The organism is Clostridium beijerinckii (assembly GCF_018223745.1).
Classification (GTDB): domain Bacteria; phylum Bacillota; class Clostridia; order Clostridiales; family Clostridiaceae; genus Clostridium; species Clostridium beijerinckii.
This window is the reverse complement of record NZ_CP073653.1, coordinates 4175071-4290413: the sequence shown is the minus strand read 5'-3', so window position 1 is coordinate 4290413 and position 115343 is coordinate 4175071. Positions and strand designations below refer to the sequence as shown.

At 30.2% G+C, this 115343-nt stretch carries 104 protein-coding genes, 1 pseudogene and 1 riboswitch (2 of these 106 only partly in view); of the genes and pseudogenes, 75 read left to right on the top strand and 30 right to left on the bottom strand.

Features of this window, described 5'->3' with window-relative positions; genetic code table 11:
* Positions 1–427 carry the 5' portion of a response regulator gene (locus tag KEC93_RS19475; RefSeq protein ID WP_077868440.1) on the bottom strand. It extends 233 nt beyond the left edge of the window, so only the first 427 of its 660 coding nucleotides appear in the window; its start codon is at positions 425–427; the stop codon falls past the left edge of the window.
* Between the two features lie 23 nt (positions 428–450).
* Positions 451–1134, bottom strand: coding sequence for a sensor histidine kinase (locus KEC93_RS26605; RefSeq protein WP_238892917.1), 684 nt, complete (start codon positions 1132–1134; stop codon positions 451–453).
* 687 nt (positions 1135–1821) lie between these two features.
* Between KEC93_RS26605 and KEC93_RS19465 the strand changes: the two genes are divergently transcribed.
* Positions 1822–2697 carry a LysR substrate-binding domain-containing protein gene (locus KEC93_RS19465; protein WP_012060028.1) on the top strand — a complete coding sequence of 292 codons (876 nt, stop codon included), beginning with the start codon at positions 1822–1824 and terminating at the stop codon, positions 2695–2697.
* Between the two features lie 327 nt (positions 2698–3024).
* Here KEC93_RS19465 and KEC93_RS19460 read toward each other — a convergent pair whose 3' ends face one another.
* The 4 genes from KEC93_RS19460 to KEC93_RS19445 all read right to left on the bottom strand — a co-directional run bounded on the left by KEC93_RS19460 (position 3025) and on the right by KEC93_RS19445 (position 7754).
* On the bottom strand, positions 3025–3975 hold the full coding sequence (locus KEC93_RS19460) for a zinc-binding dehydrogenase (protein WP_077868442.1): 951 nt from the start codon (positions 3973–3975) through the stop codon (positions 3025–3027).
* Between the two features lie 121 nt (positions 3976–4096).
* Positions 4097–4558: a MerR family transcriptional regulator gene (locus KEC93_RS19455; RefSeq protein WP_077868443.1), complete on the bottom strand. Its 462-nt coding sequence runs from the start codon at positions 4556–4558 to the stop codon at positions 4097–4099.
* A gap of 186 nt (positions 4559–4744) precedes the next feature.
* Positions 4745–7102, bottom strand: coding sequence for a PEP/pyruvate-binding domain-containing protein (locus tag KEC93_RS19450; protein WP_077868444.1), 2358 nt, complete (start codon positions 7100–7102; stop codon positions 4745–4747).
* 28 nt (positions 7103–7130) lie between these two features.
* The gene (locus KEC93_RS19445) at positions 7131–7754 is read right to left on the bottom strand and encodes a TetR/AcrR family transcriptional regulator (RefSeq protein WP_077868445.1); all 624 of its coding nucleotides are present in this window, start codon (positions 7752–7754) and stop codon (positions 7131–7133) included.
* A gap of 471 nt (positions 7755–8225) precedes the next feature.
* Between KEC93_RS19445 and KEC93_RS19440 the strand changes: the two genes are divergently transcribed.
* The 4 genes from KEC93_RS19440 (at position 8226) to KEC93_RS19430 (ending at position 12755) form a co-directional block, all read left to right on the top strand.
* Positions 8226–8678 (top strand): MarR family winged helix-turn-helix transcriptional regulator, encoded by a 453-nt coding sequence (locus KEC93_RS19440; RefSeq protein WP_077868446.1) that lies wholly within the window; start codon positions 8226–8228, stop codon positions 8676–8678.
* Positions 8679–8965: 287 nt separating this feature from the next.
* Positions 8966–11287 (top strand): PEP/pyruvate-binding domain-containing protein, encoded by a 2322-nt coding sequence (locus tag KEC93_RS19435; RefSeq protein WP_238892919.1) that lies wholly within the window; start codon positions 8966–8968, stop codon positions 11285–11287.
* A 3-nt stretch (positions 11288–11290) separates the two neighbouring features.
* Positions 11291–11509, top strand: coding sequence for a PEP-utilizing enzyme (locus tag KEC93_RS26600; RefSeq protein ID WP_278334915.1), 219 nt, complete (start codon positions 11291–11293; stop codon positions 11507–11509).
* A gap of 511 nt (positions 11510–12020) precedes the next feature.
* Positions 12021–12755 (top strand): MBL fold metallo-hydrolase, encoded by a 735-nt coding sequence (locus KEC93_RS19430; RefSeq protein WP_077868447.1) that lies wholly within the window; start codon positions 12021–12023, stop codon positions 12753–12755.
* Positions 12756–12949: 194 nt separating this feature from the next.
* Here the strand turns inward: KEC93_RS19430 and KEC93_RS19425 are convergent, their stop codons facing one another.
* Together KEC93_RS19425 and KEC93_RS19420 are read right to left on the bottom strand one after the other, a co-directional pair.
* Positions 12950–13546, bottom strand: coding sequence for a TetR/AcrR family transcriptional regulator (locus KEC93_RS19425; RefSeq protein ID WP_077868448.1), 597 nt, complete (start codon positions 13544–13546; stop codon positions 12950–12952).
* A 145-nt stretch (positions 13547–13691) separates the two neighbouring features.
* Positions 13692–14729: a VanZ family protein gene (locus KEC93_RS19420; protein WP_077868449.1), complete on the bottom strand. Its 1038-nt coding sequence runs from the start codon at positions 14727–14729 to the stop codon at positions 13692–13694.
* A gap of 336 nt (positions 14730–15065) precedes the next feature.
* Between KEC93_RS19420 and KEC93_RS19415 the strand changes: the two genes are divergently transcribed.
* The 6 genes from KEC93_RS19415 (at position 15066) to KEC93_RS19390 (ending at position 22313) form a co-directional block, all read left to right on the top strand.
* Entirely contained in the window at positions 15066–16043 is a 978-nt protein-coding gene (locus KEC93_RS19415) for an alpha/beta fold hydrolase (RefSeq protein ID WP_077868450.1), read from the top strand.
* Between the two features lie 536 nt (positions 16044–16579).
* Entirely contained in the window at positions 16580–17347 is a 768-nt protein-coding gene (locus tag KEC93_RS19410; RefSeq protein WP_077868451.1) for an ABC transporter ATP-binding protein, read from the top strand.
* The gene (locus KEC93_RS19405; RefSeq protein ID WP_077868474.1) at positions 17337–19328 is read left to right on the top strand and encodes an ABC transporter permease; all 1992 of its coding nucleotides are present in this window, start codon (positions 17337–17339) and stop codon (positions 19326–19328) included. Before KEC93_RS19410 ends, KEC93_RS19405 begins: the two co-directional genes overlap by 11 nt.
* 334 nt (positions 19329–19662) lie before the next feature.
* Entirely contained in the window at positions 19663–20334 is a 672-nt protein-coding gene (locus KEC93_RS19400) for a response regulator transcription factor (RefSeq protein WP_039768950.1), read from the top strand.
* The gene (locus KEC93_RS19395; RefSeq protein WP_077868452.1) at positions 20331–21350 is read left to right on the top strand and encodes a sensor histidine kinase; all 1020 of its coding nucleotides are present in this window, start codon (positions 20331–20333) and stop codon (positions 21348–21350) included. Before KEC93_RS19400 ends, KEC93_RS19395 begins: the two co-directional genes overlap by 4 nt.
* A gap of 105 nt (positions 21351–21455) precedes the next feature.
* A complete protein-coding gene (locus tag KEC93_RS19390; protein ID WP_077868453.1) occupies positions 21456–22313 on the top strand; it encodes an AraC family transcriptional regulator in 858 nt (285 codons plus the stop codon).
* A gap of 250 nt (positions 22314–22563) precedes the next feature.
* On the opposite strand, the gene KEC93_RS19385 is transcribed toward KEC93_RS19390, so the two are convergent.
* A complete protein-coding gene (locus KEC93_RS19385; protein ID WP_077868454.1) occupies positions 22564–22809 on the bottom strand; it encodes a hypothetical protein in 246 nt (81 codons plus the stop codon).
* A 132-nt stretch (positions 22810–22941) separates the two neighbouring features.
* Here KEC93_RS19385 and KEC93_RS19380 point away from each other — a divergent pair, with 132 nt between their 5' ends.
* The 10 genes from KEC93_RS19380 to KEC93_RS19335 all read left to right on the top strand — a co-directional run bounded on the left by KEC93_RS19380 (position 22942) and on the right by KEC93_RS19335 (position 28846).
* A complete protein-coding gene (locus tag KEC93_RS19380) occupies positions 22942–23442 on the top strand; it encodes a DUF5673 domain-containing protein (protein WP_077868455.1) in 501 nt (166 codons plus the stop codon).
* Between the two features lie 239 nt (positions 23443–23681).
* Positions 23682–24350 (top strand): hypothetical protein, encoded by a 669-nt coding sequence (locus KEC93_RS19375; RefSeq protein WP_077868456.1) that lies wholly within the window; start codon positions 23682–23684, stop codon positions 24348–24350.
* 96 nt (positions 24351–24446) lie between these two features.
* On the top strand, positions 24447–24689 hold the full coding sequence (locus KEC93_RS19370) for an N-acetyltransferase (RefSeq protein WP_077868457.1): 243 nt from the start codon (positions 24447–24449) through the stop codon (positions 24687–24689).
* A 171-nt stretch (positions 24690–24860) separates the two neighbouring features.
* Entirely contained in the window at positions 24861–25460 is a 600-nt protein-coding gene (locus tag KEC93_RS19365) for a sugar O-acetyltransferase (protein ID WP_039768970.1), read from the top strand.
* Positions 25461–25610: 150 nt separating this feature from the next.
* A complete protein-coding gene (locus KEC93_RS19360) occupies positions 25611–25898 on the top strand; it encodes a YciI family protein (protein WP_023975655.1) in 288 nt (95 codons plus the stop codon).
* A 175-nt stretch (positions 25899–26073) separates the two neighbouring features.
* Positions 26074–26394, top strand: a complete 321-nt coding sequence (locus tag KEC93_RS19355) for a DUF3784 domain-containing protein (RefSeq protein ID WP_238892921.1) — start codon at positions 26074–26076, stop codon at positions 26392–26394.
* A 23-nt stretch (positions 26395–26417) separates the two neighbouring features.
* Positions 26418–26729, top strand: a complete 312-nt coding sequence (locus tag KEC93_RS19350) for a DUF3784 domain-containing protein (protein ID WP_077868459.1) — start codon at positions 26418–26420, stop codon at positions 26727–26729.
* Between the two features lie 57 nt (positions 26730–26786).
* Positions 26787–27380, top strand: coding sequence for a glycerol-3-phosphate 1-O-acyltransferase PlsY (plsY, locus tag KEC93_RS19345; RefSeq protein ID WP_077868460.1), 594 nt, complete (start codon positions 26787–26789; stop codon positions 27378–27380).
* A 118-nt stretch (positions 27381–27498) separates the two neighbouring features.
* Positions 27499–27954: a GNAT family N-acetyltransferase gene (locus KEC93_RS19340; protein WP_077868461.1), complete on the top strand. Its 456-nt coding sequence runs from the start codon at positions 27499–27501 to the stop codon at positions 27952–27954.
* Between the two features lie 244 nt (positions 27955–28198).
* Complete coding sequence (locus KEC93_RS19335; protein ID WP_077868462.1) at positions 28199–28846, top strand: DUF975 family protein; 648 nt, start codon at positions 28199–28201, stop codon at positions 28844–28846.
* A 150-nt stretch (positions 28847–28996) separates the two neighbouring features.
* On the opposite strand, the gene adc is transcribed toward KEC93_RS19335, so the two are convergent.
* From adc to KEC93_RS19315, 4 genes are all read right to left on the bottom strand, one after another.
* The gene (gene adc / locus KEC93_RS19330) at positions 28997–29737 is read right to left on the bottom strand and encodes an acetoacetate decarboxylase (RefSeq protein WP_077868464.1); all 741 of its coding nucleotides are present in this window, start codon (positions 29735–29737) and stop codon (positions 28997–28999) included.
* 72 nt (positions 29738–29809) lie between these two features.
* Complete coding sequence (locus tag KEC93_RS19325) at positions 29810–30475, bottom strand: 3-oxoacid CoA-transferase subunit B (protein ID WP_077868465.1); 666 nt, start codon at positions 30473–30475, stop codon at positions 29810–29812.
* Positions 30476–31129, bottom strand: coding sequence for a butyrate--acetoacetate CoA-transferase subunit A (ctfA, locus tag KEC93_RS19320; RefSeq protein ID WP_041898836.1), 654 nt, complete (start codon positions 31127–31129; stop codon positions 30476–30478).
* A 91-nt stretch (positions 31130–31220) separates the two neighbouring features.
* Positions 31221–32627, bottom strand: a complete 1407-nt coding sequence (locus KEC93_RS19315) for an aldehyde dehydrogenase family protein (protein WP_077868466.1) — start codon at positions 32625–32627, stop codon at positions 31221–31223.
* 565 nt (positions 32628–33192) lie between these two features.
* Between KEC93_RS19315 and KEC93_RS19310 the strand changes: the two genes are divergently transcribed.
* From KEC93_RS19310 to KEC93_RS19235, 16 genes are all read left to right on the top strand, one after another.
* Positions 33193–33837, top strand: coding sequence for a tRNA-uridine aminocarboxypropyltransferase (locus KEC93_RS19310; protein ID WP_077868467.1), 645 nt, complete (start codon positions 33193–33195; stop codon positions 33835–33837).
* Between the two features lie 810 nt (positions 33838–34647).
* Positions 34648–35040: a hypothetical protein gene (locus tag KEC93_RS19305; RefSeq protein WP_023975645.1), complete on the top strand. Its 393-nt coding sequence runs from the start codon at positions 34648–34650 to the stop codon at positions 35038–35040.
* Between the two features lie 211 nt (positions 35041–35251).
* A complete protein-coding gene (locus KEC93_RS19300) occupies positions 35252–35830 on the top strand; it encodes a DJ-1/PfpI family protein (RefSeq protein WP_077868468.1) in 579 nt (192 codons plus the stop codon).
* Positions 35831–36124: 294 nt separating this feature from the next.
* A complete protein-coding gene (locus KEC93_RS19295) occupies positions 36125–36376 on the top strand; it encodes a fatty acid kinase subunit FakA-related protein (RefSeq protein WP_039768985.1) in 252 nt (83 codons plus the stop codon).
* Between the two features lie 532 nt (positions 36377–36908).
* Positions 36909–38024: a transcriptional regulator gene (locus KEC93_RS19290; protein WP_039768987.1), complete on the top strand. Its 1116-nt coding sequence runs from the start codon at positions 36909–36911 to the stop codon at positions 38022–38024.
* A gap of 1 nt (position 38025) precedes the next feature.
* The gene (locus tag KEC93_RS19285) at positions 38026–38943 is read left to right on the top strand and encodes an ABC transporter ATP-binding protein (RefSeq protein ID WP_111944678.1); all 918 of its coding nucleotides are present in this window, start codon (positions 38026–38028) and stop codon (positions 38941–38943) included.
* A gap of 18 nt (positions 38944–38961) precedes the next feature.
* Complete coding sequence (locus KEC93_RS19280) at positions 38962–39756, top strand: ABC transporter permease subunit (RefSeq protein ID WP_077868470.1); 795 nt, start codon at positions 38962–38964, stop codon at positions 39754–39756.
* A gap of 330 nt (positions 39757–40086) precedes the next feature.
* Entirely contained in the window at positions 40087–40635 is a 549-nt protein-coding gene (locus KEC93_RS19275) for a GNAT family N-acetyltransferase (RefSeq protein ID WP_077868471.1), read from the top strand.
* A gap of 413 nt (positions 40636–41048) precedes the next feature.
* The gene (locus KEC93_RS19270; RefSeq protein WP_023975638.1) at positions 41049–41894 is read left to right on the top strand and encodes a methyl-accepting chemotaxis protein; all 846 of its coding nucleotides are present in this window, start codon (positions 41049–41051) and stop codon (positions 41892–41894) included.
* A 577-nt stretch (positions 41895–42471) separates the two neighbouring features.
* A complete protein-coding gene (locus tag KEC93_RS19265) occupies positions 42472–42834 on the top strand; it encodes a hypothetical protein (protein ID WP_077868473.1) in 363 nt (120 codons plus the stop codon).
* A gap of 372 nt (positions 42835–43206) precedes the next feature.
* Positions 43207–44532: a TIGR00366 family protein gene (locus KEC93_RS19260; protein WP_017211971.1), complete on the top strand. Its 1326-nt coding sequence runs from the start codon at positions 43207–43209 to the stop codon at positions 44530–44532.
* Between the two features lie 188 nt (positions 44533–44720).
* On the top strand, positions 44721–45659 hold the full coding sequence (locus KEC93_RS19255; protein ID WP_031276041.1) for a 3-hydroxyacyl-CoA dehydrogenase family protein: 939 nt from the start codon (positions 44721–44723) through the stop codon (positions 45657–45659).
* 58 nt (positions 45660–45717) lie between these two features.
* Positions 45718–47244, top strand: coding sequence for an acyl CoA:acetate/3-ketoacid CoA transferase (locus KEC93_RS19250; RefSeq protein WP_023975635.1), 1527 nt, complete (start codon positions 45718–45720; stop codon positions 47242–47244).
* A 210-nt stretch (positions 47245–47454) separates the two neighbouring features.
* Complete coding sequence (atoS, locus tag KEC93_RS19245) at positions 47455–49278, top strand: two-component system sensor histidine kinase AtoS (protein ID WP_039768477.1); 1824 nt, start codon at positions 47455–47457, stop codon at positions 49276–49278.
* A 333-nt stretch (positions 49279–49611) separates the two neighbouring features.
* Entirely contained in the window at positions 49612–51582 is a 1971-nt protein-coding gene (locus KEC93_RS19240; RefSeq protein WP_031276040.1) for a methyl-accepting chemotaxis protein, read from the top strand.
* 145 nt (positions 51583–51727) lie between these two features.
* The gene (locus KEC93_RS19235; protein WP_039768479.1) at positions 51728–53146 is read left to right on the top strand and encodes a sigma-54-dependent transcriptional regulator; all 1419 of its coding nucleotides are present in this window, start codon (positions 51728–51730) and stop codon (positions 53144–53146) included.
* Positions 53147–53294: 148 nt separating this feature from the next.
* Here KEC93_RS19235 and KEC93_RS19230 read toward each other — a convergent pair whose 3' ends face one another.
* From KEC93_RS19230 to KEC93_RS19205, 7 genes and pseudogenes are all read right to left on the bottom strand, one after another.
* On the bottom strand, positions 53295–53819 hold the full coding sequence (locus tag KEC93_RS19230) for an IS3 family transposase (protein WP_207658608.1): 525 nt from the start codon (positions 53817–53819) through the stop codon (positions 53295–53297).
* A gap of 18 nt (positions 53820–53837) precedes the next feature.
* Positions 53838–53882, bottom strand: a pseudogene (locus tag KEC93_RS26915) (hypothetical protein); the annotation flags it as partial.
* Positions 53883–54106: 224 nt separating this feature from the next.
* Positions 54107–54787, bottom strand: a complete 681-nt coding sequence (locus KEC93_RS19225) for a helix-turn-helix domain-containing protein (RefSeq protein ID WP_011968065.1) — start codon at positions 54785–54787, stop codon at positions 54107–54109.
* A 288-nt stretch (positions 54788–55075) separates the two neighbouring features.
* Entirely contained in the window at positions 55076–56302 is a 1227-nt protein-coding gene (locus KEC93_RS19220; RefSeq protein ID WP_039773734.1) for an L-lactate MFS transporter, read from the bottom strand.
* A gap of 173 nt (positions 56303–56475) precedes the next feature.
* On the bottom strand, positions 56476–57198 hold the full coding sequence (locus KEC93_RS19215) for a LytR/AlgR family response regulator transcription factor (protein WP_039773735.1): 723 nt from the start codon (positions 57196–57198) through the stop codon (positions 56476–56478).
* A gap of 4 nt (positions 57199–57202) precedes the next feature.
* Positions 57203–58858: a sensor histidine kinase gene (locus KEC93_RS19210; protein WP_171780461.1), complete on the bottom strand. Its 1656-nt coding sequence runs from the start codon at positions 58856–58858 to the stop codon at positions 57203–57205.
* A 271-nt stretch (positions 58859–59129) separates the two neighbouring features.
* Positions 59130–59870, bottom strand: coding sequence for a GntR family transcriptional regulator (locus KEC93_RS19205; protein ID WP_242654939.1), 741 nt, complete (start codon positions 59868–59870; stop codon positions 59130–59132).
* A 180-nt stretch (positions 59871–60050) separates the two neighbouring features.
* Between KEC93_RS19205 and KEC93_RS19200 the strand changes: the two genes are divergently transcribed.
* The 5 genes from KEC93_RS19200 to KEC93_RS19180 all read left to right on the top strand — a co-directional run bounded on the left by KEC93_RS19200 (position 60051) and on the right by KEC93_RS19180 (position 64484).
* Entirely contained in the window at positions 60051–61439 is a 1389-nt protein-coding gene (locus tag KEC93_RS19200) for a 6-phospho-beta-glucosidase GmuD (protein WP_023975630.1), read from the top strand.
* 16 nt (positions 61440–61455) lie between these two features.
* On the top strand, positions 61456–62757 hold the full coding sequence (locus KEC93_RS19195) for a PTS sugar transporter subunit IIC (protein ID WP_023975629.1): 1302 nt from the start codon (positions 61456–61458) through the stop codon (positions 62755–62757).
* Between the two features lie 38 nt (positions 62758–62795).
* Complete coding sequence (locus tag KEC93_RS19190; protein WP_041898798.1) at positions 62796–63098, top strand: PTS sugar transporter subunit IIB; 303 nt, start codon at positions 62796–62798, stop codon at positions 63096–63098.
* 11 nt (positions 63099–63109) lie between these two features.
* A complete protein-coding gene (locus tag KEC93_RS19185; RefSeq protein WP_023975627.1) occupies positions 63110–63433 on the top strand; it encodes a PTS sugar transporter subunit IIA in 324 nt (107 codons plus the stop codon).
* Positions 63434–63590: 157 nt separating this feature from the next.
* A complete protein-coding gene (locus KEC93_RS19180) occupies positions 63591–64484 on the top strand; it encodes an ROK family protein (protein ID WP_023975626.1) in 894 nt (297 codons plus the stop codon).
* A 394-nt stretch (positions 64485–64878) separates the two neighbouring features.
* Here KEC93_RS19180 and KEC93_RS19175 read toward each other — a convergent pair whose 3' ends face one another.
* Both KEC93_RS19175 and KEC93_RS26595 read right to left on the bottom strand, forming a co-directional pair.
* Complete coding sequence (locus tag KEC93_RS19175; protein WP_051144948.1) at positions 64879–66414, bottom strand: methyl-accepting chemotaxis protein; 1536 nt, start codon at positions 66412–66414, stop codon at positions 64879–64881.
* 323 nt (positions 66415–66737) lie between these two features.
* Entirely contained in the window at positions 66738–68183 is a 1446-nt protein-coding gene (locus tag KEC93_RS26595) for a hypothetical protein (RefSeq protein ID WP_077868223.1), read from the bottom strand.
* A gap of 530 nt (positions 68184–68713) precedes the next feature.
* Positions 68714–68797, top strand: a riboswitch (cyclic di-GMP riboswitch).
* Between the two features lie 84 nt (positions 68798–68881).
* Between KEC93_RS26595 and KEC93_RS19165 the strand changes: the two genes are divergently transcribed.
* Positions 68882–70573 (top strand): methyl-accepting chemotaxis protein, encoded by a 1692-nt coding sequence (locus tag KEC93_RS19165; protein WP_039773737.1) that lies wholly within the window; start codon positions 68882–68884, stop codon positions 70571–70573.
* 179 nt (positions 70574–70752) lie between these two features.
* On the opposite strand, the gene KEC93_RS19160 is transcribed toward KEC93_RS19165, so the two are convergent.
* Positions 70753–71241, bottom strand: coding sequence for a MogA/MoaB family molybdenum cofactor biosynthesis protein (locus KEC93_RS19160; RefSeq protein ID WP_012059968.1), 489 nt, complete (start codon positions 71239–71241; stop codon positions 70753–70755).
* Between the two features lie 276 nt (positions 71242–71517).
* Between KEC93_RS19160 and KEC93_RS19155 the strand changes: the two genes are divergently transcribed.
* The 12 genes from KEC93_RS19155 to KEC93_RS19100 all read left to right on the top strand — a co-directional run bounded on the left by KEC93_RS19155 (position 71518) and on the right by KEC93_RS19100 (position 82997).
* Positions 71518–71868, top strand: a complete 351-nt coding sequence (locus tag KEC93_RS19155) for a Na-translocating system protein MpsC family protein (protein ID WP_023975240.1) — start codon at positions 71518–71520, stop codon at positions 71866–71868.
* A 273-nt stretch (positions 71869–72141) separates the two neighbouring features.
* Positions 72142–74283: a formate dehydrogenase subunit alpha gene (fdhF, locus tag KEC93_RS19150; protein ID WP_077868224.1), complete on the top strand. Its 2142-nt coding sequence runs from the start codon at positions 72142–72144 to the stop codon at positions 74281–74283.
* Positions 74284–74502: 219 nt separating this feature from the next.
* Complete coding sequence (locus tag KEC93_RS19145; protein ID WP_077868225.1) at positions 74503–75714, top strand: molybdopterin molybdotransferase MoeA; 1212 nt, start codon at positions 74503–74505, stop codon at positions 75712–75714.
* Positions 75692–76270, top strand: coding sequence for a molybdopterin-guanine dinucleotide biosynthesis protein B (gene mobB / locus KEC93_RS19140; protein WP_077868226.1), 579 nt, complete (start codon positions 75692–75694; stop codon positions 76268–76270). Before KEC93_RS19145 ends, mobB begins: the two co-directional genes overlap by 23 nt.
* Complete coding sequence (gene fdhD, locus KEC93_RS19135; protein ID WP_077868227.1) at positions 76248–77039, top strand: formate dehydrogenase accessory sulfurtransferase FdhD; 792 nt, start codon at positions 76248–76250, stop codon at positions 77037–77039. The genes mobB and fdhD overlap by 23 nt, the downstream gene beginning before the upstream one ends.
* Positions 77040–77462: 423 nt before the next feature.
* Positions 77463–78017: a 4Fe-4S dicluster domain-containing protein gene (locus KEC93_RS19130; RefSeq protein WP_077868228.1), complete on the top strand. Its 555-nt coding sequence runs from the start codon at positions 77463–77465 to the stop codon at positions 78015–78017.
* A gap of 367 nt (positions 78018–78384) precedes the next feature.
* Positions 78385–79770, top strand: a complete 1386-nt coding sequence (locus KEC93_RS19125; protein ID WP_077868229.1) for a [FeFe] hydrogenase, group A — start codon at positions 78385–78387, stop codon at positions 79768–79770.
* Positions 79771–80340 carry a 4Fe-4S dicluster domain-containing protein gene (locus KEC93_RS19120; protein WP_077868230.1) on the top strand — a complete coding sequence of 190 codons (570 nt, stop codon included), beginning with the start codon at positions 79771–79773 and terminating at the stop codon, positions 80338–80340. It abuts the gene before it with no gap.
* 4 nt (positions 80341–80344) lie between these two features.
* Positions 80345–80956 (top strand): molybdenum cofactor guanylyltransferase, encoded by a 612-nt coding sequence (locus tag KEC93_RS19115; protein ID WP_077868231.1) that lies wholly within the window; start codon positions 80345–80347, stop codon positions 80954–80956.
* Positions 80957–81125: 169 nt separating this feature from the next.
* Entirely contained in the window at positions 81126–82082 is a 957-nt protein-coding gene (moaA, locus tag KEC93_RS19110) for a GTP 3',8-cyclase MoaA (protein WP_077868232.1), read from the top strand.
* Between the two features lie 4 nt (positions 82083–82086).
* Positions 82087–82557: a cyclic pyranopterin monophosphate synthase MoaC gene (gene moaC / locus KEC93_RS19105; protein ID WP_017212001.1), complete on the top strand. Its 471-nt coding sequence runs from the start codon at positions 82087–82089 to the stop codon at positions 82555–82557.
* 8 nt (positions 82558–82565) lie between these two features.
* Positions 82566–82997, top strand: a complete 432-nt coding sequence (locus tag KEC93_RS19100) for an MOSC domain-containing protein (protein WP_077868263.1) — start codon at positions 82566–82568, stop codon at positions 82995–82997.
* Between the two features lie 216 nt (positions 82998–83213).
* On the opposite strand, the gene KEC93_RS19095 is transcribed toward KEC93_RS19100, so the two are convergent.
* From KEC93_RS19095 to KEC93_RS19080, 4 genes are read right to left on the bottom strand one after another with little or no spacing between them, the layout of a single operon-like run.
* Positions 83214–83717, bottom strand: coding sequence for a hypothetical protein (locus tag KEC93_RS19095; RefSeq protein ID WP_077868233.1), 504 nt, complete (start codon positions 83715–83717; stop codon positions 83214–83216).
* Positions 83718–83721: 4 nt separating this feature from the next.
* Positions 83722–84027 (bottom strand): hypothetical protein, encoded by a 306-nt coding sequence (locus KEC93_RS19090; RefSeq protein ID WP_017212004.1) that lies wholly within the window; start codon positions 84025–84027, stop codon positions 83722–83724.
* Complete coding sequence (locus tag KEC93_RS19085; RefSeq protein ID WP_077868234.1) at positions 84008–84544, bottom strand: RNA polymerase sigma factor; 537 nt, start codon at positions 84542–84544, stop codon at positions 84008–84010. The genes KEC93_RS19090 and KEC93_RS19085 overlap by 20 nt, the downstream gene beginning before the upstream one ends.
* 4 nt (positions 84545–84548) lie before the next feature.
* Positions 84549–85514, bottom strand: a complete 966-nt coding sequence (locus tag KEC93_RS19080; RefSeq protein ID WP_077868235.1) for a DUF4097 family beta strand repeat-containing protein — start codon at positions 85512–85514, stop codon at positions 84549–84551.
* A gap of 358 nt (positions 85515–85872) precedes the next feature.
* Here KEC93_RS19080 and KEC93_RS19075 point away from each other — a divergent pair, with 358 nt between their 5' ends.
* The 5 genes from KEC93_RS19075 to KEC93_RS19055 all read left to right on the top strand — a co-directional run bounded on the left by KEC93_RS19075 (position 85873) and on the right by KEC93_RS19055 (position 90504).
* Positions 85873–86328, top strand: coding sequence for a DUF3990 domain-containing protein (locus tag KEC93_RS19075; protein ID WP_077868236.1), 456 nt, complete (start codon positions 85873–85875; stop codon positions 86326–86328).
* Positions 86321–86767, top strand: coding sequence for a hypothetical protein (locus tag KEC93_RS19070; RefSeq protein WP_077308511.1), 447 nt, complete (start codon positions 86321–86323; stop codon positions 86765–86767). The genes KEC93_RS19075 and KEC93_RS19070 overlap by 8 nt, the downstream gene beginning before the upstream one ends.
* A gap of 926 nt (positions 86768–87693) precedes the next feature.
* On the top strand, positions 87694–88974 hold the full coding sequence (locus tag KEC93_RS19065) for a sensor histidine kinase (protein ID WP_077868237.1): 1281 nt from the start codon (positions 87694–87696) through the stop codon (positions 88972–88974).
* Entirely contained in the window at positions 88967–89629 is a 663-nt protein-coding gene (locus tag KEC93_RS19060) for a response regulator (protein ID WP_077868238.1), read from the top strand. Before KEC93_RS19065 ends, KEC93_RS19060 begins: the two co-directional genes overlap by 8 nt.
* 107 nt (positions 89630–89736) lie before the next feature.
* Positions 89737–90504 carry a hypothetical protein gene (locus tag KEC93_RS19055; protein ID WP_077868239.1) on the top strand — a complete coding sequence of 256 codons (768 nt, stop codon included), beginning with the start codon at positions 89737–89739 and terminating at the stop codon, positions 90502–90504.
* Positions 90505–91316: 812 nt separating this feature from the next.
* On the opposite strand, the gene KEC93_RS19050 is transcribed toward KEC93_RS19055, so the two are convergent.
* Positions 91317–92138 carry a methyl-accepting chemotaxis protein gene (locus tag KEC93_RS19050; protein ID WP_023975218.1) on the bottom strand — a complete coding sequence of 274 codons (822 nt, stop codon included), beginning with the start codon at positions 92136–92138 and terminating at the stop codon, positions 91317–91319.
* A 279-nt stretch (positions 92139–92417) separates the two neighbouring features.
* Positions 92418–93236: a MerR family transcriptional regulator gene (locus KEC93_RS19045; RefSeq protein WP_077831129.1), complete on the bottom strand. Its 819-nt coding sequence runs from the start codon at positions 93234–93236 to the stop codon at positions 92418–92420.
* Between the two features lie 99 nt (positions 93237–93335).
* Between KEC93_RS19045 and KEC93_RS19040 the strand changes: the two genes are divergently transcribed.
* The 9 genes from KEC93_RS19040 (at position 93336) to KEC93_RS19000 (ending at position 106936) form a co-directional block, all read left to right on the top strand.
* Positions 93336–95444 (top strand): FAD-dependent oxidoreductase, encoded by a 2109-nt coding sequence (locus KEC93_RS19040; protein WP_077868240.1) that lies wholly within the window; start codon positions 93336–93338, stop codon positions 95442–95444.
* A gap of 13 nt (positions 95445–95457) precedes the next feature.
* Positions 95458–96702, top strand: coding sequence for an NADH-ubiquinone oxidoreductase-F iron-sulfur binding region domain-containing protein (locus KEC93_RS19035; protein ID WP_077868241.1), 1245 nt, complete (start codon positions 95458–95460; stop codon positions 96700–96702).
* Between the two features lie 60 nt (positions 96703–96762).
* A complete protein-coding gene (locus KEC93_RS19030; protein WP_077868242.1) occupies positions 96763–98220 on the top strand; it encodes an FAD-dependent oxidoreductase in 1458 nt (485 codons plus the stop codon).
* Between the two features lie 666 nt (positions 98221–98886).
* A complete protein-coding gene (locus KEC93_RS19025; RefSeq protein WP_077868243.1) occupies positions 98887–100260 on the top strand; it encodes a glycoside hydrolase family 32 protein in 1374 nt (457 codons plus the stop codon).
* Entirely contained in the window at positions 100253–101647 is a 1395-nt protein-coding gene (locus tag KEC93_RS19020; RefSeq protein WP_077856280.1) for a sucrose-specific PTS transporter subunit IIBC, read from the top strand. The genes KEC93_RS19025 and KEC93_RS19020 overlap by 8 nt, the downstream gene beginning before the upstream one ends.
* Positions 101648–101659: 12 nt before the next feature.
* Positions 101660–103807: a glycoside hydrolase family 3 N-terminal domain-containing protein gene (locus KEC93_RS19015; RefSeq protein WP_077868244.1), complete on the top strand. Its 2148-nt coding sequence runs from the start codon at positions 101660–101662 to the stop codon at positions 103805–103807.
* 220 nt (positions 103808–104027) lie between these two features.
* Complete coding sequence (locus KEC93_RS19010) at positions 104028–105506, top strand: BglG family transcription antiterminator (protein ID WP_077868245.1); 1479 nt, start codon at positions 104028–104030, stop codon at positions 105504–105506.
* A complete protein-coding gene (locus tag KEC93_RS19005) occupies positions 105496–106353 on the top strand; it encodes a Cof-type HAD-IIB family hydrolase (protein WP_077868246.1) in 858 nt (285 codons plus the stop codon). The genes KEC93_RS19010 and KEC93_RS19005 overlap by 11 nt, the downstream gene beginning before the upstream one ends.
* 109 nt (positions 106354–106462) lie before the next feature.
* Positions 106463–106936: a PTS sugar transporter subunit IIA gene (locus tag KEC93_RS19000; RefSeq protein WP_039773758.1), complete on the top strand. Its 474-nt coding sequence runs from the start codon at positions 106463–106465 to the stop codon at positions 106934–106936.
* A gap of 152 nt (positions 106937–107088) precedes the next feature.
* Here KEC93_RS19000 and KEC93_RS18995 read toward each other — a convergent pair whose 3' ends face one another.
* Positions 107089–107493 carry an FMN-binding protein gene (locus KEC93_RS18995; RefSeq protein WP_039773759.1) on the bottom strand — a complete coding sequence of 135 codons (405 nt, stop codon included), beginning with the start codon at positions 107491–107493 and terminating at the stop codon, positions 107089–107091.
* 415 nt (positions 107494–107908) lie between these two features.
* On the opposite strand from KEC93_RS18995, the gene KEC93_RS18990 reads away from it, so the two are divergent.
* The 6 genes from KEC93_RS18990 to KEC93_RS18965 all read left to right on the top strand — a co-directional run.
* Positions 107909–108841, top strand: coding sequence for a helix-turn-helix domain-containing protein (locus KEC93_RS18990; protein WP_023975208.1), 933 nt, complete (start codon positions 107909–107911; stop codon positions 108839–108841).
* A 2-nt stretch (positions 108842–108843) separates the two neighbouring features.
* Complete coding sequence (locus KEC93_RS18985) at positions 108844–110913, top strand: beta-glucosidase family protein (protein WP_077868247.1); 2070 nt, start codon at positions 108844–108846, stop codon at positions 110911–110913.
* Between the two features lie 318 nt (positions 110914–111231).
* Positions 111232–112572: an MFS transporter gene (locus KEC93_RS18980; RefSeq protein ID WP_238892870.1), complete on the top strand. Its 1341-nt coding sequence runs from the start codon at positions 111232–111234 to the stop codon at positions 112570–112572.
* A 414-nt stretch (positions 112573–112986) separates the two neighbouring features.
* Positions 112987–114012 (top strand): iron-siderophore ABC transporter substrate-binding protein, encoded by a 1026-nt coding sequence (locus tag KEC93_RS18975; protein ID WP_077868249.1) that lies wholly within the window; start codon positions 112987–112989, stop codon positions 114010–114012.
* Complete coding sequence (locus tag KEC93_RS18970) at positions 114012–115010, top strand: FecCD family ABC transporter permease (protein ID WP_077868250.1); 999 nt, start codon at positions 114012–114014, stop codon at positions 115008–115010. The genes KEC93_RS18975 and KEC93_RS18970 overlap by 1 nt, the downstream gene beginning before the upstream one ends.
* A protein-coding gene (locus tag KEC93_RS18965; protein WP_077868251.1) for a FecCD family ABC transporter permease crosses the window boundary here: on the top strand, positions 115007–115343 show its start. The gene runs 695 nt beyond the window's last position; only the first 337 of its 1032 coding nucleotides appear in the window; its start codon is at positions 115007–115009; the stop codon falls past the right edge of the window. Before KEC93_RS18970 ends, KEC93_RS18965 begins: the two co-directional genes overlap by 4 nt.

Below are 115343 nucleotides of genomic sequence, written 5' to 3'. Positions count from 1 at the left end.
CAATAGACATTGAATTAAAAGCTCTAATTAATTTTGTAGTTACTGCAGGATCAAGAAGGATATCACCGTTGTAAGCCGCCTTTATGGCTTTAATTATATCATGTGATCTTGCATCTTTAAGTATGTATCCATCAGCACCATTCCTAATCCCTTGTAATACATATTCATCTTCATTAAAAGTAGTTAATATTATTACCTTTATATTGTTATACTTTTCCTTAACAATTTTAGTAGCCTCAACACCATTCATAAATGGCATTCTAATATCCATAAGGATTATATCCGGCTGTATTTCTTGGAGAATTTTTAGCAATTGTTTTCCGTTTTCTGCCTCTTTTAGAATGTTTATTTCATTATCTAAACTTAAAATAATTTTTAGACCCTCTCGTACAATTTGTTGATCATCAACTAATACAACATTTATCATATTTAATAATTACCCCATTTCTCCTATATTGGAATAAAGAGTTTTATACCAAATCCTAAGTTGTTATGGCTAAAATAGGATATTTCACCCCCTAAGGAATTTATTCTATTTTCAATTCCATTTAGTCCATTTGATTTAAGTACATTGTCGCAACCTATACCATTATCAGTAATGATAACTTTTACATTATCGATATTTTTTATGATTTCTATATTAATTTTTGTTGCATTACCATGCTTCAAGCTATTAGTTATAGACTCTTGTATTGTTTTGTATATTGAAGTTTTTAAAATCGGATTTAAGCTTTCAATATCTGTACTTTTAGTGTAAGTAATTTTTAGGTTACTAAATAAATAAAAATTATTAATTAGTTGTTCTAGTGATGCATTTAAATCCTGTACTTCAGGTTCTGACTTGAGCAAATCAACTGTTTTCCTTAAATCATTAATACCTGCTCTTGCTATTTTTTCAGATTGCGCTAATATTTCTTCTAATTTTAAAGGGTTAGTAGTACAGATATTCTTAGCAAATTCCAGATGCATAACTAAAGCGACGAGGGAATGGCCTAATGAATCATGTAGTTCATGAGAAACTCTAGTTCTCTCTTTAGAAATAGCAACTTCTTCTATTTCTAAAGAGCACTCTTGAAGTTTTACATTAGCTAATCTTAACTTTTCGTTAAGCTGTTTTACTTCTTTTGATTCCATCTCAAGTTTTCTTTTATTGTAAAGCATTCCAAAAATGCTTAAATAAGATAAAAGACCAAGAATGAAAATTAAAAAATAACTAATTGAATTAAGATTATAAGATTTCAAACCAATAGCGTAGAAAGACAAAAGTAATACATGTATTGGGATAAAGAATTTTAACATATTTCTTTTAAACTGAAAAATCTCAAATAAAAAAGAGTAATAATAAAAATAAGTACTAATCCCATCTATAGTAAAGATTAGTATTGAACTAGTGCATAGACTAAAAAATAGTGATATATGTACATATTTAGTATGATCTTTAAATCTTATATTTCTAAGATAATCATTAGTTATAATTATAGTTGCAAAAACAAATAATAAAATCATAATTAAAAGAGAGTTTTTATACCGGATGTAGATATCTGTTAATATTGATAAAAATAATATGGACTTTATAATCAGAAGATAGTTTCTAAATGTTAGCATTTTTTAATATCACCCATTTTATAATAAATATATGTTTTATTATACCATTATTTTTAATGTAAAATATATGACTAAAGTAATATGAATCTCAGTAACTAAAGTAACTATTATTACCCATAATTAAAATATAGAATTCAATTATGGGTAAATTACTAATATATTCTACAAATATATTATATACAAATGCGAAATTGTTGATTAAATGGGGGATTCTAAATGGATGTAAAGCTACTAAGGTATTTTGTTCAAATATGCAAAGATAAAAGTTTTTCAAAAGCTTCTAAAAATCTTTATATTACTCAGCAAGGGTTGAGCAGAGCTATTAAGAACCTGGAAGAATATGTACAGGTTCCATTATTCTACCGTAAGATTAATGGAGTTGAAGTGACAAAGTACGGAGAATATTTAGAACAGCAATCTATGAGTATTTTAAATCAATTTGATTTGTTTCTAAGTGATATAAGTCAAATGAATGATCTTGAGTCGCAAAAACTATCAGTCGGTTTTTCATTAGGAGTACTGGATGCATTATCTACAGATTTGATTTCAGATTTTAAGAAAACGTATCCGCAAATTCAATTAGATATATATGAAGGTCCAGATTATTATTGTGAAGAAGCTGTTTTAAAAGGTGATTTAGATATAGCATTCACAATTGGTCCTATAAATAAATCAAAATTTCATTCGAAAGTTGTCAAAACACAACATCCATGTGTTCTTATAAATGAAAAAAATCCACTTTCTAAAAAGAGTAAGATAAATTTCGACGATTTAAAGGATGAAAGATTTATTATTACAAATCAAAATTTTAAAATATATCATAATTTTATTAGTAAATGTAGACAGGCTAATTTTCAACCTAATATTGTTTTTAGTACTACTGAAATTCACATTGTTCACAAACTTAGTCGTCTTAATAAGGGACTTGGTATTAGTATTGACTTTGTTGTAATCGATATCAATTATCCTAATGTTCGCGCGATCCCTTTTGCAGATGAAACTTTTGTATGGGAGATAAATTTTATACATCGAAAAGATTACTTTCTATCAGGGGCTAGTAAAATGCTCTTAGACTATGTAATGAATTATTAAATTACCAGGAAGAAATATGATAAACAAATATTATAATACAATATTTATAAAATATAACGAAGTTATACAAATTGAACATGTTTTATAAGCTAGAGTATTATTAAAGATTCCAAACTTCGACGGATATTTTCACTATTTTTAGAAATGCTTAAAAATATAACTGGAAATTTATTTTCCAGTTATATTGATTATAAAACATTAAATTCCTATAAAATTATTTGGTTCGCTTAAGCTAATAATTTAAGATAAATTTCGACGAAGTAAATTTTTAGAGTACATATAATTACATCAAAAATAGTGAATTTCACTGAAGATAGATTAAAGGTTTTATTCCATAGTTAAAACAGCTCTAAAGTGAACCTTAGCAGTCATCATTTTTTCATACGCTGAATTTATTTGTTCTAGTGGAAAAGTTTCAACTATTGAGTGTACATTTGTTAGAATACTAAAATTTATAGTATCTTTTCTGGCATTAGCATCTGTGGCTAACCATCCTTGTATACTTTGTCTTCCAACCAATAATTGATTAGGAAAGATTTGAATCGGATCATTTATTCCAGCAACAATTATTATTTTTCCATCAAATCCAAGACCACTTAAAAGTTCTGATACAGCCTTGCTGCTTGGAGCAGTTATGAGGATAACTTTAGCTCCCCCCAATTTTTGAAGTTCCTTTGCTGCATCTTGTTCTTCAGTAGCTATAAATATGTTAGCTCCTAATTTTTCAGCAAGTTCTTTTTTATCTGATCCCCTTGAAATAGCAACAGTCTTAAAGCCCATATTCTTAGCATATTGGATAGCTAAATGACCAAGGCCTCCAACGCCTTGTATTGCAACTACATCTCCAGGATTTGCACCAGAATTTTTTAAAGCATCAAAAGTAGTCACACCAGCGCAAAGAAGAGGTGCACCTTCTACTTCATTTAATTCTTCTGGTATACTTACTAATTCAGAAGAAGTAGTTACCATGTATTCAGCGAAACCTCCATCATATGTTATACCAGCAGGCCAGCCTACACCAACACGTTGTCCTAATTCATAACCAGTAACATCTGAGCCAATCTTGTCTACAACACCTATAATTTCATGACCAGGGATACGAGGGTATGAAAGCCCAGGATAATTACCTCCTTCTTTTACTAATGCATCTCCATGGCATACACCACAAGCTAGAATTTTTATCCTTACTTGATTTTTAGTTGGTTCTGAAATTTCCGTTTGTATTAACTCAAAAGCTGAGCCAGGTTTACTTACTTGAATTGCTTTCATTAATTTCATAAAAAACACATCCATTCTTTTAATATTGTATTTAATATATACTGCAACTTAAGTTCATACAGTAAATAAAACATTAATTGTCTTTTTACCAATGTAAATAAGAACTTATCATTGAAGCAGATTATTTACTTTGAGTATCAGTTTCTTTATCTAATATTTTCATCATTTTAGCAGAAAGATCAGAATGTATTTTATAGATACTGTCATCATATTTTTCTGGTCCATTAATTTCGAGATTTTCATAATATTGCAGTTTTAAATCAATTATCCCTAGATTTTTATTTATTTCCTCCTTTTGGGCTTTTAAAATTTTTTGCTGCAATAATAAAATTTCTTTTCTAGATGGTACGCTCGAATATCCATCAAAACACATATTGACATAGTTTTTAATATATTTTATAGACATACCAGTTGCTCTCATGCATCGTACCATTATTAACTGTTCCAAATTTAAATCACTATATTCGCGGTTTCCATTTTTGTCGCGTGCAATTTCAGTTAGTAGACCTTCCTTTTCATAATAGCGAAGGGTATGTTTAGACATATTAAGTTTTTCTGTAATTTCTTTTGTTGAATAACTCATTCTCTTCACCTGCCAACTTTAATATAAGCTATAGAGTGAACTCTATAGCAAGTAATTTTTTATATTATACCATGTCTTTTTTTACAAATCGCATTCCCATTGGTCAGAGCTTCAAAGTATTTTTAATCCGACGAATGCGTCATTTTGGAACATTGAGCTTGATAGGGAAGAGTAAATTTATTTTAATCAACTATTTAAAATTTGTACCACTCCATGACCACCGTCAACTATAACTTTATCTCCGGTTTTAAGCTTTGTAGTAGCATTGCCACATCCAACAACAGCTGGAATACCAAGCTCTCTGGCTACTATAGCAGCATGGGATAATGGTGCTCCAATGTCAGTAATTATTGCTGAAGCCTTAGGAAAAAGAGGTGTCCATCCAACATTAGTAGTTGACGCAACTAAGATTTCGCCTTTTTTTAGGTTTTCTCCTTCTTCAGGATTTGTTAAAATACGCACAACTCCTTCAATTTTTCCTGATGCTCCTGCAAAACCTTTAAGAGTTTCAGAATCTTGTGTAGTAATAGGCATAGATTCATCATAGTAATCAACTCTTCTATTAGAATTTTTTACCCATTTAAAGGGATCAAATCTTCCGCGAATAATTGATGGTAATGGTGGAAGTGATTTATATTTTTCATAATTTCCCTTTCTAACCGCAATATGATTTACGGCGAAGTCATTTCCTGAAAGCAAATCTAAAACTTCATTGATGTAAAGAAAAAAAATATCATTTCCTATGCCTGTAAGTTCCCCAGCCTTTAGTGCAAAAGCACGATTAACTCTAAAGGCTCTAGTCCATTCCGAACGAACAGACTCTCTAAGACGAGCTGCTTCAGCCACCTTTACAATTTTCTTTTCAAAATGATTAGCTTCTTTTGGGAAGTTTTCTTTCAATCTTTTAAGAGCTTCTTCATATTGATCATGTTGTTTATTAAGAAGATTTTCTACATCTGTGTTTGAATTCTTAAATTCTTCTATCTGCTTTTCAAGCCAAGTTTCATCTTCTCCAGGATGAGGTATGGATAATTCAAACTCATGTGGCCCACGATGTCCGTATTTCATTCTGTATTCTTCACGATTCATTTCTCCAGTTATAATCTTTGATATACCAATAATAGGTCCAAGGCTCTCGAGGGATGAATCTCCTCTAAAATTAGACATAAGTGTATTTGTATCTTCAATTCCTGCTACTTTTATTAACTCATCCTTTAATTTATTAGCTATGACCATTTTTCTTCCACCAGCAAGTGCAATCCACAAAGCCTTAAAATTAAAAGGTAAAATTTCAGTTTTCCATAGATCGATTAATTCTTCTTTTGTCTTTACTTCTTTAATAGTTTCAGTCATCCTTCTACACAAATTCGGAGATTCATTCAAATGCTCTGGAATTTCCTTAGAAGCTTTAATAATATTTTTTAAACGATGCTTTAATTTTGGAGCCATCCCTTTTATCAAGCCTAGCTTTGAAAATGGATAAATAGGAATTTCTATTTCTTCAGGCATTTGACCAAAGACTTCACTCATTGTTTTTATTAGACTCTTAATATCTTTGCCGAAGGCAGGGTATAAAGACAATGCATAACTGATGTTTGTATATGCTCTTCCACAAATGTTGCCTGAAAATAAATAGTATCCAGGAATAGTCATTTGTTCTTCATCTAAAGCCCTTATTATAGACCAGCTTAGGGGAGTGAAAACATCAGACATTGCTTCTCCAACATTAGTATTAGTCCATAGGAAATCCCCATCCAAAGTATCGTTCCATTCATATGTATCAGGATTACCAGTTATTAATGTTGTAATAGGTCTTGCTTGTAATATATACAATTTTCCATTTGATACTGCCCATTCAATATCTTGATGAGTACCATATTCTATTTCAAGTTTAGATGCATATTTATATAACTCTGAGGCATATTTCTTAAATTCAGGGGGGCCCTCATATTTTCTTTTGGGCCTCATAATATTAAATGGATATGCATTTGCTTCCCCTGATACAAGCTGTTCTCCTAATCCAAATACAAAATTACCGGTCATGCTCTCGTGACTGCCTGTAATTGGATCAGCAGTAAATAATACTCCTGAAATTTCAGACTGTATCATAATTTGAATTACTACCGCTATCTGATGAGATTGATCCATTCCTTGGACTGAACTGTATGCTTTTACTCTTTCTGATTCTCTTGAGCTAAAAACTTCATATATTGCGCTTTGGATTTCTTCATCTGTCTTAACATTTAAAACTGTTTCAAATTCTCCTGCAAAAGAAGCTTGAGCAGAATCTTCACTTAAAGCAGATGATCTTACTGCAAATAAAACACTTTCATTATTTTTTCTAATTTCTTTCAAATAATGTTTGATTTTATTCCAAGCATCCTGATTAAGAATATTCTCCTTAAAAGCTGATGGTAAAATCACAAATCCGTCAGGAACAGGATATCCTGCTTGAAACATTTTTGATAACATACATCCTTTTCCACCTGCAAGTGATTGGAGTTCAGGGGTTAATTCTTTAAAGCTTTTGATCATATCTAACATTTTAATACCTCCTTTTAAAACTTAATACTTATTTATAAAAACAACTTTTAAGCATTTCTGTATAGGCTTCTGCTTCAATAAAAGCCTTATCATAATTAATTTGTTTTGAAGATGATGACTTTGCCTCTTCCAGAACTTTTGTATTAAATCCTTGAAAGGACCATATAACAACGTTTATTGCCTTTTCTATATCTATGCCATCTCTAAATTTAGATAAATCTATACCATCAAATACTCTTTTTGAAGCGCTTTCTAATTCTTCTTTATTTATCACATTTAAATCATTTTCTATATTACTTGATTTTTCCATATTTACAGCTTCAATGAATTTAAGAATTTTAGGATATTTATTCAATAATTCTGCTTTAATCAGATGGATTTGACGTAACCTAACGAAAAAATCTCTTTCCTTTAAATCAATCTTTTTGTAAAATTCAGTCATGCTAACATCTATGCAATAATCATATAAAAATAAAAATAATTGCTTCTTATTTTTAAAATAGTGAAATAATAACCCTTTAGATATACCAGCCTCTTTAACAATCTCATTTGTAGAGGCATTCTCATAACCTTTCTCAGCAAATTCATTTATTGCTGCATTTAAGATACGATTTTGTTTTTCTGAATCTAAATTTAAAAATTTCGATACCACAGTATTACCTTCTTTCAGATCTATGTAAGATTAATAAAGAATTTTATATAGATATTTGTGCTATTAAGTTATGCTCATTACTTTAGTAAAATATTATTATTGTAATTTAAGTAGTAAAAAAATAATTCTTTTTATTATTTAAGAGGATTATAACTCTATTGACCAATGCGGTCAATGAATAAATTTAATACTTAAAAGTAAAAAAATTGTATTATTGCTTAATAATATAATTAGTATTAAGGGGAATTTAAAAAGATGAAGTGATACTGGGAGAGAAATAAGTTCTAGTTAATAGATTTCTTTCTATTATTAAAAGTTACCTCTTTCATTTTTTGCAACATTAAACAACTAAAAAGAATAGGTTAAATCTATGATAAAAATGATACTGAAATTTAAATTTATTGACAATAAGATATATTGTATATATTATTAAGTAGAGGTCTACCTAATTTGAAGTGAGGATGATAAATAATGAAGAATAGAAACTGGGAATACCCGTATGATTTATTTATAAAGAGCATTGCTCAAAAGATGAGATATACAAATGACGAAAAATTAAAGGAATATGATCTTACTTCACCTCAAGCTTTATTGTTGGAGCTTATTGAAAGAGAAATAAGGCACGGAAACGAGATAACTCGCAAGAATTTAGAGAGTGTTATGAATTTAAAAGGTTCATCTATAACTAATCTTTTAAATGGATTAGTTAGAAAAGGTTGCATCATACGTAGTGCTGGGATATCAGATGGGCGTACTTTTCAAATCCAAGTTACTGCAAAAGGAAAAAATATATTAACAGAAATGGAAAAGGTTTTTGAAGAAACTGAGGAACAGTTATTAAAAGGCATGTCACAAGAGGAGAAAAAAGTTTTTTTGGATCTACTTATTAAAGCTTATAAAAATTTATATGAAGAGTTTGATTAATAATAAAAAGCAAATTGCTGCTTTTTATTTAGATAAGTATGTAGAAGTCTACGTATTTTTTATTTTCTATGAAGCTTTGTTTTATTACTATTAAATATATTAACTAACTTTGAAAAAATTAATTGTTTATAAATTAAGTTATGCAAATACTTTAAAGAGTCCTAAGTTAACTCTCATTTAACAAAATAAGTAGAAGTCTACATATATCATTAAATATGATATCAGATATTTTAAATTAAGACATTATAAGCAGTAGGATTAAATTTATTAAGATAGGAGAAATAATTATGTCAAAATATATGAAAATTTTAAAAGAATTAAATAAAGATTCATTGCTTGAAGCAGGAGGAAAAGGAGCTAACCTTGGAATATTAATAAATGCTGGACTTCCTGTACCACCTGGATTTGTGGTTACAACAAGTGCATATGATGCTCATCTTGAAAGATCTGGTCTTAAGGAGAGAATAACAAAAAGGCTTGAAAAGATTAAGGGACAAGATATTAATGAAATATCAGAGGCAAGTAAAGATATCTCATCATGGATTGAAAAAGCTCAAATGCCTCTTGAGATTCAGAAGGAGCTAAACATAGCTTTTGACGGTTTGTATAAAAAAATGGGAGCAAGTGAAAAGATGTCAGTTTCAGTACGATCAAGTGCAACGGCTGAAGATTTACCAACGGCTTCATTTGCAGGCCAGCATGAGACTTATCTTGGTATCTATGGAAAAGAAAATGTCATTAAACATGTAAAAAAATGCTGGGCAAGTCTTTGGTCATCGCAGGCAATAAATTATAGAATAAGTATGAATTTTGAGCATCTTAAGGTGGATCTTGCAGTTGTAGTTCAGGCAATGATAGATTCAGAGGCGGCTGGGGTAATGTTTACTGCAAATCCTGTAAATGGAAAGAGAGATGAAATATTAATAAGTGCAGGCTATGGGCTTGGTGAAGCAGTTGTTAGTGGTTTAATAACTCCGGATTCATTTGTTTTAAGCAAAAAGGGAGACATAAAAGAAAAGAATCTTGGCTCTAAAGAGATTAATATTAAATTAACTAAAAACGGAATTGTTACAGAAAAAGTACCTGATTCAAAGAGAAAATCCTATTGTCTAGGATCAAATGAACTTAATCAGCTTACAAAACTAGCAGAGATTGTTGAAAAACATTATGGTAGTCCCAAAGATACAGAATGGGCTCTTTCTGAAGGTAAGATATATTTACTCCAAGCAAGACCAATTACAACAATGGATGCTGAGGGGGAGGATTTTAATATACTTGAATCTGAGGATAAAATAATTTATCAAGGCAAAAGGGCAGCTTTTGGTCTTCAAAGTGTAATGGAACATAGTCCATATCCACACACTCCTTTGGATTTTGCATGTTTTACTCATTTTTATCAGGGGATATATACTTCTTTCTCCGAAACAGGATTTAAGATGCCTAAGGAGCAAAATATACCAGTAGAAAGAGAAAGTGGATGTGTGTCCCTAAGTTATCAGGCACCATCAATATCTCCATCTATAATTTGGAAAGCTCCTAAATCAGCAATCAATAGTTTATTTAAAGATACAAATATTCTATGGCAGGATTTTTCAAGAGAAGCTAATGAGTGGATTAAGAGGATGGATACTGCGAAAAAGAATACAAACGATTCAGAGAAGCTTATAAAACTTATTAAACAGGGGCTGAAAGAATACGAGAATTTTGTTTATAAAAGGTTTTCTTTAATTGATATGCCTAGTGGAATTACTGAGTTTAAGTTTAATAAGTTAATTAAAAAAGCTGTAGGAAAGGAAATGTTTGAAGAGGTTAAAGAAAATCTTCTTAGAGCTTTGCCTTTTAGAACTGCACTTCAGAACAAAGAAATGATAAAGATAGCACAAACAGCAGCCATGAATGGAAAAGGTGGCCAAGCATTCAAAGATGCCATTGAGAATTTCTTGAAAGAATATGGGGATAGACCTTCTATAGGTGCTGGACGTATGATATCACCTTCTACATGGAGTGAAAAACCTGAAATGATAAATGAAATTATTGATGCATTATTATGCGATGCCTCTATACTAGATTCGGAAGAAAGTTTTAAGAAACAGGAAGAAGCCTATAAAGTTGCAAAAGACTTAGTAAAGAAAGGGCTAAAATATGATAATTATAGAAAGTTTACTAAAATTCTAGAGAGAATAAGGTATACGGTAATAATCAGAGAGGAAAGTGTATTTTACTTAGAAAAAATAGCAGGTTGTTTGCATAGAATGGCTTTAAAGCTAGGAAGCCTTTTAGTTGAGAAAGATTATATTAATGATGCAGAAGATGTATTTTTCATTTTTCTTGAGGAACTTAATTCAGTGGCAGAAGGCAAGTTAAATATAGAAGAAAGATTAAATAAAAGAAAGAAAGCTTTTGATAAGGTTTATGAGGCCCATGAAAAAGGTGTGCATTGGTTAGTAGCTACAGGGTCAATTCCAGTATTTGAGTCAAAGGAAAAAATTAAACAAGATAAGAGCGAAGATTGTAATTCAATTAAAGGAAGTGCTGCAAGTCGTGGAGTATATGAAGGTTCAGTATGCATAGTAAGAAATCCTTCTGAATTTAAAAAATTGAAAAAATGATATATACTCGTATCACCATATACATCTCCAATTTGGACACCTCTTTTTAAAGTTGCAGCTGCGGCTATCACTGAAATAGGAAGCCCAACTTCCCATGCAGCAATTGTAGCTAGAGAGTATGGTATACCTGCTGTTGTGGCTATTGATAATGCAACAAGTATATTAAAGGATGGACAAAGAATAAGAGTAGATGGAACAAATGGAGTAATAACATTATTATAAGTAAGTGCGAAAATATGAATGATAATATAAGAAAGAATTAATTTTATGAAAAGAATTTAATGGATGATTGCTGATGAAGTTAAGATGTTTGTATAATGTTATCTTATCAGTAATAGTTTAACAATCAAAACATTGACAGTAAAAATTCAGCGTGATACCATTGTAATTGAATGATTTATAAAAAGGAGACTTAAAGAGATGATTTTAGTTGTTCTTAACTAAGCTATTAAAATTAAATAGTTTGAGATGCTTTGAAGTTCTACCATAAAGCTTTAACTAAGTGAGCATTTTAAGAACAATATCTTCTACTAAGCTCTTTTATAAAAAATAAAATAACTTTAGATATACATATATTTAGAAGTACTTATTTTGATTAAGCTAAAGTATATGTTTTATATTAGATTAAATTTAACTATAATAAAAGATCTTTAAATAAATGAACTCTCCATAGATGATATTGTTTGTCTATATGGGGAGTTTTAATTTTGTATAAAGAAAGGTGGGACTTTTTATGGAATTTACAAAGGTTACAGAAAAGGTTTATTATCTAATTAATGACGGAGAAACTGACAGACCAGTGCTTGGATATATTAAAGGAGATAAATATTCTTTAATGGTGGATGCAGGAAATTCAAAAAATCATGTAGAGAAATTTAATAGTTGTATAGAAAAATTGAATTTAAGATTGCCTGATTATGTTGCAATCACTCATTGGCATTGGGATCATACTTATGGGATGCATGCAGTTACAGGAAAAACTATAGCATGTGAAATAACTAATGAGCAATTAAATGTTATGTCTAAGTGGCAATGGACAGATGAAGCAATGAAAAATCGTCTCTTGACTGGAGAAGATATTGAATTTGCAGATACTAATATTCGTAAAGAATACGAAGGACTTCAAGGTATAAAAGTTGTACCAGCTGATATAGTCTTTAAAAATGACTTAGAAATAGATTTAGGAGGATTAACAGTTATTTTAAAAAATGTTATTTCACCTCATTCTAAAGATTCAGTAATAGTTTATGTACCTGAAGAAAAAGTAGTATTTATAGGAGATGCTTATAGTATGAACTATTATAATAATTGTGAATATGATCCGTTTAAATTAGAGTGTTTTATAAATGTATTAAAGGATTTAGAGTTTGACATTTGTTTAGCAGGTCACTCATCACCTATAAATAAAACTGAGATCATTGAATATTTAAATTTACAGCATGAGAAAATCCAAGCAAAGAATAAATAGATATTTATTCTTTAAGTAATTAAGCTCTGTTTATTAGTGCTGTATTCTAATATTCTTTACAATAAATATTGTGAAGAATAAATATTCTAAACCATATATATTCTGAAGAATATATATTCTAATATTCTTCAGAATATGCTTGAATAATGCGGGTTTGAAGGCTAGAGAGTTAAATAAATTGAGATTAATTAAATTTAATCTAATGCTGCTGTTAGCCAAGAAGTCATGAAAGAAAGAATCTCATCAGCTAATGCAGAAACTGCAGAAGCATCTTTCAAGTTACCTTTACTATGCCAATGTTTCGTAGCGCAATATATACCGCTGCTCATCATAACAGTAATCAATTCTAATTTTTCTTCTTCATTCTTTGAACAATTTCTAGTATTGTTGAGCATGTTTTGTACTATATTTTGTAATTTAAGCTGAACTCTCATATCAATTAAAATATTGGCAGATTTATATAATCTTATATAGCTAGTGCCCACAGTCTTATGATAATCACACATGATAAAAATTAAATCACGCAAAGTTTTCTCATTTAACTTTGCATCAGGACTAATCCTGCTGGATACAATTGTCATGAATTCATCTGATATAAAAGAATCTAATAAATCATATTTATCTTTAAAATGAGCATAAAAGGTTGCGCGGTTTACATTAGCTCTTTCTGAAATATCCTTCACGGTTATATTTTCAAAGGGGTTTTTATTAGCTAATGAAAGAAATGCATCTTGGATGAGTTTACGAGATTTAGTTATGCGTTTATCATTTATTTGAGATTTTTGTATCATATCTGCTCCTTTTTAAATATATATTTAGGTTGTTGAATAACTAATTTTTACAATAATTATTGAGAAAATATCTTATGAATCAAAGATTTCAAAGATATTTTCTAGTTTTATTATTTTCATATCTTTAAGCGTAAACAATTACTAATTAGCTCTGTTGATTTATATTTGTAAATACTTCACGAATAATTGTTCTAACATTCCATATTTCTTCGTTATGCTTTATTTCTGCGATGCTAACATCCCATACCTTAGCATTTCCAGTAACTATAATTTTAACGTCTTCTATTTCCGAATCAAAAAACGTCTCTAATTTCATCATGTGGTTATCTTTGTCTTGATCAGTGAACTGAGCAAACTCTTCCCCATTAATCATAATCGTAACGGAACCTTTATATTCTTCTCCATTGGGAATACCATAATTGGCATAGAGCCATAGATTTTTCTTGCCTAAATTAAATAAATACTCTTTATCTATTCCATCCTTGCTGCTAAACAAATTAAATTTTGGCTGTACCACCTCGTCTTCCACCGTAAAAGTTGAAAAGCTATTAGTTATTGGCGTGGTTTTATTCACTTCATTTAATGCTTCAATAGGTCCTATTCTTTCATTCACATGTACACCATAATCGATTGTTTCAGAAACCACCATAACCCCAATGATCAGCATAAGAATAGATAATGCAGAAGCAACAAGTTTTTTTAAGGTAATCTCAGAAGAAAATCCCACTCTATATCCTACAAATCCCATGATTGCACCTAATGTATTAGATATAATATCCATAATGTCAAATGTACCCATAAAGGTTAAAGATTGTAACACTTCCAAAGAAGAAATCACTAATATGAATAATGTCATAAACTTTCTAAAACGTATACGATACAACAATGGAATTACTACTCCAAAAGGGATAAAAGCAGCAATGTTTCCAAAATCGTATAACCATGACATTGTTAGTTTTGGAAATCTTAGTGGGAACCCTTCCGGCACAAGCATAAATGTATACTGATTATAATTGAATCTTTGGTCTAATCTACTAAATCCAAAGAACATGAAATACAATATTAAAATTGCATATAATAGCATCCCCATAAGAATAAATCTACGCAATTTAGCATTCATAACATCGGAATTATCCATCAATACTTCATTACCCTTTGGAATTTCTTCTTGTTCATTTTTCATTATTAACATCTCCTATCATCTTCAAAAATCACATAGGAATCAATAGTAACTTGATTTAACTCAAAATAAAACTTAATGCTCTTTTAAAGAATTCCTACATCACTATATTGGAAACTCATTAATCAGAATATTATTCTATCAACACAAATATTTTTTAAGCGAATTTTGTTGTTAATATTTTTTACTAAATAACCGACATTTCATGATTTCTGTTGGTTGAATAGCTAATTTTAGTACATTATAATAATAGCATGCATAAATCGCTACAACAACACGTGTTTAATAATTTGACGATTGAGCTGCTATTTACAATTATGTATACGAGGAGAAAGTAAAATGAGTGAATTAAAACATAGAATTGTTGAAACAAATGGTATAAAAATGCATATAGCGGAACAAGGAAAAGGGCCTCTTGTATTATTACTTCATGGCTTCCCTGAAATATGGTACTCATGGAGGAATCAGATACCCGTTTTTGCTGAAGCAGGTTACCATGTAGTGGCGCCAGATTTAAGAGGATATGGAGATACAGAAAAACCACAAAATATTGATCAATACACTCTGCTTCATTTAGTTGGAGATATAGTTGGATTGTTGGATGCATTAAATGAAGAAACAGCAGTAATAGTAGGAAATGATTGGGGAGCAACAATTGCATGGAATGCAGCATTATTAAGACCAGATAAATTCGAGGGCGTTATAGCTTTAACAGTTCCAATGATGCCTCAACCACCAATACCACCAACCACTGTTTTCTCACAAAATAGTGAGGAGTTATTTTATACTCTATATTTTCAAACACCAGGTGTAGCAGAAAAGGAATTTGAGAAAGATGCACGATTTGCAATTCATAACTTGCTGTATTCAGCTTCTGGAGATGCAGGACCACGTAAAGGCAATGATGGAACTCCAAATCCATTTAGTATGGTATCAAGAGAGAAGGGATTGCTTTCAGCATTACCAATACCTAAAATGACATCTTGGCTTAAAGAAAAAGACTTAGAGGTTTATGCAGAAGCATTTGCAAAAACAGGCTTTAGTGGCGGACTAAATTATTACCGTAATTTAGATAAAAATAGAGAATTATTAAGTTGTTTTAATGGATTAAAAGTAACAATTCCTGCATTATTCATAGTAGGTACTCGTGATGTTGGCTTAAGTATTCCAGGAATGGATCAAATAATTTCTGAAATGAAGAGTATTGTTCCAAACATCCGTCAAACTATATTTCTTGAAGATTGCGGACACTGGGCTCAGCAAGAAAAACCAAAAGAGGTTAGTGCAGAGATACTTTCATTTCTTAAAAGTTTATAATATATTATAGAAATTAAAATAAAAACTTGTGGGCTTTGAAGTCATCACTTTAGAGTCCACCATAAAACACATGAAAATGATATGCTCACTTTATAGGAGATAGTTAAAATAATAAAACTGTTTCTATAAAGGGGGCATTTTATTTTTCGAGTTTTAATTATCCAATTATATCAACATAACAAAAATGTAATATTAATGAAATGTAGTTAAATTGATGAAGTAGTTATAATCATATAGAATAGTTAACATAGAACTAAGTTAAGTATATTGATTATAGATATATATTCAAAGCAAAAGTTATATTTATACATATATGTTGCAATTCACAATGCACATTTCACAATTCACAATTACAGCTAAAATTCTTTTAATATTTTTAGAATTATGCTGAAGAATCATTTTTGCAATATATATCATGTTTAAAATGAAATTAAATACATGTTTATTCCAGAGGACGTATAAAATTTTTATTTGATGAGTTCTAAGTGAAAGATTGGATACGAAGCAAAGGTTTAAGAAAAAAGGGAGAATTATAGATGAAAAATATATTGAATGTAGAAAGAATCGAGAAATATTATGGCAATAAGGGGAATTTAACAAAGGCAATAGATAATATAAGCTTTAAGGTAGATGAGGGAGAGTTTGTTGGAATAATGGGACCTTCAGGAAGTGGCAAAACTACACTTCTTAATTGTATATCAACTATTGATAGTGTTACTGCAGGAAAGATATTGATAAATGGTAGTGACATTACCAGGCTAAAATCAAAAGAATTAGATAAGTTTAGGCAAAATGAGTTGGGATTTATATTTCAAGATTTTAACTTATTAGATACACTTACAGCTTATGAGAATATTGCATTAGCCTTAACAATAAAGGGAGAGGACACCTATAAAATAGATAAAGAAATACAAGCGGTAGCAGAGCATTTAGAAATAGGACAAGTGCTTAATAAGTATCCTTATGAGATGTCTGGGGGGCAAAAGCAAAGAGTTGCTTCAGCAAGAGCAATTGTAACTAATCCATCTTTAGTTCTTGCCGATGAACCAACAGGGGCACTAGACTCTAAGTCAGCTAGGCTGCTACTTGAAAGGTTTGAAAACCTAAATGATAATTTAAAAACTACAATACTTATGGTTACTCATGATTCTTTTACAGCAAGTTATGCTCATAGAATACTCTTTATTAAGGATGGTAGAATTTTTAATGAACTCATAAGAGGTAAGGACACAAGAAAGGAATTTTTTAATAAAATCATAGAAGTTATATCCATTCTTGGAGGTGATGATAATGATGTATTTTAAGCTGGCCTTTGGCAATATAAAAAAGAGTTATAAGGATTATACTATATACTTCTTAACATTAATATTAGCTGTCTGTATATTTTATAGCTTTAATTCTATAGATTCACAAAAGGCACTTTTTGATATAAAATCTTCAAATGCTAATTACATAGAAAAACTAACAGTTACTATGTCTTATTTTTCAATGTTTGTATCAGTAATACTAGGAAGCTTAATATTGTATGCTAATAATTTTCTAATAAAAAAACGTAAAAAAGAGTTAGGTATATATATGACTTTAGGAATGGGAAAAAGAAAAATATCTAAGATTTTAGTAACAGAAACTTCTATGGTGGGCGCTATATCTTTAGTTGCAGGCATTATATTAGGAATAGCAGCGTCACAAGTCTTATCTACTCTTATCTTAAAGCTGTTCGATGTTTCTATGAATGAATATAGATTTACAGTCTCTATAAATGCTATTGGAAAGACTATATTATATTTTGGAATAATGTTTTTACTTGTAATGATTTTTAATGTATTTGTTGTTTCTAAGTACAAAATAATAGACTTACTTGCGGCAGATAGAAAAAATGAAAAAATGAAATTTAAAAATCCATATATATATTTGGCAGCATTTGTATTAAGTATAATATCTCTTGTAGCTGTATATAAATTTTTTTTTAAGATAGGGATAGATACATGGAATCCAATGTTTAAGCCAGCACTAGTCATTAGTGTAATGAGCACAGCTTTATTCTTTTTTAGTTTATCTGGAGTTATATTATATTTTGTAAATAAAAATAAGAAAGTATATTTTAAGGGATTGAATATATTCGTTATAAAGCAGGTAAATAGCAAGTTTAATACACATTTTCTATCCATGTCAGTAATATGTTTAATGCTGTTTACTACAATACTTGTATTATCTACAGGAATAGGTCTTAAGAAAAATTATGAAGCAGGCCTTGAAAAAATAACACCTTTTGATGCTAGTTTAGTCATATATCCTCATGGTGAAAATATTCCTTTAGATGAAGTGTTTAATAAAATTGATTTCAAATTGAGTGAAAATGAAAAATATATAACTTATGATGAATATACTTCATCAGTAGAACTTAAAGATTTATTTAAAACTGAAGATGAGGCTTTTAAAAGCTATACAGCAAGCTTTGTAAAAATATCTGATTACAATAAAATATTAAAACTAAAAGGTGAAAAAGAAGCTAATTTAAATAGTGATGAGGTTTTAATCTTATCAAATTATAACAAATTAGCTGATCCAATTAATGAAAAATTAAAGCATAGCAATAAAGTTAATATTAATGAAAAAGAATATCAAGTTAAAAATCACAAGGCTTTACAAGAAAATCTTGAAACTTCTATAATGGCAGAAAATTATTGCGTTATAGTAATAAATGATGAGTTTTTGCCAGATAGTAAAGTTTATAAATCAGTGCTTGATGTAATGTATACTGATGAAAATAGAGAAAAAAACAATGAAAAATACGAAGAGATTTATAATAATTCTTTGATTGGTGGAAAGTACGAAAGTATGGATGTCCCCCATATGAATGCCTATTCGAAGGATGACATTTATTCTAGAGAAAAGGGTTCTTCAACTTCAGAATTATTTCTTGGTTTATATTTAGGTATGATATTTTTGATATCAAGTATGGCTGTATTAGCTCTTCAGCAATTATCAGAAGCTAGTGATAGTATAGAAAGATATAAAGCTTTAAAGAGAATTGGTGCAAATAAGAAAATGATAAATAAAACTATATTTCTTCAAACCTTAATATATTTTAGCCTTCCAGTAATTATTGCATTAATCCATTCAATAGTAGGCATTATTGTAGTTAATAAAGAGATAAGCAATTTTAATCAAATAGATATTAGATTTTCAGCGTTAATGACAGCTGTAATATTTATTGTAGTATATGCAGGATATTTCTATACAACGTATACAGGGTATAAAAATATTATAAAAAATAATATATAAGGACTAATATAGATAGCCGAAACCATAAATAGTTTAATTATGCAAAGGCGTTGAAGTATTTACGATTTGTAGTAAAGATATGAACCTAAAGTGTTGCAAATTTATAAATATGTTTATTTAGTGAGATGTATAGATATTTATTATATATATGGCATATGTAAGTGCTTAATATATTACTTTCCATAATGGCGAGTTAAAGAAAAAGTGAAGGCTTTATTATGATATTGAGTAAAATTGTGGAAAAGTATAGCATTTAGTTTTATAATATTTATTAAGGTTATTAAGTTTTGGATTTCAAAATTTGATAACCTTATATTTCTAGTAGGGGGATATGATGAGGAAAATTATTATTATTGAAGATGATGAAGTTATAAGGGAGGAATTGCAAAGTTTTTTACAGAGATATGGATATGAAGTGAAGGCCCCTTTAGATATGGATAACATAATAAATTATATTGAAAGTGAGAACGCTGAACTTATATTGCTAGATATTAATCTGCCTATGTATGATGGATATTATATATGTAGGGAAATACGCAAGACTTCAGAGGTTCCAATTATAATAGTTACAAGTAGGGATAGTGAAGTAGATGAACTGATGAGCATGAATTTAGGGGCAGATGACTTTATTACAAAACCTTATAATACAGAAATACTACTTGCAAGAATAACTAATATTTTAAAAAGGACTTATGGAAACATAAAGACTAGTAGTATATTAAGCTACAGAGATTTTAATTTGAATCTTTCAAATGCAACGATTATTTATAAAGATAACTCTCTAGAGTTAACTAAAAATGAAGTTAAAATACTATCATTTTTGATAAATAATAAAGGAAATATAGTAAAAAGAGATTCTCTTATGGAGTACCTTTGGAAAGCAGATTTTTTTGTAGACGATAGCACTTTAAATGTTAATATAAATAGATTAAGAAAGAAGCTTGAAGAAATAGGAATAGAAAATCCAATAGAAACAAGAAGAGGAATGGGGTATATTATGCCATGACTATAAGTGAGTTTCTTAAAGATAAAGCTATTGTAATACTATGTAATAGTCTTATGTTTATTATATTGTCAATAATAATGTTTGTTATAAATGTTAACCTAATTATAGTTGTATTTGTTTTTTGTATATGGTTTTTCCCGTTGGGCTCTTATATAGCTTTAGAATATATAAAGCATAAAAAGTATTTTAAAGGGATTGAAAGTTTATTAGAGAATTTGGACAAGAAATATTTATTTCCAGAGATGCTAAAGGAAGCAGAATCTGTACAAGGAGAAAAGTTTAACTCTATACTTAAGGAATTAAGCAGAGATATGTATGAGCATGTAAAATATTATAAGGATCTGCAGGAGGATTATAGAGAATATCTAGAAGCCTGGGTCCATGAAATTAAAACACCTATAGCTTCTTCAAAGCTTATTATTGAGAATAATCAAAATGAAGTAACTAATAAAATAGACTTTCAGATAGACAAAATTGAAAGATTTGTGGAACAGGTACTTTACTATTCTAGAAGTAATAATGCTTATAAAGATTATATAATAAAACAAATTAGTCTAGGTGATATAGTAAAAAATGTAGTAAAAAGAAACTATAGAGATTTCATTCATAAGAAAATAAGAATCAATATAAATGACATTGAAGAAAATGTATATAGCGATGGGAAATGGGCTGAATTTATAATTAATCAGATAATAGTAAATTCAATAAAATATTCAAGCAATAGAGATCCTCAAATTAATATATCATCAATGAAAAAAGTAAATTCAGTAATGTTATTTATAGAAGATAATGGAGTAGGGATAATAGAGAAAGATATAGATAGAGTCTTTGAAAAAGGCTTCACTGGTGAGAATGGAAGAAGATTTAGCAAAAGTACGGGCATGGGTTTGTATTTATGTGAAAAGCTCTGCTTAAAGCTGGGCTTAAAAATTTCAATTGTTTCTGAGGTTAACAAAGGAACTAAAGTTACATTAATATTTCCATTATCAGGTATGGAAACCTTTGGTGATGATTGAGGGGAAGTTAATGATAGTCTTTTTAGAAAGACAAAACATAACACAAAAAGTCGGGAATAACCGTTTGAAAAGAGATAAGATATATGTACAGACAGGGGGATAATTATGAAATGGATTGAAGGAATAGGTGAAGCTATCAGCTATATTGAGGAGAATATTACAGAAGAGATTACAATAAAAAATATTGCAGAAAAAACATTTATGTCTCCATTCTATTTCCAGAAAGGCTTTGCAATGCTTTGTGGGTTTACGGTTGGAGAGTATATCAGACAACGCAGGCTTACTCTTGCCGGCAGTGACCTCGTTTCTACTGATGAAAAAATCATTGATATTGCATTAAAATATGGCTATGCATCACCAGATAGTTTCACAAAAGCTTTTACTCGATTTCATGGTGTCACACCTACTGCTGTTAGAAAAGATGGGGCGATGATTAAGTCATTTGCTCCGCTGAAAATCAAGTTTTTATTGGAAGGCGGTTATATTATGGATTACAAGATTGTTGAAAAAGATTCGTTTACTGTCATGGGTGTATCAAAGGTGTTTAAGTATGGGAATGCATTTGCAGAAATTCCACCGTTTTGGACAGAGCATTATGAAGCTGGAAAGGGAAAGTTTGTGTGTGGAATGTATGGAATATCCATAGATGAGAACATGGGATCAGATGAGTTTGAATATTTGATTGCAGATGATTATAATCCATCCATGGAAATACCTAATGGTTTTGTTACAAAGATTATTCCTAAACACACGTGGGCCGTTTTTGCTTGCAAGGGTGCAATGCCAAAATCTCTGCAAGATATGAACAGAAAAATCTTCTCAGAATGGTTGCCTAATTGCAAGGATTATGAAATTGCAGCAGGTTATAATATTGAAATGTACACTGATATAGCTGATTATCCTAAGGGGAATCAAGATGAGAATTATTACAGCGAAATCTGGATTCCTGTTAAGAAAAAATAGTAATGTAAAAGAGTATGATTTGAAGCACATCAGATTCCAAGTTTGTAAGTTTGATGCAGAATAGTTTTAAATCTAGTTCTGTCATATTTTCATAAGCTATAAATAACTAAAAATAAATAGAAAATTAAAAAATCGTATTATTTAAAAATTGATATGCTCCATTTAAGGTGGACAGATAAAAAGATAAAATCTGTCCACCTTAAATGGAGCAGTTCAAATAATTGAATTTGCGATTTTTTTATATGCAAAACTAAAATTCCATGAAATAAGAACTGTAAAGAATAGCCAATATAACAAAACCTATAATAGAGAATTGAGCAAAGGATCTCTGATGATTAGTTAACTTTGTATTTAAAAATACATATTTATAATTAAATACTCCAAGAAATAGGAATATTAAGCTAAAATATCTACTATCACTGTAGCCTTTTATTAAACTTAGTGAAATAATAAATACATTCACAAGTACTATAAAAATTACTTTAATATTTGACATAGTTCTTCTCCTAAATACCATTTTATAAAATTATACCATAAATTTAGGAAATAAATTTATAATAATGTAATATTTACAATATATGTTATAATAGATTAATAATGTTTAATTTTAAATAGTGAGGTGCATCACTTGAGTGAGTTTTATGGATTTTCAATCTTTGCTATAGTGTTATTTATTCTTGGAACAAGAATGTTATTAAAAGATTTATATACATCATGTATTCATGGCAGAAGTATTTTAAAAGTAGAAAAAGGAATAGGATTAGCTATTTTTTGGTTAGGATCAATAATTGTTTGGTGCCTATTATTGCGGCAATCGGTAAAGCTTTATGTTAGACACGAAAATAACGGTATTATTAATAATATTGTTACTAATATATTTTGGATAGAATTTTCAATCTCTAATATAATAAAATCATTAAGAAGTTTAGAAATAAGAGAAAATGGAATATATAAGTCGGGATATTTTTATAAGTGGTCTAAGATTAGAAGTTATAATTGGACAACACCAAATACAATTGAATTTAAAGTTAGCAGTTTTTTAAAAATTAATTCAAGTATTGAGTTTACGATAAATGAAGAATATAAAGCAAAAGTGGAAGAAGTGATTCAAAAAAGTATTGCGTTATAGTTTTCTTATATTAATAAAAACAAAATATACATTAGATTTAGATGTCGCATTAGTTGAAGAGAAGAATGGGGCATTTTTTATATTTTATGTGTAGATTTGATGTAGCAATTGATATAAAATATGTTTTTTTAAAACTGAATAATACGATATTACCAATAATATTATAATTGATTCAATATAGGAAAGTATTGTTAAATTAAAATTATTTGCTGCTTGTTTAAAAGGGGGTGTGTGAAAATATGAGGATTAAGTTTATTTTCTTAACAATATTAACTTTTATCTTATTTATTTCTATTTTTTTTATCGTTCATAGAAATGAAAATAAAGATAAGAAAATTGTTGAATTTAATAATCAGCAATATTCAGCGATAAGAAACTTTCAAGTGAATCAAAGTTATTTTGATAGTAATAGCAGGCTTAAAAGTGAGTATTCTACTAATATAGCAAATATTAATGGTAGTAAGGTCTACTCGATTAGTGGACTTGATGTAAAGGATTGGATATATTATGACTATGCTAATTGTGATGTGAGTTTCTATCTTTCAAAAAATATTTATACCAATCTTGATTATAGGTATTTCAATTTTTTAAACAAATTTCAGTTAACAAAATATAACTATACTATAGAAGATGGTCTACAAAAAGTAATAGATAGAACCATTGAAAATGAAGAGATAGTCTCTTACGCTTATAAAACTGCTTCTTCAGATGGAAATTCTGACATGGGGGTAACAAGCGATAAAGTAACAACCTATTCTCTGTTGTTAACACCAAAGGATTTCCCAGCTCTACAGTATATTATTAATTATTATGAATGTGAAAATGGATATTTTATCGGTTCAAATACTAATGGTTTATGTACTAAAGTTGATAACTCAATCCATGAAATGATTATTAGATTAAAGTAAATGTATATGGAAACTGTAATATTAATTATCAGCATAATTTAGAAGTTATTTTGCTTCGCATTGTGTAGATATGACAAATGGGCAGGGGGATATGAAATGAGATTGATATTGGAAGAATTTACAGAATTATATGCAAAAGAAATTTGTAATTGGAAATATGATGGAGAATATTCTAGTACTAATTTGTATCCAAGCAAAATAATTGATTTAGAGGTGCGATCTTTCAACGAGCGGGCAGTTAAATGCTATAAAAGAGCAGGATTTATAGTAAAGGAAATATATAAAAAAGATACTCCTATTGGGTACGGTGAATTTATAAGAATGGAATTTATCTGTTGACTAATTGGTGATTTGTTAGATAAATTGCAATTTAGGCTGGGAGGGAAAGTAAGCTAGATGTATTTACTATCTATCATTTTTTATCTGATTTTAAAACTGAATAGTTCATAATTTACAAAACATGCTACAATTAAATAAAAGATAAATCATAATTTGAAAGGAATTAAGATAATGGATTTTAAAGAAATTATGAAACAAAATAGAGGATATTGCTCAAAGCACACAGATATGCCAGCAGAATTACAACTAAAAGCGAAAGAATTATGCTGGGAATATAATCAGACTGGACCATCAGAAAAAGAAAAGAGAAGTAATATTTTAAAAGAACTGCTTGGAACTTGCCATCCGCTAACATTTATTGAGCCGTTATTTCGTTGCGATTATGGTTTTAATATACATACCCATGGGCTTGCTGTGATTAACTATAATTGTGTAATATTAGATACATCGCCAGTTTACATTGGTGCAAATGCATTTATAGCTCCTGGAGTTTGTTTGGCTTGCTCGGGACATGCTGTATTTCCAACACAAAGGGCAGAAGGGATTGGAACCTCAAAACCTATTACAATAGAAGATGACGTATGGATTGGTGCTAATGCAACTGTATGTGGTGGAGTTACTATAGGAAAAGGTAGCGTTATTGGTGCAGGAAGCGTAGTAAATAAAGATATTCCAGCAGGGGTAATTGCAGTAGGAAATCCTTGCAGAGTATTACGGAAGATTACAGAAGAAGACATAATTAACTTGTCAGTTGAGCAAGGCAATTTCTAATTTGTAGAGTTTATTATATTTTTTTGTAATAATAAAACAAATGTGCAGGCAGAAGTTTAAATAATGTAATTTGAAAAGTTAATAGTGCGATATTTACAAGTATGTTATAATTTATAAAACAAATTGTAATTTAGACTTGGGGGAAAGAAAATGTTTATAGTAAATTTAACTTATGTTAAACCACTAGAAGAGGTTGAAAAGCATTTGAAAGATCACATTACATTCTTAAATAAATACTATGCTAGTAACAACTTTATCTGCTCAGGGAGAAAAAATCCTAGAGATGGTGGAATAATTTTATGCAGCGCAAAAAATAAAGAAGAGGTAAATGAAATTATTAGTGAAGATCCATTTCATAAAAATGGAGTTGCTAATTATGATGTAATAGAATTCCAACCAACAAAGTATTCTGAAGGTTTTAAGGAATTTGTTGAGTAAAGTTTGCTTTATAGATTAATATAACTCTTAATAAATGAATAAGAATTTTAAATATCACATTATTCAAAATAATAAATGGGTAATGTGATATTTACTATTTATGTTAGAATTAATTACAATATAAATTAGTTAAAAACTAGATATTTTCTATTTTTACTTGAGGAGATGGAAAATCATGATTATTGGCTTTATTATGTCAGCTATTTTTGGATTACTTGGAATGGTATTTCTGATTTTTAAAGATGAAGCATGTATTCTGATATCGGGATATAATTTAAAAACTAAGAAAGAACGAGAAAAATACGATGAAGTTCGTTTAAGTAAAGATGAACGTAATTTCTGCTTTACATGTTCAATTATATATCTTATTGGTGCAATAACATCAATATTTTTGGGTAAATTATGCTTTTGGATTGCTTTTCTAGTTTGGTTTATATATCTTTTTAAAAATATTCATTTTAATCCAGAAAAAGCATTTGATAAATATAAAAAATAATAATTTAATTGGGAGATGAGTACGTGATTAACTTGATATTAATGATTCCACTAGGAATACTTTCTATATTTTTAGGATGGCGTATTTGGAAAAAAGAGCAGATAACATTGATTCACGATTATCATTATGCAAGGGTTGCTGAAAGTGATAAGAAACCTTATACTGAGGAAGTTGGAAAAGGATGCATTATCATGGGAATTGGAATTATACTGACAGGCATTATTAATTTAATAGGAAACACAAAATATGGATGGATATGTTTTGTAATATTTGCTGTATTGGGATTTAGGATGATGTTTAGAGCACAAAAGAAATATAATGGAGGATTGTTCTAATTTTAGGGCATCTCACTATTATAAATTAAAAAAATAGAATAAAGTTAGGGAGAATATATGATTATTATTTTATCAATTATAGTATCTTTTTTATGTGGTTCAATTCCTACAGGATACTTAATTATCAAAAAGTTGCATGGAATTGATATAAGGACCAAAGGTAGTGGGAATATAGGATCTACAAATGTTAATAGAGTAGCAGGACGTAAAATATCTATTATTACGCAAATAGTGGATATTTCAAAAGGTATAATTCCTGTAGCTTTAGGAATTTGTTTAGCAAAGATTCTTGAACTACAAATGTCAATGGATACTTATCTTTCGATTATTGCTATAGCGGTAATTTTGGGACACGATTTTACTCCATTCCTAGGATTTAATGGTGGGAAGGGAGTTAATACAACTATTGGTGCATTCTTTGTAATTGTACCAATTCCAACATTGGTTGGAGTTGCAGTTCATTTTATATTGCGTTTATTTACAAGTATAGTTTCTATAAGGTCAATTGCAATAGGGGTAACGATACCTTTAATGTGTATAATTATGAAAGCACCTATTTTAATAATAATAAGCAGTTTAATAGCATGTATTTTAATGATATATAAACATAAAGATAATTTAATAAGACTTTTACATAATGAAGAAAAATAATCTTAAATTATCATTAATTAATTAGAGAATGGATTTACCACTATTTACAATACTGTTATAATTTGTTTATATAGCAAGTTAGTTTTTATTATATATTAATTGAGTAGTGGGAGGGTTTATGAATATTTCTATTGTTGAAAAGGGAATAAAGGAAATTGAGTTAATGAAACCATTATGGGAACAACTTAATTCTATTCACTATAATAAATCTGTGCACTTTAAGGATAAATATGACAGATTTACTTTTGACAAAAGAATAGAATCTATTTGCAAAAAGGCTAAAAACGGTGTTGTTAAGTTAGATATGCTTCTAGACAATGAAACGGGAAATTATGTAGGATATTGTTTAAGCTCAATTGAAAATAATTTGGGAGAAATAGAATCTATATTTGTTGAGAAAAAGTATCGAAAGCTTAAGATAGGAGACAAGCTTATGAAAAATGCTTTAAGTTGGTTTGAATCTAACGCTATAACAGATATTCAAATTAATGTGGTATATGCAAATGATGAAGCGTTACCTTTCTACAGTAATTATGGTTTTAAAATTGGAAATTACATTTTGAAAAGGACGTGATTCTAAAAACTTACAGTCTTGTATTTATAAAAGTACAATTGGATTGTAAATTTATATATCACATTGCGTAAAATTAGGAATATGATATTTTATATAAAATTTCAGAATATGTACTAGTATTAGTAGCACTATAAATAATTAAATTTGAACTCAATCAAATAGCAGGTTAGTAGAAAAATATTTTATGGAGATTGATAAAAGGTTTAGTTTATTATTAATTTGAGAGAAGTTTAGAGGGAGATATATGGATATTGAGAGCAAAGAAATAAGAAAAAGTGCAAGATATAGTTTGAAAGGTAATTGGAAGATTGGAATATTAAGTACGCTAGTGTACAGTGGCGCAGGTATTATAGGAGGCTTATTTCAAGATTCTAGTGTTATATGGAATTTGATATTAGAAATTATATTTGGTGCATTATTTACATTTGGATATTTTAGTATAATATTAAACATAGTTAGAGGAGAACAAGTTAATTTTTCAGATATATTTACTGGCACAAAGAAATTCTTTAAAGCATTAGGAATTACGCTAACAGTAAATATTCTTACACTATTATGGTCACTATTATTAATAATCCCAGGTATAATAGCAGCTGCAAAATATTCTATGACATACTATATATGGGCTGAACATCCTAATATAAGCATTCAAGAAGCAATTGATAGAAGTATTAAAATGACAGATGGACACATTTCAGAAATATTTTGGTTATATATAAGTTTTATAGGATGGAGCTTATTAGTAATAGCTCCGGCAGTAGCTATAAAATATTGGCATCCCGAATATTTTGATGTATTTATGTCTTTTGGAATGATTTTTGTAAATGTGTATGTTAATGTATCTTTTGGATCTTTATACACTAAGTTACTTCAAGAAGGGCAGAGATATTAATTTTAAATTGCTTAAGTTTTTTCAATTATTAATGCCTAGAGAAATAAGATATAAGCAAAAACGACAGTACTTTTGTAGATACTGCCGTTTTTATATATATTTTAATGATTTATGAGATTAGAATATGGGTTTCAATTTTGCTATCATTTTTTAACTTTTGGAAAGATAATCATGTACAACCTTAGGTGTTCCAAGAGTTAAATCTGTTAGGATATGAGATGCTGATACAATATCTAATACAGGTAAATCAGCAAGAGGAGCTAGTGCATGGCTAAATAATTGTAGACGTGCACTTCCAGTCCAAGCACCGTGAATAGTTATATCAGTATTTTCTGCACATATTAGTTCACAAATTCTTGGCTTACCATCGTAACCTTGAATGATTTTTAGCATAAAATTGGGTCTTGCAATTTGAGCATAGGCTTCTTTAAGATCTAGAGGCTCGTGCTTATATCCCATTGTTGCGGTAGCTACTGGTAATGTACCATACTTAAGTGTCCCAACTAAAGTGTCTGAATCAACAAATAGCTTTGGATAGCCAAGCTTTTTTGGATAAGCGCTACTTTCTCTTCCAACAGCAATAGCAGGTTCATTATCTAGATACATCATATGCAAGTAGTCACCCTTAACACCATTATATTTTACTGGAATAGCTTGACCACATTCTGTATATGAGCCTAGTCCGGTTGTATCAGGCATAGCCATCATCTCAAATCTAACATATGCTCCATCTAATTCAAGTGGCTCTGGTACTATTTTTCGAAGAGCATCTAAATCAGTTCGATAAATAATGTTTAGATATTCTCTATTGTGAAATCTATATGGTCCTCTAGGAAACGCTGGAGCAGCAAGTGGAGTTGTAATTTGTTTAGATACTTCACTTTCTAACATAAAACAATCAACCTCTTTTCTTAGTTTTTAATACATAAGATTTTTAAAGTTATATATTTAAAATAGAATGATTCATATATCCATAATCTTTAAGTTATCTGGAATAATTAAATCTGCATCTGTTAAAAATTTTATTTCATCAATAGTTGTATCTTTATGAATTTCTTTTAAAAGTAAGCCGTCATTTGTTACATCAATTACACAAAGCTCCGTAACAATTAAATCCACCTGAGCTTTAGCAGTAAGTGGGAGAGTACATTTTTTAACGATTTTAGGTTTGCCTTTTCCGGTATGTTGCATTGCTACTATTATTTTTTTTGCACCTATTGCTAAATCCATAGCGCCACCCATACCTGGGACAATTTTATTTGGAACAATCCAGTTAGCTAAATTACCTTTTTCATCAACTTCTAGAGCACCAAGAACAGCAACATCAACATGTCCTCCTCGTATTAGTGCGAAAGACATTGAACTATCAAAAAATGAACCTTGAGGTAATAATGTTACATATTCCCCGCCAGCATTTATTATATCTGGGTCATTTTCACCTGATGATGCCATTTGTGCCATACCAACCATGCCATTTTCTGATTCAAAAGTAATGTTCATTTCTTTTGGTACATAATTTGCTACTAAAGTTGGAAGTCCTATTCCAAGGTTTACGAGTTGGTCTTTTTTTAGTTCTTTTGCAACTCTTTTGGCAATTATCTCTTTTGCTAAAACTTTATCTACAATCAATTAAGCCGCCTCCTTAACGATATAATCTACTAATACGCCAGGAGTCATTATGGCATCTCTTTTTAAATCTTCACATTTAACTAAATTTTCTGCTTCAACTATAACTGTTTTTGCAGCCATTGCCATATATGGATTGAAATTTTTAGTAGCAGCTCTATAGAAGGTATTTCCAAATTCATCTACAACGCTACCTTTTATTAATGAAACATCAGCAGATAAAGGAAGTTCTAATAGATATTCTTTGCCATCGATAGTAACTTTTTTCTTACCTTCTTCAACGATAGTCCCAAGTCCAGTTGGAGTTAATACACCTCCGAGTCCAGATCCAGCTGCACGAATTCTTTCAATCAGTGTTCCTTGTGGGGAAAGCTCAACTTTAAGTTCACCAGAGCTCATTTTTTTTCCAGTTTCAGGATTAGTTCCAATATGTGAAGCAATTACTTTAGAAACTTGACCATTTACAATAAGTTTTCCTATTCCTTTATTAGGAAAAGCTGTATCATTGCTTATAATAGTCAGATTTTTTATATTTAAATCAACTAGCATATCTATAATATTTTCAGGAGTTCCACAATCTAAAAAACCCCCAACCATAATTGTCATACCATCTTTGAAAATGCGCTTTAAATCTGTTAATTTTACTAATTTATTCATTTTAATATCTCCCTTCTAAATAGTTTTTAATATTTTGTGGGAACATTGCATATTAAAGTTATGTGAATAAATGTATAAATTTAGCAAGAAGTTAGCCGGCAAGTACACATCTTCTTTGTCTTGTAAAATTTCTTGCAGAGGTTATGCCTTCACCAGTAGATCCAGCAATAGTGAAAGTTGTAAATCCTTCAGCTTCATAACCAACACCAGCAAAAGATTTAGCGTTCTTTACAAAAATAGTAGTATCAATTTCTCTTTCAAATCTATTTAGGTTGTCTATATTTTTAGAATAAATATAGGCACTATGTTTTCTATTTTGTTCTGCTATCTTTGCATATTTAATAGCTTCATCTATATCTTTAACTCTTACAATTGGTAATATTGGCATCATGAGTTCTGTCATGACAAATGGATGATTTGCATTTACTTCGCAGATTATACATTTAACATTTGAAGGAGACTCAACATCTATTTCATCTAAAAATAATTTTGCATCTTTTCCTACCCATTTTTTATTTATAGAGTATTCTTGAGTTTCATTATTTTTTTGTAATACTAAATCTATTAATTTTGATATTTGATATTCATTTATAATTACAGCATTATTTTTTAGCATGTTAGATATTAAATCATCTGCAATATTCTCAAAAACAAATACTTCTTTTTCTGCAATACAAGGTAAATTATTATCAAAAGAACAGCCTTCAATGATGCTCCTACCAGCCTTTTCTATATCAGCAGTATCATCTACAATAACTGGTGGATTTCCAGCACCAGCACCAATAGCTTTCTTACCAGAATTTAAGAGGGTTTTTACCATTCCTGGACCTCCAGTTCCGCAAAGAAGTTTTATTGAAGGATGCTTAATAATTGCATCTAGAGACTCCATAGTTGGATTTTTTATAGTTGTTACTAGATTTTCAGGACCGCCACATGAAATAATAGCTCTATTTATCATTTCGATAGCAAAGGCAACACATTTTTTAGCGCCTGGATGTCCGTTAAATACTACAGCATTTCCAGCAGCTATCATGCCTATACTATTACATATTACTGTTTCAGTTGGATTCGTAGAAGGAGTTATTGCACCTATAACACCATATGGAGACATTTCTACGACTGTGAGTCCGTTATCTCCTGACCAGGCAGTAGTAGTTAAATCTTCTGTGCCAGGAGTATATTTAGCTACCAATTTATGTTTTAATATTTTATCCTCATATCTTCCCATATGTGTTTCGTCTAGAATCATTGTAGCCAAGACCTCTTTATTTTGTAATGCGGCCTTTCTTATCTCAGTTATGATTTTTTCTCTTTGTTCTTTTGTATAATGAAGGGATAATATCTTTTGTGCGTGTACAGCGCTGCTTATAGCATTTTCAACATTTTCGAATACTCCGAAACATGAAGAATTATCCTTGTAGTTCTTTAAATTAATGTTTTCAACATTTGTTTTTAATTTTAAATCTTTTGTTACAGATACTAGTGTGTCTTTGATCATGACTAATCCTCCTTATGATTTAAAAATTAATAAACATTAAAAATTTTATATGAAAATTAAATTTTTATATGTTATTAAATATATGTTATCACTAAAATTTACAGAATCAATCTTTTAAACCAAAAAAGTAAATATAAGGAAGACAAAACGTTATCAAATGACAAGACTATATGATATTTTTTTTATATAGCCGTTACAGATAAATTATCGTATTATTTTGGAATTATTGTTATATATTGTTTATAGGTAGAGTTTGTTTAGTATTTGAGTGAAATTTCGAATAAAGACTGTAATATTGTAATATAAAATAAATATTATTGATAATATTCCTTATAATTATATATTAAATGCGTAAATTTTAATAAATATAATCAATAATTCAAACAAGCATCTTAAAAGTCCGATCTTTTATTAATAAAATATTGACATAAATCCAGAAATTAATTGGTAATTCATATTGTCAGTGTTTTGAAAAGCAGTCAAGAATATATTGAATGCATATGTTATAATCAGTTAGTAATAGCAAGAAGATATGACATACTAACTAATTAATAATGGAGGTAAAATGGAGTCTGAATTTAAAGTTAAGCAAATTACTAAGTTATATGAAAGTTGCAATAAATGTGGGTTGCCAATAATAAATTGTATCTGCGATATTGTACCTAAAATAAAGACAAAAGCAAAGATATTGATATTATCAACAGAAAGAGAATTTCGTAGGCCTTCAAATACCGCTAGATTATTGAAATTGGTGAATCCAGAATCAACTGAGTTAATTCTTTGGGAGCGAGTAAGGACTCCTGAAAAATTAATCGAATATATTAATAGCGATGATTATGAAATACATATATTGTTCCCTATGGATGATGATGAGCCTGTAGAAAGAAAGTCTAAATGCAAAGATTCAGAAAAAATTCCAGCATTTATTATCTTAGATGGCACATGGAAAGAAGCAGAGAAGATACTAAGAAAGAGCGATTACTTAAAGAAGCTTCCAAGAATATCATTAAATCCAATTAATAAATCAGAATATACTTTAAGAAAAGGTGCTTCAGAAGGAGAACTTTGCACTATCGAAGCAGTAATTGAAGTACTTAAGTTAAATTCTGAGTTTGAGAATGCACAACTAATTAAAGGTACTTTCGATTTATTTATGAGAAGTTTTAAAGCAGGGGTTAGTGGAGTAGAGCTAAAAGACATAAATATATAAGGTTTTCAGATTGTTATTTCACTATAGATAGATATCCAACTTTAAAACTACATTTAGGTGATGACTTACCGAAATCATAAATATTTTGATTCCGAAAAGCTATGAAAATATTGCTGGAGGTTCTAAGCCTCAGGTTGTATCCAGTTTAACATGCTCCAACTTTCAGTTTGACAAGTAAACTGGAACAACCTAAAGCTAAGAACCTTTAGCAGCTCATTTTCAAATGTTTTCTCCACAAATATATTTATGATTTCTAGTAAAAATATGACATTAAAGTTTTAGCAACTTTGTAAATATATCAATCTAATAAGTCGAATTATTAAATTGTTTATCCATATCAATGTACATAATTGATAGTTGCTACTTATAGAAGATATACTCGCATTATAAGCAATCTTAAAAATATTGAAGAAGTTAAGATAGAAGATCTCAAATTCATATTGTGAAGTTGGGATCTTTTTGTATAATTTTGAGATTGTATTTGATATATAGCGTTCCACAATGATATTCAAACTTATAAAATTTCAATATCGCTGGTATTCATGAAATTGAAACAGTAGATATGTATTGTTATCAATATGTAACTTATATAGATAAGCTAATTATAAGTTAGATTTATATTATGAAATATATCCCAACCGGAACAAAAGTATATTATTCATTTCGGAGAGTTATATGCATAAGTTCAGGTTTTAGTTAGGATATCTATAAATATGAGAATAATAAAACTACATTTACAATATATGTTATAATTTATTTGTGATGGAAGTTTATTGTAAATTATTATAGAATACGGGGGAGTGAGTGCACGTGAAAAGAAAACTACCTATGATAGTGATGTTTATTGGAGACATGAGTCTGCTTTATGTAGCCTTAATTATAATATCAATTTCACCTATGAAAAGCATTATGGAGAATATTGGAGTTTATCCCATTCCTATGTATAATTTTTTAGATGGTGCGCTCAGAGTATTAAGCGCGATAGTCCTATTAACAATAGCCTATGGATATTTTAAGCTTAAAAAATGGGCATACTTAGAAATCATAATTTATAATGTATTTTTTTTAGCAGTATCTATGTTCTTTATAGCCATGAAGACAAGCAATCCATATAATACTCCAAATATTATAGAATCATTGTTAGGACTCATAATTGCATTTCCGTCCAAGAGATATTTTTTTAAAGAGGAATGTGATTCGTAATATATATTGCAAAAATAATCATTCATCATAATTGTAACAATATTACAAGAATTTTAGCCGAAATTGTGAATTGTGCATCGTGAATTGCAACATATATATTGATGCAAAAATAGCACCCTATTTTAATGATGGTGTTTAAGTTAAAATACATACTTCTAACTAACTAGATTATAGGAAAGTTTATGAATACGAACATAGAGAAGGGGATTATATGGAGAAAATATTATTTTTCATTTTTGATGAAATGACAGACTATGAAGTTACATTTATCAGTCATTTACTAAGTTCAGAGGCAGGTAAAGAAATAATTACTATCTCTTATGAAGATAAAATGATTGAAGGACGCTCTGGTTTCTTATATAAACCAGATAAATTAGTTAAAGATGTCTTAAATTATAATGTAGATGGGTTGATAATTACTGGAGGATGGTATGGTGAAGTTAAGCCTGAATTAATAGAGCTTATCAATAAAATATATTTGGAGGGGAAATTAGTAGGCGGTATATGTGGAGCAGGAACCGTTTTTTTAGCAAAGTCTGGAGCTTTAAATAATGTTAAGTATACTACGCCTATTAACCAATGGACACAAAAGCATATTGATATATATGGAAAAAATGACCCATTTCCAAGAGAAAATTTTGTTTCTAAAAGAGTAGTGAGAGATAAAAATGTAATAACTGCTCAGGGAACAGCTTTTATTGACTTTGCAATAGAGATATGTGATTGGTTCAACTTATTTGAAAACCAAGAAGATAAGGATAATTTCGAAAAAGAAGTTAAAGGATTATAAGTGGATAATTTTCGAAAAGAGACTTAATAATTGGAGCATGTCTTACGCAAGTTCCTCAATTAGACTCAATTAAATTAGTTCTCCCGTTCATTACCGTATTAATTTTTTGGATTATGAATTTTAGACTAAGAAAATTGGCAATACTTAAAAAGTATGCTCAGATAAAGCAATAAGTTCTTATCCAATTAGAATCCTTAATAATATTATAAATTAAGGAGAGTATAAGAAATATATGCTTTAAAGTTTATTATATTTTTAAGATAATTTATTTAAAGACGAAGAGGAGAAAAAAATATGCTTGAATATAAATTTGATACGCAATTATTAATCGAAGGAAAAGATCTTTCAGAAGATGAAATAAATGAATATATAACAAAAAACATTGAGGGAGATTCTCTGCTTGCAGTTGGAGATGAGGAATTGATTAAGATTCACTTCCATACAAATACTCCATGGCAGGTACTTAAGTATTGTGCTTCTTTAGGGGAGATATATGATGTTGTCATAGAAAATATGGAGCGACAAGCAAATGGACTCAAAGGCTAAAACAGTGAATTATTGAAATTAAATATAATGCTGAAAAATCGTATTATTCAAAGAAGATGATATGCTCCATTTAAGGTAAACAGATAAAAAATAAAAATCTGTTATTTTAATGGGAGTATTTTTATATCTAAAAATGTGAAGTTTAAAGTTAGTATAGATAAACAACTTAAGAATTTGATTTATAATTTGCAATAAATATAATACTAGAAAGTAGAAACATTTTTATGCAGCAGGCATTGAAAATGAGCTGTTAAAAGATCTTAATCGTAGGTTGTTCAACTAATGCTTGTCACAATGAAATTGGGAGCAAGCATTAGTTGAACAACCTGCAATTTAGCACTTTCAGCGAAATTTTCATAGTCCTGTGAAATAACAATGTTTTTACTTTCGGTGGATTATTGCATAAGTCTAGCTTATATATTGTTTATCTATAATTAAGTTTCTTGTAGGTTAACTTTTTCTACTAATATCAACTAGGAATCCATTTACGGAAAATGTAGAAACACATAAAATATTATTAGAGGTGAGGAATATGAAAAAGTTAAATATAGGAGAATGTATTGCTTATAAGAGGAAAGAGAAGGGAATAACTCAGGAGCAATTAGCAGATTATATTGGAGTTTCTAAAGCATCTGTTTCTAAATGGGAATCTGCATTAAGTTATCCTGATATCTTACTTCTTCCTGAGCTTGCGACTTACTTTAATATTTCGGTTGATGAATTATTAGGATATTCCCCGCAGCTTACAAAAGAAGATATTAAAAAGACTTATAAGGAACTTTCGAATGAATTCGCTATAAAACCATTTGATGAAGTAATAAATAAATGTGAGAAGTTAATAAAAAAATACTATTCCTGCTTTCCTTTTTTGCTTTCAATGATTCAGTTATTAATAAATTATTCTATATTAGCAAAAACTGAGGATATAAAAAAAGAAATTTTTCAGAAATGTATATTATTAAGCAAGAGAATAAAAGAAGAATCAGATAATATTTCTGAAATAAAGAGTTCAAATACAATGGAAGCATTGGCACAAATGTTATTAGGAAATAGTGAAGAAGTTATTCGATTATTGGATAATAAATTAATACCGTATAGTGGTGAGGATGTAATGCTAATTAATGCATACAAGATGCAGGGAGAAATAGATAAAGCAAATGAGGTCAATCAAATACTAGTATTTAATAATGTAATAAACATGTTAAGACTTTTAAACAACTATCTTTCAATAAATATTATGGAGCGAGTTTTGTTTGAAAAAATTTATTCTCAAGGTATTCAGATCATTGAGTCTTTTAATCTTAATGAGATTTTGACAAATGATGTTTTAGGAATTCATATTGTTGCAGCACAAGGTTATTTAATTCACAAAGATAAGGAAAAGGCCATATGTGCTCTGGAGCAGTATGTAAATATTGTCTGCAAAATAAAGTTTCCATTGAAATTTAAAGGAAATGAATATTTTACTAAGGTTGATAAATGGCTTGAGGATAATAGCTATATTGGAACGAGCACTCCTGTAGATGAGACAACAATAAAGAAAAATTTTGCCTCTGCAATTACTGAAAATCCGGCATTTGTATCATTAAGAGAAGATGAAAAGTACAAATTTCTTGTTAAAAAACTGAAGAGAAAGTTGGATGAATAAAATGAATGCAATAAATATAGAGAATCTTAACAAGTCTTATGATGGAAAGACTAATGCTTTGAATGATATAAACTTGAGTATACCAAAAGGCCAGATATTTGGATTTCTTGGACCTAATGGTTCAGGAAAAACTACAACAGTTAGAATTCTTAATGGAATTCTTTCAGCAACATCTGGTCATGCCGAAATTTTAGGGATTCCTGTTTTGGAAAATAATATTGAAATTCATAAATTATGTGGAGTTATGACTGAAAGTTCGAGTTGCTATGAGAATCTCACTGCAAAACAAAACTTAATATTCTTTGGAAAAATGCACGGAGTTAAAGAAAATTTACTCAATGAACGTACTGATTCTATATTAAAAAGATTAGAGCTGCTAGAGGTAAAAGATAAGAAGGTGAAATCTTTTAGTACAGGAATGAGAAAGAGGGTTTCATTAGCTATAGCATTAGTTCATAATCCGAAAATTTTATTTCTTGATGAACCAACGTCTGGTTTAGATCCAGAAAACGCATTAAATGTTACAAAGCTTGTAAAGGAACTTGCAGAAGAAAACGAAGTTACAATATTTCTTTGTACCCATCAATTAAAATATGCTGAAGATATATGTACTCAATATGGTTTTATAAACAATGGGAATATCCTTGGGATAGGCACTTTTGATGAACTTGCTTCAAAGAAAAATGCAAAACTTCAACTAAAAATTAGAGGAAAGAATGTTTCTGATAAATTTGGATTTATCTATGAAGGAAATGATATATATAGCAAACCTATTTCAGGAGACCAAGAGGTAAATACTCTAATACAAAGCATTATGAAAGATGATGGAGAAATTTATGAGGCAATGCAGCAGAAATGGTCTTTGGAACAACTGTATTTCAAATATATAAAAGGTACATCTGATGATGTGTCTTTATAAATCAGGAGCGATTAGAATATGAAGAGTAATGAAAAAGCACTTATATATAAAGACATAAATGAGTTAGTAAGTTCAAAACGAGTAATTCTCCCTATGACTATTGTTCCAATTATCTTGACAATAATAGTGCCTCTTGGAATACTCATAGGTGCAAATTTTATAGGAAGTGACTCAAGCACTATTACAAAAATGGCTCCTCTTATAAGGAAATTACCTTATGAATATACAACATACACTCCAGCTCAATTACTGGTAAAAGTGGCTATAAACTTCATGTTTCCATCATACTTTCTTATAATACCTATAATGTGTTCAGCAGTTATTGGGGCTAGTAGTTTTGTAGGAGAAAAGGAACATAAAACTCTAGAGTCTTTGCTTTATACTCCAACATCAATGGAGCAATTACTTAGAGCTAAAATTCTAGGTGTATTTATTCCATCGTATATTGTGACTTTGATCTCATTTATAGCAATTGGAATAATATTTAATATAGGTGGCTTTATATATTTTGGCGGACTTATCTTTCCAGATATAAAATGGTTGATAATTATACTTTGGCTTTCACCTGCAATTAATTTGCTATCGTTAATACTTACAGTTATGGTGTCAGCAAAGTCGGAAACTTTCCAGGAAGCACAACAAATAAGCGGGCTTCTTGTAATTCCAGTTATTCTTGTATTAATTGGTCAGATGACAGGAGTACTATTACTTAGCAATTTTATAATGATTGTAGCAGGAGGAGTTCTATTAATACTTGATTATGCTCTAATAAAGAGAATTTCTTCAAAGTTCATTCCAGAAAAGTTAATTTAAAATAAGAAAATTTATAAGTTTAGATTCAATAATGAAAGTATTTATTTAAAATTTAATAGAGTGATATCTTGGTGAAAAAATACTGTGATAAAATCTGTTTTTAAACAAATTTCTTGCAGTACTTCTTCACCATTATTTTATTCTATAGGAATTTAGATCGGAGTGAAATCTATGAATAACTTTTAAAAGTATAAGAAATACATAATCTAATAAGGAGATTTTCTTGTAAATTAATGTGATGTTTTAAATTTGTGTTATAATATGGTAAGGTTTCAAAATGTTATATAAAGTTTGGACAGACTTATGTTATAATGAGTGGAGTTGTTAATTATGATATTTGAAGACAAAAAAGTAAAATTGAAAAATGGAGAAGAATGCATATTAAGAAGTCCTGATGTAAAGGATGCAGAGAAATTAATTGATTACTTAAGAAAGGCATCATCAGAAACAGACTATATGCTTAGGTATACAGAAGAAATTACTATGACTATAGAAGATGAAGAAAAATTCATCAATGACATTAATGAAAGTAATAAGGATGTAATGATTTCAGCATTTATTGATGATAAACTTGTTGGAAATTCAAGTATATGTATTATTGGAAATATGATTAAAGTTTCACACAGAGCAAATTTTGGAATAGCAGTTATCAAAGAAGCTTGGAATCTTGGTATTGGAAAAGCTTTGTTAACTGAAATCTTAAAATATGCAAAAAAAGTAGGATTTGAACAAGTTGAATTAGAGGTAGCAAGTGATAACTATAAGGCAATAAACTTATATGAAGAATTTGGTTTTAAAAAGTATGGGACAAGAAGCAACTCTTTTAAATTAAAAGATGGATCATATTACACAGAATATTTAATGATGAAAAATTTATAGGTATTCAAGATTTAATATTATTCGCTTATTCTTAATAAAGCGTTATTTTTGTTGTGTGTGTATTTTAAGTTATATAATAAAAAAATGAAATTGTAGTTTTTGTTTAGATAAAATTCTGCTAGGCACAGTGGTGTAATGTTACAGAATCTGGGGTTAATAGAAAAATATTAGAAGCTTTACTAACAAACTAAATAGAAGATGAAATCTATAATTTATTTACATTCAAATTATAAAGATAACTTAGAGATTTATTTGAGATTAAATCAATATTATTTATAGTTTATTGTTTAATTATATTAATGAAAATAGATTGATATTTGCAAAATAATAAAGGAATTTGACTACTTATGTAGAATTATTAATATTATTAAGAAGATAGTATAGGTGAATATAAATATTTGAGGAGGATTATAATGGGATATAAAGAACATTTAACTGAAAATTTAACGGACGAGGAAATTTTAAAGGCATTTTCTATTGTTTTGCCATATCTTAACGATCTATCAAGAGATGATACAGCATTTGGATTAACAGATACTGAAAAATATATCGAATATGAAGATCCTAAGGAATTTCAGTTGCAACTTAGAGCTGGCTCTGAACCATTAGATGTTATAAAAGATTCTTTAAGAAGTGGAAGACTTGAAAAAGGTGATACAAATGTATCTGGCAAAGAAATAAAAGTTATATCAATACCTATTAGAAATTCAAAAGGGAAGATTATTGGAACAATTAGCGATGGAATTGATTTAGATGATACTACTAGATTGGTAAATAGTGTTTCGGAAATATCAGAATCATTAGATCAAGTTTCTACAAGTGTTAGTGAATTAGCTAATTCGGCCTCAAATTTTGCTCTAACTGGACAAAAGACTCTAAAGCAGGCTCAAGATGTTATGGAGACTTCAAAGAAAACATCAGATGCTATAGAAATTATTAAGAGTATCGCTGATCAAACAAATTTACTAGGATTAAATGCAGCTATTGAATCTGCAAGAGCTGGTGAGCATGGAAAAGGATTTAATGTTGTATCAACAGAAATCAGAAAGCTTGCAAGCCAAAGTAAAGAATCAACTAGAACAATAAATGATATTGTTATTAATATGAATCAGTCAATAAATACTATAATTGGAGCTGTAAATGAATCAGCATCAGAAAGTGAAGAACAAGCAGCAGCTATTGAAGAAATAAGTGCTACTATTGAAAGTATAAATGCTAATTTAAAAAGATTAAATGAATTTATTGAAAGATTTGCATAATTTTAAGCAACAATAATAAATAATATAGATATTAAAATATCGCGGTATTCATATGAATTTGCGATATTTTTTATTTAGGAATTTTATAATATATAGATACCTAAATTTAAAACTGCATTTATGTGATAACTTACCGAAATCATAAATATTTTGATTCCGAAAAGCTATGAAAATATCGCTGAAGCTTCTAAGCAACAGGTTGTATCCACTTTAGCATGCTCCAACTTTCCTAGGGAAGCTCGACTCATTACATTCACTGAGGAAGTTCGAGAACCCAAAATAAAATTTTGGACTCTCACTTCACAAGCTAAAATGGAACAACCTACAGCTAAGAACCTTTAACAGCTCATTTTCAAATGTTTTCTACACAAATATATTTATGATTTCTAGTGAAGATACGAACTTAAAGTTTTAGAAACCTTGTAAATATGTTCATCTAATAAATAAAATTCCTAAGTTGTTTATCTGTATATACGCTGAAATAATAAATTTGCACTTGAACTCTAGCAAGTCAAATGCTTAAGTAAACATAGAATGTAGAAAATTAATTACAATATATATATGGAAGGAGATAGTTATGAATTTTTATATTTTTACTTTAGCTATATGTTCAATAATATTTTTAATATATGCTCTTAACGGAGTATTTTACATATTTAAAAAACCAGAAGCTATAATTAATAAAAAATTATCGAAAACAGAAAAGATATATGAAATTACAAATGTTAATGAGTACTTGAGTAATTTAGGAAAATTAAATTTATATTCAGCTATTATCCTCTATGCAGGCGTCTTAATTTCACTTTATGCTGATAAATATAGATATCAGATTTCAATGTACATATATATCGTAATTTACTTTGCCTATTTTTATTTGATAAGAAGTAAAATTGTGAGAAAGATAGAAAAATATTTAATTCGCAAGGATACTAAAGATTAAAATAAATGCGCTACTGATCAAAAAAATATTCTTGACCAGTAGTAATTAAGTATTTTTGAAGAATAAACATTAAATAGAAAGTGCGCATAGTTTTGCACAGATATTGTATAAAAAGTTCACACTTATTTTTGGAAATAAATATAAGTGTGAACTTTTTCGCTTTTTTATGTTTTAATTTTTGAAAAAATTTTCTTAACATAAAATCGTCAAAGTGTCTTAATAAGGCAAAATTTGTTTTTTAACGACATTAATTGTTTAAAAGTTATTTTTAATTCTTAGAAATATGAATTTGGCATATGTTTTGCTTATTAAATAAAGTGTAGTAACAAAGCAAGCTTGTTTGTTAAATATTAAACATAGGGAGGCAAAAAAATGATAAAAGGATTATCTAAATTTTTTACAGCTATTGTTCAAAAATTTCTTCCAGACCCACTTGTTTTTGCAATGATTTTAACATTGATTATGTTTATTTCAGGTATTATATTTACTGGCCATACTCCAATTGATATGATAGGATTTTGGGGTAAGAGTTTTTGGAATCTTCTAGCATTTGGTATGCAAATGGCGTTAATTTTAGTCACTGGTAATGCATTGGCTAGTTCACCACCTGTTAAACGTATTCTGCAAAAGATTGCAGGAGTGCCTAAAACACCAGCTCAAGCTATTATGCTTGTTACATTTGTTGCAGCGGTTGCTAATATTATTAATTGGGGATTTGGTCTAATTGTTGGTGCTTTACTTGCAAAAGAAGTTGCCAAAAAGGTGCGACATACAGATTATCGTTTATTGATCGCGTGTGCCTATATTGGTTTTATGACTTGGCATGGAGGCTTATCTGGTTCAATTCCACTTTTGGCAGCAACTAAAGGGAATCCAATGGAAGCGACAATCGGATTAATTCCGCTAGGTGATACTATTTTTGCTCCGTTTAATATCTTTATAACTGTTGCTTTAATAATAATATTACCTTTAATGACAAGAATGATGATGCCTAAAGATGAGGATGTTGTGGAGATTGACCCAGCATTATTAGCAGCAGAGGCAGCAAATGAGACTAGTACTGATACTATAACTGAAAAAACATTTGCAGTACGCGTTGAAAACAGCAGAATTATTGCATGGCTAATTGGTATTCTTGGGGTTTGCTATATGGTTTATTACTTCATGAATGGTGGTTCTATGGATGTAAACGCTGTAAATATGATTATGTTCTTTGCAGGTATCATTCTTCATGGTAGTCCTGTATCTTATATGCAGGCTATAGTTGATGGAGCAAAAGGAACAGCTGGTATAATGGTACAATTTCCTTTCTATGCGGGTATACAAGGCATGATGGATTTGTCAGGATTAGGTGGAATGATTACAAGTGGCTTTGTTAGTATATCAAATACTCATACATTCCCAATTTTTGCGTTTTTAAGTTCAGGAATAATTAACTTCTTTGTTCCATCTGGTGGTGGACATTGGGTTGTACAAGGGCCATTTATAATGCCAGCTGCGCAAGCACTTGGTGCAGATATGGGGAAAGCAGCTATGGCAATTGCATATGGTGAGGCTTGGATGAATATGGCGCAACCATTCTGGGCACTACCAGCTTTAGCTATAGCAGGTCTTAAAGTTCGTGATATTATGGGATTTTGTGTAACAACCTTAATTGTAGGTGCTTTAATATTTGGTGTTGGATTAGCTTTATTTTAACAATTGAAAGAAGTAAAAAAGTACGTTTAAATCTAGCCCTTATAACTTATTTGATACTTGCGGATTTTATACGTATTTTTATCAGTTAATAGTATCAGACTATAGTCTGAAATCTGCAAGGTTAAAGTTTGATTATACTAACATTATTATATGGAAAATTAAATATATGGAGAGAAAGGATGATAAAAATGGATATAAAGAATATAGCAGTATTAGGTACCGGAACTATGGGACATGGTATAGCATTATTTTCTGCCAAGGCTGGGTTAAATGTAGTTATGTATGGTAGGTCAGATGCAAGTTTAGAACGAGGCTTTAATAGTATAAAGGCTAGTTTAAATCTTTTGAAAGCTGAAGGAAAGTTAGAAGATAGTGGGTATAAAGAAATCCTAAATAAAATAAAAGGAGTTAAAAGTATTGAAGAAGCTACTAAAAATGTTGACCTTATAATAGAATCGTTGGCAGAAGATTTAGAGCTTAAACAAGAAATATTTAAGCAATTAGATGAGCTTTGTCCACCAAGTGTAATTTTAGCAACTAATACGTCAGGATTAAGTCCAACAGATATAGCTAAATATACAAAAAATCCAGAGAGAATAGCAGTTGCGCATTTTTGGAATCCACCACAATTAATTCCTTTAGTTGAAGTAGTTCCAGGAGAAAAAACATCAGAGGATACAATAGTAAAAGTTATGAAATGGGTTGATTTTATAGGAAAAAAATCTGTTCGTATGGAAAAGGAATGTTTGGGGTTTATAGGAAATCGCCTACAATTAGCGTTGCTTAGAGAAGCTTTATATATAGTAGAAAAAGGCTGGGCAAAGCCTGAGGAAGTAGATAAAGCCATGGAGTATGGTCATGGAAGAAGGCTTCCTGTTACTGGACCATTATGTAGTGCAGATTTAGGAGGTTTAGATATATTCAATAATATTTCTTCATACTTATTTAAAGATTTATGCAGTTATACTGAGCCATCTAAGTTAATGCAGTATATGGTTGAATCAGGGAACTCAGGAAAGAAGAGTAAACAAGGATTCTATAATTGGTCACCAGAATTTATAGAAAGTAAAGAAAAAGAGCGTGCGGAAGTGCTTTTATATTTCTTAGATAGAGATGCTAAAAAATAAGCTGAAGTAATTAAGGCTATTGAATAAATAAAGTAAGATAAAGTGGGAGGGATTAATTATGAAGTCAAAAGTAATCTCTATAGAACAATCGGTTGATTTAATAAAAAATGGAGCTACTGTTGCAGTAGGTGGATTTGTTGGATGTGCCCATCCAGAACAAATTACATTAGAAATAGAAAAACAATATTTAAAAAGGCATGTTCCTAACAATTTAACATTAGTTTTTGCAGCTGGTCAAGGTGATGGTAAAGATAGAGGATTAAATCACCTTGGTTATGAGGGGTTAGTTCACAGAATAATAGGGGGACATTGGGCATTGACACCAAAGCTTCAAAAACTAGCTTTAGAAAATAAAGTAGAAGCATATAATTTACCTCAAGGAGTTATATCACATTTGTATAGAGACATTGCAGCTGGAAAGCCGGGAACAATTACTCATGTTGGATTGAAAACATTTATAGATCCTAGAATTGAAGGTGGTAAACTTAATGAAATTACAAAAGAGGATATTGTAAAAGTAGTTAATATTGAAGAGAAGGAATATTTGCTATATAAAGCGTTTCCGATAGATGTTGTACTTTTAAGGGCTACTTATGCAGATGAAGACGGAAATGCAACAATGGAAAAAGAGGCTTTAACACTTGATGCAACAGCAATGGCTCAAGCTGCTAAAAATTCAGGGGGGATAGTAATACTACAAGTTGAAAAGGTTGTAACTAAAGGTTCACTTGATCCAAGAAAAGTTAAAATCCCAGGAATATATGTTGATGCTATAGTTGTTGCATCAACAGAAAACCAAATGCAAACTTTTAGTGAAAACTTTAATCCAGCATATTGTGGAGATACTAAGGTACCAGTGGATTCAATAGAACCATTACCACTTAATGAAAGGAAGGTAATAGCAAGAAGATGTGCTAAGGAACTAGTACCAAATGCTGTTACTAATTTAGGTATTGGCATACCAGAAGGAATAGCTATAGTTGCTAATGAAGAAGGTATTGCAGATCAAATGACTTTAACTGTAGAGCCAGGTGGAGTAGGTGGCGTACCAGCAGGTGGACTAAGTTTTGGAGCTTCAACAAATCCGGTTTGCATACTGGACCAATCCAGCCAATTTGATTTTTATGATGGAGGCGGTCTTGATGTAGCTTTCTTGGGATTAGCACAATGTGACAAATCGGGTAATATAAATGTTAGTAAGTTTGGACCTAAGATTGCAGGTTGTGGTGGGTTTATTAATATAACTCAAAATGCTAAGAAGTTAATATATTGTGGCACATTTACAGCTGGTGGTTTAAAAGTAAAAATTGGAGAAGGTAAATTAATAATAGAAAATGAAGGTAAGGCTAAGAAATTTGTGGATGCTGTCGAGCAAATTACTTTTAGTGGTGAATATGCATCAAGTATTGGACAAACTGTCCTTTATGTTACAGAAAGAGCCGTATTTAAGTTAACTAAAGAGGGGTTACTTTTAGAAGAAATAGCTCCAGGAATAAATTTAGAAAAGGATATTCTAGATAATATGGATTTTAAGCCAATAATATCTCCTGAATTAAAGCTTATGGATGAAAATATGTTTAAATAGTTGATTTAATAAGTTCTTAATTGCAATTCGAAGAATATACCTTGTCCATAAATACCCTGCTAAGTAGATTTCAACACAAACGCTTACTTAGTGGGGTAATCTAATTATTATGCCGCAAGGATTTGCACTTGCTTGACACGAAAATGTAGAAATATCATAATTATAAATGAGATATATGTATAAAATATTAATATTTATGGGGGTATCCTGATGAGGCTTCTTAGTATGCGTTATAAGCTTATAATTATTCTTGCACTTGCGGTGGTAGTACCGCTTATTGGAAGTGGCTATATACTAATTTATAGTGCGGAAAAAGCTATGAATTCAGAGAAGGAAAGCAAGCTCTATGGAATAGCAAGAACTTTAGATGCTAGTATGGAAGGTGATTTTGAATCCTTATTATCTATAGAAGCTAAGAGTGCTTCGCATGACGAAAAGGTACGACTACTTAATCAAAGACTATCAGGAGTTACGGAAAAAATTGTTTCGGGAAATCCCGGAGTAGGAGCTGGGTATTATTCTAAAGATCTCGATTGTATTATTACATATGGACCAGGTTCTGAATATGACACTACGGTTGGACAATCAATAAGTCAAGAACATTTGGGCCGGGAAGTAATGGAAAAGGGGATACCTTTGACTGCAAGTGGTAAGATGGTTAGAGGAAATATTCTAAATGCCATGGTTCCGATCATTCGAAATAATAATGTAATCGGATACGTATGGGCTAATGAAATGACTGAAAGCATAGAGCGTCAAATAAATGAGATGGAAATTGTGATGTACGAAGGGTTGGCTATTGCTTTAGTTGTTGGGCTAAGTATAAGTATGACTTTAGCAAATAGAGTTTCTAATTCCGTTAATGGTATTATTAAAGGACTATCTAGTTTGGGCAATGATTTAAGTCAACGATTGCCAGAAATTAATGGTGAATTTGGAAAGATTGCTTCTGCCATTAATGGAATGGCTCAAAGTCTAATGAATACACGTTCACATACAGAAATTATTATGGAGAGTATGGTAGATGGAATTATTACAATTGATAATGATGAAAAGATAACAGAGATAAACGCTGCTGCTTGGTCTATTATGGGATTAAATAAAGATGTGATTGGAGTTAATTATAAAGATCTATTCTCCGGGAATGCTAAAGTTCTTGACATAGTGCTAGAAACTTTACGTGTCGGTAAAAAAATTATGGGATATGAAGCAGAATTTACTCGTTCGGACGGTGCAATTATTCCAATTAGTGTCAGCACATCTATGCTATGTAATAATAATAATGTATTGGGTGTAGTTTTAGTTTTCAAAGATTTATCAGAGCATAAGGCTTTTGAGGATTATGTAAGGAGATTAGATCGTCTTGCCGCAGTTGGAGAGCTTGCTGCCGGTGTAGCTCATGAAATACGTAATCCTCTATCAGCTATTTCAGGGAGTGTGCAAATTTTGGTGGATGAATTGCCAAAGGATAATTCGACACGGATTTTTGGAAACGTTGTATTGAAAGAGGTTGATCGTCTTAACGGCGTTATTGAAGATCTCTTGTATTTTGCTAAACCTTCAAAACACTATGTGACATCAATCAATATCAACGAACTTGTGGAAAATTCTCTTTTTTTACTTTTACCGAGTATAAAAAAGGAGATTGTTGTTTTAGAAACACATTTTGATCAATCAATTGAAGCTATTTCAGTTGATGCTCAGCTTATTAAACAAGTTTTAGTTAACCTATTACTAAATGCGACACAAGCTATGCCTCAAGAAAACGGAAAAATTACAGTTACAACACAAAGGGTGATTAAAGGGATTGAGATTATCATAGAAGACAATGGAAAAGGGATTGATCAGGAAAGTTTACCTAGGATTTTTGATCCTTTTTTTACTACAAAGGATACAGGTACGGGACTAGGACTTGCTGTTAGTAACAAAATCATAGAAATTCACCAAGGATACATTCGAGCCGAAAGTATAGTTGGTATTGGAAGTACATTTACAATATACTTGCCTTATGAAAGTGGAATTAAGGAAGTATAGTGTAAATTTAAATATAGAAAAATATATTAAATACAATTTAAGACTTGTAATCTTAAAAATAGATAAAATTATGTTGCATAACAGAGCACGTTAATATTAATAGTATGACAAGCTAATGCTATTAATATTGCACTGATGGTAAAGTAGCTCAAAATAAATAGAGTTCACAAAAAATAATCTCACTCTTTAATGTCGCTTTTTGGTATAGGGATTTCAACTGTAATATAAAATTTTAAAAGTATCATTTGAAATACAAAAAATGTCTGAAGTATTTATGCATTAAGAAAAGTAATTTATTACGTTATATTAATTATAAAAAGATGGGATGATTTTATGAAAAGTATTAAGACTTTACTCACGGTTGTTAGTATAATTATTATTTGTTTATCTATGACCGTACTGGAGGTTACAAGTTATATAGAAACGAAACAGATGGTTGAAACAGAAGTGAAGACAAGCATGACTTCTACCACTCAATCAACAGCTAAAGAAATTGGATTGTGGCTTGATATTAGAAAGTCGGAGATGGAAAGTATTGCAAGTTGCCCAGTTTTTGTGAATGGGAGTAGGCAGGATATAATAGATTATATGTCTTCTGAAACAAGTCGTCTTCCTCTATATAGTGCATTTTGGCTTTCAGATGCTAATGGAGATTGGTATTCGGCTACAGGTACAACAGGGAGCATAAGCGAAAGACCTTATTATAAAGAATTACTAGCTACAGGAAAAACAGTGATATCAGATCCTTTACTTGGTAAGGCAGATGGAAAAATGGCTGTAGTTGTTGCTGTTCCGATAAAGGTTAATGGTACTATTAAAGCTATCTGGGGTGGTAATGTAAAACTTGATGAATTAGTACAATACATATCTTCTATAAAAGTAAAACAAAATGGTTATGCTTCACTTAATTTAACAGATGGAACAGTAATTGCAAATCCTAATAAAGATTTAATTCTTAAATATAATCCATTAAAAGATGAGAAAATCGAACCAAAACTAAAAGAAATATATGAAAATATGTTCAAAGGTGAAACTAATGTTGAATATTATGGCTTTAATAAGCAATATATATCATATAAGCCTGTTTCAGGAATTAATTGGACAGTTAGTCTGATAGTGTCTAAAAGTGAATTTACTGGACCACTTACACAACAAATTTATAAATCAGCTTTAACTTTAATAATCACTTTAGTAATAGTAATAATTTTATTTCTATTTATGTTAAATAAAATTCTAAAACCATTAAAGGCTATAGAAGATATGGCGTTATGTATCTCAGATGGTGATCTTAGTGTTGCAAAGGTGAGAGTTAATTCAAAAAATGAATTTGGCAGACTCGCTAAAACTTTTGAAAATATGATAATAAATTTGAGAGGATTAATTGAACAAGTTTCAATATCATCTGATAATGTAGCAACTGCCTCAAAGCTGTTAACTGAAAGTTCTGAGCAAACTTCGGATGCATCAAATCATATAGCAACAACTATTATGAATATATCAGAAGGTGCTAATAAACAAATGGAAGTTGTAAATGAAACTTCTTCTGAAATTAAAGAGATGGATAAAAAAATAAAGAATATGGCAGAGAACACAGATAGCATGATAGAAACAGTAGGAGAAACTGCAAATGCTGCACAATTAGGAAGTAAAGCTGTTAGTGAAGTAATTGTCCAGATGGCTAAGATTGAAAAAGCTGTTAACAGCTCAGCAAATGTAGTTGAAATATTAGGTGAAAGCTCAAAGGAAATAGGACAGATAGTAGATACAATATCTACTATAGCTAAACAAACAAATCTTTTGGCACTAAATGCAGCAATAGAAGCAGCATGCGCAGGAGAAGCAGGAAAAGGATTTGCCGTAGTGGCAGAAGAAGTACGAAAACTTTCTGAGGAGTCTAGTATAGCATCAATGCGGATAGCAAAACTTATTGGCGATATTCAAAGAGAAACTGACGATGTTATAATTGTAATGAAAGAAGGAACTCAAGAAGTAAAAAATGGAACTGATGTTGTAAATTCAACAGGTAAGGCATTTAGTCAAATATCACAGGCAGTTGAGTGTGTAGCAGCCCAAGTAAGAAGTGTATCTGAGACGGTAGGACAAATATCATCAAACAGTAATAAGATTGTTACTTCAATCCATAAGATAGAAAAAATTGGGGGTGACACTGCAGAGAAAACACAAACAGTAACTGCAACAACGGAAGAACAATCTGCATCAATGTATGAAATTGCTGGATCAAGCCAGAACTTACTAAAACTATCTGAAGACTTGCATGAAGCTATAAGTAAATTTAAATTATAGATACTTTTCTTTTAAAAATGAAAAGTTTTTTGTGAAAAGTTTATTATTATATTCAACTAAATTCCATATTTGATTTAAATATGGAATTTGGTTGAATATTGATATATACTGTAAAATGTTGTATAACTAAAGTAGATTAATAATTATGTTTATAAAAAGAAAGGCTGATTACAATATGACAGAAAGTGTTCGTGTTTTAGTAGCTGATGATGAGCTAAGCTTGAGAATGGTACTTCAAACAGCATTAAATAAGGCTGGATATGAAGTAGATACTGTTAAAAATGGAAAAGAGGCACTTTGTATGGCGCAGGAAAATCACTATGATGTCGCTATCCTTGATATCCGTATGCCAGAAGTGGATGGGTTGCAGGCATTTTATGAAATTCATAAAATTAAGCCTAGCTTGCCAATTATTCTTATGACTGCATTTGGAAGTTCGGAAACTGCAGTTAATGCTATGAAACACGGTGCTTATGACTATATATTAAAGCCTTTTAACCTTGATGAAGTTAAAATTATTGTAAGTAGAGCTATTCGCATGCAACAATTGACTAAAGAAGTTGTATACCTTACGCAGGAAGTACAAGAAATGGGAATGACAGCAATGACCCCAGGTAAAATTGTTGGGGAAAGCTCTAAAATCCAAGAAGTATATAAAATAATTGGACGAGTAGCGAATTCAAAAGCTACGGTATTGCTAACAGGCGAAAGTGGGACAGGTAAAGGAATGGTTGCTAAGGCTATTCACTATGCGAGTGACAGGAGAGAAAAGCCATTCATTCAAGTGAATTGTGGTTCGATTCCAGAAGGTTTATTAGAGAGTGAGATATTTGGACATGAGAAGGGAGCATTTACAAGTGCATTTTTTCAAAAACCAGGGAAATTTGAACTGGCTGAAGGAGGGACACTTTTTTTAGATGAGATTGCGGAGATGAGTCCAAATCTTCAGGTAAAACTTCTTAGGGTGTTGCAAGAAAAAGAGTTTGAACGTGTTGGTGGTACAAAAACATTTCATACAAATGTACGTATTATTGCAGCAACAAACCGTGATCTGAATAAAGAGATATCTGAAAAGTCTTTTCGGAAGGATCTATATTATCGACTTAATGTTGTTTCAATATGTTTACCTCCACTTTGCGAAAGGGGAGAAGATATTGTTTTACTAGCTGATTACTTTTTAAAACGTTTTTCTGTAGAAGTAGGACGGAATGGTATGTTTTTCGCTCCAGAGGTTTTGGATATTTTTCGTAACTATTCTTGGCCAGGAAATATCAGGGAATTAGAAAATGCAGTAGAACACGCTATTATTATGAGCAACACCCGTGTTATTTTGCCGGAAAATCTTCCACTTAGCATAAAAGTAGAAGATGTAGAAGCGGATGGTACCATTATTCTGGGAGATGATTCTTTCAAACCTTTGCGAGAAGTATTGCTAGAAGTTGAAAAGCGTCATATATCCGAAGCTATAGAACGAACAGGTGGAAACCGCACACAGGCTGCAAAGCTCCTTCAGATTTCACGGAGAGCCCTTCTGTATAAAATTAATGAGAATAATATCGATTAAATCATTATATGTAAACATGGATTGAGTTCGCGTTAATAAATAATTCTTTTTTGGATTTTAAGGGCCATGCCTCGCCTACATTATGAATCCCACGAAAATCTAAAATTGAACTGCCCCCTGTCAAGTAGACAGATGAAAAAACAAAAAATTATGAAACCAAGGTCTGATTTCGATATTCAATTGGAGTCAGACCTTTTAAGTTTTTCTGTAGTCTTTTTGTATTATAGAAAACTATGTATTCATCAATTGCTTGTCTCAATTCTTCATATGTATAAAATTTTTGCAAATAGTACATCTCACATTTTAGAGTTCCCCAAAAACCTTCCATTGGTCCGTTGTCGATACATCTGCTGACACGTGACATGCTTTGAGTTGCTTTGATTTTATCAAGTTTAGCTTTGAAAGTCCTATTAGTATACTGAAATCCTCTGTCACTATGAAACAGTGGCTTTGCAGTCGGATTAGCACTTACTGCTAAATCAAATATTGCGCTAAGGTAAGCCTTTTTACCATTAAGTAGTTTAAATTCAGTAACATCTGTTAACCATTTTTCATTTGGTTTCTTTGCATAAAATTCTCTATTTAATTTGTTTTCTGCTGTAATTTGTGGAGTACTTTGAATATAATGCTTTCTCTTTTTTCTTATAACTGATCTCATGTTAATAGATTTCATTAATCTATAAATTCGTTTATGATTATACTGTTTATCCAGGAGTCTATTTATATTCATTGTTATCCGACGGTATCCATAGATACCGTTTACATCTTCATAAAGCTTAACAATCTCTTTTAGTATTATTGAATTTTCCTTATCTAATTCAGTCTCTGAACGGTTAATCCATTTGTAGTAAGATGATCGTGCAATCCCAGCTAAATTGCATAGATCAGCTATTGGATAGCCATTTTTTTCATGTAATTCTTTTATAGAAATATATTTATATTCTTGGAGTCTTTTAGTGCTTATCGCCTTCTTTCTACTTCTTTCAATTTTTTTAAGAAATCAATCTCCATCTTTAAACGTCTATTTTCTGCTTCAATAAGTTTTAATTGTGCGGATAATTTATCAGACTCAGTAATCTCATCAGTATCTTTACGCTTACCGCGACGATCTATTAGCTCTTCATATCCATTAGCTTTGTATTTTCTTACCCAGGTATAAACTTGTTGATAAGAAACATTAAATTTATCAGCAGTAGCTTGATAATCATCATTATTCGAAATGCAGAATGCAACAATCTCAATTCTTTCTTCATAAGTAGTCTTTCTTCCATTAGTCATAATTCTATCCCCTTGCTTATTATGAGATTTAATTGTTTTATGACCATTATACTTCTTAATCCAATCGCTGAGAACACGAGGAGATGAAATTTCATATGTGCAGCATATATTTCTTAAAGAGCCTTTTCCAGCTAGATAATCTTTAACTGCATTAAGTTTAAGCGAATCGCAATAATATTTGTTTTTTGTAGAAACTATTAAATTTGCTTCACCAACATCATTATATATTTTCAACCAGTCATAAAATGTGGCACTATGAATTCCCATCTCATCGCATATCTGTATAACTGCTTTTTCTCCTGATAGGTATTCTTTAATTCCTTTCAATTTCTCTTCCAGAGAACATTTCGTTTTTCTTGACATTAAAATACTCCCTTTATAGAAACAGTTTTATTATTTTAACTGTTTACTATAAAGGGAGCATATCAAATTTGGATTTTCGTGGGTCTTTTATTTTGTATATTTAGAATTATTAATAGTGAATCGCGTTATAAGTAACATAGAATATTTTAATTGATAGAAAGCAGTAAATTAGAAAGAAAATAAAAATACCTACAAGATATCGCTAATATATTTAATTTTTAAGAAATAATTGTTAGCAAATTTATTCATGGTTGAGAAGATGCAATATATGTGTTAATTGGGCAATGTTTATGAAATTTCTTCTACTAATCTATGAGTTCGTTCAAAATAAGTATTAAATTTTGTTGGGTTCATCATATAAGTTAAAATTATCGATACTATGCATAAACCTCCAACAATTATAAAGGTAGGTATAAAGCCTCCTGCTAATGTTGCAATGAACGAACCCGAAAGAGCTCCAAAACCAAATCCTTGATATATAATTCCATAGTTTTTAGTTTGATTTTTAGAACCGAAGAAATCACCTACGATAGTAGGAAATACTGTAATATTTCCGCCGAAGCAAAATGCAATTGAAGCAACACATATAAAGAAAATTATAAAATCTAAATGTACAAAGCTTAAAACAAATACTGAAGCAGTTGTAACAGTAAGGGTAAAAATTAGTACGTTTAATCTGCCAAGTTTATCTGATAAAGCTCCTAATATAATTCTTCCAGCTGTATTAAAGATTGCAACCATAGCTACTGCATTTGCTGCCACAGCAGGTGTAAGTCCAGCTAATTGAACACCGATATCTTTAACAATTCCTATTAAATAAAGACCGCTCATGCAAGATGTGAAGAATATTAAAAATAAAAAGTACGCATCTTTAGTCTTAAGCATTTCTTTTACTGAAAAATCTTTTTCATTTGAATTATTATTAGTGTTATTAATAATAGAACTTACTATTGGAGCATCTTTTAATAACTGGGCACCAATAACAACCAATATCATAGCTATAATTCCCCAATATAAAAATGCTTCTGAAACACCATTACTATATATTAAACTTCCATTAATATATTTAAATATTAAACTTCCAGTTCCATAGGCTCCAACTGATATTCCTGAGATAAGTCCTTTTTTTTCTGGAAACCACTTAATACAATTTGAAAGTGATGTAAGATATGCAATACCATCTGCGGCTCCAACTATTATGCCAGCTGTAACATATAACATTGTTAGTGAAGTTACTTTAGATGTTAATATTAGACCAATCCCTAAGATTAAACCTGAAATTGATATAAGTTTTCTAATTCCTAGTTTTTCTTGAAGTTTACCTCCAGCTAATGTAGCGAATGCTAAAGCAAAACTAGTTATAGAGAAAGTAATAGTTACTTTATTTAACTGCCATCCAAATTTGTCTACTAGAGGCTGATTAAATAAACTCCAAGTATAAATTGTTCCGAGTCCCAATTGGGCAATTACTGTACCTAAAACTATTAACCAACGGTTTTCATGTTTTTCATTCATATCGTTCATCGCTCCTTAATTAATATATTAACAAGTAGATTTTAGAAGGTATTTACAACACTATTGAAATTTAACTTTTTATGTTGTCTGTTTCATTACCATCATTATAAATCGGTGTAATATAAAATTATTCTTTATTGAACGAAATGCATAGAAAATTACATAGAATACATTTATATATTCATAAGCTGTTTAAACTCTTTTATGTTACTTCTGCTTACAGGTATTTGATAATCTATATCTTGAAGTTTTAAATTATAAGTATTATTAAACCAAGGTATTATTTCTCTTATTTTATTTATATTAACAATATAAGATCTATGGCATCTAAAGAAAATATCTTTTGGCAGGCTGTCATAAAATTCAGCTATACCTAAGCTTACTGAATACTCGTCTTTCTTCGTAAAAACATGGGTTATTCTTTCTTCAGCAACGCAGTAATATATATCATCTATATTTACTACAATTATTTTTTCGTTTTTCCATAAATTTATCTTATTTTGTATGTTAACTTTATTTAAGTTGTTTTCTTTATATTTATTAAGGTCCTCCAATTTTTTTAGCATAGATACAATTCTGGATTCTGAATAAGGCTTTAGTATATAGTCAAAAGCTTCTATTTCGAAAGCTTCTGCCGCATGTTCCTTGTAGGCTGTTATAAAAACTATATATGGTTTTTTAGAAAACTTGCTTATACTTTTAGCAAGTAACACACCATCCAATGAGGGGATATTTATATCCATGAATATAACATCAACTTCGTTATTTTGGATAAATTTAAGTACATCTATTCCGTCCTCAAATTCATCTATTATTTCTATATTGCTATAATTTGTAATAAAATATTTAAGCTCTTCTCGTGCTAAAAACTCATCTTCAACTATTATAGCTTTCATATGATCACCTTCTCTTTATGTAAAATTCTATTTTAGTTCCCTTTTCTAATCTTTCTATAATAAGTCCTTCCCCATAAATAAGTTTAATTCTTAAATGTACATTGTAAAGTCCTATTTTATTTTCAGGCACTGCATCTTTATATATATTTTTAATTGCCTCTTCACTTATGCCAACACCACTATCTATTATAGAGATTTTTACTTTTTCACCTCTATCCTTTACAATTATTTTTACTGTGCCCGCTCCCTTATCTTTTAAAATACCATGAATTATAGCATTTTCTACTAGAGGCTGTATTGTAAGACTTGGTATATCGATATCTACATTATCTACATCATAGACTATATTTAATTTATTTCCAAATCTCGCCTTCTCAATTTCTATATAATCTTTAACTTGTTTTAATTCTTTCTTAATATCTATAAATTCACTGTTTATCTCTAAATTATATCTCAAATAACTAGCTAGGTTTATTATAAGTTCTCTTGCTTTATTTGGATCTATTCTAATAAAGGAAGTTATAGCGTTTAGGGCATTAAATAAAAAGTGTGGGTTTATCTGCCTCTGAAGAGCTTTAAGCTCTGCTTTATTAGCCATTGTTTTCATTTGTTCAACCTTTGATACTTCCATTAATGTTGATATAATTTGAGAAAGTCCAACAGCAAGAGCTTGTAGAGAATAAGTTATTCTATGAGAGGTTTTATAATATATTTTTAAGGCTCCTATAACTTCGTTCTTCACTTTAAGAGGTATTATAATTGCAGACTTTAACATTAAGCTTTTATCTTGCAGTCCATTATTTCTTATAATTATTTTATCGCTATTTATTGCCTCTTTAGTTACTTCAGTTATTATTTCGTGTCCAATGTTGTAATATTCTTTTCCAACTCCGATATAAGCTAATATATTTTTTGTATCAGTTATTGATACTGCGTCAGCATCAATATCATCTCTTATGACAGTGCATATCTTATTTAGAGAATCACTATTTATATTTCTAAAGTAAGGGAGAGTCTTATTAGCTATATCAAGTGCCAGTTTTGCTTGTCTAGCAGCTATTTTCTCTTTATCGTCCTCTATACTTTGAATTAATTGAACAATAAAGCCTACACTAATTTGACCTAGTATCATTGGTAATGCTATTTTAGATACTATATCAATGCCTAAAGAAAAAGGTCTGCTTAATAAAAGTATAAGAATCATTGTAATGGTTTCAGAAAACACCCCTGCTATTATTCCAGATATCCATCTATAGTTTCGTTGAATCTTTCTGTTAATATATCCAGATATTATTCCTGCTGTTATACTGCTTATAAGACATGGGATTGAAGTTATACCCCCTACATCTATTAAATATCTATGTACACCAGATAGTACTCCGGCTACAATTCCAACTACTGGTCCAAATATTATACCTCCAGATACTATAGTTATTGTCCGAACATTTACGAGAGAGCCTTCAACATTAAGTCCTGTATAATTAGCTATTATGGCGAATAGAGAAAATACTATACAAGCAATTAAATAGTCTCTTTTACTATAATTGTCCCTACTAAATATTTCTCTAAAGCCTCCAAATCTTGTTATAACAAATAAACACATAAGCAGTAGTGCGACTCTATCTACGAATTGAACTAATATGTTATATACGTAATTCAACTAGAATTCATCTCCATTCATTCATTAATTAGTATAGAATAAGTAATATCATTTTAATTATAATATAGAATAAGGAAGCAGTCGAAAAATAAAATTTATGGTGGATTTAAAAGGTGGTGTATCACCTCCAACATGAAACCCACGACCACCTGTATGTGGCTTAAATAGCTGCTTACAGTTGGTCGTGGGTTTTTATTGTCACTGGTAGTCCATAAATCATGAATTTTAATTAGATGATAATACAATAAGCTACACAGAAGAAGGAATTAATCTAAATATTATTTACTAAAACAGTATTGAATTTGAAAACGTCATATCTATGGTGCGTTTTCGAATATTCGAAAATCTTACCATTTTCTAAATAACATATTTTCTCAAGCTCTATAATAAAGTCAGACTCTGTCAAATTTAAATAAAGTTTATCGTTAGAGTTAGCCTCATCACCTTTTATAGAGATGTGGGCGCTTTGAATTTTAAATCCAAGTTCATTTGTTATGTAATCATAAATAGAGCCTTCTAAATGGTGTTCTTTTAGTCCAGGTATAACATAAATAGGCATATAAGTTTCTTCTAGTATTTGTGGGTCATTATCCACAGATCGTAATCGTAAAATTTTATATATATATTCATCGGTGATGTTAAGTTTTTCTGCAATTTCTTTAGGTGGTGTGATAATAGAAAAATCTATCACAGTTGATTTTAGATGCTCTGTACTAAATTTTTTAGAATAACCTGAAATATTATCTAATTCTATAGTAGTCCTGTTGGACAGATTTTCTTTAACGTAAGTACCAGAGCCCTGTCGTCTTATTAGCATACCTTCTTGAACTAATAAATCTAATGCTTTAGCTATTGTAAGTTTACTGCAATTATAGCATTCAGCTAAAGAATCTCCATCTGGAATTTTTTCATTGGTTTTATAAATATAATTATTTATCTTATTCTTTATATCTTCATATACTACTTTGTATTTAGGCGGCATATATAATCTTCCTTTCTCAATTGTTTCCACACATATATTATATATCAGATATAAATAAAAATATACTGGTATTTATATATCTTTTTATAAAAGGTATATATCTTTTGAAAAAAGGTATTGATTATTTTTGAAAGGACATATATAATCATAATTGAAAATGTTTTCTGCTCGAGACGAGAAACATAATATATATTAAGATGGGAGTTACTTATGAAAAAATTTTATGAATTTCCAGAAGGATTCTGGTGGGGGAGTGCCTCATCAGCAGAGCAATCAGAAGGCAAAGGTAATACTGATAAAGGAAAAACTATTTGGGATCATTGGTTTCAATTAGAAAAAAACAGATTCTATGATGAAGTTGGACCAGATATTACTTCAGATTTCTTCTATAGGTATGAAGATGATATCAAATTAATGAAGGAACTTGGACATAATTCATTTAGAATGTCTATTTCGTGGGCTCGATTATTTCCAAATGGAGATGGAGAAGTTAATGAAAAAGCAGTTGAATTTTATAATAATGTAATTAATTCATTTATAGCTAATGATGTAAAGCCTTTTATTAACTTATATCACTTTGATATGCCGTTAGTAATGCAGGAAAAGGGAGGATGGGAAAGTAAAGAGGTCGTTGAGGCATATGTGAACTATGCAGATAAGTGTTTTGAATTATTTGGAGACAGAGCTGAGCATTGGTTTACATTTAATGAACCTTTAGGACCAGTACTTGGAGGGTACTTACAAGATTTTCACTATCCAAACATAATAGATTTTAAGAGGGGTGCACAAGTAGCTTTTAATACAATTCTTGCACATGCAAAAGCCATTGAAAGATTTAAAAAACACAATCTAAAATCTAAAATTGGAGTAATATTAAATCTTAGTCCTACTTATCCAAGAAGTTCAAATAAGTATGATGTGGAGGCAGCAGAATATTGTGACTTATTTTATAATAGAAGCTTCTTAGATCCTTGTGTAAAAGGCGAATTTCCTAAGAAGTTAGTTGATACTCTTAAAAAATATAATCAAATTCCTATATATACAGATGATGAGCTAAAAATAATTAAAGAAAATACAGCTCAAATTTTAGGAATAAATTATTATGAACCAAGAAGAGCAAAGGCGAGAGAAAATGCTGTTAATCCTAATTCTCCATTTATGCCAGAATGGTTTTTTGATCCATATATAATGCCAGGAAGAAAGTTTAATAATTATAGAGGATGGGAAATATACGAGAAAGGAATACTAGATCTTTGTAATGATGTTAAAGAAAATTATGGAAATATAGAAGCTTTTATATCCGAAAATGGTATGGGTGTCACTGATGAAGAACGTTTTCTTGAAAATGGACAAATTAATGATGAATACAGAATTAATTTTATTAAGGGACATTTAAAATATGTTCATAAAGCAATTGAAGAGGGATGTAATATAAAAGGATATCATCTATGGACATTCATTGATTGTTGGTCATGGATGAATGCATATAAAAATAGGTATGGTTTAGTTAGTTTAGATTTAAAAACTCAAAAGAGAACAGTAAAGAAAAGTGGAGAGTTTTATAAACTGTTAGCTACAAATAATGGTTTTGAAGAATAAAAAAGGGGGAATATTGATGAACAAATTTTTTGAAAAACTAGGGAAAGCATCGCAAAAGTTAGGTGGAGAAATACACTTGAGATCACTTAGAGATGCATTTGCATCACTAATTCCATTCATTATTATTGCAGGCTTAATGATTTTCATTAACTATGTTGTTATTGAACCAACAGGATTTATGTCTAAAATAATTAATCCAGCAACATTAACTACTTGGCAAGATGTTGGAACATCTATTAATAATGGTACTTTAAATTTCTTAGCAGTATTGCTAGCGGGTGCATGTGCATATCATCTAGCAATAAATAGGAAATTTGAAAATCCAATAGCACCAGCGCTTCTAGCTATTTCAATATTTGTTGTTTTATTACCATTTGTGATTTCAACTACACCTGTAGGAGTTAAAGAGGCAGTTAAAGTTGCAGGAGTTATTTCTTATAGTTCCACTAATTCAGGTGGGATGTTCGTAGGTATTATAACGTCACTATTATCAACTGAATTATTTATGTGGTTATCTAAAAATGAAAAACTTAAGATTAATATAGGTGGAGAAGCAGTACCTCCAGCCGTTACAAAGTCTTTTAATAGTTTAATACCTATAATGATTACTATTCTAATTTTTGCTGTAGTGTCATTTGCAATAAAACAACTTTTTGGGACAGATATAAATTCACTGATCTTAAAAACAATACAACGACCATTGGTAGCTCTAGTTACTAGTTTACCAGGATTTATAATATTAATGCTGTTGTCTAATTTATTATTTGCAATAGGGATACATCCAGGAGGGGTAATTGCGCCAATTATGGATCCAGTATTATACACAGCTATGAATGAAAATATGACTGCTTTTGCTCAAGGTCAACCTATCCCTCACATAATTAGCATGTCATTTAAGGACACATTTGGAGTAATGGGTGGATCAGGTAATACTATTGCGTTATTAATTGCTATATTCTTATTCTCAAAGAGAAAGGATTATAGAGATATTGCTAAACTTTCCACAGCACCAGGTATATTTAATATTAATGAGCCAGTTATATTTGGTTTACCAATAGTATTTGATTTAACACTAATGATTCCATTTGTATTAGCTTCACCAATTTGCTTAACTGTTGCATACTTAGTGACTGAGGCAGGATGGATGTCACCAGTAGTAATTCAAACACCTTGGACGACTCCACCAATTTTATCAGGATTTCTAGCAACCGGTGGAGATTGGAGAGCTTCAGTATTTCAAATAATTATGATTGCACTTACAGTCTTACTATATATTCCTTTTTTAAAGGTTGCAGAGAAAAAACAGATTGAAGAATAAATAGAAAGAATATAAAAATAAAAGGGAGATGTTTTGTTATGAAAAAAATATTATTAGTATGTAATGCAGGAATGTCAACATCAATGCTTGTACAAAAGATGATTAGAGTGGCAAAAGAAAAGGGTATAGAAGTAACAATAGAAGCTATACCTTCGACAGATTTATCTCAATGTTGGCAAAGTGCTGATGTAATTTTACTAGGACCTCAAATTGGATTTATGAAAGACAGTGTAAAAGAGACAGTAGAAAATAAGATATCAGTAGAAGTTATTAGTATGGTTGATTATGGCAGAATGAATGCTGACAAAGTTTTAACTTTCGCTATAGATTTAATGAAATAAGGTGGTTTAAAATGGAAGGAATGGAGTTAATAGCTTTCAATATTATTAGTAATGTTGGAACGGCAAAGAGTATGGGAATCCAGGCTTTAATTAAAGGAAGAGGCGGAAATGTAGAAGAGGCAGAAAAATTACTTGAAGATGCATCCGTGTTTATGAGAGAAGGACATAAGTCACATGCACAACTTATACAAGAAGAAGCAAAAGGAAATAAGCAAGAGTTTTCATTAATACTTATGCATGCTGAAGATCAATTAATGGCAGCAGAAATAATTTTATCTTTAGCTAAAGAGATGTTATATATGCAGAAAGAAATAAATGATTTAAAGAAAAAATAGTAAAAAGCCGAGGATTTATCCCGGCTTTTAATAAAATAAGCTTATAAAAAGTTTGGAACGAATAAGAAATAACAATTTTAAGTAAGCGCGCAATTAAAAAATATCATAGAAGATTTTATTTAATCAAATAGTTTTGTTAATATTTTAGGAGGTCAAGATGAATTATTATTTGGGAATTGATATAGGAGGTACCAACTTAAGAGCCGCTATTTTAGATAATGAATATAATTTAATAGATAAATTTAAAATAGATAATATCGTTGAAAAAGGTGCGGACTATAATGTAGATAATTTAATAAAAATAATTAGGGAAAAGTGGAATACATATAACATTCAGGCTATTGGTGTGGCATGTCCAGGTCCTTTAGATATAAGAAATGGAGTAATAATTAATCCGCCTAATTTAAAAGGATGGGAAGGATTTGAAATAAAAAAATACTTTGAAGAGCGTTTTAAATTACCTACAACTGTAAATAATGATGCAAATGTGGCTGGATATTGTGAAGCTAAGATAGGAACAGCTAAAAATGCTGAAAGTGCATATTATATTACTCTATCAACAGGAGTAGGTGGAGGATTTGTTTATAAAAATGAGATAATTAATGGTTTTAATAACATAGCTGGAGAAGTATGCAACATGATAATAAATGAAGATGAATATAGTCATGCGGGCTTAAACGCTGGGGGATTAGAAGGGCAGTGCAGTGGAGTAAGTATTTCTAGAATTGCTAGTAAGAAGTTAGGACAGGAACTCACGGCCAAAGATGTTTTTGACAGAGCTAAGGATGGAGAAGTAAATTGCAGAGAGGTTTTAAATGAGTGGTCTATAAATTTATCTAAAGCAATTGCTAATATAATAACTATTGTAGATCCAGAAGTTATAGTACTTGGCGGATCAGTTATATTAAACAATTCTAATTACTTAGAAAAATTAATTAATGAAGTTAAGCTAAGAGTATTTAACAATATTAATGTAAATATTAAATTGGCTAAAATAGGTGATGATGCAGGATTGCTTGGAGCGGGGATTCTAGCATCTTGTTTAAAATGATAGATATAATAAAAATAAATGCAGTATTGAAGATTAAAGAGAAGAAGTATATAAAAGAATCTACTAGGGATTAATGATATGTTCTCCTTAAGGTAGACAGTTAGATAAAAATTTTTATTATGGACAAGTTAAGAATTTTATATTAAGTGCAGGTGGTGGATTTTAAAGATTATGCTTCGCCTTCATCATAAAATCCACGACAACGAACTGCGCCCTATCTACTTGACAGGTAGCAGTTCATTGTCGTGGGTTATTTTAAGTGTCAAAAGATAAAATTAATAGTGGGAATGATAAGAGTATAAATTTAAATATTACAATTTATTTTAAGATGACATTGAATTAATGAAAATAAATGTGAAAATTAAGTTAGGGGATAAATGATTTTTAAAGAACCTTAGCCGAGTATTAGGTCTCCCATTAATATTCCTACAATTTGCTTTTGAGAATTTAGAACAGGTACAGATATTGCGATACAATAATTATTTGTATCTACAGAAATATAAGGCTCTGATTTGAAAAAATTTCCTTCAATTGCTTCTTTAAAGTATGGCCTATGAGAAAAGTTTACGTAAACTTCATTTTCAGTATAATCTAAAGTTATAGCTTTTCTTAAACCATCTTTTTGCATTAAAGCAAAAAGATCAAAATATGGATACTCAGCTATCTTTTCTTTTAGTATTTTTGTAGCACTATTATAGTCCATATCCCGTAAAATATCATTTTTAGATAAGTTTATGAGAATTTCTAATCCATTATTTATATACTGGTTTGTTTTATCATCTATAGTATAATCTTTTGCAAAGGAATCAATATGTCCTTTTAAATTGCTATTCATATCAGCTAAAGCGGATGCAGAAGTGGAAATATTGATTATAGAGTTTAATTGCTCTTCGGAAGCAGCAGCAACTTTTTTTGTAGAATCTGATATAGCAGTGGAAACAATTTCGATATCATCAATGAATCTACCTATTTTATCTATCTTGTTTCCTTGAATATCAATTATTTTATTTATATTTTTTACTGAAATTAGCGTAGCTTCATTTTTATCTTTAATAGTTTTCAATTTATCTTTTGTTATACTTGAAAATTCAATATTATCATTTATTACTTTTACCTCAGTAGCCATTGATTCGGATATATCTTTTATTATGTTATTTATGTCACTTATTATATTTTTTATATCCTTTGATTGTTCAGAGGATATTTTAGCAAGTTTTTGTATTTCGGTTGCCACAACTGCAAATCCTTTTCCTTGTTCTCCTGCTCGTGCTGCTTCAATGGATGCGTTTAGCGCTAACAAAGTTGTATTTTCACTAATACTGTTTACTGCATCTGAAATACTTTGAATTGTATACACTTTGTCGTATAGTAATTTAGTTTTATGTGCTAAATTTTCATTAGAAAGTGCAGAATTATTAAGTTTTTGTATTAGTTGATCATAAATTTCATTTGTTTTATTTATTTCAAGTGTCATGTAATAAGACATATCTTCAATTGAACTTCCGTTATTTATTATAGATTTATTTTCTTCAACGATTTCTGCGATAAAATTCTTGGCTTGTACTATATCATTGGTTTGATTTTCAACAACAGTAGATATTTGATTTATTACCGTTGTCGTATTATTGGCAGCGAATTCAACCTCTTTTGAATATTTTCCTAAATCTTTGCAATAATCTATTAACTTATCATTAAGTGTTGCGGTTTCATTTATAAATTTTCTTATATATAAGATAAATGTATTTATATTTAAAGAAAACTTTTTAAAAATCCCCATTCTGTTTAAAGTTAATGTTTTTGTTAAATCACCTTTAGATATCTTTTCTAAATGATTACTTATTGTATATAATTTTTGAGTATTTGATTTAAAAATTATTGCGACTAGTATTAAGGTTATTAATACTGATGTAATTATAGTAACTATAAACATACTAATGCCCCCTTATGTAATAATATCCGACTAAAACTATATGTTTAATATATATTATAATAAATATTGGAAATTGTAAACATATTTTTCTTAAATCATTTTACTTTAAATAAAGTGAGGAAATAGTATATAGTAAATTTTGTGTCAAAATATCGAACGATTAAAGCGTGTATTAGAATTACATTGAAAAATTATATATATAAATTGATGAAATGATTAAGAGTAAATTAAAATTGCCCTCCATTTTGCACGAAATCGGAGGCAGTTCAACTAAAAAATTAGAAATGCAAATTAATATACATTTCTAACTTTTATATTACTATTTAATATTGATTCTTTTTCTTAAATAAAATAGCCTGATCCCAAATGACATCATAAGGTGCTGGACCAACTAATGTTTCTTGATTTAAATATAGTCTAAAGGCTATAAATGCTTCTTGATAGTTATTAACTCCGTAGCATGCCCCTTTTGGATTTCCTGTACTATAAGGGATAATAGCTACACAATCGCCACAACCTTTTCTGGCCATTTTATACACATAATAATTATTTGATACTTCGCAATCTTTAGGAAAAAATTCATTTGCTGATCCTTCACAATCAGGCGAGTAAATAACACTAACACCGTTAAGTTTTTTAGCACCATAGAAACTAGAATTATAGTAAACTGCTTTTCCAGTTTGGGTGTGATTAACTCCGTAGGTGATTACAAAATCATCATCAGATGTTAATTCGAAATTGTTTGTTCGGAGGTACAAGGCATCTCTACTTTCGCCTAGTACATTCACATCCATTAGAATTCCTTCAAAGCTTTCCATAACCCAAATATTAGTTTTAAGATCTATAGCTTCATAGTCATTACTATAATATTTTTCAAGAATCTTATACCTTAAATAATTTAAATCATCTCTAGCATGTGGTAGTAGATTAAATTCTGTTTTGCATGTTTCACGGATTTTAAGTGTAGGTACTGGCCAAGAATGGTTGTTTTTAATTGGCTTTTTAGGTGTAATTCGAAGTACATGCCAGTATTTGTCCAAATTATCTAAATACTCTTGTCCAATGTCTCTATTTTCCCATATTGATGCTCTCATGAGTATTGCAAAGGTATCCTTACCTCTTTCAAGTCCTAAGTTGACAAGACCCTCTGGTATATTATCATTATTCATGATATCGGAACTAAATCCAGAATTAATTAAAGCCTTCCGCACTTGGTGGTTAATATATTGGTCAGCAGTTGTAATAATAATTGTAGAACTATCATAGGGATATCCTAGTGTTCCATCAGGTGTATTTTCAGTGTTAATATTATAGTTATTAATAGTATCACCTAGGCTGCCAAATATTATATGGTATTTTCCGGTTTGATTATTACCTACAGTAGTATTATCACTATAATCTTTTCCTATTTTGTTTTTGGCAAAGAAAAGAAAACTTCTGAAACTGTAGTAATATGCTTTAGGTGGTGTTTTTCCGATTAAAACAATAGCCTCATCAGGACGTAATTTGTAGGAAACTCCTTCTTCTATAAATTCTATAGAAGACTCTTGATTAGGAGAAGGTGGGATTAGAGCAAGAGCATATGGAGCACCTGCATTATTTCCCAAAGCAGTATTGACTAAACCTTCGCTGCAATATTTTAAAATATCTACATATTTTAATTCTCCTTCTTGAACTATACAACCTTGATGCTCTAATGAATTAATGAATTCCTTAACTTTTTTTTCATTGTTCTTATCACAATTACAATAATTATAATCTTTATGCATTTTGCTACTCCCTTTTTTCTTTGATTCTTTTCATTTGTTATTTATTATTATATGCTGAATGTTTAAAGTGGGTGCCATAACAGACAGGATTGTAACTGACCAAATAAAATTAGATACAATGCCAGTGCAGAAATAAAAAAAGTTATGAAATGCAAGGATATAAGTAATGGCCAATTCAAATTGAAATGCGATTATTGTAGTGAAATAAAGAAAAGTTAATTTTATAAACAAAGGCATTAATATGTAATATATTGAGGATCAAAATGAGATTAAATTCAGTGTTGGATTTTAAAGGTAGCATTTCGCCTCCATCATGAAACCAATGGAAACTACAATTTGGATTTTCGTTAGTTTATTTTTGTATTTTGAAGATGTTCAGTTAAAAATTATGAGCTTTAGAATACGTTTAAACTATTTTTTGGAAATTTAAATATTTGGACAGCTAACCAATATATTTAAATTATTGATTTTTTAATATCTATATGATAACATGACATATATATTAAAAAAATGACAATTATTAATGAAATATAGTAATTGAGAGCTATGAAGAATTCTTTTTATGTGGATATTTTAAGAATTTCGAGCTATCTGTGCAGTCGACCAATTTAAACTAATAAGTTCTTTTTTGATTAGTTTAAATTGGCCTTTATTATTTATAAAAATTATATAAAGAACAATATTTTTAGGGGTGGAGTATGAGTAAATTTGGGAAGAAAATATTAGGAATGATGTTGGTTATTTTATCATCTATAGCTATAATATTAGTTTCAGTAAATCTGATTATGTTTGAAAAATTTAAAAAGGAACTTAGGCAAACAGTTACTCAATGTATTTCAGATTTAACTGTTTCTATTGATAGAGACAAGCTTGAAAAGCTTATAAAAGAGCAATCGGATGACAGTGTAGAATATCAAGATGTATTGAAATCAATGAGTTTGGCTAAATCAAAAAGTGTTGCAAGGAATTTTTATACACTTGAAAGAGTTCAAGGGACACAAGCTAAGTTTTTAGTAGATGTTTCAGTTGATGCATCTGAATTTTTAGAAGACTATACTATGGATAGCGTGATGAAAGAAGCTTTTAATGATAAAGTTATAGTAACAAATGAATCGTTTACAGATGAGTATGGTACTTTTATTTCTGCTTATGCACCAATTAAAAATTCAGAAGGAAAGATTATAGCTATTGCTGGTGTAGATGTAGACTCAAGCATGTTTGAAGGTATGAGAAGTGCATTGCTAAATGCAACAATTCTAACAATAGTTATTGTGAGTATTTTAGCTTTTGTTATGATTTATTTATACTCTAAGAAATTAAGTAATAATATTGTAAAAATACAAAGTGTCTTAGGTAAAATGAGTGATGGTGATTTAACTAGTAATATAAATATAAGAACAAAGGATGAGATTGAGGATATAGCTATATCAATAGATAAGGTTCAGAATTCTTTAAAAGCTCTGATAAACGATGTAGCAATTGTATCTAAAGATATGAATACTGTTAATGATACAGTAAATGATAAAGTGAAGCATCTAAATAATGATGTTGAAGAAGTTTCAGCAATTACAGAAGAAATTTCAGCGAGTATAGAAGAGAGTGCAGTATCTGCAGAAGAGATGTCAAGAACTTCAAAGGAAATAGGAATTATAGTTAATTCTATAGCTGAAAAATCACAATACATTGAAGAGAAATCAAATCAAGTAAGTGAAAAAGCTAAAAATATTATGGGAACTTCAAAAAATAATCAAAAGGAAACTGAAAAAGTGTTTAAAGAAACAGGTATTAAATTGAAGCAATCCGTTGAAAAAGCTAAAGCTGTGGAGAAAATAAATGTATTATCGGAATCTATACTTCAAATAACTTCACAAATTAACTTACTTGCACTTAATGCAGCAATAGAGGCAGCAAGAGCTGGAGAAGCTGGCAAAGGATTTAGCGTAGTAGCAGAAGAAATAAGAAGGCTGGCAGAACAATCTAATGAAACTATAAATAAGATGCAAAATACAACGTCAATTATATTATCTTCGGTTGAAGATTTAACTAATAATTCTAATAATATGCTTAGTTTCATGGAAAACAGAATATTAAAAGATTACGAAACTTTAGTTAATGCAAGTCATGAATATAATAATGATGCGTTATATTATAAAGAATTTTCCTCTGAGTTAGGTATAACTTCGAAAGAACTTTTATTATCTGTAGAAAATATACTAGAAACCATAGAAAATGTAGCAGATGCATCTAATGAAGGTGCAAGGGGAGTTTCAGATATAGCAAATAAAGTCGGAAATATAACTACTCAATCTAATGATGTATTGGAAGAGGCATTAAAATCTAAAACAAGTTCGGAAAAACTAAAACAAGAGGTATTTAAATTTAAAATTTAAAAAATATGACAACACCCACAAAAATCTGAAATTAGGATTTTCATGGGTGTTTTATTTTATAACATAGTTTTGCTATTACACTGTTGTGCAAGTTATCACTTTCAGCAAAATTTTCATAGTCCTGCGAAATAAGAATGTTTCTACTTTCGGTGGATTATCGTATAAATCTAAATTCAATATTATCTACTGCATTCAGAAGCTTCACCTGTTAGAATATCAATTCCATGAGGAAGGGCTGGCAGTATAACTTCTAGATTTTCTACAGCGCCTTTTGGACTTCCAGGTAAATTTACTATTAAGGTACTTTTCCTAATTCCGCTAACAGCTCTTGAAAGCATAGCTTTAGGAGTTATTTTTAGTGAAGCACTTCTCATTGCTTCAGGGATACCAGGCACTAATTTTTCGATAACACTTGTTGTGGCTTCTGGAGTAACATCTCTCTTTGAAAAACCTGTTCCACCATTTGTTAAGATCATATTAATACCTAAGGAATCGCAAAGATATATTAGTTCTTCTTTTATCATTTCAACTTCATCAGGGATTATTTTATAATAATCTACAGAAAACTTATCACTTGGTAGAATATCTTTTATAGCTGGACCAGTTAGATCTTCTCGTTGATTGTTGTAGCCTTTATCACTTATAGTTAATATAGCTGTACTTATCATTTTATATTTACCTCCTGCGGGAAAATTTATATTAATAAACATTTGAATTTAAATATTATACTATAGTTTAGTTATAGATTAAATTAATAATATCAATTATAAGCTCATTGAAGAAAAAATGAAAGACTTAAAATAAACGATGATTAGTTAGAAATATGTCGAAATAAAGCTTTAAATAAAAAATTCAATCAACATTCAGAGTTGACTAAAATATTATGACAAGGTAAAATTTATAGAACTGGATTTTGTTAATAAAATAGGAGATTTAAATAGAAAATGAGTGCTATAAATCTTGAATTGCAAGAACAAATTAAAAAAGTTACAGTTAAAATTATAAAGCATTATAGAGGTAGAGGGCCAGAATATGTTAAAGTGAAGGTTGATTCCCTTGACACAATAACTTTAGAGATAAAAGGGATACTTTCAAATCTTAGTGAAATTTTGGTTAATGAAGGTGCTGTCAATATGGTAGCAGATTATTGGAAGATAATGAAGCCCCATCTTGAAAAAAATTTCCTTCAGGAAGTGAAAGATATATTAAAAAAAGACTTTACTTATAGCTGGAAAATTTGTAATATAGAAAACGATAATAGAACAGTTGTTATAACAATAAAATTAATAGATTAAAATTAGAAAAGTTAATAAATTAAGGTTGGATTGAAAAGAAAAATATTAGGCACTAGAAAGAAAATATGCTAGTATACTTACTTGTTATTTTTTGATAGTGCCGAGTTTATGTTTTAGCTTTTAAATAAACCAGTACTAAGGACCGTTGAAACAAACAGTCTTTGTACTGGTTTTTTGTTTTTTTTAGATAATATTTGATTTAGTGATTGAATAATTAAGGCATATGATGATTTATTATTTTTTGATTATGCCTAAAAAGGAGTGTATTAGAATATGGAAAAGAAAGTGTTAACGGTGTGTCCTTATTGTGGAAGTGGGTGCAATTTATATCTTGTAGTTAATGATGGAAAGATTGTAAGAGCGGAACCTGCAAATGGTGATAATAATGAAGGAAAATTATGTTTAAAAGGATATTATGGCTGGGATTTCTTAAATGATCCTCAAATATTAACTTCTAGAATTAAAAAGCCTATGATAAGAAAAAATGGAGAATTAGAGGAAGTTTCATGGGATGAAGCTATTAAATTTACAGCGGAAAACCTTATGAAGATAAAAGCTAAATATGGACCTGATGCAATTATGGGGACAGGCTCAGCTAGAGGTCCAGGAAATGAACCAAACTATGTAATGCAAAAATTTATGAGAGCAGTTATTGGAACTAACAATATAGATCATTGTGCTAGAGTATGCCATGGACCATCGGTTGCAGGACTTACTTATTCACTAGGTGATGGCGCTATGTCAAATTCGATTCCAGAAATTGAAGATTCAGACGTTTTATTTGTATTTGGATATAATCCAGCAGAAACTCATCCTATAGTAGCAAGAAGAATAGTTAAGGCTAAAGAAAAGGGTGCAAAAGTAATTGTGACAGATCCTAGAAAAACAGATGTTGTAAGATTGTCTGATTTATGGCTTCAACTAAAGGGTGGAACTAATATGGCTCTAGTAAATGCCTTTGGAAATGTGCTAATAAATGAAGATTTATATGATCATGATTATGTAGAAAAATACACTGAGGATTTTGAAAAGTATAAAGCAGAAGTAGAAAAATATACTCCAGAATATGCTGAAAAAATAACAGGTGTAAAAGCTGACTATATAAGAAAAGCAATGAGAACATATGCAAAGGGTAGAAATGCCACAATATTATATGGTATGGGTGTTTGTCAATTCTCACAAGCTGTTGATGTAGTAAGGGGTCTCGCATCTATTGCCCTTTTAACAGGAAACTTTGCAAGACCGAGCGTAGGAATCGGACCAGTTCGTGGACAAAATAATGTACAAGGAACTTGTGACATGGGGACAATCCCTAATAATTATCCAGGATATCAGCTTGTAACAGATAAGAAAGTACAAGAAAAATTTGAAAAGGCTTGGGGTGTTAAACTTTCAGACAAAAATGGATACTTTTTAACTCAAGTGCCTGAATTAGTTCTTAAGGAAGATAAAATAAAAGCCTACTATATATTTGGAGAAGATCCAGTTCAAAGTGATCCAAATGCAGCAGAGCTTAGAGAAGCTTTAGATAAAATTGAATTTATAGTGGTGCAAGATATATTTATGAATAAAACAGCTCTTCATGCAGATGTTATCTTACCTTCAACTTCTTGGGGAGAACACGATGGAGTTTATAGTTCAGCAGATAGAGGCTTCCAAAGGATAAGAAAAGCAGTGGAACCTTTAGGGGATGTAAAAACTGATTGGGAAATAATAAGTGCAGTAGCAACAGCTATGGGTTACCCAATGAATTATAAAAATACAGAAGAAATATGGGATGAAATGAGAAGCCTATGTCCTAAGTTTGCAGGAGCAAGCTACAAAAAGATTGAAGAACAAGGAATTGTTAGATGGCCTTGTCCTACAGAAGATCACAAAGGAACTCCTTATTTATATGAAGGAAATAAATTTACGACTCCTAGCGGTAAAGGAAGGTTATTCGCTTGTGAATGGAGACCACCAGTTGAATTAACAGATGAAGAATATCCTTTAAGTTTATCAACTGTAAGGGAAGTTGGACATTATTCAGTAAGAACAATGACAGGAAATTGCCGTGCCCTTCAAAAGCTTGCAGATGAACCAGGATTTATACAAATGAGTATTGAAGATGCACAGGAGTTAAATATAAAAGATCAAGAACTTGTAAGAATAACATCTAGAAGAGGAAGTGTACTATCAAGAGCACTTATTACTGAAAGAGTTAAAAAGGGTTCAACTTTTATGACATATCAATGGTGGATTGGTGCATGTAATGAGTTAACTAATGATAGTCTTGATCCTATTTCAAAAACTCCTGAATTTAAATATTGTGCAATTAAGGTTGAAAGAATCGAAGATCAAAAATCAGCTGAGGAATATATAATAACTGAATATGAAAACATAAGAAAGAAAATGAGAATAACATCTGAAAAATAGTATATATGTTGCAATTCACAATTACAGCTAAAATTCTTTTAATATTTTTAAAATTATGCTGAAGAATTATTTTTGCAATATATATATTAGGAATTTAAAAGAAAATGATAAGGCACAAGCAAAAAAATAGATAAGTATGCTTGTATATTTTACTTCATATGATGAGATATGTTTACCAAATAGGGCCAATCAGGTGAACATTATAGGGAGGAAACAGCAATGATTAGTGTAGAAGAAGCTTTAAGAATAATTTCGGAAGAATCTAAGGCCTTAGAATGTGAAGAGAAGGATATTTTATCTTGTTTAAATAAGGCATTAGCAGAAGATATATATTCTAGAGATAATCTTCCACCATTTGATAAATCAGCAATGGATGGATATGCCATAAAAAGTGAGGATACTGATTTATATGAAGATGGAGTTTCAATAGAGCTTGAGATAGTTGATCTTATAAAAGCTGGAGAGTTTAGTGATAAAGAATTAAAAAACGGGCAAGCAATGAAGATAATGACAGGAGCACCAGTGCCTAAAGGTGCAAATGCAGTAATACAAATTGAGAAAGTAGAAGTTCGTGAAGATACTCTTTATATTTCTGAGAAAGTTAAAAATGGGTGCAATGTAATAAAACTTGGTGAAGAAATTAAAGTAGGAGATATTGCTTTAAGGAAAGGAACACTCATTAGGCCAACTGAAATTGGAGTTTTAGCTTCTTTAGGTTATAGCAAAATTAAGGTTCATAGAGATCCAGTAGTAGCAATACTTACAACAGGGGATGAACTTGTGGATATAAATGAAACTCCTAAGTTTGGACAAATAAGAAATAGCAATGAATATTCACTAAAAGCATTAATTCAGAATTTAGGATTAGAAGCTTTATGCCTAGGAATTGTTGAAGATAAAAAAGATACTTTAAAAAGTAAAGTTAAAGAAGCATTAGAAAAATCAGATATAGTTATAACTTCGGGTGGTGCTTCTGTTGGTGATTTTGATTTTGTAGAACAAGTATTGAATGAAATAAATGCTGATATAAAATTTCAATCTGTAGCTATAAAGCCAGGGAAGCCAATAAGCTTTGCAGTCATTGATAAAAAACTATTTTTTAGCTTACCAGGCAATCCATTATCTGCAATAACTACCTTTGAAGAATTCGTAAAGCCAGCTTGTGAAAAAATGCTTGGTAAAAACATGGAGAGTGATAATACTTTCCCAGTTATATTAGCTGAAGACTTTAAAGAAAAAGAAGGCAGAAGTAAGTACATATATGTAAAGATAAAAGCTGAGAACGGAAAGTTATATGCATATAAGGCTGGATCTCAAAGTTCTAACCAGTTAATTACTATGAGCAAGGCAAATGGAATAATAATAATGCCAGCAGGAATTGGATATAAAAAGGCAGGAGAAGTTTTAAGTGGAAAATTCATCTTTAAATAAATTAAGTGAACTTAAAGTAATATCTATAGTTGCAACTAAATCTGGAACAGGGAAGACAACATTAATAGAAGCATTAATACCTATATTAAAAGAAAAAAACTATAACATAGGAGTACTAAAACATGATGCTCACAAATTTGAAATTGATAAAGAGGGAAAAGACAGCTATAGGTTTGTAAAAGCTGGAGCTGACAAAATGGTTATTTCGTCAAAAGAAAAAATAGCTATGATAGAAAAGCTAAAGGAAGAAAAAGATCTTGAAGAAATACTAGAACTATTTGTAGGTATGGATTTGGTAATTATAGAGGGATATAAAAATAATGGATACTCTAAAATAGAAGTTCATAGAAAAGAAGTAGATTCAAAGCTTCTATGTGAAAATGAAAGTTCGGATAGAACGAAATTTTTAGCAGTAGCTACTGATGAAAAGCTAAATCTAGACATAGAACAATTGGATATCAATGATGTGAATAAGATAGCAGAATTTATTGAGGATAAAGTTATTTTTAAAGTGCGCAAAGGAGAAAGAAATAATGGAAAAAACATTAGAATGTAAAGTTTTTAAAATAGAAGACGGAATTAGTAAAGCAGATGTAGATGAACTTCTAGTTAGAGAATACCCACTAACAATTTTTCTTAATGGAAAAAAATTAGCTACACTTTTATGTAGCCCAGAAAACTTAAAAGCTTTGTCAGTTGGTTTTTTAAGAACAGAAGGTTTAATAAATACTAGTGATGATATAATATCTTTTAATTTAAATGAAGAAAAAGGAATTGCAGAGGTTGAGACTAAAAATAAAGATGCTGCTCGCGAAAGCTTTTTCTCTAAGAAAATTGATTTAGAAAGTATAAAGGATCAATCAATTGATGGAATTGATAATTTCTTAGATTCCTTAAACTGCAAGCCTGTTGAAAGTGATGCTAAAATGCATACTGAAAAGATATTCGAATTTATGAGAACAAATTTAGATTATTCGGATGTTTTTAAGAATACAGGAGGAGTTCACTGCGTTGCATTATGTGATAGCAATGAAATGCTTGTAGTATATGAAGATGTAGCTAGACATAATGCCTTGGACAAGGTTATTGGAGAATCACTTATGAAAGGCATATTCCTTAAGGATAAAGCAGTTATACTTAGCGGAAGAGTCTCTCTTGAAATGATACTAAAGGCGGCAAAGCTAGAGATACCAATAATTATATCTAAATCAGCGCCTACAAGTCTTTCTGTAGCTCTTGCAAAAAGATTAAATATTACCTTAGTTGGATTTGTAAGAGGGAATAAAATGAATATATATGCTAATGGATATAGAATTATGAAATAATTCACCGAAATGACAGGTACTCAGTTGTTTCGGTTACTGAGAATAAGTTGAGGATTTCTAACAGTAGAAGTTGCACCATTTCTGCATGCTCCTAAAGACAAGCTTCAGGACAAGCGAAAATGGAACAACTTCTACAGAAGAAATGCCAGCAACTTGTTCTCTAATGTAACACTACACAAAAGAGTACCTCTCATTTCTGGTATGTGTATATTTCAAAATATAAGTGAAATTTAAGTTGTGGGTATATTTATGATTTTGGGAAGATACTACATAAGTCTATGTTTAAATTTGGATAGCTATAAGTATTAGGTACAAACCCCAGGAATATTAGATCAATATGTTTGCTATTTTATGTCATACGGCGTTTGGGTGGTCTATTATTTTCTTGGGAGTGCCTTGAGCGTACAAAGGAGTGAAATTAATATGGAAAATTACAATTCTTTTATTGTGGGAGATGCTAATAAGTGCGTTGGGTGTAAGGCTTGTGAAATAGCTTGCTTTAAGGCTCATAATGAATCAGTCACTGTTGGAAATATACAAACACCAATAATTTCTAGAATACATGTTATTAAAGAGAAGGACTTTACAGTTCCGGTTCAATGTAGACATTGTGAAAATGCACCTTGCGCAAAGGTCTGTCCTATAAATGCAATTAAAAATGAAGATAATGCAATAATAATTGATGAAGAAATTTGTATAGGTTGCAAAGCATGTGCAGTAGCTTGCCCGTTTGGAGCTATTGAAATGGGAACTAAATATAAGGCTGGAAAAGCAGTTATGCAAAATTTGCAAAAGGAATTATTTGAAGAAGTGCTAGAAGAGAAAGAAACAAAGGTTGCATATAAATGTGATTTATGTAAGAAACAAGGTGAACCAGCTTGTGTAAAAGCCTGTCCTAAAGATGCTCTTAAATTATTCGATGTCATAGAAGAAAAAAGAATAAGAAACATAAGAGCGGTGAGCAACTTAAATATATAACTAACCGAAATTGAATACATGTTTATTCCGTTGGACTAAGAAAATTTCACTGAATGTCACTAAATGTCAGGTTGCATCCATTTCAGTTTGCTCCTAAGACAAGCTTAGGACAAACCAAAATGGAACAACCAGCCATTAAGTGACATTGGCAGTTCATTTTCTAATGCCAACTTCACAAACATGTATTCAATTTCTAGGCGAGATATATTTTTAGGTATAAGTCGAAAAATTAGTTTGGAATTTAAATGGGTGATTTTAAATTTCAATGAAACACTACACACAACATATCACTTATTTCTAGTGTAGATATATATTTAAGGAAATATAAAGTTTTTGATATATATTATAAAAGAAAGGAATTTAGTTTATGGATATTGGTTTTGTAAATATTGATAAAGAGTTATGTACTGGGTGTCAGCAATGTGTTGAAGTATGCCCTGTAAATGCAATACAAGGTAAAGCGGGACAACCTCAAGAGATTGATTATGATGTTTGTGTTTCTTGTGGACAATGTATACAGGTATGTAATTCTTATGCATTTGAAAATAGAGAAAACAGTCATGCAATAGAAGAGAAAAGAAGAGATAGAGAATTACTTGAAAGTGTAAAGGAGCCAGTGTTTGCAGCTTTTAACAAAGGAAATGCAGCTAAGGTGAAAGAGGCTTTACATAATGAAGAATTATTTACTATAGTTCAATGTGCACCAGCTGTAAGAGTTTCTTTAGGTGAAGAATTTGGGCTTAAGCCTGGTAGTTTAACGGCTGGTAAAATGGCAGCAGCATTACGAAGATTAGGTTTTAACAGGGTTTACGATACTAACTTTGGTGCGGATTTAACTATAATGGAAGAAGGCAGTGAACTTATAAAAAGGGTAACAGAAGGTGGAAAATTACCAATGTTTACTTCTTGTTGTCCTGCATGGGTGAAATTTATGGAACAAAGCTATCCAGAGCTTATAAATCATCTTTCAAGCTGCAAATCGCCACAACAAATGGCTGGAACAATTTTTAAAACCTATGGTGCTAAAGTAGATAAGGTTAATCCTAAGAAAATATATAATGTAGCTATAATGCCATGCACTTGCAAACAATTTGAATGCGATAGAGAAGAAATGCAAGATAGTGGTTTTAAGGATGTAGATATAGTTATTACTACAAGGGAATTTGCTCAGCTTATAAGAGATAAGGGCATAGATTTTAAAAACTTAAAGGACGAAGAGTTCGATTTACCACTTGGAAGTTATACTGGAGCTGGTAATATTTTTGGAGTAACTGGCGGTGTAATGGAAGCAGCACTTAGAAGCGGCTATGAGATGCTTACAAAGAAATCTATTCCTAATTTGGAGCTTAATTTTGTACGAGGCAGTGAAGGAATTAGGGTTGCAGAAGTGAAATTGCCAAAGATAACATTAAAGGTAGCAGTAGTTTCAGGTTTGAAAAATGTAGTTCAAATACTTGAAGATATAAAAGAAGGAAAGTGTGAGTTTGATTTTATTGAAGTTATGACTTGCCCAGAAGGTTGTGTAAGTGGTGGTGGACAACCTAAGTTTATCTTGGATATAGATAGAAGAAATGCCTTGGTAAGTAGAAAAAAAGGTATCTATAAACATGATTCTGAACTTGAAATAAGAAAATCTCATGAAAATCCTTTTATAAAAAAATTATATGAAGAGTTTTTAATAGAACCTCTTGGTGAAAAATCTCATCATCTACTACATACAAAGTTTGTTTCAAGAAAGAAGGAGGAAATATAAATGAATAATTTTGTTATAGCAAATCCAAAAAGGTGTATAGGATGTAGAACTTGTGAAGCTGCATGTGTTGTTGCACATTCTGAAGAAAACATACTTGTACAAAGTAAGGATAAGGTTAATTTTAATCCTCGTTTAAAAGTTATTAAAACTGCAGATGTAAGTGCTCCAATTCAATGTAGACATTGTGAAAATGCTCCGTGTGCTAATGCATGTCCAAATGGTTCAATTATAAATAAAGACGGAGTAGTGTTAATAAATAAAGATACTTGCATAGGATGCAAATCTTGCGCAATAGTTTGTCCTTTTGGTGCCATTGATATAATAGTTGAACATAAAGATGGAGAGAAAGTTATTCAAAAGGGGTTAATGTGTGATAAAGACGGAAAGCTAGAACATAAAGAAAGATTAGTTGCAAACAAATGTGATTTATGTATAGGTAGGGAAAATGGTCCTGCTTGCGTAGAGGTATGTCCTACAGAAGCATTAAGATTAGTTGAATCTAAAATTATAGATGAAGACATTTCGGAAAAGAGAAAAAATGCTGCAGCTAATTTAGTAAATATATTATAAGTGTATGAATGTGGAAAGTTTTAAAACAGCAGTGATACTTGCAGGTGGAAAAAGTTCACGAATGGGTTTTGATAAGCAGTTTTTAAGAATTAATGAAGTGAGAATTATGGAAAAGTTAATTCATGAACTAAGTAAAGAATTTGAAGACATAATTATTGTCACAAATAAGCCAGAAGAGTATAAAACAGCAGAAAACGGAATAAGAATAATTAGCGATGAAATAAAAGATATTGGTCCTCTATCTGGAATCTATGGTGGGCTTAAAGAAAGTAAGAGTAAATATGTATACTTTATAGCTTGTGATATGCCTAATGTAAACTTAAAGTATATTAAGTATATTAAGAAAGTGCTTACAAATAGTAAAGCAAATGCTTGTGTTGCTAAAAGGGAGAGTAAGTTTGAGCCTTTTAATGCTTTTTATTCTGTAGATATATTGCCTAAAATTGAAAAACTTATAACACTTAATAAAAGATCTATAGCGGGATTAATTGATATTATAGAGCCCCTTTTTATTGAAGAAAATGTTTTGAAAAAATATGATTATTCTTTTGATATGTTTATGAATCTTAACTCAAAAGAAGATTTAGAAATATATAAGGAACAATCAAAAAAATAACAAGTCCATTTGCCAGTCTACTTTCCATCATACTGCGTCGGCAAATTGACCTAATAGGCCCGCTATGATGGCAATTCATCTCCTTGTCTGATGAAAAATAGCCATGGTAACTTTGGAGTTGTTATTTATTTTCATGTTCCTAATAGAAAGAATAAGCAGGAGGAAAATTATGTTTGATTCGTATGGCAGAAAGATAAATTACTTGAGAATATCAGTCACAGATTTATGTAATTTAAGATGCAAATATTGTATGCCTGAAAAAGGAATTGATAAGATGTGGCATAAAGAGATTCTAACTTTAGAAGAAATAGAAGCTATTACTCAAAGCTTTGTTGAATTAGGTGTAGATAAAGTTAGGATAACTGGAGGAGAGCCTTTAGTAAGAAAAAATATTTTAAAGTTAATTAATGGCATAGGTAAAATGGACGGAGTTAAGGATTTAGCTATGACTACTAATGGAATTCTCTTAAAGGATTATGCTAAAGATTTAAAAAATGCAGGTCTTAATAGACTTAATATAAGCTTAGATACTTTGAATGAAGAAAAGTATTCAAAGATAACTAAGGTTGGCAAAATCAAGGATGTACTTCAAGGTATTGAAGAAGCTAAAAAGAGTGGACTTGCTCCGATTAAATTAAATGTAGTTTTAATAAAAGACTTTAATGAAAATGAAATAGAAGACTTTATAAATTTAACAAAATATGAAGATATAGAAATAAGATTTATAGAGCTTATGCCAATAGGCACTTTGAAGCATTGGTCATCTAATAAATATATTTCTAATGATACAGTTTTAGAAAAAATGCCAGAATTAATAGAAATAAAATCAACAGATATTTCTTCTCCAGCAAGATATTATAAACTTCCAAATGCAAAGGGGAAAGTCGGGCTTATTAATCCTATATCATGTAAGTTTTGTGGAAATTGCAATAGAATAAGATTAACAGCAGATGGAAAACTAAAGTCATGCCTTCACTCAAACTCCGAAGTGGATTTAAAGAAATTGCTTAGAGATGGTAAAGATATAAAGACAGTGATTACCGATACTATTAAAAGCAAACCAAAAGAACATGAATTAGAGAACGGAAATTATATTAATAGAGAAATGACAGCAATTGGAGGTTGATTTTATGGAATTTACTCATTTTAATGAAAAAGGAAGAGCTCATATGGTGAATGTGAGTGAAAAGGATGAGACAAAGAGAGTTGCTATTGCAAGAGGATCAATTAAAATGAAAAAGGAAACTGTAGATTTGATAAAAGATGGCCTTATTAAAAAAGGTGATGTTTTATCAGTTGCTCAAATTGGCGGAATAATGGGCGTAAAAAAGACCTCGGATTTAATCCCTATGTGCCATAATATTTTTATAACAGGATCTGATATAAATTTTAATATAGGTGAAGAAGAAATAGAGATTGAAGCAACAGTTTCAACAGTTGGGAAAACAGGCGTTGAAATGGAAGCATTAACAGCTGTAACAACTGCAGCCCTTACTATATATGATATGTGCAAGGCTGTTGATAAGGATATGGTAATAGAAAATGTTAGATTAATAAAGAAAACCGGTGGAAAAAGTGGAGAATATATAAGGGAGATTTAAATAAAATGATGGCTAAAGTATTATCAATAAATATTAGTGAAAAAAAAGGTGTTATAAAAACCCCTATAAAAGAAGGAATTTTCATAGAAGAGCATGGCTTAAAAGATGATGCTCATGCTGGAAAATGGCATAGACAGGTAAGCTTATTAGCTCAGGAAAGCATAGATAAAATGATTAAGATGGGAATAAGCGACTTAGATGCTGGAAAATTTGCAGAGAATATAACAACTGAAGGTATTGTTCTTCATGAATTGCCTGTTGGGACAAGATTAAAAATAGGAGAAACAATTCAAGAAGTGACACAGATAGGAAAAGAATGCCATAAAGGCTGCGCTATAAAAAATCAAGTTGGCACGTGTATTATGCCAACAGAAGGAATTTTCACAAGAATAATAAAAGGCGGAGTTATTAGAGAAGGAGATTCTATAGAAATTTTATAGTGGCTAGGCATCAGATAAAAGAGCAAAGGAATTTATTCAAGAATATTGAGAAAAGCTAAAGCAAATCCATTTGCCTAAGGAGATCGTTATTTTGAATTTTGCGGACAAGGAGTTAATATCCCTTGTATCCACATTAAAACCCACTACCATTTGTAATGGACTTGAATAGCGTCCTACAGATGGTAGTGGGTTTTTATGAGTAAGGGTATTCAATTTTTAGTCTCTTTTCTTAAATAAAGTAAAAATACCTATGACAATAAATATTATAGGAATAAAATATTGCGAAGCATAAGATCGGATATATTTATAAATATCGCTATCTATAAAAACTTGATTTAAGATAGATAAGATTCCAAGAATAATTAAAAAGGAACCCAATATTACCCAACCTTGTCTGTTAATTCTTCCGTTCCATGTAGGAGTTACGCTGTAAGAATTTTCTGTGTTAACGTAATTCTTAAAAATAAATTCAGAATCAGGAACATATTCTCCACGTTTAATTTTGTTTGAAACAGCAAATGTATCAAAAAAAGTATAAAACCATATGCAAATTTTAATTAAATGAGATAAGAAGCCAAGTCCTATAAAAGACAAAATAGGTCCAATAAGCATATATAAGAATAAAACTTGGACTCCCTTTTTGATTAGTCCATGATACATATATCCAACGCCAGGAATGCAGGCAGTTATAAAAGTGAGAAAACTATTTCTATTGTCCATATTTTCACTCTCCTAATTGTTTTATAAAATTAATAATAGAATGTTGATTAATTTCAGTAACTACAGCTTTGTCAAAAAAACGTGATTCAAAGTTTGTAATGTGTACCTGAAGACTAGTAATACTAAGAAATATAATAAATAAACCCGCAGCAATTAAAGCGTAGGAAGGGATTAGATCATTTCTTTTAGAACCAGGAAGCTGCTTTTTATGAAGTTTTTGCATTAGTTTTTTATTATAGTCATCAGATACAGTTATATTTTTAAAGGAATTAATAATTATAGTATCAAGATTATCTCTTTTGTTCTGCATAAAATGGAACCTCCGTTTCAATAATACTTTTTAATTTGTTTTTAGCTCTATAAATTCTCCCTTCAATTGTTTTTAAAGGCAAGTTTAATATATCTGCAATTTCTTTTTGAGTTAATCCGATATAATAATATAGTACAAGCGGGGTTTTCAAATTTAGTGGCAAAGATTGAATGCTTTGCCGTATAAAATTTTGCTCGTCTATATCCTGAGTAGATTCCTTAGAAAAGATAAAGAGACCAGTTAAAAAATTCTTAATGCTTCTTTTTCTTGTATAATCTATACATTTTGAAGTTGTAATTTTGTATAAATAAGTGGAAAAGGAACTCTCTTCTCTAAATTTATCAATATTATTAAATACGCTTATAAAAACCTCTTGAGATAAATCTTCTGCCTCATAATAATCAGAGGTATAGGAATAGCATAAGGAGAGAATTCTTTTTTTATAAATGTCTACCATGTAAATAAAAGCATTTTCATCTTTGGTTTTCATTTTTTCAACGAATTCTTGCTCCTCCATTTCTTCACTCTCCACTATTTATTTTAATGATTCCATTATTTAATTTAGCTTTAACTACGCCCTCACCAGTACCGATATTTTTAGAAATTCCAGAGTTGACTCTTTTTTCATCATTTATTTTGCATGTACCATGGTTTATATCTGTATTGATTGATAAGTTTTTGTCTTTTGAGTCTAAAGAGATTGAACCATTATTCATAGAAATATCAATATTTTTACATAAATTATTGTTTAAATCTATTTTACCATTTTCTAACTTTAGAGACGAATTAGGAATGTCACCTTGTAAATCAAATTTTCCATTAGATGCATTTATATTTAGAGCATCAAGTCTTATATCACTATTACTATCTACATTAAGGTTAGTCCCCTTTATAGAAACATCATATCCTTCAGGTAAATAGATAGTGGCTTTAATTGAGTCTATATCATCATCCACAATTTTTAGTGTGTAACCATTTGAATCAGTTATTGGATTCAATTCATAATCCTTTGAAGCATTATCTTGCTTTACATATAATTCAGTATCTATAGTTATTTTATTGTCAGTTGCTTTTTCTATATTCAGTTTACCATTTACTGTTTCAAAATTTAGGTTACTACCAATAGGATCTAAAGTGATTTTTTTATCAATAGATTGTAAGTTTTTACTTGTAAAGATATTATCAAAGAAATTTGTATCTAAATTAAAGGAAGAATTACTTTGTTTTATATTATTATAAATGTCTATAGATATATTTGTGAAAAAGAAAACTATTATTATAAGAAAAACGAGACCACTTATTCGTATTCTTTCATTTTCTTTTTTGACTAAAGTGTAATACAAAATTTCTATGCCTATTAAGATAATAATTATTGGCCAAAATTTTATGAGTTTTCTTCCTAAATCTGGATTGTTAGAATTAATCATAATCCAAATGCCTAAAAGTATAAAACAGATAGCAGAAGTTGTTGTACCTATTTTTCGCATATAAAAATCCTCCATGAATTTTATTTTCATATATTTAGACGTAAGAGATATATATAATCCCACGTTTAAAATAAAAAAAATTAAATATATATAGAATACACCTTTGCCAATACCTATATAGAGTATATATCAGAGATGCGCATGGGGAAAATTATTATGAACGAAATTGTTAAAAGCTTGTAATCTAATGAAATAATGACTTTGTATGAAAAATTAAAAATATCATAGGAGGCTTTTTAATGTCATGAAAAAGAAGGAAATAGAATAAATGATTATGAAATGGTTAAATTGATAGAAGAAAAGCTTTGAAAATGATATAATAGCAGTAAGAAATTAGAGGAAGCTAGGTGAGTATTTTATGTTGTATCATGCATCGGGAGAAGTAGTAGAATTTCCAGAAGTAAGAAAAAGCAAATATACTAAAGATTTTTCATGGGGATTTTATTGCACAAATAATTTTGAACAGGCTAAAAAATGGGCTAAAAGAAATAGAGAGCATGCTACAGTTAACTATTATACTTACAGAGAAAATAAGAATTTGAATATATTAAAATTTGAAAAGATGACAGATGAATGGCTAGATTTTATTGCAGCTTGCAGAAAAGGAAATATTCATGATTACGATATAGTAGAAGGCCCAATGGCTGATGATACTGTTTGGAATTACGTAAATGATTTTTTAGCTGGTGAAATTACTAGAAATATTTTTTGGGAGTTAGCAAAATTTAAATATCCTACTCATCAAATTAGTTTTCATACATTGAAGGCATTGGATTGTCTTAAGTTTGAGAGGAGTGAAATTATAAATGAATGATGTTGAAAAAGATAATTTATTTTACGTTTGCTCGCTTATAGAGTATATAGGAAGGAAAACTAAAAATAGAAGATCAACTATAGTAAAAATGATAGGAAAGAAAGAACTAGAAAGACAGTTAGAACTTGCAGAAGTTAATCATTGCTTATCATTTGAGGAAGTGTCAGATGAGATAATAGAAGAGTTTGATATTAAAGAAGGGGATTTTGATTCAGTAGGTTTGTGCAAATATACTGTTCCAAGTTTTCAAGCTATAGGTAAAGAATATCAGAGATTAATAATTGATGTTCTTTCAGAAGAAAATAATGTGATAGATGTGCTATATTCGGTATTTGAATCATTTATTAGTGATGAAATATCAGACTTTAACTCATCGGTATATTATAGTAGTCCAGAATATTTGAAGTATTCTTATTTAGAAGGCAAATTATTAGTATGATCGGAAAGATGATTTTAATAAAAATTGTATGACTTGATTTATGAATAAATCATTTTGATGTTATATTCTAGATATAGTAATTGCATTTGAACAAGAATCTTTGCTGTTTTTTTATAAGTCAGTATTATTATACTATTATTAGAATACGTGGATTAAAGCTTGTATCATCTAGCAAAAATTATATTAAAGGATTAAAAACATTAGGATTACATGATTTTTAATTTTATTGTGGTGCTTATTTATAATTGAAATTGAATCTATTTTTAAAGTTAATATTACAAACGGTGTAGAGCTGTCAAAATGAAACTCATGAAGATTTATAATTTAGATTTTCGTGGGTTATTTTGCTTACGGGTTTTGGAGTTAAAACTTTTCTTTCATTTATGTTATACTAATTATAATTAATATTTAGGAAATTATGGGTTTGTATTACAAATAAGGTTGTTAATATAAACTGTAATACCATATGAACAACAGCATAATATTTACTTTGGCGAGATATATACATAAGTTCAGATCTTAGTTGATATAGATTTCAAATTTAAGAATTCAACTTATTGGATGAATGTATTTACAAAGTTGCTAAAACTTTGAGTTCATATCTTCACTAGAAATCATAAATATATTTGTGGAGAAAACATTTGAAAATGAGCTGCTAAAGGTTGTTAGCTGTGGGTTGTTCCATTTTAGCTTGTCAAACTGAAAGTTGGAGTATGCTAAAGTGGTTACAACCTGCTGCTTAGAACCTTCAGCGGTATTTTCATAGCTTTTCGGAACAAAATATTTATGTTTTCGGTAAGTTATCACATAAATTTAGTTTTAGAGTTGGATATCTATCTATGCTTATAAGAATTTTAAAAGATCTAAATGAAGATTTTAGTTGAGAATATTTTTATTAGATTTATATTATAGATAAGAGGTATAACATGAACCAGTTTGATGAGCTATTGTGGAAAAATGAAATAGAAACAAATAAAACAGTGTCAAAGGCGATGCGTATTGTTTTGTATTTTTGCTTTGCAGCAGGATTTTTAAATTTGATTCATGTATTTGATGCCGTGCAGAATGTTATGGTAAAAATGAATGTATTACTTATAATTCCTCTTTTGTTGCCAACAATTTTGGTAGATATATTTGAACTTAAGAAAGCATGGACAAAGTATTTAATACTTACTTGTGCTGTGATTTCTACAGGAATATGCTATACATTATTAACCTTTCAAACAGTTTTAATGTTTGTCATTCCAACAATATTAGCTTCTATGTATTTTAGAAAGAAACAGCTTATAGTAGTAATTATTGAATCAGTATTTAATATAGTGATGGCTCATTTACTTAGCTTTTATTTTTTGATGGAACCATGGGTTGAACCCTTTACTGGATTAAAAAATATAATGCTATATGGAGCTGTGCCAAGAATACTTCAATATTTATGCTGTGGAAGTTTGTTTTATATATTATGTAATCGTACTTCTGGACTCATGCTCAATTATCATAAGTTTATAAAAGATAAAGAGGTTTTTGAACTAGAAAAATCTATTGCTCTGCAGAAGATAAAATATGAGGAGCGGGAGCAGGTAAGCAGAGATATACATAATAGCGTTGGTCATACAATAATGGCAGCGATTATGAGTTTGGATGCAGCAGAAGCAGTTTACAATATGGATTCTAAAAAAGCAATTGAAAAAATAAAATTTGCTAATATAAGAATGCGTGAGAGTCTCGAAGCCATTAGAAAAGCAGTACGTGGGGTAAACACAAAAGAAAATGGACAAACCATAGAAGATGTGATGAAATTAATAAATGCAAATGTTGCGAAATTAAAAAAGGATTTTAATCTCAAAATAAGAACTAAAATTGATTATAGTGAACAGCAATTAAGAACGCAGATTATTAGTATCGAAAGAATTGACTTCTTAATAGGAGCATTGCAGGAACTAGTTACAAATAGTGTAAAGCATGGAAATGCAACGGCTATTATTGTTATTATAAATGTAGATAGAAATAATATAAATATAATAGTTCAGGACAATGGAACAGGTATAGAAAGTATGAGAAATTATGAGGAATTATTGGACTCTGGATTTGGAATTAAAAAAATCAGAAACTACTTAATTTCTATAGGTGGGATTTTAAAAATAGAAAATCAAGAAGGACTTCTGGTAATTCTAAAAATTCCAACAAGAGCAGGTGATAAGAATGAATAAAATTAGAATATTGATAGTAGATGATGAAAAACTTCTTTTAGAAAGCCTTGAGTTAATCCTATCTATGAATGAATCTTTTGCAATAACAGGATTAGCGCATGATGGAAAAGAAGCATTAGATATTTTAAAGAAAGAACAAGTAGATATAGCATTAGTAGACTTAAATATGGAAGGAATGTCTGGACAGGAATTGATATTAAAGGTAAAAGCAGCATATCCTAAGATTAAAATACTTGTTTTGACAACTTTTTATGATGAAGAAAACATTGTGAAGGCAGTGATACATGGGGCAGATGGATACTTATTAAAAGATGCAGGAACAAAAGTCATTGTTCAAGGAATTTTTAATGTTATGAATGGCCAAAGCATGCTTGATAGCAAAGTAATGACTGCATTAGCAAATATAATGTCAAAATGCTCAAATGAAAATACAGATAAAAACAAATATCATAACGTTGACTTATTAAAAAATTTAACTGAAAGAGAAATAGAGATTTGTCAGTTGCTTTCGGATGGATATACAAATTCTCAAATAGCAGAGTTCTTATATATTTCTGAAGGTACAGTAAAAAATTATATAAGTACTATTTATGATAAAACGGAAATAAAGGATAGGACAATGTTAGCCTTAAAGCTTGCAAAAATATTTTCTTAATAATTAAACATGACCAGAGTCATATGAAAATAATGACTCTGGTTACTTTTTTATGAATGATATTTTAGTTATTCTATAGGAAATAAGGTAGAAATGAGGAAAAAGAAATGAAGAGAAATAAATCAGTTAAAGCATTTGGAATTATTTTTGTGATAACCGCATTACTTATTTTTATTAATCTTATTCCAACTCTTAGCTTAAAAACATCAAATATGCACATTATTGAAGGGGAATGGGTGAATGTTTATTATGAAGATGAAGAAGCAGCAGCTAAGGATGTTTTTCAGTTAGCTAACGCAAGAGCTGGTGAATTAGCTAAAAAATTAGGATTTAGTGAAAAGCAAAATATTAATATTTATATTTATGACCATCAGTCTACAATGCAAATGAAAAAATATGGGCTAATAGGGCCAATGTTAGGGCTAGACTGGTATATTGGTGACAATATAGGAACGAATGTTATACTAACATCGCCTGCAAATCCAGGAAAGGTCCATGACTATGATAATAATAAGCAAGCTGCTTTACATGAAATGGTTCATGCCTATGTAAGTATACTAAATCCACATATTAGATTATGGTTAACTGAAGGAACGGCTTTATATTTGTCCAATGCAGAGCCTTTTTACAAAAGATATGCCTATAATATGCACATTCCAACTTTTTCAGAAATTAAGACTAGCAATCCAGTTGAATTTTCAAAGATGGGAGGTTACACCTTTGCCAATACCTATATAGAGTATATAGATAAAAAATATGGTTGGGAAAAATTAATGCAGATAATTAAAACAGAAGATTATGAAACGGTATTTGGAAAATCTGATGAAGATATATACAATGAATGGGTGGATTATATTAAAAATTATTATCAATGAAATAGTTAAGAGGTTGTGAATGGCTTATAATCCAATTGAGATTATGGCTTTTTGGGGAAAAATAGAAATATTATAGAAAGCATTTTTATGTCTATTTAAATATGTATCCTTGTACATTGCATGGATATACAAGGGGCGATAAGGTAAATAGCTTGTATAAAATACAGTAAAGTTTATAAACAAGACTTTACTGTATTTTCATAGCTTTTCGGAATCAAAATATTTATAATTTCGGTAATTTACCACATGAGTCTAGTTTTAAAGTCGGATATCGATATAGATAACACAATCATAAACTATACTTAGACTATGAAGTATCTCCCAACCAGAAATGAGTAATATACTTTTGTGGAATGTTTCATTGGTAATTTTGATGGATGTGATTCTTTGGCTATAAGTTGTTCCAAATGTGCTAGTTCAAAGTTTGTTCTTTGAGGCTAGCACTTTGTGTGCAACTTTATAGCCTTAGAATCACCCGTCAGAATTGCCTAGAAACTGGAACAAAAGTATGTTATTCATTTCGGCGAGTTATATACATAAGTTCGGTCTTAATTTGCAATAAATAAAATACTAGAAAGGAGAAACATTTTTATGGAACAGGCATTGAAAATGAGCTGGTAAAAGCTCTTAATTGTAGGTTGTTCCACTAATGCTTGTCACAATGAAATTGGGAGCAAGCTTTAGTGGGGAAACCTGCAATTTAGCACTTTCAGCGAAATTTTCATAGTCCTGTGAAATAACAATGTTTCTCCTTTCGGTGGATTATTGCATAAGTCCAAGTCATATATTGTTTATCTATAAATAAATTTAAATTATTTTATTGTTGCAATGTTTTTTAATTTTTCAGTGGAGCTGGTTATTTCTCCAATGGAAGCAGTTATTTCTTCTGTAGCAGCAGCCTGTGAATCAGCAGCTAAGCTTGATTCTGATATTTCACTTTCTATATGTAAAATTGATTCTTTTATTTGAGACATAATGTCTGATATTTTCTTACCTGACTCACTACTAAGTAGTGCTAATTTTTTCATTTCGTTTGCAACTACACTAAATCCACGGCCAGCATCACTTGCTCTAGCAGCTTCTATAGCGGCATTTAACGCTAGCAAATTAGATTGAGAAGCAATATTTTGAATTGATATAAGTATTGAATCTATATCTTCTAACTTTTTATTAGTAGCTTTTGTATAATTTACTACGTTAGTTATAGTTGAGGCCAATTTTTGAGAAGAACTTGCTATTTCTTCAAGACCCGCATTAGTTTGCTCCATAGAATTGAAAATGTTTTCTGAAGAATCCTGAATAATTGCCTGCTTTTCAAGGCTTTTTGCAACACCAACAGCTCCAAAGACATTTCCATTATCATCAATAAGTGGATAGCATATACCCTGGAATACAAATCCAAATATCTCTTTTGGTAAAATATTTGAAGTAACTCTCTTAGTCCTCATAGCTTCAAGGTATGGATCACCTTCTTGGATCCTATCGTTTACACTTAATTTCATTGGTATTTTTTCATTAGGATAATAAGCTATAAATTTTTCAGTGTCTGTAATTGATATGGCTATATCTTCTCTAAGCATGTCTTTAAGTAATGGAAGTACATCTTTTAGTGAGTTGATTATTTCTCTGTTCATATTATCTCCCCTTATAATTAATTAGTTATTTCATATTATACAACATAATTATACAAATTCCATAAATAATGTAATAAAATGAAATTTTTTGTATAAAATGCAGAAATATTAGTTTTACATATAGATAAACTAATTATAAGTTAGATTTACACCAAGAAATATATCTCAACTAGAAATAAGAATTATGCTTTTGTGAAATGTTTCATTAGAAACTGGAATAACAGCATAATACCTATTTCGGCGAGCCATATACATAAGTTCAGCTCTTAGTTGGAATATTTACATATGATGCATTATTTGAAGTTCCATTAAATAGTCATACTTTGAGGAAACAGATAAATCTACCATCTTTGAGACTAAAAAAGCTGTATCATCAAGTTTCATATTTTTTATATCAGCATATTTAGTTATGTTGTTTATTGCAGACATAGTGTTTTCTTCTGAATAAATAAAACTTTGATTAATATAACGACCTTCACGCAAATTTTTAAATTTTAACTGAGGAATTTTTTTCTCAGAGAATACACCGAAACCTTTGACATTTAAATTTTTAGTCTTCATATATTCGGATAAGGAGAATAATAAACACATAGTATTATGTTCTGTAATATCTATATTAGTTATATTAGTTATATGTCTATTTACATATTTATCGATATCATAAATAGAGGTGTTGAGCTCAAGATAATAAAAGTTTCTGCTCATTAGATATTGTTCATATATTTCAATTTTTTTGGGAGATTTCTTTAATTCTTTTATATCAGATATCATACTATCTGTAAGCTGTTTTGAATATTCGATAGCAGCTATCTTTTTATCTAACTGTTCCTTATGAGACTCTAAAAATGTTAATAGTTTATCATAATCCTTATTTTCATCAAGTATATTTTTGATATCTTCTAATGGAATTAACAGAGTTTTATTTAAATATCGAATCACATCGATTATAAAAAGTTGATCATAACTAAAATATCTATATTTAGTGTCTGGTGAAATATAGCAAGGTTTTAGCAAATTTAAATGGTCATAATGACGCAATATCTTAGTTGATATATTCATATAGCGAGATACTTCTCCGATTGTATATAGATTTGTCATTTTTTTCACACTCCACTATTGACTTTACCATTATGGCAACGTTTATATTAATAGTATAAAGTAACTTTTGTACAAGAGTCAAGAAAATTGGAGGTTAACATGAGTAGTATAAAAGTCATAATAGATAATATAGAATTATGCGCTGATGAAAATAAAACAATTATGCAAGTAGCTGAAGATGCTGATATTTATATTCCACATCTTTGCCATCATCCAGATCTTCATGATGTTGGAGGATGCAAATTATGTGTAGTTGAAATATCAGGAAAAAATGATATACAAACAGCATGTACAACGAAAATTGAAGAAGGAATGATTGTTAAAACAAAATCAGAAAAACTTGATGAGATGAGAAGATTGTCAATGGAACTTATGCTTGCTAACCATGTAGACGATTGTACTACATGTCCAAAGTATTTAAAATGCGAATTGCAATCATTAATTCAATATTTAGGTGTCAGTACTTCAAGATTAAGAAGAACTCTTAATACTGTTCTTGTTGAAACAGAAAACCCATTAATTATTAGAGACTTAAACCGATGTGTAGCATGTGGCAGATGTGTAAGAGCTTGCCATGATATCAGAGGTGTTGGAATTTTAGATTATGATAAAAATGAAGAAGATAGAATTTATGTTGGAGTTAAAAATGGATTATCATTATCAGATGCAAACTGCCGTTTTTGTGGGGCTTGTGTTGAAGTATGTCCAACAGGAGCTCTTCAAGATAAAAAAGGTGTATTCAAAGATGGAAATAGAGATGATGTATTAGTTCCATGTAAGCATGAATGTCCAGCAGGAATTAATGTTCCTAAATATGTTCGTTACATAAAGGACGGAAATTTTGATGAAGCAGCAGCAGTAATTCGTGAAAAAGCACCATTTCCTAAATCATTAGGACTTGTATGTATGCGCTTTTGTGAATCTGCGTGTAGAAGAAAAGATATAAATGGAGCAGTTTCAATACGTGAATTAAAAAGATTTGCATCTGAAACTGATTCTTATAAGTGGAAAGATAAATCATTTAAAAAGGATAAAACTGACAAGAAGGCTGCAATTATTGGATCAGGACCAGCAGGGCTTACAACAGCTTACTATCTTGCGAAACTTGGACATGCAGTAGATGTATATGAAAAACTCCCAGTGGCAGGAGGGATGCTATCAGCAGGTATTCCAGATTATAGACTTCCTAAAGAAGTTGTAGAATCTGAAATAGATGTAATTCGCGAAGCAGGAGTAAATATTATTACTAACAGTAAGGTAGAATCTTTAAAAGAATTAAAAGAGAATTATGATGCAGTTGTAATTGCTATAGGAACAGATAAAGGTGTAAGAATTCCAATCCCTGGGTCTGATTTGAAAGATGTATATGTAAATATTGATTTTTTAAGAAGAGATTTGATAGAGATAGACATTGAAATGAAGAAATCAGTTGTTGTTTTGGGTGGCGGAAATGTGGCATTTGATTGTGCAAGATCAGCAAAGAGATTAGGAGCTGAAAGTGTTGCAGTTGTTTGTTTAGAAGGAAAGGGAAACATGACTGCTAGCGATGAAGAAATCGAAGAAGCAATTGAAGAAGGAATTCAAATTTACAATAGCAGAACTTTTGTGAAAATTGAAGACAATAATGGGAATGCTTCGGGGATAGTATGTCAGGAAGTTGAAGATTTCCACTTTGATGAAAATAAGAAATTAATATTAAATATCAAAGAAAACTCAGAACATTTAATCAAAGGTGAAATGATAATTTTTGCAACAGGCCAAAGAGCAGACCTTGGAGCATTTGAAGAAATTGAGCTTAACGGAAGAGGTCTAGTAAATATTGACGATTGTTATAAAACTAATGAAGATGGAATCTTTGCTGTTGGAGATGCAGTGACAGGAACAGCATCTGTAATTCAGGCAATAGCAGGAGCAAGAAAAGCTGTATCAAGTATTGATAAATATTTAGGTGGAGATGGAGTTATAGATGAAGTCTTATCATCTGAACAGCCTTTAGATCCAATGATAGGAATGGAAGAAGATTTTGCTAAAAAGGAATGTAGTCATTATAAATGTGTTCCGGTTGATAAAAGAATAAATAATTTTAATTTAATGACAGTGGGATTTGATACAAAAACTGCACAATGTGAGGCTTCTAGATGTCTTCAATGTGATTTGCGTCCAAAACTTACAAAGGCAAAATTCTGGACTGAATATAAGGTGAAGTAAAGGTGGTGAAAAAATGCTAGCAGAAAATATAAAAATATCAGGACATGGAATAAAAGATACTAATCTCATAGATAGATGGCAAAGCAGGGAATGGGAAGAATTAGCGTGTCTTTTTATTGATGATAATAGTCAAAGTGAAAATATAAGATATTTATTAGAACAGCACATAAGTAAGGTTATTGATGGAATTAAAATATGCCAAAAGGAATTAGGAATAGAGAAAGTTAAAATTTATCTTAGTGAATGTTATAGTAATTTCAAAATGCAATTAGAATCATATGAAATAGAAGTAGTGCTAGTTGGGAATAAGAAAGCTTTTGAAAAAGATGCATTTAATGAAATAACATTAGTACATAATGCAGAAACAATGTATGCACTTAAGAATTCATTGGAAGAAAATTATATCCCTAAAAAGATTATTTCAATAGCTGGAGATGTTAAAAATCCTGGAATCTATGAAATTCCGATTGGAACATCTTTAAGGCAAATTATAAGTGAATATGGCGGCGGAACTGAATCTGAAAAAGCAATAAAATTTGTGCAGGTAGGCGGAAATACAGGTGCTGTTTTCACAGAAGAAGAATTAGACACTCCATTCTTATATTCAAACTTGATGGAAAATGGGACAATGTTAGAAGTATCAAAAATAGAAGTTTATAATATAGATACGTGTGTTGTGAATTGGGTAACTCAAAAAATGCTAGATAACAGCAAAGAGACATGCGGGAAATGCGTATATTGCAGGGAAGGGATTTACCAATTATACAAAATCATTAAGGATGCAACTGAAGGAAAAGGTAAAGAGAGTGACATTAATTTAGCTATCCAGTTAAGTGAAACAATCAAAATCGGAACCTTATGCGATTTCGGAAGAACTGCTTCTAATCCATTATATACAGCTATTAATAAATTTAGAGATGAATTTGAAAAGCATATTGATAGAAAAATTTGTAGTACACTAAATTGTATAGCTTATGCTAATTATTTTATAGATCCAAAGCTTTGTAATGGCTGTGGCGATTGTATGGATTGTCCTCAAAAAGCAATCAAAGGTGGAAATAATCTAATTCATATAATTGATATGGATTGTTGTGATAAATGCAAAAAATGTGAAGAGATATGCAGCGTAAAAGCAGTAAAAAGATATGGCTCAGTAAAACCTAAATTGCCAGCAGAACCAATAGAAGTTGGAAGTTTTGATGAAGGTGCTTTAGGCGAAAAGAAAGGCCTTGGACTTGGAAGAAGACGAAGAAAATAGCTCATAATCAAAAATTAATATATATTTTTAATCAATAATTAAATTTGGGAGGTAACAAATATGCGTGAAATGGAATCAGATGTAATTATCGTAGGTGGAGGAGCATCAGGACTTGCAGCAGCAATTGCAGCAGCAGAACAAGGAGCTGAAGTTATAGTATTTGAAAAAGCAAATACTACTGGTGGGTGTGCTAATATGGCAATGGGTCTTTTAGGAGTAGAGACTAAAATGCAAAAGGAAAGACTTGTTGATTGCACAAGAGAGGGAGCATTTCAAAAATTCATGGATTATACTCACTGGAGATCAGATGCAAGGCTTGTAAAAAATTATATTTATAAATCAGCAAGTACAATTGAGTGGCTAGAGGCTATGGGTGTAAAATTTGCGCTACCATCAAAATATTTCCCAGGTTCAGAAGCAACTTGGCATATTGTTCAGCCAAAGACAGGAGCACCTGGACTTAGAGCAGCTGCAACAATGATTAAAGCAATGACAGACAGAGCAGAAGAATTAGGTGTTAAAATCTGTTTAGAATCACCAATTCAAAGTTTAATAAAAGATGATGGTGAAGTTATAGGAGTAGTTGCAAAGGATAAAGATGGTGAAATTGAAGCATATGGTTCAGCTGTAATTATTGCTACAGGCGGATTTGGAGACAGTCCTGAATTTATTAATAAGTATACAAAATTCGAATGGGGAAAAGATTTATTTTCGTATAGAATTCCAGGACTTACAGGTGATGGAATCAGCATGGCATGGGATGCTGGAGCTGCAAGAGATAGAATGGATATGGAATTAGTTTTCTTTGCACCTAATACAGGTGGATATGCTCCAATTGAACTTCCATTTAGACAACCAAATCTTTTCGTAAATCTAGATGGTGAAAGATTCTATGATGAAGCGGTAGTTGAAAATCCAGTATTCTCAGTTAATGCTATCTGTAGACAAAAAAAAAGAACAGCTTTCTCTATTATAGACGAAAGTATAATGAAAGAATATGAGAAAAATGGCTTAGACTTAATCAATGTTGTTACTTCTAATATAAGTATGGATGATTTTAAACAAGAAATGAATGATCTTATTAAAAATGGAAATGATGTTTTATTTATAGCAGATTCAATTGAAGAATTAGCAGAAAAAGCAGGAATTGATAAAGAAGGTCTTGCAAAGACATTAAATGAATATAATGAATGTTGTAAATCAACTGATACATTATTTAATAAGAATCCAAAATACCTAAAACCATTAGTTGGTCCAAAATTCTATGCTTTAAAATTTGCTCCAAGTGCATATGGAAGCTTAGGTGGAATTAAAATCAATTATAAGACAGAAGTAATTGACAAAGAAGATAAAGTAATACCAGGATTATTTGCAGCAGGAACAGATGCAAACTCTATCTGTAATCCTGACTATGTGTTTGTACTTCCAGGAAATACTCTAGGATTTGCAGTAAATTCAGGTAGAATAGCAGGAGAAAATGCAGTTCAATATATAAAAGAACACTTTACAGAAGAATAGAAAAGCTTAACTGCTTTTGTGGTGGATTTGAAATAGTATAATTCATCTATTATAGATAGGCAACATATAGTTTAGAATCATGTGATGATTTACCGAAATCATAAATATTTTGATTCCGAAAAGCTATGAAAATATCGCTGAAGGTTCTAAGCAGCAGGTTGCACCCACTTTAGCATGCTCCAACTTTCAGTTTGACAAGCTAAAATAGAACAACCTACAGCTAAGAACCTTTAACAGCTCATTTTCAAATGTTTTCTACACAAATATATTTATGATTTGCTTAAAGTTCAAGCAATTTTGTAAATATGGTTATCTAATAAGTTAAATATTTAAATTGGATATCTATAAGCCCCATGAAAATCTAGAATTTAGATTTTCATGGGGCTTTCTTTTAAAAGATTTATAGAAATACTCTTATTGATAATATTGATTGATTCTGGAATGCCTAGTATTTCTTAAAGTCCAATTTAGTAGATCCTACATAAAAAGATCGTTGTACATAAGTAGTTAGTGAAAAGTATAAACTCTTAAGCAAACATGATAAAAAAGTGAAAATATATGATATTTATTTTGCCACTTCTAGAGGTAAATAAGCGACTTTGTTTGCGAGATCTTATGTTATATAATACAGGTGTAAACGATAAGAGGAAGGAGGAAAGAGATTAGATGGATAAAGAAAATAGGAAAAAACCTAAGCATCATGTTGCACCCAAAACAGGTTTTTTAAATGATCCAAATGGATTAGTACAATTCAAAGGAACATATCATGCTTTTTATCAATGGTTAGAAGAAGTTACACCACAAGGGGCAAAATGCTGGAGACATTGTGTTTCTAAAGATTTAGTTCACTGGGAAGACAAAGGGATAGCATTAAAACCAGATATGTGGTATGACAAAAATGGATGCTATTCTGGAAATGGAATTGTATTTAATGAAAAAATCTATCTGTTTTATACAGGAAATGTAAGAAAAGAAAATGGAGATAGAGAAACTTATCAATGTTTAGCAACTTCAGAAGATGGAATTACATTTCAAAAACATGGACCAGTTATCTATCTGCCAGAAGGATATACAGCACATTTTAGAGATCCAAAAGTTTGGAAAGACGAAGAAGAAGATATATGGTGGATGATAGTAGGGGCACAGACCAGTGAAAAGAAAGGAAATGTAGCACTTTTTTGGTCAGAAGATTTATACAATTGGAATTATAAAGGCAATTTGCTTCCAGAGACTATGAACTGGGGATATATGTGCGAATGTCCAGATATGATTCGCCTTGGAGAAGAGTATATCTTAATTGTCAGCAGGCAAGAGAAGAAGATAGAAAATGGAATAGAAAAAGATAGCTGTCATGCAGTATGGATGAGTGGTGAATTTTCAAAAGAAAAAGGAACATTTACACCATATAAAGAAGGAATTAGAGTAGATGAAGGATTTGATTTTTATGCACCTCAATCTTTTGTAGATGAAAATAAACGAACATTATATATGTCTTGGATGGGGGGCGGTGAATATGACTATCAAATGTCACAGTTATCTGTAAACGATGGATGGCTTCACAGCTTTACATATCCAAGAGAGTTCATATATAAAAATAATTGGTTATATCAGAAACCAATTAAAGAATTACAATCTTTAAGAAATGATAAAATTGAGAAACATATAGAAAATGAAGAAATAAGTCTAGAAGTTAGGGATTACTATAAAGAGATGGAATTCATTTTAGATGATGAAAATGAATTTAATTGTACTATATTAGGAGCGCTTAAACTACATTACAATTCCAATGATAAGATATTAAATATTAAAAGACTTAATTGGCTTACAGGAGAGTTTGATGAAAAATACTTAAATGTTAACGAAAGTTTAAAAATGCTTAGGGTATTTATTGATAACTCATCAGTGGAAATTTTTATAAACGAAGGGGAAAAAGTTATTTCTAGCAGAGTGTATTTTCAGGATAATGATATCCGAATAAATTCTAATGGAAAATTAAAACTAAATTTGTGGAATTACAAGGGGGAAAATATAAATGAGTGATAATTATGAAAAGATCGCTAAAGAAGTTATTGAAGCAGTAGGAGGCGCAGATAATATTATTTCGGCGGCTCATTGTGCTACAAGATTAAGACTTATTCTTAAAGATAGACAAAAAGTTGATGATAAAGTAGTTGAAGAGATTGATAAGGTAAAAGGATTTTTCTTTACTTCAGGGCAATATCAAATTATTTTTGGTACAGGGACTGTAAATAAGGTATTTGAACAAGTAAGTAATCTTGGCATATCTGGTACATCAAAATCAGAACAAAGCCAAATGGTAGCAGAACAAGGTGACAATAAATTTAAAAGAGCAATTCGTATATTTTCTGATATATTTGTACCAATCATACCAGCAATGGTTGCTACAGGATTGTTTATGGGACTTAGAGGCGTTTTATTACAACAACAAATATTAGCAATTTTTGGATTAACACCAGAAAGCATTCCTAGTTCATTATTAACATTTACTCAAATATTAACAGATACAGCATTTGCATTTTTACCAGTTCTTATTTGCTGGTCATCATTTAAAAAGTTTGGGGGAACACCAATACTTGGTATTATGATAGGACTTATGCTTGTTAGCCCATCACTTCCTAATGGTTGGGCAGTAGCTCAAGGAACAGCTGAACCACTTGTGTTATTCGGTCTTAAGATGTCAGGATATCAGGCATCAGTATTACCAGCTTTCTTTGCAGGATTTATTGGAGCAAAATTTGAGATTTGGCTTAGAAAAAGAATATCAGATACATTTGATTTAATACTTACACCATTTTTGACATTACTTGTTACATTAATTTTTGGATTATTAATTATTGGGCCTATTGCTCATGAAATTGAGGTTTCTCTTGTATACGTTGTAACAATGTTATTTACATTACCTCTTGGATTAGGTGGATTAATTTGGGGAGGAATATCTCAATTAATAGTAGTTACAGGAATTCACCAAGCATTAAGTGTTGTTGAAATTCAGATGCTGGCTCAAACAAACTGGAATCTTGTAAATCCTATAGGTTCTTGTGCAATAGCTGCACAGGCTGGAGCAGCATTTGCAGTAGGTATGAAAACTAAGTCTAAAAAAATAAAAGCTTTATCTTTTCCATCAGTAATATCAGCACTTTTAGGAATTACAGAACCAGCTATATTCGGTGTCAATTTAAGATTTGTAAAACCGTTTATAATGGGACTTGTTGGTGGAGGTGTAGGTGGATTTTTAGCTTCACTATTTAAACTTAAAGCCACTGGTATGGGGATATCTGCTTTACCAGGAATGCTCCTTTATTTAAATAATCAATTTCCATTATATATATTAGTAATAGCGATTTCTTTTGGAGTAGCCTTTGCGCTAACATTCATGTTTGGATATAAAGATAAAGAAGAGCAGTAAGAGAGGAAGCTTATGAAAAATGAAGAGATAAAAACCCTGTTATCTAAGATGACATTGGAAGAAAAAATAGGACAATTAACACAAATTAGAACAAGTTATTATTATAATTCTAATACTTCAGCAACAGGAACGATTTCTAAGCTTAAATTTACAAAAGAGCAAAAATGGATGATAGGAACTGTTTTAGGTAAATTAGATGCAAAGATGATGTTTGAAATTCAAAAAGAATATTTAGATAATAACCGTTTAGGAATTCCGCTACTTTTTATGCATGATATTATACATGGATTTAAGACTATATTTCCTATACCACTAGCGCTTTCATGTTCATGGGATGAGGAATTAATAGAAAAAACTGCAAGAGTTGCAGCAAGAGAAGGCAGTTCTTCAGGATATCAAGCAACATTTTCGCCTATGGTAGATATAGTCAGAGATCCAAGATGGGGAAGAGTTATTGAAAGTTTTGGAGAAGATACTCTTCTTAATAGTATATTCGGAGTAGCCATGGTTCGAGGATATCAAAATGGTGATTTAAAAGATCCAGATACCTTAATTTCTTGTGTAAAACATTTTGCGGCATATGGAGCTGCAGAGGGAGGAAGAGATTATAATACAGTTGATATTTCAGAATGCAGATTGAGAAATGAATATTTCCCACCTTATTACGAAGCTATAAAAGCTGGAGCAAAATCAATAATGTCTTCCTTTAATGTATTAAATGGAATACCAGCTACTGCTAATACATGGCTCTTGCGCAAAATATTAAGAGAAGAATGGGGATATGAGGGTGTCGTGATCTCCGACTGGGGGGCAGTAAAGGAACTAATACCTCATGGCACAGCGGAAAATAGCATAGATGCAGCAAAATTATCATTAAAAGCTGGAATAGATATTGAAATGGCTACTACAGCATATTTTGAAGCTTTACCAGAACTATGCAAAGATAAGAGTATGGAAAAGCTATTAGATGATGCAGTGGAGAGAATTCTTTTACTTAAAAATGAGTGTGGATTATTTGAAGATCCATACAGAGGCATTTCTTATGAAAAAGAAAAGCAAACATTGCTATGTAGTGATTTCAGAAAGGTAGCAAGAGAAGCGGCTTCTAAATCTGCAGTGTTATTAAAAAATTCCGATGTATTACCTTTGGAGCGTAGTAAAAATGTAATATTAATTGGACCATATGCAAGTAATTCATCAATATTAGGCCCATGGTCTTTAGATGGAGACCTTAATGATGTAATTACAATTGAACAAGGATTAATAAATAAGAATATCAGGCTTGAAGGCGTAGAAACGACATGCTTTAATGAAATTTCGAAAGAAAAATCAGAGGAAATAATAGAAAAAGCTAAAAGAGCAGATGTTATTGTATTAGCATTAGGAGAAGAAGAAGAAAAAAGCGGAGAAGCAGGATGTGTTAGCAATATAACTCTTCCAGAAGCTCAAATAAAGCTTTTACGTTGTATGAAAAAGTTGAACAAGCCTTTGATAGTTCTTCTAATAAATGGGCGTCCACTAGATCTTACTAATGTAATAGAAGAAGCCGATGCAGTTTTAGAGTGCTGGTTCCCAGGAACAGAAGGTGGAAATGCAATTGCAGATATTCTATATGGTGATTATAATCCAAGTGGAAAGCTTACTATGAGCTTTCCAAGAGGAGTAGGTCAAATTCCAGTTTATTATAATAATTTAGCAACAGGGAGACCAAAAGAATTACTTAAGAACGAAAAAAGATATAAGTCCCAATATTTAGATGTCCCAAATGAGCCACTATTTCCGTTTGGATATGGGCTGGGATATTCGAAGTTTAAGTATGATAATTTAAATATAAGTAAAAAAGAATTAAGCAAAAAAGAGCGAATATCATGTAGTATTAATGTTACTAACATCGGAAAGTATACTGGTATAGAAACAGTACAATTGTATATGAGAGATAAAGTTGCAGATATTTCAAGACCAGTTAAACAGCTAATTAAATACAAACAAATTATAATTAATCCTAATGAAACAAAAACTGTAGAGTTTACCATCGATGAAAAAGATCTTCGCTATTGGAATGGTGAAAATCAATATAAAAGTGATGAAGGATTATTTGAATTTACATTAGGAAAGGATTCTTCAGAAGGAATTTCTTTTGAGGTAAGATTAATTAGCTAGAATTTAAGCATTTCCCTCATTATTTATGGTGAGGGAAATTCTTTAAAAAATATTTTTAAGAACTGTTAAAATATATATCTATTTTTTCATGTGACCTATCTTTCGTATATAATATAGTAAAGAGTCTTGTACAACAAATATATGGAGGAAAAAATGCATAAAACATATTATCTAATGTTGTAGCAAAAAAAGATGATTATATTATAAAAGTGGAGGATTTATGAAATCAAGACAAGTAATTATGCTTAGAGATTTATTACATAATGAATATGTGCGACCCAATGAATTTATGGAAAAGTTAGGTATCAGCTTAAGGACTGTCAGGATGGAAATACATGAGATAAATGATATATTAAGACATAAAGATATGAGGATAAACTCGTCTTCAGCTAGAGGTTATTTTATTCTTAAGGGAGAGAGAACTCAGTTTTATGAATTTTTAAATAATATGATTTTGAGTTTGAAGAAGGTAGAATTGCCAGAAACACCTGGAGAAAGATTTTTATTTACTTTTATATATTTGACATTTATAAAAGAGCCTATTTCAGTTCAGAACTTAGCAGATATTATGTATGTATCAAAAACAGTAATGATAAAAACTCTAAAGGAAATTGATGAATATTTACGAAATTTTAATGGACTTAATATTGAAAGAACAAAAAAAGGCATCTATTTCCGTGGAAAAGAAAGAAGCATAAGGCATATATTATCTGAAACATTAAATTATAAAACATTTGGATCTATTTTAATGTATAAAGTTTTGAAATTTCAGTTTGGAGAGTCATATAGCAAAATATATGAAATTTTGCAAAAGGAATTACCGGTTATTTTATATAAAAATAATTTGATTCTAATTGATAAATCGGTAGAAGGATTTTTGTTAGATTTATTTATAATGATATATCGTAATAAGGCAGGATTACTTTTAGAACCAGAAACTAGTAGACAGTATCCTCAAGTATTTGAAGATATTATAAATGAAATTGAGGGACTTTTAATTCAAAATGATATTAGAATATCTGAGTGTGATAGAAACTTTTTAAAAGATTGCCTTTTAACTAAAAGAGTATTATATGATGAATGTGTTAAATTGGAGCCAAGAAAAGAAATCGCGGAGTTAACAGAAGAATTTTTATCGATAGTAGATAAAAAATATAATTGTAGCTATTTAAAAAATCCAGAGTTAAAGAAAATGTTAAGCATACATATAGATAAAATGCTTTATCGTTCAGAACAAGGACATTTTGAGCACAATGCATCTATAAGAAATGCAAAGGAATTATATAAGCTTCAAACAGAAATGGCAGATATATTATATAAACTAATTTTTGATAAGTATGGTTATAAGATTCAAGAAGAAGAATTGGGTTTTATTATACTTTATATGGGAGCTTTTGCCCAAACAAAAATAAAAGCAATAATAATAAGTGATATTGGACAAAGTGCAGCTTCGAGTATGGCAAAACAAATCAATAATTACTGTGGTGATAAAATCGAAATAATAGGAAGTTTCTCTTTGAATTATATAAGACAGTACTCCATAGATGTAGATGTGATTTTTACTCCAATACGATTATTTAATGTTACATTACCAAGTAAAACTAAGATTATTTATATTAACTATGTATTGCAGGAAGAAAATATTAAGAGAATACAGGAATTTTTAATAAACTATCATGGAGGTGTAAATGAAGATTAAACTTATAGCATTGGATTTAGACGGGACAGTATTAAACAGTTGTGGTTATATAAGTGACAAAACTCTTACTGCAATTAAAATGGCGATTGAAAAGGGAGTTCAGGTGGTTTTGGCAACTGGGAGAAGTGTTGGATTAATATGTGATGAGATAAAATCAATAGAGGAAATTACATATGCAATATCTTCAAATGGAGCGGCTGTAGTAAATTTAAGAAAAAATGAAATAGTTTTTTCTAACTTTATTACTATAGATATTTTAAAGAAGATAATTAAAATAATTAAGGATTATCCAATCGTTGTTGAGTTTTATTCTAACGGGAATGCTTATATAGATGAAGAGGTTTTTATAAATCCCGTTAAATATGGATTATCAGAAAAATGCTTAAATCTTATGTCAGACAGTCATAATTTAATAAAGAATATTTTTTCGGTAGTTGATGATAGATCAGAATGTGAATGGATAAAATGTGTAGAAAAAATAAATATTCCATTTTTAAAAGATGATATGAAAAATGAAGTATATAATAGTTTGTTATCTATAAATGATAAAGTTAAAATAACCTCATCTGTAGAGGATAATCTTGAGATTAACATTCATAGCGCAAATAAGGGGGCTGGTCTGGAGAAACTAACTGAATTGCTAGAAATAGATTTGAAGGAAATAGCTGCTATTGGAGATAATAATAATGATATAGAGATGCTTCAGATGGCGGGAATTGGCATTGCAATGGGAAATGCAAGTGAAGATATTAAAGCTAAAGCAGATTTCATTACACTAGACAATGATAAAAATGGAGTGGCAGAGGCAATATTGCGAATTTTAGATAAAAATTTGCAATTTAGTTAACTTATATATTGTATTTATGATTTTCTAAGTGGTGCAAAAGTCTAGAGATAGGAATTAGCGGTGCAATAAATATAGAAAAAAGTAGTTTATAAAAGGAAGGCTGGAAAATATGTTTAATTTATTTAATAGGACAAAGTTCAAAATAGTGTCACCAACGGAGGGAAAACTAAAGCCAGTAACATCTGTAATAGATGAGGTATTTGCGTCTAAAGCTTTAGGTGACGGTTTTGCAATTGAGCCTAAACAAGGTGTTGTGTATTCACCTATAGTTGGTGTAGTATCAATGATTTTTCCAACTTTGCATGCAATAGGTCTAAAAGCAAATAATGGAGCTGAAATTCTAATTCATGTTGGTATTGATACAGTCAAACTCAATGGTAAAGGATTCAAAACATTTGTTAGAGAAGGGCAAAAGATAAAAATAGGTGATAAGCTTTTGGAATTTGATATAGAAGAAATAAAAGATAAAGTTCCATCAACTGATGTGATAGTTATATTTACTAGTGGCGAGATATGTGAACTGGTTAATGGCGATATACAGGTTGATGCAGGACAAGCTAACATAGTCAATATTGTTAAGTAAGGTAATGAGGGATAAAAGTTCTGTGAAATAGAATGTTTATAACGGATATGGAACTAAATTATGCGTATTCGATTTTAAAGATTATGCTTTGGGCTGTAGATAAATTTGTGTAAAAACGAAATCTATCTACAGCCTCTTTTATTGATATATTTTTATTTTTGATTAGGCTTTAGTGCGTTTTCAATAGCCTTTAAAATTGTTTTACTGCTATTTGTTGCTCCTGAAACAGTATCTACTTGTAAACTTTGTGCTTTAACTACCATGCTTGGAATAACTTCTGCAGGCTTGCCTCTATCGGTTTTATGTTCTAGTAAATCTATATTTTCAATCTTGTGGTTTTTAACTGTAACTGAAACTTTTGCGCTAATTAAATTAACATCATATGAACCAATATATTTTCCATCGGAAATCTTCGATAAATCTACGTTGTTAATTGTTAATCCTCTAATTGTTGTTTGATAATTTCTAACAGAGATTAGATATTTTCCTCCAACGATGATAACTGTGATAACAATAAGACAAACTACACCTAATAATATTTTCTTTACATTTAACATATAAAATACATCCTTTACTTTTTAATAGATTCTAATAAAAGGCTAATTCCATCTTCTGTTAAATTTATAATATTTCTTTTTCGCATAATAATATTTTATCATAAATTTCCAAATTATTGGGTTTGAGACTTTAAAGATAAATTATTGTTGCATTTTTTTATTATGATTAAGAATAGCTAGAAATTAGGGAATTAGTTAAGTTCTTATACAGTTTATTAGCTTATGGATTCTCTATACATAATATGAAATATTTAATTTATTTTCATGTGCCTTATATGATTCAGTTATAATATGATTAGTCTGAAAATGAAATAGAATTTGTACAAAAATGATAACAAATATATTTTGATATAACTTATAATCAAAGTGTAAATATTTACAAAGCGGTTATAGTATATCATGAAATGGGGGAAATATGAGTTCATATATTTTTGAAACAATTGAGCATGAAGAGAAATATCCAGCAAAGGTGTTTGTAACATCAATTGAACATTCTAGTTTTCATTGGCATTATGATTATGAATTAATTTTAGTTCTGAAAGGATCCCTAATAGTAAATGCAAGCCCCAAGATAACGGTTTTGGAAGCAGGGGATATTGTGTTATTAAATTCAAAAGCAGTACATGAATTACAACGTACTAAGGAAGAGAATTTATGCTTATTTATTCAGATGAATGAGAATTTATTCAAAAATACAAAAGATGATAATAGATCGTATTATTTTTACTTAAACAGCAAGCTTAATGATAAAAAGCCTAAGAACGGATATGATGCATACGTTGCTAATGCTGCTAAAATTGGACTTGAAAGTCAGAGTGATGAAATATTTAACACTTATAGGGTAAAATCTTTAGTTTATATGTTAATAGCGGACTTATTTGAATTCACATTATATGATATTCATCAAAAAGCTGTAGATTTGAAAGAAACAGAAAACACAGAATTGCTCATGCAGGTAATAAACTTTATCCAAAAAAACTGTACAAAAGATACAGTATTAGATGAACTATATAAATTTATAGGATTGTGCGAGAAATCAGTTTATCGTTTCTTAAAGGCAAACATTGGATTATCACCTAAAGATTTAGTACTTAGCAGCAAAATAGAGGCTTCTAAATATATGCTTAAGTTTTCAAACAAGTCAATTAGCTTTATAGCAAATGATTGTGGCTTTTATTCTGAAAGTACTTTTTACAGAGCTTTTAAAAAAGAAATAGGTGTGACCCCTGCTGAATACCGAAAAAGTGGGGCAAGTTTAAATGCGGATCCTAATGTACAAGGCTATTTGCGTTTTGATTTTAAAGAATCTATTAATTTATTAGAAAAATATTGTAAAGGAGATATGTAAAAATGAAATGTACTAAATTAAAAAGATTATCTTATACTGAAAAGGCAAAGGAAATAGTTAACTCTTTAACTTTAGAAGAAAAGGTTTCCTTAATGGGTGGAAATGTTACTCTTAATGATATGCTCTCTGATTTGAGAGATGCTGATGAGCAAAAACATTATAATAGTTATCCTTATCCAGCAGGAGGAATAGAGAAGAATAATGTGCCTCCTATGCTTTTCTGTGATGGGCCAAGGGGTGTAGTTTGTAGTGCAGGAAAAAGCACATGTTTTCCAGTATCAATGCTTAGAGGTGCAACATTTGATACAGCATTAGAAGAAAAAATAGGTAATGCTATAGGTAAAGAAGTTCATGGGTATAAAGGTAACTTATTTGCAGGAGTATGTATTAATCTTCCGTATAATCCAGGCTGGGGAAGAAGCCAAGAAACTTATGGTGAAGAATCTTTTCACTTAGGGGAAATGGGACGAGCATTAGTTAAAGGTGTACAAGACGAAAATGTAATCGCATGTGTAAAACATTTTGCTTTTAACCAAATGGAAATTTCCAGATTTAAGGTAAATGTTGAATGTGATAAACGTACTGAGAGAGAAGTATTTCTTCCTCATTTTAAGAAATGTGTTGAAGCAGGTGCAGCAGCTATTATGAGTTCTTATAATTTATACAAAGGAACTCATTGTGGACATCATGATTACTTATTAAATCAAGTATTGAAAAAGGAATGGGATTTTGATGGATTTGTTATGAGTGACTTTATCTGGGGAGTCAGAGATACGGTTGAAGCAGCTAATGGCGGACAAGATATGGAAATGTGCTGTACTCAGTTTTTTGGAGATAAATTAGTAGCGGCAGTAAAAAACGGACAAGTAAAAGAAAGTAAAATTAATGAATCTGCATTACGTATCGTGCGTACATTGCTAGCATTTGAAGATGCTTATTCAAATGAATATGATGAGAGTTTAATTGGATGTGAAGATCACATTAAACTTGCACTTCAGGCAGCAAGAGAGGGGATTACATTAATTAAGAATGAAAATAATGTATTACCATTAAACAAAGATAAAGCAAGAAAAATTGTTGTGTTAGGAAAGTTAGGCGATAAGGAAGTAATAGGAGATCATGGTTCAAGTCAGGTAAGACCAGCTTATGTTATAACACCATTACAAGGAATTGCAAATGCAGCACCTAAAGCGCAGGTTGTATATTATAATGGCGAAAATTTGGAACATGCAAAAGAATTAGCTAAAGATGCAGATGCAGTTATATTTGTAGTTGGATATAACTATGACGATGAAGGTGAATATATATCAGAAGATGAATTTGAATCTTACACAGGAGCAGTAGGTGGCGATAGAAAAAATTCGTTAGGTCTTCATGAAAATGAAATTAAATTAATACAGGAAGTAGGTCCTGTTAACACCAATTCTATAGCCGTGTTAATTGGTGGAAATATGATAATGATGGAAGAGTGGAAAGAAAGCGTTGGAGCTATAATGATGGCATATTATCCAGGTATGGAAGGCGGAACTGCAATAGGAGAGATTATATTTGGAGATGTTAATCCAAGTGGAAAACTACCATATGTAATTCCATTTAAAGAAAGTGATCTTCCACAAGTAAATTGGGATACAACATCTCAATGGTATGATTACTATCATGGATATACAAAGTTAGAAAAGGAAGGCATAAAACCATCTGTACCATATGGATTTGGACTATCTTATACTAAGTTTGATTTTAGTGATGCAAATTTTGATGCATCTGATGATAGTGTTATCGCTAAATGTACTGTTAAAAATATAGGAAAAATGGCAGGGGATGAAGTCGTACAAATGTATGTCGGATTCAAAAATTCATCTGTAGAGAGACCTGTAAAATTGTTAAGAGGTTTTGCTCGTGTAAATTTACAGCCAGGAGAAAGCAAGGAAGTTACAATAACTTGCCCTAAAGAGGAGCTTTGCTGGTATAATCCAAAAACAGAACAAATGGAATTAGAGAAAATGGAGTATGAGGCGTATATAGGAAGCAGCAGCGCAGATTCAGATCTACACATGGGAAAAGTTACATTGTAATTGTCTCAAATACAAATGAAATGACAGAGTGAAAAGTATTAGTTTAATGATAGTTAATATTAGTTGGTTGATTAGTTAATATTAACTGTACATAAAAATATAATTACTTTACTCTGCCATATCAAGTCATATTTTTATAATATATAAGTTTTAATTAGAATTCAATGCTTTTTGAATAGGAATTATTGAAAACTCAAAAAAATTTCAGCATTTATTATTTATTGATAAATGTGCATCATTAATTAGAACATATATATTCTTGGAGTAATCGTTTAATTACTTTATATATTGAGTACTATGAAAGGAATGAGTATTTTTATGGAAGAAAAAATTAATTTAAAAGAAAAGATTTTTTATTCAATAGGCGATGTAGGATGTAACTTTGTGTATGTGCCAATTACTTCTTTTTTGATGATATATTATACTAATAGCGTTGGACTTGGAGTAGCAGCAGTTGGGACACTAATGCTGATTGCGAGACTTTTAGATGGTGTAACAGATTTATCAATTGGAGCACTTATTGATAAAACTAATACAAGGTGGGGGAAAACAAGACCTTGGATTTTATGGAGTGCACCATTTATGGGGATTGGTTTGATATTATTGTTTAATGTTCCTATGGGGCTCAGCAATGGTGGAAAGCTGATTTATGCATATATCACTTATATATTTTTAGTGTCAATTGTATACACGGCCTCAAATTTGTCATATTGCACATTGCTATCAAGAATATCAAGTAACATACAAGAACGTTCAGTTTTGAGCTCAATTCGATTTGTTTTTGTTATTTCATTTACTATTATATTATCAATGATTACAAATCCATTGGTTGAAAAGTATGGATGGTCAAAACTTGCAGTTATTTATGGAATAATTTCATGTGCATTTCTATTCATAACATTTGCATTTACAAAAGAAAGAAATCAGGATGAAAAGGGAGAAAAATTCAAGTTAAAAGTAGGAATTGGTTCCTTGATGAAAAATAAATATTTTTTACTTATAGCGATTATGTTTATTATTATTTATACAGATATGGGGTTATTTTCAGGAGCTACTCTTTATTATACAACTTATGTATTAAATAATGCTAATTTAATGGGGATGCTTACTTTAGCACTTTATGCACCTATGATAGTTGGATTTGCACTTTTACCTAAGTTCATAAGTAAATTTGGTAAATGGAAAGTTATGATGTTTGGATTTCTAGTGAAATTAGTAGGTGTTATTATTATGGCAATTAATCCTGCTTCTTATGAGCTTGTTATGGCAGGAAGCATTATAAAAGGGTTTGGTATGGCGCCTCTAATAGTTGGAATTTTCGCAATTGTTGCAGATGCTGTAGATTATGGAGAATGGAAAACAGGAATACGTGCAGATGGATTAATTAACAGTTGTGTAAGTTTTGGAATGAAATTAGGGGGTGGCCTTGGTACTGCAATTCTCGGATGGATTCTTGACTTTGGAAAATATAATGGAACAGCTGCTGTACAGACAGGAGCTGCAATAAAGGCAATTAATATTTCATTTATATACTCAGGAATTGTATTTACCATAATTGGATTAATTGTAATGTATTTTATAAATATGGACAAGTTTTCAAATAAAATGGTAACTGAACTTAATATTAAGAGGACTTCTAAATCTATAGAATTAAATTAATTTATCAAATGTCTTAAAGCGAGATTTAGTTAAGTCAAAAAATAAGTTTTCTTGCTTAAAGAACTTGTGCATTAATAGTTAATTTTATGTAATTTTGTTTTGAAATATTTATGTATAGACCCTTGTTATAATTGCTATTTAGAAACGCAATTATAACAAGGATTTATCATAAATATTTTTTTGTTTTTTAGGAACTCCTTATGAAGGCAAGATCTTCAAAAAATATAATGGAAATAATTTTATTTAATAAGTATTACCACAAATTTCAAGATAATGTCCCCTAATGTAAGGTTGACAAATTTTACTGATGAATATAAAATAAATACCGACAGCAAATGAAAAACATTATCATTTGAATATAAAAATCAAATAAATATTAATTCAATAAAATACATAACAATTAGGAGGATTATCATGAAATTAAAAGGAATAACTACGATTATTCTTGCTTGTACTTTATTAATAACGGGATGCTCAAGTGGAGCGGCTAAAAATGAAGATAAATCTAATGTGGGACAAAGTGCGACTGTAACGTATCCACTTACTATTAAACATGCTTTTGGTGAAACAGTAATTGAAAAACAGCCAGAAAAGGTCGTTACAATTTCTTGGGGAAATCAGGACGTACCATTAGCATTAGGAGTTGTACCAGCAGGTGTATCTAAAGCTAACTATGGAAAAGCAGATGAAAATGGTTTATTACCATGGACAGCAGAAAAATATAAAGAGTTAGGCGTGGACAAACCTGTTACTTTTGACGATGTAGATGGTTTAGACTATGAAGCTATCAGTAATGCTAAGCCAGATGTTATATTAGCTGCATATTCAGGAATAACACAAGAAGAATATGATTTATTAAGTAAAATTGCTCCTGTTGTAGCATATCCTAAACTTCCTTGGCAAACATATTGGCGTGATCAAATATCAATTAATTCAACTGCAATGGGTAAAAAAGATGAAGGAGACAAATTGGTTTCAGATTTGGAAAAGCAAATAACAGAAAAAACTAGTGAGTATCCTAAACTTAAAGGCAAAAAGGCTGTTTTTTGTTACTTTAATCCAGCTGACCTAGGTAAATTTTATATATATCTTCCATCAGATCCTCGAGCAGCATATTTAACTGATTTAGGATTAGAATTACCAGAGAGTGTTAAAAAGCTAGCCCAGACTTCAGATAGTTTTGCTCTTGAAATTAGTTCAGAAAATATTGATAAATTAACAGATGTAGATGTAATAGTAACTTATGGAAATGACACGTTAGTAAAACAATTGCAATCAGATGCTCTACTTGGAACAGTTCCAGCAATAAAAAGAGGATCAGTTGCCGTAATAGAAGATGGATCAGCACTTGCAGCATCTTGTACTCCTACTGCCTTATCAATTCAAGCAACAATAGGTGAATATCTAAAAATAATTGGAGAGGCAGCAGATAAAGCATAATGAGATTTAGAAAGACAGTAGGAATATATTTAGGTAGTATTTTTTTACTAGGTATATGTGTAGTAATATCACTGGCATTTGGGTCAAAAAATATAGGAATTAGCCAAGCAATAAATGATTTATTAAATAGTGACGATACGTCTTTTGCTGCATTAGTTGTTCGAGAACGTATTCCAAGAACAATTTTTAGCATTATGGCAGGAGCTTCTCTTGGAATATCTGGAGCTCTTATGCAATCAATCACTAGAAATCCAATAGCAGACCCAAGCATTTTAGGAGTTAATACAGGTGCATCTTTATTTGTTGTAATTGGAATAGCATTTTTTAATATAAATTCAGCTAACGAGTATATCTGGATTGCACTAGTTGGAGCAGGAATCACATCAATATTTGTTTATACTATAGCTTCCATTGGCAGCGGAGGTATGACACCAATAAAACTTGCTTTGGCAGGCTCAGCTACTAGTGCAGTTTTAACCTCTTTAGTAAGTGTAATAATACTTCCTAGAAGTGAGGTTATAGATGCATATAGATTTTGGCAGGTCGGAAGTGTAAGTGGTGCAACTTGGGAGAGTATTGACTTAATGTTACCATTTTTAATAATTGGATTAATAATAAGCATAATATCAGCACCAGCATTGGATATTTTAGCTTTAGGAGACGAGGTTGCAACTGGTCTTGGAGTAAATATAGGAATTATTAGGATTATATGTGCAATTGCAGGGGTTATACTATGTGGTGCAACAACAGCTATTGCAGGACCTATAGGATTTGTAGGTTTAATGATTCCTCACAGTATACGTCTCATTTTTGGCTCAAATTTAAGAGGTTTAGTTCCAATGTCGGCTATTGGAGGAGCGGTGCTTTTAACAATTTCAGATGTTTTGGGAAGAGTAATTGGAAGTCCTGGTGAACTTCAGGTGGGAATTATTACTGCATTTTTAGGAGCTCCAATTCTTATTATCATTGCAAGAAAAGCGAAGGTGAGGGCTATATGATAAAAACTACTCACTCTATGATAAAAGAAGGTTATATAAAAAGAAAAAAACGCATGATTAGCGTTAATATAATTCTCTTTGCTTTAACAATAAGTCTTTGCGGAGTTATGCTTTTATATGGTAAAACTAATTATTCATTAAGTACAGTTATAAGAGTGCTTAGTGGGGAAGAGATACAAGGAGCTACATTTACTATAGGAACCTTGCGTTTACCAAGAATGCTCTGTGGACTTTTAGCAGGGTTAGCCTTTGGAATTGCAGGAAACACATTTCAAACTATGCTTAGAAATCCGCTAGCTAGTCCTGATATTATAGGAATAAGTTCAGGGGCTA

What these genes read in the sequence shown, in the direction of transcription:
- KEC93_RS19025 (WP_077868243.1), top strand. Translation starts at nt 98,887, where the DNA reads ATGGATAAAGAAAATAGGAAAAAACCTAAGCATCATGTTGCACCCAAA.
- KEC93_RS19055 (WP_077868239.1), top strand. Translation starts at nt 89,737, where the DNA reads ATGAAGAGAAATAAATCAGTTAAAGCATTTGGAATTATTTTTGTGATA.
- KEC93_RS18990 (WP_023975208.1), top strand. Translation starts at nt 107,909, where the DNA reads ATGAGTTCATATATTTTTGAAACAATTGAGCATGAAGAGAAATATCCA.
- KEC93_RS19300 (WP_077868468.1), top strand. Translation starts at nt 35,252, where the DNA reads ATGGAGAAAATATTATTTTTCATTTTTGATGAAATGACAGACTATGAA.
- KEC93_RS19115 (WP_077868231.1), top strand. Translation starts at nt 80,345, where the DNA reads ATGAATGTGGAAAGTTTTAAAACAGCAGTGATACTTGCAGGTGGAAAA.
- KEC93_RS19465 (WP_012060028.1), top strand. Translation starts at nt 1,822, where the DNA reads ATGGATGTAAAGCTACTAAGGTATTTTGTTCAAATATGCAAAGATAAA.
- KEC93_RS19095 (WP_077868233.1), bottom strand. Translation starts at nt 83,717, where the DNA reads ATGGACAATAGAAATAGTTTTCTCACTTTTATAACTGCCTGCATTCCT.
- KEC93_RS19035 (WP_077868241.1), top strand. Translation starts at nt 95,458, where the DNA reads ATGCTAGCAGAAAATATAAAAATATCAGGACATGGAATAAAAGATACT.
- KEC93_RS19425 (WP_077868448.1), bottom strand. Translation starts at nt 13,546, where the DNA reads ATGATACAAAAATCTCAAATAAATGATAAACGCATAACTAAATCTCGT.
- KEC93_RS19155 (WP_023975240.1), top strand. Translation starts at nt 71,518, where the DNA reads ATGAGTGCTATAAATCTTGAATTGCAAGAACAAATTAAAAAAGTTACA.
- KEC93_RS19335 (WP_077868462.1), top strand. Translation starts at nt 28,199, where the DNA reads ATGGATATTGAGAGCAAAGAAATAAGAAAAAGTGCAAGATATAGTTTG.
- KEC93_RS19005 (WP_077868246.1), top strand. Translation starts at nt 105,496, where the DNA reads ATGAAGATTAAACTTATAGCATTGGATTTAGACGGGACAGTATTAAAC.
- KEC93_RS18995 (WP_039773759.1), bottom strand. Translation starts at nt 107,493, where the DNA reads ATGTTAAATGTAAAGAAAATATTATTAGGTGTAGTTTGTCTTATTGTT.
- KEC93_RS19010 (WP_077868245.1), top strand. Translation starts at nt 104,028, where the DNA reads ATGAAATCAAGACAAGTAATTATGCTTAGAGATTTATTACATAATGAA.
- KEC93_RS19215 (WP_039773735.1), bottom strand. Translation starts at nt 57,198, where the DNA reads ATGAAAGCTATAATAGTTGAAGATGAGTTTTTAGCACGAGAAGAGCTT.
- KEC93_RS19130 (WP_077868228.1), top strand. Translation starts at nt 77,463, where the DNA reads ATGGAAAATTACAATTCTTTTATTGTGGGAGATGCTAATAAGTGCGTT.
- KEC93_RS19355 (WP_238892921.1), top strand. Translation starts at nt 26,074, where the DNA reads ATGATTATTGGCTTTATTATGTCAGCTATTTTTGGATTACTTGGAATG.
- ctfA (WP_041898836.1), bottom strand. Translation starts at nt 31,129, where the DNA reads ATGAATAAATTAGTAAAATTAACAGATTTAAAGCGCATTTTCAAAGAT.
- KEC93_RS19090 (WP_017212004.1), bottom strand. Translation starts at nt 84,027, where the DNA reads ATGCAGAACAAAAGAGATAATCTTGATACTATAATTATTAATTCCTTT.
- KEC93_RS19280 (WP_077868470.1), top strand. Translation starts at nt 38,962, where the DNA reads ATGAAGAGTAATGAAAAAGCACTTATATATAAAGACATAAATGAGTTA.
- KEC93_RS19450 (WP_077868444.1), bottom strand. Translation starts at nt 7,102, where the DNA reads ATGTTAGATATGATCAAAAGCTTTAAAGAATTAACCCCTGAACTCCAA.
- KEC93_RS19050 (WP_023975218.1), bottom strand. Translation starts at nt 92,138, where the DNA reads ATGAACAGAGAAATAATCAACTCACTAAAAGATGTACTTCCATTACTT.
- KEC93_RS19455 (WP_077868443.1), bottom strand. Translation starts at nt 4,558, where the DNA reads ATGAGTTATTCAACAAAAGAAATTACAGAAAAACTTAATATGTCTAAA.
- KEC93_RS19220 (WP_039773734.1), bottom strand. Translation starts at nt 56,302, where the DNA reads ATGAATGAAAAACATGAAAACCGTTGGTTAATAGTTTTAGGTACAGTA.
- KEC93_RS19340 (WP_077868461.1), top strand. Translation starts at nt 27,499, where the DNA reads ATGAATATTTCTATTGTTGAAAAGGGAATAAAGGAAATTGAGTTAATG.
- KEC93_RS19165 (WP_039773737.1), top strand. Translation starts at nt 68,882, where the DNA reads ATGAGTAAATTTGGGAAGAAAATATTAGGAATGATGTTGGTTATTTTA.
- adc (WP_077868464.1), bottom strand. Translation starts at nt 29,737, where the DNA reads ATGTTAGAAAGTGAAGTATCTAAACAAATTACAACTCCACTTGCTGCT.
- KEC93_RS19295 (WP_039768985.1), top strand. Translation starts at nt 36,125, where the DNA reads ATGCTTGAATATAAATTTGATACGCAATTATTAATCGAAGGAAAAGAT.
- KEC93_RS19230 (WP_207658608.1), bottom strand. Translation starts at nt 53,819, where the DNA reads ATGAAATCTATTAACATGAGATCAGTTATAAGAAAAAAGAGAAAGCAT.
- moaA (WP_077868232.1), top strand. Translation starts at nt 81,126, where the DNA reads ATGTTTGATTCGTATGGCAGAAAGATAAATTACTTGAGAATATCAGTC.
- KEC93_RS19410 (WP_077868451.1), top strand. Translation starts at nt 16,580, where the DNA reads ATGAAAAATATATTGAATGTAGAAAGAATCGAGAAATATTATGGCAAT.
- KEC93_RS19075 (WP_077868236.1), top strand. Translation starts at nt 85,873, where the DNA reads ATGTTGTATCATGCATCGGGAGAAGTAGTAGAATTTCCAGAAGTAAGA.
- KEC93_RS19160 (WP_012059968.1), bottom strand. Translation starts at nt 71,241, where the DNA reads ATGATAAGTACAGCTATATTAACTATAAGTGATAAAGGCTACAACAAT.
- KEC93_RS18980 (WP_238892870.1), top strand. Translation starts at nt 111,232, where the DNA reads ATGGAAGAAAAAATTAATTTAAAAGAAAAGATTTTTTATTCAATAGGC.
- KEC93_RS19275 (WP_077868471.1), top strand. Translation starts at nt 40,087, where the DNA reads ATGATATTTGAAGACAAAAAAGTAAAATTGAAAAATGGAGAAGAATGC.
- KEC93_RS19240 (WP_031276040.1), top strand. Translation starts at nt 49,612, where the DNA reads ATGAAAAGTATTAAGACTTTACTCACGGTTGTTAGTATAATTATTATT.
- KEC93_RS19125 (WP_077868229.1), top strand. Translation starts at nt 78,385, where the DNA reads ATGGATATTGGTTTTGTAAATATTGATAAAGAGTTATGTACTGGGTGT.
- KEC93_RS19100 (WP_077868263.1), top strand. Translation starts at nt 82,566, where the DNA reads ATGGCTAAAGTATTATCAATAAATATTAGTGAAAAAAAAGGTGTTATA.
- KEC93_RS19260 (WP_017211971.1), top strand. Translation starts at nt 43,207, where the DNA reads ATGATAAAAGGATTATCTAAATTTTTTACAGCTATTGTTCAAAAATTT.
- KEC93_RS19360 (WP_023975655.1), top strand. Translation starts at nt 25,611, where the DNA reads ATGTTTATAGTAAATTTAACTTATGTTAAACCACTAGAAGAGGTTGAA.
- KEC93_RS19020 (WP_077856280.1), top strand. Translation starts at nt 100,253, where the DNA reads ATGAGTGATAATTATGAAAAGATCGCTAAAGAAGTTATTGAAGCAGTA.
- KEC93_RS26595 (WP_077868223.1), bottom strand. Translation starts at nt 68,183, where the DNA reads ATGCATAAAGATTATAATTATTGTAATTGTGATAAGAACAATGAAAAA.
- KEC93_RS19120 (WP_077868230.1), top strand. Translation starts at nt 79,771, where the DNA reads ATGAATAATTTTGTTATAGCAAATCCAAAAAGGTGTATAGGATGTAGA.
- KEC93_RS26605 (WP_238892917.1), bottom strand. Translation starts at nt 1,134, where the DNA reads ATGGAATCAAAAGAAGTAAAACAGCTTAACGAAAAGTTAAGATTAGCT.
- KEC93_RS19175 (WP_051144948.1), bottom strand. Translation starts at nt 66,414, where the DNA reads ATGTTTATAGTTACTATAATTACATCAGTATTAATAACCTTAATACTA.
- KEC93_RS19200 (WP_023975630.1), top strand. Translation starts at nt 60,051, where the DNA reads ATGAAAAAATTTTATGAATTTCCAGAAGGATTCTGGTGGGGGAGTGCC.
- KEC93_RS19190 (WP_041898798.1), top strand. Translation starts at nt 62,796, where the DNA reads ATGAAAAAAATATTATTAGTATGTAATGCAGGAATGTCAACATCAATG.
- KEC93_RS18970 (WP_077868250.1), top strand. Translation starts at nt 114,012, where the DNA reads ATGAGATTTAGAAAGACAGTAGGAATATATTTAGGTAGTATTTTTTTA.
- KEC93_RS19085 (WP_077868234.1), bottom strand. Translation starts at nt 84,544, where the DNA reads ATGGAGGAGCAAGAATTCGTTGAAAAAATGAAAACCAAAGATGAAAAT.
- plsY (WP_077868460.1), top strand. Translation starts at nt 26,787, where the DNA reads ATGATTATTATTTTATCAATTATAGTATCTTTTTTATGTGGTTCAATT.
- KEC93_RS19080 (WP_077868235.1), bottom strand. Translation starts at nt 85,514, where the DNA reads ATGCGAAAAATAGGTACAACAACTTCTGCTATCTGTTTTATACTTTTA.
- KEC93_RS19040 (WP_077868240.1), top strand. Translation starts at nt 93,336, where the DNA reads ATGAGTAGTATAAAAGTCATAATAGATAATATAGAATTATGCGCTGAT.
- KEC93_RS19435 (WP_238892919.1), top strand. Translation starts at nt 8,966, where the DNA reads ATGTCAAAATATATGAAAATTTTAAAAGAATTAAATAAAGATTCATTG.
- KEC93_RS19265 (WP_077868473.1), top strand. Translation starts at nt 42,472, where the DNA reads ATGAATTTTTATATTTTTACTTTAGCTATATGTTCAATAATATTTTTA.
- KEC93_RS19405 (WP_077868474.1), top strand. Translation starts at nt 17,337, where the DNA reads ATGTATTTTAAGCTGGCCTTTGGCAATATAAAAAAGAGTTATAAGGAT.
- KEC93_RS19045 (WP_077831129.1), bottom strand. Translation starts at nt 93,236, where the DNA reads ATGACAAATCTATATACAATCGGAGAAGTATCTCGCTATATGAATATA.
- KEC93_RS19255 (WP_031276041.1), top strand. Translation starts at nt 44,721, where the DNA reads ATGGATATAAAGAATATAGCAGTATTAGGTACCGGAACTATGGGACAT.
- KEC93_RS19460 (WP_077868442.1), bottom strand. Translation starts at nt 3,975, where the DNA reads ATGAAATTAATGAAAGCAATTCAAGTAAGTAAACCTGGCTCAGCTTTT.
- KEC93_RS19415 (WP_077868450.1), top strand. Translation starts at nt 15,066, where the DNA reads ATGAGTGAATTAAAACATAGAATTGTTGAAACAAATGGTATAAAAATG.
- KEC93_RS19195 (WP_023975629.1), top strand. Translation starts at nt 61,456, where the DNA reads ATGAACAAATTTTTTGAAAAACTAGGGAAAGCATCGCAAAAGTTAGGT.
- KEC93_RS19370 (WP_077868457.1), top strand. Translation starts at nt 24,447, where the DNA reads ATGAGATTGATATTGGAAGAATTTACAGAATTATATGCAAAAGAAATT.
- KEC93_RS19430 (WP_077868447.1), top strand. Translation starts at nt 12,021, where the DNA reads ATGGAATTTACAAAGGTTACAGAAAAGGTTTATTATCTAATTAATGAC.
- KEC93_RS19385 (WP_077868454.1), bottom strand. Translation starts at nt 22,809, where the DNA reads ATGTCAAATATTAAAGTAATTTTTATAGTACTTGTGAATGTATTTATT.
- KEC93_RS19180 (WP_023975626.1), top strand. Translation starts at nt 63,591, where the DNA reads ATGAATTATTATTTGGGAATTGATATAGGAGGTACCAACTTAAGAGCC.
- KEC93_RS19440 (WP_077868446.1), top strand. Translation starts at nt 8,226, where the DNA reads ATGAAGAATAGAAACTGGGAATACCCGTATGATTTATTTATAAAGAGC.
- KEC93_RS19290 (WP_039768987.1), top strand. Translation starts at nt 36,909, where the DNA reads ATGAAAAAGTTAAATATAGGAGAATGTATTGCTTATAAGAGGAAAGAG.
- KEC93_RS19420 (WP_077868449.1), bottom strand. Translation starts at nt 14,729, where the DNA reads ATGAAAAATGAACAAGAAGAAATTCCAAAGGGTAATGAAGTATTGATG.
- KEC93_RS19145 (WP_077868225.1), top strand. Translation starts at nt 74,503, where the DNA reads ATGATTAGTGTAGAAGAAGCTTTAAGAATAATTTCGGAAGAATCTAAG.
- KEC93_RS18975 (WP_077868249.1), top strand. Translation starts at nt 112,987, where the DNA reads ATGAAATTAAAAGGAATAACTACGATTATTCTTGCTTGTACTTTATTA.
- fdhD (WP_077868227.1), top strand. Translation starts at nt 76,248, where the DNA reads ATGGAAAAAACATTAGAATGTAAAGTTTTTAAAATAGAAGACGGAATT.
- KEC93_RS19185 (WP_023975627.1), top strand. Translation starts at nt 63,110, where the DNA reads ATGGAAGGAATGGAGTTAATAGCTTTCAATATTATTAGTAATGTTGGA.
- atoS (WP_039768477.1), top strand. Translation starts at nt 47,455, where the DNA reads ATGAGGCTTCTTAGTATGCGTTATAAGCTTATAATTATTCTTGCACTT.
- KEC93_RS19015 (WP_077868244.1), top strand. Translation starts at nt 101,660, where the DNA reads ATGAAAAATGAAGAGATAAAAACCCTGTTATCTAAGATGACATTGGAA.
- KEC93_RS19365 (WP_039768970.1), top strand. Translation starts at nt 24,861, where the DNA reads ATGGATTTTAAAGAAATTATGAAACAAAATAGAGGATATTGCTCAAAG.
- KEC93_RS19060 (WP_077868238.1), top strand. Translation starts at nt 88,967, where the DNA reads ATGAATAAAATTAGAATATTGATAGTAGATGATGAAAAACTTCTTTTA.
- KEC93_RS18985 (WP_077868247.1), top strand. Translation starts at nt 108,844, where the DNA reads ATGAAATGTACTAAATTAAAAAGATTATCTTATACTGAAAAGGCAAAG.
- KEC93_RS19375 (WP_077868456.1), top strand. Translation starts at nt 23,682, where the DNA reads ATGAGGATTAAGTTTATTTTCTTAACAATATTAACTTTTATCTTATTT.
- KEC93_RS19250 (WP_023975635.1), top strand. Translation starts at nt 45,718, where the DNA reads ATGAAGTCAAAAGTAATCTCTATAGAACAATCGGTTGATTTAATAAAA.
- KEC93_RS19285 (WP_111944678.1), top strand. Translation starts at nt 38,026, where the DNA reads ATGAATGCAATAAATATAGAGAATCTTAACAAGTCTTATGATGGAAAG.
- KEC93_RS19395 (WP_077868452.1), top strand. Translation starts at nt 20,331, where the DNA reads ATGACTATAAGTGAGTTTCTTAAAGATAAAGCTATTGTAATACTATGT.
- KEC93_RS19065 (WP_077868237.1), top strand. Translation starts at nt 87,694, where the DNA reads ATGAACCAGTTTGATGAGCTATTGTGGAAAAATGAAATAGAAACAAAT.
- KEC93_RS19310 (WP_077868467.1), top strand. Translation starts at nt 33,193, where the DNA reads ATGGAGTCTGAATTTAAAGTTAAGCAAATTACTAAGTTATATGAAAGT.
- KEC93_RS19070 (WP_077308511.1), top strand. Translation starts at nt 86,321, where the DNA reads ATGAATGATGTTGAAAAAGATAATTTATTTTACGTTTGCTCGCTTATA.
- KEC93_RS19270 (WP_023975638.1), top strand. Translation starts at nt 41,049, where the DNA reads ATGGGATATAAAGAACATTTAACTGAAAATTTAACGGACGAGGAAATT.
- moaC (WP_017212001.1), top strand. Translation starts at nt 82,087, where the DNA reads ATGGAATTTACTCATTTTAATGAAAAAGGAAGAGCTCATATGGTGAAT.
- fdhF (WP_077868224.1), top strand. Translation starts at nt 72,142, where the DNA reads ATGGAAAAGAAAGTGTTAACGGTGTGTCCTTATTGTGGAAGTGGGTGC.
- KEC93_RS19225 (WP_011968065.1), bottom strand. Translation starts at nt 54,787, where the DNA reads ATGTCAAGAAAAACGAAATGTTCTCTGGAAGAGAAATTGAAAGGAATT.
- KEC93_RS19000 (WP_039773758.1), top strand. Translation starts at nt 106,463, where the DNA reads ATGTTTAATTTATTTAATAGGACAAAGTTCAAAATAGTGTCACCAACG.
- KEC93_RS19235 (WP_039768479.1), top strand. Translation starts at nt 51,728, where the DNA reads ATGTTTATAAAAAGAAAGGCTGATTACAATATGACAGAAAGTGTTCGT.
- KEC93_RS19315 (WP_077868466.1), bottom strand. Translation starts at nt 32,627, where the DNA reads ATGATCAAAGACACACTAGTATCTGTAACAAAAGATTTAAAATTAAAA.
- KEC93_RS19030 (WP_077868242.1), top strand. Translation starts at nt 96,763, where the DNA reads ATGCGTGAAATGGAATCAGATGTAATTATCGTAGGTGGAGGAGCATCA.
- KEC93_RS19390 (WP_077868453.1), top strand. Translation starts at nt 21,456, where the DNA reads ATGAAATGGATTGAAGGAATAGGTGAAGCTATCAGCTATATTGAGGAG.
- KEC93_RS19400 (WP_039768950.1), top strand. Translation starts at nt 19,663, where the DNA reads ATGAGGAAAATTATTATTATTGAAGATGATGAAGTTATAAGGGAGGAA.